The sequence below is a fragment of the Curtobacterium sp. MCBA15_008 genome, assembly GCF_001865065.1.
Lineage (GTDB): Bacteria > Actinomycetota > Actinomycetes > Actinomycetales > Microbacteriaceae > Curtobacterium.
The window spans coordinates 56,399-137,142 of sequence record NZ_MJGN01000075.1 but is presented as its reverse complement, the minus strand read 5'-3'; the positions used below and the strand labels follow the sequence as shown (position 1 = coordinate 137,142).

The window sequence follows — 80,744 nt, the reverse complement described above, 5'->3', positions numbered from 1 at the left end:
CGTGACGACCGTGCGCCCCGTCGTGACAGCGACGACCGTGCCCCGCGTCGCTTCGACCGAGACGACCGTGCACCCCGTCGCTTCGACCGTGACGACCGTGCACCCCGTCGTGACGACGCCGAGCGCAAGCCGTTCGTCCCCGCCGACGACGTCAAGCTCGAGAAGCTCCAGGCCGAGGCCACGATCGCGGCCGACGTCGAGGGCGTGACCTTCGGCGACCTCGGCATCGGCGGCAACATCTCCCGTGCGCTCGGCGAGCTCGGAGCATCCAGCCCGTTCCCGATCCAGGCGGCGACGATCCCCGACGTGCTCGCCGGCAAGGACGTCCTCGGCCGCGGCCGTACGGGCTCCGGCAAGACCATCGCGTTCGGAGCCCCGCTCGTCGAGAAGCTCATGGAGAACGGCGGCGGCACGAAGCGCAAGATGGGCCGCGCCCCGCGTGCGCTCATCCTCGCCCCGACGCGCGAGCTCGCCCTGCAGATCGACCGCACGGTGCAGCCGATCGCCCGCTCGGTCGGCCTGTTCACGACGCAGATCTACGGCGGCGTCCCGTACGGCCGCCAGGTGGGCGCCCTCGAGCGCGGCGTCGACATCATCGTCGGCACGCCGGGTCGTGTGCAGGACCTCATGAACAAGGGCACGCTCGACCTCAGCGAGGTCGTCATCTCCGTGCTCGACGAGGCCGACCACATGTGCGACCTCGGGTTCCTGGAGCCGGTGCAGGAGATCCTCTCCGCCACCGCCGAGGTCACCCCGGAGGGCAACCGCGCCCAGAAGCTCCTGTTCAGCGCGACGCTCGACGCCCAGGTCGCGTCACTCGTCGAGCAGTTCCTGCACGAGCCGTCCGTCCACGAGGTCGCCGGTGAGGACCAGGCCTCGTCGACGATCGACCACCGCGTGCTCGTGGTGGAGCAGCGCCAGAAGGACCAGCTCCTCGAGGAGCTCGTGTCCGGCGACGGCAAGACCATCGTGTTCGCCCGCACCCGCGCCTACGCCGAGCGCCTCGCCGACCAGTTCGAGGACGCCGGCATCCGCGCGACGTCGCTCCACGGTGACCTCAACCAGTCGCGCCGCACGCGCAATCTGCAGCTGCTCACCAGCGGCCGGGTGAACGTGCTCGTCGCGACGGACGTCGCCGCCCGCGGCATCCACGTGGACGACGTGTCGCTCGTCGTGCAGGCCGACGCGCCGGACGACTACAAGGCGTACATGCACCGGTCCGGCCGGACCGGTCGTGCCGGCAAGGAGGGCACCGTCGTGACGATCGTCCCGCGCAGCCGTCGCCGCAAGATCGAGGGCATCCTCGAGCACGCGGAGATCGAGGCGGACCTCGTCGACGCCGCTCCCGGTGACGGGATCGTCGCGGAGCTCGCCGCGCGGTAGTCGCGACCAGCAGCACGACGGGAGGCCCGTGGCGGGATCGCCACGGGCCTCCCGTCTGTCTGTCCGGACCGCGTCAGCGGTTGAAGAAGAGCAGTCCGCGCACGTACCCGGCCTGGCCGGCGTGCTGCGTGCAGTCGTCGAGGATGCTGACGAGGCGGGCACCGGCGGTGACGGGCGGGTCCCAAGCATCGTCGACGACGGGGTCGAAGTCCTCCGTGGCGAGCGTGCCGACGTAGGCCACGGTGCGCTCGTGCACCGCCTGCAGGTAGCCGAGCAGCAGGTCGGCGGAGGCGCGGACGCGTCCGACGTCGTCGCGGGACATGCCGTACCCGAGCGCCTCGGCGGGGAACGGCAGGCCGAACCGCTCCACCCAGCCGTCCGCCGTCCACACCTGTTCGGTGCCGGCGAGGTCGGCGATCTGCGCGTCCTGCCCCCGGGCGATGTGCCACGCGAGCCAGGCGAGCGTGTTCGCTCCCGTCGCCGGGCGCGACGCCAGCTGGTCCTCGGACAGCCCCTCGACGGCACGTGCGACCGTCGACGGCACGCGGGAGAACGCTTCGATCAGGAGTTCAGAAGGGGTCATGCCGCCACGCTACGCGGCGGCTCCGACACGGTCCGTCACACGCGGTGGGGCCGGTCAGACGGCGAGGCCGGCCAACGTGGTCTCGTCGTGGACGGCGCGGGAGTGCCGGTCGAGGGCGGTGCCGAGCCGGTCGAAGGCGTCGGCGAGCGCGGCCCGGTCGTCCGGGGCGATGACCTCACGGAAGGCGGCGGTGTAGACGGCACCGATCCCGCGCGCGACCTCGGCGCCGGAGGGCGTGAGGTGGATGAGGATGCTGCGGCGGTCCTCGGGGTTCGGGCGACGCTCGATGTGGGCACGCTTCTCGAGCCGGTCGATCAGGGACGTCATCGCCCCGGTGGACAGCTCGAGGTACTCGCCGGCCTGCTTCGGGGTGACGCCCTCGCCGTCCGCCGCTGCGAGGAAGAACACGAACCGGGCGTCGGTCGCGTTCAGGCCACGGGTGGAGCTCTCATGGTGGAGCACCCGGGCGTGCTGCATCTGGAGCACGCGGAAGGCCGTCATCAGCTTCGCGACGTCGGTGTCCGGTGCGGTCTCCGGAACGCTGACGGTGGGGGAGACCGGCGCCGGGGGCAGCTCGTGGTCGTGCTGCCGGGGGAGCGCAGGGGCGGGGATCGCGGGGGCGGTGTCCGTCATCGGGCGGCTCTTCTCGGGTGGTGATCGCTCGCGCGATCGGCGGGGCGGCACGGGTATGCCGCCGTGCAGCTCATTGAACAAGTATCTCACCGATTGAACTACCCCCAGCAGTGGGGGCATTCCTCCACTTGTGAGCAGCACGGCTGCCAAGTAGCTTGATCGTCGTAGCAATCACCCACGGCGACGAAGCGCGGCCAACCACCGCGGACCCGGCGCCACCTCGGATCAGGAGCTCCGCCATGTCTCGTGTCACCCCTCGCGCCGCCCGTCTCGCCGCCTGGATCGCCATCCCCGCCGCTCTCGTGGCCTCGGGTGTCGTCGTGTCCACCGCGTCCTACTCGGCCTTCTCGGCCACCACGGTCAACCCGACCAGCAACTGGACCGCCGGCAGCGTCGCGCTCACCGACGACGACAACAACACCGCGCTGTTCAACGCGACCGGCCTCAAGCCGGGCTCGACGGGTGCGAACTGCATCACGGTCACCTCGACGGGCTCGCTGCCCTCGACCGTGAAGCTGTACGGCACCAACGCCTCGGCCACCAAGGCCCTCGACGCGAATATGACCCTCACGGTCGAGCAGGGCACCGGCGGCGGCTTCGGCTCCTGCACCGGCTTCACGCCCGCCACCACGAGCGGCACCCTCTACAGCGGCCTGCTCAGCAACTTCACCGCGGCGAACTTCGCCAGCGGCCTCGGCACGTGGGCCCCGACCGGCACCGCGTCGGAGTCGCGCGTCTACCGCTTCACCTACACGGTCTCGAGCACCGCCCCGAACTCCGTGCAGGGCGGCACCGCGGCCCTCGGCTTCACCTGGGAGGCCCAGAACAGCTGAGCGGGCCCGACGGGAGCGTGACCGAACGCTCCCGTCCTCTGCATCCGGCGACGACCGGGACCGCACCCGACGCGGACCCGTCCGTCATCCCTCCAGAACGCGCCCCCGGTCGAAGGCAGTCATGACGAGCATCACAGTGCACGGTGGTCCCACACCGCACGACGTGGTCCGTGACGCCGTCGACTGGGGGCGCGTCGTCGTCGCCACCCTCGCCCGCGGGGTCGTCGCCACGCTGCTCGGGCTCGCGTTGTGGGCCGCCGCGCCCGCGGTGATCGGCTGGCAGCCGACGACGGTGATGACCGGCTCGATGGAGCCGCGGCTCGCCCCCGGTGACGTCGTGGTCTCGCGTCCGGTGTCGGCCGGCGAGGTCCGGATGGGCAAGATCCTGCTCGCCGACGACCCGGACCAGCCCGGGCACCTCCGCATGCACCGCTACGTCGAGGACGGCCCCGGAGGCACCCTCGTCACGAAGGGCGACGCGAACCCGCAGCAGGACTCCACCCCGCTCGAGCGCTCCGCCGTGCACGGGGTCGCGTTCCTGCGGGTGCCGTTCGTCGGGACCCCGATCACGTGGATCCGCACCGGCCAGTGGGTGCCGGTCGGCATGCTCGCGCTCGCACTGGTCGCGGTCCTCGCGCTCTGCACGATCGACGGGTCGCTGCGGCGGTTCGCCGAGTCGGACCCGGCCGGTCCCGGCGGCTCGTCGGGTGCCGGTGACGGGGACGGTGCGGACGACGGCCTGGAGGCGCGGGACGGCGCCGCCACGCGCCTCCAGTCCGACACCGCGCCCGTCCAGAGCCGCCGGATCCTGCGTCGGCAGGCGCGTCGCGTGCGTCGGCTGCGCCGACTCGGTGGCGCCGCACTGGTCCTCGTCGTCGCCGGTGGCGCCGGCGTGCTGCTGCCGGCCCAGGCGGTCGCCGCGCCGTGGTCGAAGACCGCCACGACCGCCACCGCGTTCGGCGCGGGGACGGCGACGCCGGCCACCGCGCTGACCTGCACGGCGAACGGCGACGGCTCCGTGAACATCGGCTTCGCCTACGGCGGTCCGGCCGCCACCTCGTTCTCCGTCCTGAACACGAACGCCGGCACGATCGCGGCGACCGGCCCCACGGGCAGCACCGCACCGATCCGCGTCACGGGCCAGGGCATCCTGTCGCTCGGCGCCGTCGTGACCGTGAAGATCCGGACGAACTGGGCCGGGTCCTGGTACGTCGACAGCACCGCGACCGCCCGGATCCAGACGGCGCTCGTCGGCACGAACCTCAGCTGCGCGGCCTGACCCTGCCGGTTCTCCACAGGGTGCCGCGGGGCACCCCGGGATGTCCCCGGCCGGCGCTACCGTGACGGCATGCGCATCCTGCACACCGGCGACTGGCACCTCGGCCGCACACTGCTGGGTGCCGACCTGCTCGACCACCAGCAGGCGTTCCTCGACTGGCTCGTCGGCCAGGTGCACGAGCGTGCGATCGACCTCGTCGTCATCGCGGGCGACGTCTACGACCGCGCCATCCCGCCGGTCGACGCCGTCCGCATGCTGTCCCACGCGCTCGAACGACTGGCCCGGACCAGCACGGTCGTGCTCACCCCGGGCAACCACGACTCCGCCGCACGACTCGGCTTCGGCGCCGGGGTGATGGGCACCCGCGTCCGGATCCTGGCCGAACCCGCGGGCATCGGCACCCCGGTCGTCGTCTCCGACGCAGCCGGGCCGGTCGCGGTCTACGGCATCCCGTACCTGCACCCTGACCTCACCCGCTACGCGCTCGCCGCGGTGCCCGACGAGCCCCTCGCCCGGTCCCACCAGGCCGTCGTCGGTGCCGCGATGGACCGGGTCCGCGCCGACCTCGCCCAGCGATCGGGCACGCGCAGCGTCGTCGTGGCGCACGCCTTCGTCGGCGGGACCGAGCCGAGCGACAGCGAGCAGGACATCCGCGTCGGCGGGGTGGACCGGGTGTCCGAGAGCGTGTTCGACGGCGTCGACTACGTGGCACTCGGCCACCTCCACGGCCCGCAGCGGGTGGGCGGGACCGACCGCATCCGGTACGCCGGGTCACCGCTCGCGTTCTCGTTCGGCGAGCGGAACCAGCAGAAGTCGGTGACCGTGGTCGACCTCGACTCCGCCGGCGGGGTGACCGTCGAACTCGTCCCGGCACCCGTGCCCCGACGGCTGGTCGACGTCCGCGGCAGCATCGACGACATCGAGTCCGGTGCCTTCCGGTCCGCGGCGGATGCCTGGGTCCGGGTGGCCGTGACGGACACCGTGCACCCGGAACGCATGTACGCGCGGGTGAAGGACCACTTCCCGTACGCCCTCGCGATCACGCACGAGCCGGCCGACCGCGGCGAACGTGCCGCGGCGCGGGCCGTCACGGCGACGTCCGACCCGGTCGAGGTCGCAGCGGACTTCGTGTCGTTCGCCACGGGTGCCGCGCCGACCGACGACGACCGGGCGATCCTGACCGAGGCGTACGAGGCAGCAGCCCTGGCTCTGCAGCGCGAGGGGGATCGCTGATGTACCTGCACCGCCTCGACCTCCGCGCGATCGGTCCCTACCCGGACCTCGTGTCGATCGACTTCGCCGCGCTCGCCGCCTCGGGGGTGTTCCTGCTCGAGGGGCCGACCGGTTCCGGCAAGTCGACGATCATCGACGCCGTCGTGTTCGCGCTGTACGGCAAGCTCGCCGGAGCCGACGCCACCGATGACCGGCTGCACAGCCAGCACGCCGACCCCACGGTCGAGCCCTTCGTCGAGCTGGTCTTCGAGACCGGTGCGGGCGTCTACCGGGTCCGCCGCACGCCGCAGTACGACCGCCCGAAGCAGCGCGGCACCGGCACCGTGAAGCAGCAGGCGTCCGTGCAGCTCTTCCGTCTCGCCGGTCCGGCCGACGTCGCGGGCGAACCGGTGTCGTCCCGCATCCCCGAGGTCGCCGTCGAGATCACCCGCATCGTCGGGCTCGACCGGGCGCAGTTCCTGCAGACCGTCGTGCTGCCGCAGGGTGAGTTCGCGCGGTTCCTGCGCTCGCCGGGCGAAGAGCGACGAAAGCTCCTGCAGTCGTTGTTCGGCACGCAGGTCTACGACCGCACGGCGGACGAACTCGCCGCCCGTCGCCGCGCCGTGCAGGCCGAGGTCGACGGTGCAGACGCCCGCGTGCGCGACGCCCTCAGCCGGTTCGCCCAGGCGGCCGGCGCGGACGACCCCGACGAAGCCGCCGTCACCCCGACGGTGGTGGCCCTCCGCGCTGCGGCCGACGCGGCCGAGGCGGCACGAGCAGCCGCCGCAGGCACCGCCACGGCCGCCGCCGCGCACGAGCAGGCGATCATCGCACGTGCCGCCGCCCGCGAACGGCGCGCCGAACTCCTCCGCCGCCGGTCGCTCCTCGACGCCGGTGCACCCGACGTCGACGCGGCACGCACCCGGCTGGCCCTCGCAGACCGTGCCGCGCGCGTGGCGGCGATCGCCGACGGGCTCGACGCCGCTCGGGTCCGGTCTGCCGAGGCAGCGTCGGCGGCCGATGCCCTGCGCACCCGGCACGAGATCAGCGCGACGGGGGACGACCTCGTCCGGCGGCGTGCCACCGTCGCCGAGTGCATCGCCGCGGTGCGACACCTCGTCGCGGTGGAGACCGGGTTCGTCGCGCGCCGCCGCTCGATCACGGATGCCTCGAGCCGCGCCGAACAGCTCACACGACGGTTGGCCGACCTCGACACCGCGCTCGAGGCCCGACCGGCCGAACGGGCACGCATCGTCGAGGACGCCCGTGCCGCCGCCGAGACGGCCGCCGGGGCCGAGGCCGCTCGACACGAGGTCGAGCGGGTCGGGCGACTCCGCGCCGACCTCGACGCCCGAGCGGCCTCGGAACGGCGGGTCCGGGCTGCCGAGGCCGCCGTCGGGGCGGCTCGGACCACCGCGCACGACCTGGTGCGCGCCGAGCAGCAGCTCCGCGAACGGCGGATCGCGGGCCTCGCCGGGGAGCTCGGTGCGGCCCTGCAGCCGGGCGATCCCTGCCCGGTGTGCGGCGCCGTCGAGCACCCCGCCGTGGCGCTCCCGCAGGACGATCACCCCACGGCCGAAGCGATCGAGGCCGCCGGCCGGGCCGCACGCCGCGCCGAACAGGACCTCTCCGACAGCGCCGCTGCCCTCGCGGTCGACCGAGCGGAGCACGAGCGGCTCGTGCAGGCGCTCGGCGACACCGACGCGGTGACGGTGGACGCCCTCGCTGCCGCTGCCGGTGCCCTGGTCGAGGCAGCCCACACCGCTGCCGTCCGCGTCCGCACCCTCGAACAGCAGCGTGCCGCGCACGACGAGCAGACCCGCACCCTCGAACGGCAGCGCAACGAGGTCGCCACCGAGCGGGCGGTCCTGGTGGCCTCGGCCTCGGCGGACACCGAGCGGTTCGGTCAGGACACGGCGGCCGTCCAGCAGGCCGTCGACCGCGTCACCGGGCTGCTCGACGACGAACCGGACTCGCTGGGCGCGGGCGTCGCACGGCTCGACGCGCTGGTGGATCGGCTCGACGCCGTGTCCCGGGCGGACGGCCTCGCGGTCGCCGCCGCCGGCGCGGTCCGTGAGCGCCTGGCCGAGGTGGAGCGGGTGCTGGCGGAGCAGGAGTTCGACGACGTGGCCGCCGCACGGGCCGGGCTCCTCGACCGTGGGCGCTCCGAGGAGCTGCAGCGCGCCGTCGCCACCGCCGATCGCGAGCGCGCCGTGGTGGACGCCGGCCTGGCGGAGCCCGACGTGGTGGCGGCCGCCGGTACCGACGCCGATGCCCTCGACCTCGAGGGGGCGCGGGTCGACCGCGAGCAGTCCGCCCTCGCCGCCGAGCAGGCGACCCGGGCGGCGACCTCCGCCCAGGACCGCGCGACGGCATCCGAGCAGTGCGCCACCGAGGTCGCCGACGCCGTGCGCGCACGCGACGACACCTCGGCCCGGAGCCGCGCGGTGGTGCGCCTCGCCGACATCGCGGCCGGGCAACCGTCGGTCAACCCGAGCGGCATCACGCTCGGTACCTACGTGCTCATGCGTCGCTTCGAGGACGTCGTCGCGGCGGCGAACGACCGGTTGCGGGCGATGCTCGCCGGCCGGTTCACCCTCGAGACCTCGGACGAACGCGAGTCGGGTTCACGGGCGCGACGCACGGGGCTCGCCCTCGCCGTGCACGACCAGACGACCGACACCCGGCGCGCGCCCGGCAGCCTCTCCGGCGGCGAGACCTTCACGGTGTCGCTCTGCTTGGCGCTCGGGCTGGCCGACGTGGTGCAGGCCGAGGCCGGTGGCGTGTCACTCGGCACGCTGTTCGTCGACGAGGGGTTCGGCACGCTCGACCCGGAGACCCTCGACGACGTGATCGGGCAGCTCTCGCGTCTCACCGCGGGTGGCCGCCAGGTGGGGATCGTCAGTCACGTCGAGGAGCTCAAGCAGCGGATCCCGGAACGGATCGCGGTGCGGCGGACGCTCGAGGGCGGTTCGCGCGTCACGACCACCGTCTGACGACCACGACCACGACCACGACCACGACCGGGACCGAGGCCACGACTGCGGCCGCGACCACGGCCCCGACGCCAGCGGGCAGCGCGCAGCGGCGTCGGTCAGGGTGACGGCGAGACGTCCACGGTGCCGTCGGGCGGCGGCAGGATGTCGGCCGCGACCCACGGGAACACCCACGTGAACAGCACGTACACGATCGCGGCGAGGAGCACGAGCAGCTCGAGCACCTTGAGGGCGGTCGGACCGGGCAGGATCCGCCACACGAACGGGAAGATCACTTCGCGGTCTCCGAGAGTTCCTTCGGGGTGCCCTCGGACGCGGGCATCCAGTAGTCGAGCTTGGCGTGCGTGACGTACCGCTCCTTGGCGGACCACATGGGGTGGCACGCGGTGAGGGTCAACCAGCGGTCGTCGGCGGTGGGCTCCACACCAGGCTTGTTCGGCACCGGCGCGATCGTCTCGATGTGGTCCGGGGTGACGATCTGCGAGTCCGTGACCTTGTACACGTACCAGACGTCGAACTTCGTCTTCGCGTCGGTGACCCGCACGACGACCGAGTCACCCGTCTTCAGCTCGGCGATCTGGTTGAGCGGCTTGCCGTAGGTGACGCGGTGCCCGGCGACGGCGAAGTTGCCCTCGGCCCCGGGCATCGCCGTGTCCTGGTAGTGGCCGAGCCCGATGGTGTTGAGCACCTTCTCACGGTCGGTGCCCTCGCCGATGGGGCGTTTGTAGTCCGTGCCGAAGCGGGGGATCTGCATCGTCCCGAACACGTCGGTGACCGTCGGCGGTTCGGCGAGCACGGGCGCGGGGCCGCGGTGCTCGGTGCCGATGCCGGCGACGGCCTTTTGCTGCCCGAGTCCCTCGACGAGGTGCGTCTGCGCGTTCACGGCGACGACGTCCGTCCACCACGCGGTCCACACCACGTACAGGCCGGTGCCGGCGCCCGCGATGATGAGGAGCTCTGCGATGAGCGACACGATCGCGCCGCCCACCGTCTGCCGCCGACGGGGCGCCCGCCGCGCACGATCGGAGCCGTCACGTGTGGATCGACGTGACGGGAGTGTCTCGTGTGCGGTCACGGGGCTCCTGATCCGGAAGGGGTGGTCGGACAGGTCTATCAGACCACGACGACGGCACCGTGACGAGGTTGTCCACAGCACCGTTACCGTGAGGAGATGCAGCACGTCCTCCGCGCCTTCACCCCGGCCGACACCGATGCCGTCATCGCCCTGTGGGAGTCCTGCGGGCTCGTCCGTCCGTGGAACGACCCCCGACGCGACATCGCCCGGAAGCTGACCGTCCAGCCCGAGCTCTTCCTGGTCGCCGAGCCGATGGACCCCGAGCCGATGGACCCCGAGGCCGAGCGCACCGTCGTCGGCGCGGGCATGGCGGGGTTCGACGGGCACCGCGGATGGGTGAACTACCTCGCGGTGCGCCCGGACCTGCAGGGCTCCGGCCTCGGTCGGGCGTTCATGGCGGAGTTCGAGCGGCTCCTCATCGACCTCGGCTGCCCGAAGCTCAACCTGCAGGTGCGGGCCGGCAACGAGCAGGTGCTCGGCTTCTACGAGTCGCTCGGCTACGCCCCGGACCACACGGTGTCGCTCGGCAAGCGCCTGATCCCCGACGCCTGACGGCCCCGGCCGCCCGGCTGCCCCGCGCGCCCGGCCGCCTGGCCCGGTCCGTCGATCCCGTGCCGCCTCGCGAAAGCGACAGTTGCGCGCGAACCTTCCGCGGACATCTGTCGCTCTCGCGAACCAGACGCGGCGGCTTCCGCCCCATCTGTCGCTTTGGCAGCGGAGGCCGACAACCGCCACCCGCGAGCCGAGTTTCGGCGTGAGCGACACCTCACGCGCTCCGGAAGCCGAGAAGTGTCGCTCAGCGCGAAACTCGGCCGCGCCCGCGACGGGAGCGGCCAACACCGCCCTACGCCAACGCCAGCCCCACGGACGCCACGAACGCCAGCACGATGCCGGCCCACTGCACCGCGGTGAGCCGCTCCCGCAGCACCACCCCCGCGAGCACCACCGTGCCGATCGGGTACAGCGCGTTGAGCACACTGACGACGGGCAGCGTCACGGGGTCGTCGCTCGAGTGCAGCCCAGCCTGGATGAACACGTTCGCCAGCGCGTCCAGCACCCCGCAGGCCACCACCGTGAGCAGCAGACGGGCCGGCCACCGCACCGGACCCGCCGGACGCACCACCGGCCCTGGAGGCACGGCAGCCCCCGCAGCGTCGGCCGACGTGGCGGGGTCTCCCGCGCCTCCAGGGCGGCCGGCCAGCGCCGTGCCGACTGCCGCCGCACCGAGCAGCACCGCCTGCAGCACCCGCGCGACGACCAGCGGTGCGACGCCGGAGTCCGACGGCGTGAGGTCGTACGCCAGCACGATGCCACCGAATCCGCACCCAGCGACCGCCGCGGTGACCAGGCCGCGCGCCGTGACCCGCGCCCCGGAGGAGTCCCGGACCGCCGCGACGAGCACGACCGCGACCACGGCGACCACCAGCGCGGCGATCGCGAGTCCGGACAGCGCCGTCCCGCGGAGCACCGCGACCAGCACGGGCACGACCGCGGCGAACACGGCGGTGAGGGGTGAGAGCACGCTCATCGGGCCGATCGCCAGCGCACGGTAGAGCAGGAGCACCCCGACCCCACCGGACGCCCCGGCGACGGCGCCCCACAGTGTGCCGGTCCAGGTGAAGTCGCCACCGACCACCACGAGCCCGAGCAGCAGCGGCACGATCCCGACGGCGGCGGCGACGGCCGCGACGGTCACCGCGCGGAGACGCCTCGATGCCAGCCCGCCGAGGAAGTCGGCGAAGCCGTAGACGAGTGCGCCGGACAGGCCGAGGACGACGGTGAGCACGGCTCCCATCCTGCCCCGCCCGGTAGCCTGCGTGACGTGAGCGTTCCCTACCACCGCCTGCCCCGCGTCGACGCACGCTGGAGGTGGTGGCGCCCGTTCGTGGCGCTCGCCTTCCTGGCGGGCTGGTACCTCGCGTCGCAGGTCCTCATCGCGGTCGCCTACTTCGTGCCGATCGGCGCCACGCAGGGGCCGCAGGGGCTGATGGACCTGCAGAACGACCTGGCCAGCGGCGCGCTCGACCCGACCGACCCGATCGTGCTGTCGATGTCGCTCGTGTCGCTCGTGGTGCTGCTGCCCGGCATCCTGCTCGCGGTGAAGATCGCGCGGATCGGACCGGCCGGCATCCTGTCCTCGACGCGGTTCCGGGTGCGCTGGGCGTGGACGGCCTGGTGCCTCCTGCCGACCCTCGTCATCGCCGCGATCATGTTCCTCACGCAGACCTGGGGCATGTTCACGTTCGACGGCGGCTTCGGGTGGGACCACGCCGCCATCGGGCAGTCGACGGTCTCGGTCGGCACGCTGACCCTGACGATCGTGCTGGTCCTGCTGCTCGTGCCGTTCCAGGGCGCGGCCGAGGAGTACATCTTCCGCGGCTTCCTCATGCAGACGATCGGCTCGTGGATCCCGTGGCGCATCGTCGGCACGGTCGTCGCAGTCGCGGTGTCGACCGTGGTGTTCGCCCTGCTCCACATCCCGAACGGCTACAACGTCTGGGGCATCCTCGACGTCGGCTCGTTCGGCCTGATCGCGGCGATCATCGTCCTGCGCACCGGCGGCATGGAGGCCACCGTCCTGCAGCACGCCTTCAACAACATCATGATCTTCGTGCTGCAGGCGCCGGGGTGGTCCAAGATCGACCTCGACTCGTCGAACGGGACGGTCTGGGGCTGGCTGATCACCCTCGGCACCTCGCTCCTCTACTGGGGCATGGTGGAGCTCCTGGCACGGTGGCGGGGCCTCGACCGGCGGTTCGCTGGGCACGAGACACCCCGGTTCCGCGGTGTGGCCCCGGCCTGGGCGGGCGGGCGACAGTGGCTCCGGCCTGGAGGCACGGGCTGGGCCATCGCCCCCGCCCGCCCCGACGACGTGGCCGGCTCCGGCGACCGTGCGGACGCTGTGGACAACGCCGTGGGTGTCGCCGGTCGGCCGTAGGCTCGTGGCATGAGCACCACGCCCGCGCCCGTCGCCGTGCCCGATGCGGGCGCCTCCGCGCCCGCCGGTGTTGGGCCCGCCGGTGCCGGGCCCGTAGGTGCCGGGCCCGTAGGTGCTGCGTCCGTCGGTGCTGGGTCGCCGGCGCGTGCCGCTGCGCTCGAGGTGCTCCGGAGCGTCTGGGGCTACGACGACTTCCGTGGCGAGCAGGCCGCGATCATCGACCAGGTCGTGTCCGGCGGCGACGCCCTCGTCCTGATGCCCACCGGTGGCGGCAAGTCGCTGTGCTACCAGGTGCCGTCGCTCGTCCGCGACGGCGTCGGGGTCGTCGTGTCGCCGCTCATCGCCCTCATGCAGGACCAGGTCGACGCCCTCGCGGCGAACGGCGTGAAGGCCGCGTTCCTCAACTCGACGCAGGGCCCCGACGAACGTGCCCGCGTCGAGCGCGCGGTGGTCTCGGGCGAGGTCGACATGCTCTACCTCGCCCCCGAACGACTGCGGCTCGAGTCCACCCGCGCCCTGCTCGACCGCGCGCGGATCGCCCTGTTCGCCATCGACGAGGCCCACTGCGTCGCGCAGTGGGGTCACGACTTCCGCCCGGACTACCTCGAGCTGAGCGTCCTGCACGAGCGCTGGCCGACCGTGCCGCGCATCGCGCTGACCGCCACCGCGACGCCGCAGACCCACCGCGAGATCTCGGCACGGCTCGGCCTCGACGACGCCGCGCACTTCGTCGCCGACTTCGACCGGCCGAACATCCAGTACCGCATCGAGCCGAAGACCGGCGCGCTGCAGCAGCTCCTCACCTTCATCCGCACCGAACACAGCGGCGACGCGGGCATCGTCTACTGCCTGTCCCGCAACTCGGTCGAGCGCACCGCGACCGCCCTCGCCGAGCAGGGGATCGCCGCGCTGCCGTACCACGCCGGCCTCGACGCCAAGGTGCGGGAGCGCAACCAGTCGACCTTCCTGCGCGAGGACGGCGTCGTCATGGTCGCCACGATCGCCTTCGGCATGGGCATCGACAAGCCGGACGTCCGGTTCGTGGCGCACCTCGACCTGCCGAAGTCGGTCGAGGGCTACTACCAAGAGACCGGTCGTGCCGGGCGTGACGGGCTGCCCTCGACGGCGTGGCTCGCCTACGGCCTGAACGACGTCGTGCAGCAGCGCCGGATGATCGACCAGTCCGAGGGCGACGCAGCGCACCGCCGGCAGCTCAGCGCCCACCTCGACGCCATGCTCGCCCTGTGCGAGACGATCGAGTGCCGCCGCGTCCGACTGCTCGCCTACTTCGGGCAGGAGTCGACCGCGTGCGGCAACTGCGACACGTGCATCGCCCCGCCCGAGTCGTGGGACGGCACCGTGCCGGCGCAGAAGCTCCTCTCCACCGTCGTCCGGCTCGATCGTGAGCGCGGGCAGCGGTACGGCGTCTCGCACCTCGTCGACATCCTGGTCGGCAAGCCGTCGCCGCGCGTGCAGGAGCTCCGCCACGAGTCCCTCGCGACCTTCGGCATCGGGAACGACCTGGGCGAAGCCGAGTGGCGTGCGGTCGCACGGCAGCTGCTCGCGCAGGGGTACGCCGCGGTGTCCGGCGACGGATTCGGCACGATCGTCCTGAGCCCGACGAGCGCGGACGTCCTCGGCGGCAAGGTCACGGTGCGGATGCGCCGCGACCCGGTGAAGGCGCCCCGCGGCAGCCGCACGAGGCGAGCGGTCGTGACGGACATGCCACAAGAGGCCGTCGGGCTCTTCGAGGCACTCCGTGCGTGGCGGGCGGCCCAGGCCCGCGAGCAGGGCGTCCCCGCGTACGTGGTGTTCAACGACGCGACACTGCGGGGCATCGCGGCGGTGAAGCCGGCGGACGAGGACCAGCTCGGCGAGATCTCCGGCGTCGGTGGAGCGAAGCTCGAACGGTACGGCCGGGCCGTGCTCGACGTGGTCGCCGCAGCAGACTGAGCGACACATTCCCGAACGGGCATGCGGCCGTGGTGGCGCTCACTACACTCGGAGACTCCCGTCACGAGGAGGCCCGGTGTCCGGATCGACGAAGTTCACCACCACGCTCAGCCGCGCGGTGGTGACCCCGCTGGCGCGCATGCTGTGGCGTCCGCGGATCATCGGCCGGAAGAACGTCCCGAAGCGCGGCCCGGTGATCCTGGCGAGCAACCACCGCTCGTTCATCGACTCCCCGGCGATCACGCTGATGGCGCCCCGGAAGGTCTCGTTCCTGGCGAAGCAGGAGTACTTCACCGGCACGGGCCTCCGCGGTGCCGTGTCCCGCGCGTTCTTCGGCGGCATCGGTGCCATCGGCGTCGAACGCGGTGCGGGTTCGGCGGCGCAGCACGCGCTCGACCTCGGGCTCGAACGGCTCGAGGCAGGGGAGGCCTTCGCGATCTACCCCGAGGGCACCCGCTCGCTCGACGGCCGCATCTACAAGGGCCGCACGGGCGTGGCCTGGCTCGCCCTGACGAGTGGCGCTCCGGTGGTGCCGGTCGCACTGACCGGCACCGAGGACGTGCAGCCCGTGGGGTCACGCGTCCCGAAGCTCGCGAAGGTGACGATCGAGTTCGGGAAGCCGCTCGACCTGTCGTCCTTCGGCGAGGCGTCCTCCGGCCGTGCCCGACGCCACGCGACCGACGCGGTGATGGCCGCGATCCAGGAGCTCAGCGGGCAGGAACCCGCGAACGCGTACAACAACCCGCCGGCGACGATCGTGGAGCGCGTGCGGCAGGCGCTCCGGCGCGACGACCCGACCGAGGCCGTCCAACCCGACTGATCATCGAGTATCTCGACGGACGCTATTGCACATTTGAAATATCGGTGTTTGAATGAGGGCGTGCCCAGGGGCACACTCCACCGCGGTCCGGCCGAGAACGGATCGCCTCACACTGATCGGCAGGTCCGCAGCATGTCCTCCACCCCGCTCTTCGACTCCATCGCCCGCCGCACCACGGGGACGGCAGCCACACAGGCCGCCTCGGCCCCCGTCCTGACCGGCGTCGCATCCCTCCCGACCACGGCCCGCGCGAGCTTCACCCCCGCTCCCACCTCGCCGATCTCCGCCCCGGTCCCGTCGCGTGACTCGATGCTCGTCCCCGCGGCCCTCGTCGCCGCGATCGAGGAGATCCCGGTCCGGGTCGCCGCCGCTGCCGATGCGGGGCACGCCGTCCGCGCGGAGCAGCTCGTCCTCGTCGAGGCCGTCGCCGATGCGATCACCCGCGCCGTCGTCGACGCCGTCGTCACCGAGCTCGAGCAGATCACCCGCGACGGCGTCGTCCGCGCCTGACCCGCAGTCCGCGCTCCCGATGACCACGACCGACCTCCCGCCGATGCGTCCACGCGGAGCCGCCCGGCACGCGGCGAACCTCGAGGCGGCGGCCGCGGCCGAGGGTTTCCCGACACGTCGGGCCCGTCGGGCGGCCGAGGCCGAGGCCACCGCGTCGGGAACGCAACGCCGGCGGGCAGGGCGCCACGACGCGGTCGGTCACGACCGCGCGGTGCGCCCCCACGACGCCGAGCGTCACCACCAGACCACCGGGGCGGCGGCGACCACTCCCGCCGCCTCGGTCACCACCGCTCCCGGACCGACCACCGACCGGGCGCGAGTCGACCCACCCAGGGTGAGCCGCGCCTCCAGGCCCGCGGCCGACTCCCTGGCCCGCTCCGTGACCCAGGCGATCACCCTCCCGCTGCGGTCGATCGGGCACGCGGTCGCCTCGGCCAGGGCGGTCCCGGTCACGGCGACCGCGGTGGCCGCGTGCCTCTTCGTCACGGTCGCGACCCCGCAGTCGGCGCTGGCGGCGCCACCCCAGGCTGCCGTCCCCGCGCTCGACGCACAGCGCTACAGCGTCGCCGCGGGTGACACGATCCCCGTCCTCCGCGACGCGTTCGCGATCGGCGGGGTCCCGATCCGGATGCCCGGTGCACCACCGCCGTCGACCGGCGGGGCAGCGCCGTCCGTCCGTCCGGTCGCCGGAGCGATCCCGGCGGCGGGTGGGTTCGGCTCCCGGTGGGTCCGCGGCTGTGCGTCCTGCTCGACGAACCACCAGGGGCTCGACTTCGCCGCTCCCACCGGTACCGCCGTCGTCGCGGCGATGTCCGGCCGCGTGGTGTCCGCCGGCGTGTTCGGTGGCTACGGCAACCAGATCCTGCTGCAGCACGCCGACGGATCGCAGACGCGGTACGGTCACCTGTCGCAGATCGGCGTCGGCGTCGGGCAGTCGGTCGCGGCCGGCGAGCGGATCGGCGCCGTGGGCAACACCGGCGTCTCGACCGGCTCGCACCTGCACTTCGAGGTCATCGTCGGCGGGACCCCGGTCGACCCGGCGGTGTGGCTCCGGAACCGCGGCCTGCTCTGACATCGGGGCCTGCTCCGACACCGCAGCCTGCTCCGACGCCGAGCGCGTAGCGTCGCCAGGAGGGCGGCAGGGTGTCGCTCGAGGACGGAGACGCACGTGCGGGTGACGGTACTGGGGACGGGCACGATGGGCGCCGGAGTGGCGGGGTCGCTGCTCCGCGAGGGACACGAGGTGACGGTCTGGAACCGGACCGCCGACAAGGCCGCACCGCTCGCGGAGCGGGGCGCCACCGTCGCCACCGACCCGGCGGCAGCGGTCGCCGACGCCGAGGTCGTCCTGCTCACCCTGTTCGACACCGAGGCCGTGCTCGACGTGCTCGAAGCCGCCGCCGGTGACGCCCCGACGGATGCCGTGTGGGTGCAGGCCTCGACCATCGGGGTCGCCGGTACCGAGACGATCGTGCAGCTCGCCGGCAAGTACGGCGTCACGCTCGTGGAGGCGATGATGCTCGGCACGAAGGCCCCCGCCGAGCAGGGGAAGCTGACGATGCTCGCCGCCGGCCCCGCCGACGTGCTCGACCGCATCGACCCCGTCCTCGACGCCATCGGTGCGAAGACGGTGCGCGCGGGCGACGAGGTCGGTGCAGGGACCGCGCTCAAGCTCGCCGCGAACGCCTGGATCGCCTCGATCACGGCCGCCACCGGGCAGTCGCTCGCGGTCGCCCGGTCGCTCGGGCTCGACCCGGCGCTCTTCCTCGAGGCCATCGCGGGCGGTGCCAGCGACTCCGCCTACGCGCACACCAAGGGGAAGTCGATGATCGCGGGGGAGTTCCCGCCTCAGTTCGCGCTCGACGGTCTGCGGAAGGACATCGGCCTCATCACCGATGCCGCACGGACCTCCGGCGTCTCCACCGTGCTGCTCGACGCTCTCGGCCGGGTCTACGCCGACGCCAGCGCAGCGGGCCACGGCGGCGACGACATCGCCGCGGTCGGAACCGCCTTCGACCCGCGCTGACAGGCGCTCCTGCGCGACCTGCGCGCCCTACGCGACCTGCGCGCCCCGCGCTAGCCCCGGCGGAAGAACCGTCGGACGGCGTTCGTCAACCGTCCGACGGTCTCGTCGTTCATGGTGTTCGCGAGGTCGAACGCCTCACGCGCCGGGTCCGACCCGTTCCGGATGCGCCGGAGTGCCGCGTCGGCCCGAGCGCGGGCATCGAGCTCCGCGAGGGGCATGTCGTCCTCGGGGTCGTGCGGCGCGGGCGTCGGACCGTGCGCGCCCGTGTCTGCCATGGGAGCAGGTTACGCGGAGCGCCCGCGGACGGAGTCCACGTCGTCGACCACGCGGACCATCTGGTCGAGGAACGCGACGATGACCGCCATCTCGGCGTCCGACAGGTGCTCGGTGGCCTCGATCGCACGGGAGTCCAGCTGGTCGAGCACGCGCATCACGTCGCGCATCGACGCCCCCGTGGCGGTGAGGATCACGCCACGGCGGTCGGTCGGGTCAGCGTGCCGCACGACGTGGCCGCTGCGGACGAGCCGGTCGACGAGCGCCGAGGTCGACGCCGCGGTGATCTCGAGCTGCTCGGCGAGGTCCTTCGCGTTGACGGTGCGTCCGGCCTTCTCGGCGTCGAGGAGCACCCGGAGCGCCAGCAGGGCGTTCTCGCCGATGCCGAGCGCTTCACGGGCACGTCGCTGCGCGGAGCTCTCGGCGGTCCGGTACCTGCGGAGCGCGTTGAGCACGTCCACCGCGTCGACCCTGGATTCCTCGCCGTACCAGAATCCCGCGGCGCTGGTCGTCACCTCGGAAGTCATGACGACAATGCTAGACGCTCTAGTTAGTTTGTCTAGCGAGTGCGCCGATCGGCCGACTGCAACACCCGTGACGCGGGGACGAAACACCCCGGCAACGACCGGTCAGTAGGTTCACGACATGCAGGAGCCGACGTGCTGAGCCGACTCGCGGGGAGCGTCTTCCACGTCGGGAACGCCGTCGAACGCACCGACGTCGTCGCCAGGATGCTCGACGTCTACGTCGCACGGGGCGATCCGGCCGGGGTCGACCAGGACCGGGCGGTCGCCGCGGAGCTCCGGTCGGTCGTCGGTGCGGCCGGTCCGGCGAACGACCCGGACCGCCAGTCGACCGTCGACTCGCTCGCCCTCGACCGGCACGAACCCGCCTCGATCGCGTCGGCCGTGGCGGTGGCGCGGGACAACGCCCGCCGTGCCCGCGACGTCGTCTCCACAGAACTGTGGGACTGCCTCAACGTCACCCGGTCGCGCATGCCGCGGAAGGTCTCGACCGATCGGGCGCACGAGTTCCTCGGGTGGGTCCGCGAGCGCAGCGCCCTCGCCATCGGCGTCGTTGAGGCGGACGCCAGCCGTGACGAGGTCTGGGAGTTCTTCACCCTCGGCCGGTCCCTGCGACGGTGTGCGGCGACGGCGCGGCTGGTCGCCTCCGGGCTGCTCGACCCGGAGTCCGGATCGTCGTGGGCCACTGCGCTCCGTGCCTGCGGTGCCGGTGAGGCCTTCCACCGCGGTCGCGACCACCACACACTCGGTCCCGAGGACGCGGCCGCGTTCCTGCTCCTCGACGAGCACAGCCCGCGGTCGCTGCGGTTCCTGGCGCGGCGGACCGACGAGTGCCTCGCCGACGTCGCCCCGTCCTGCATCGAGGACGAGGTGCGTGCCTTCGCCGAGACCCGGCGGGACCTCGAGTCGGTGTCGGTGGACACCGCGCTGCTGGTCGCCCGGACGGCGGGGCAGCGCCTCGCGGTCGCTGCTGACCGGGTGGCGGCGGCGCTCGACGAACGCGTCTTCGCCGCCGCGGAGCCGGCCCGGTAGGTCGGGTCTCGCCGGGTGCCGGTCCGCGAGTGCGGCAGAGCGACAGTTCGCTGGACCGGTCGGCCGTCATGGTCGCGATCGCGACAGATGCTCGCGAACGTTCCGCGGCAATCTGTCGCTTTCGCGCTGGCGGGGCGACGGGGCGCGGGGCGACGGCGCGCGCCTGCGGGACTGGAGGCGCGGGGCGGGGCCGCCACGCGCCTCCAGTCCGTGGGTGGGTCGCGTCAGACGGCGCTGGACCGGTCGGCGACCGCCTCGTCGCGTTCCAGGTCGTGCCGTACCGCGGCGCGCGAGGAGCGCGTCCCGACCACGGGCACGGCGTGCGTGATCGCCAGGTGCAGGCGGGTGTCGGCGTCGTACCGGACCCGGAAGCGCTCCCACCGGATGAGCCAGACGAGCGCGATCGCGAGCGCCACGAACCCGGAGGCGGCACCGACCGCGATGGCCCAACGCGGACCCCAGGCGTCGGCGACCGCGCCGACGATCGGCGCGCCGATCGGGGTGCCGCCGGCGAAGATCGCCATGTAGAGCGCCATCACCCGGCCGCGCATCGCGGGCGCCGTCGTCGTCTGCACGAGGGCGTTCGCCGTCGTCATGAAGGTGAGCGAGGCGAGGCCGACGAACACCAGCACGAACGCGAAGGTCCAGTACGTCGGCGCCAGGGCTGCGGCGACGCAGGCGATGCCGAACCCGGCCGAGGCGATCACGAGGGTACGCATCCGCGGGCGGTCCCGCCGTGCCGACAGGAGCGCCCCGGCGACCGAGCCGATCGCCATCACGGAGTTGAGCAGGCCGAACTCCCCGGCGCCCTTGTGGAACTCCACCCGCGCCATCGTCGAGGTGAAGATCGGGAAGTTCACGCCGAACGTGCCGACGACGAAGATCATGCAGAGCACGACGATGATGTCCGGCCGGGTCCGCACGTACTGGAAGCCGGCGATGATCTGGCCCTCGCCGCGCTTCGCCCGGATGCGTTCGGCGAGCTGTGCGGGGTCCACGAACCGCAGTGCGATGAGGACGGCCAGGAACGAGCCGGCGTTGATGACGAACACCCACCCGGAGCCGATCGCGGCGATCAGCACGCCGGCGACCGCGGGGCCGATGAGCCGCGCGGCGTTGAACGACGCGGAGTTGAGCGCCACGGCGTTGGCGACGTGCTCGCCCTGCACGACGTCGGACACGAACGCCTGCCGGATCGGGGTGTCGAACGCGGCGACGATGCCGAGCGCCAGGGCGAACCCGTAGAGCGACCAGAGCGTCGCGGTGTCGGTGAGCACCATGACGCCGAGGCCCAGCCCGAGGGCACCCATGAGGCCCTGCGTCAGCATGAGCATCTTCCGCCGGTCGAAGCGGTCGGCGGCGAGGCCGGTCAGGGGGAGGAGGAGCAGCTGCGGTCCGAACTGCAGCGCCATCGTGATGCCGACCGCGATCGCGTCGTTGTCGGAGAGCTTGGTGAGGACGATCCAGTCCTGGGCGGTGCGCTGCATCCAGGTGCCGACGTTGGAGACGAGGGCTCCCGCGAACCAGATGCGGTAGTTGTGGGTGGACAGGGAGCGGAACATGGCGGTCACTGCTGGGCCAGCCTCCTCATGATCTCGGTGGCGTCGGCCAGGGTCTGGCGCTCGGCCTCGGTGAGGTCGGCGAGGCGCGGGGTGAGCCAGCCGTCACGGCGGCGGCGGGTCTCCTCGACGAAGGCGGCGCCGGCAGGGGTGGCGCAGAGCAGGACCTTGCGCCGGTCGTCGCCGTGGCCGTCCTTCGACACGAGCCCGCGCTCGACGAGCACCGCGATCGTCTTCGTCATCGACGGCGGCGTCACACCGTCCTGCCGGCTGAGGTCGGCGAGCGACATCGCGCCGTCGCGGTGCAGCCGGGCGAGGGCGGAGAACTGTGCGTCGGTGACCGTCGTGTCGGCCTTCTGCGCGCGGAGGGTCCGGGACAGCCGGTTCACGGCGATGCGGAGTTCGGTGGCGTCGGTCACGGGTCGTTAGCCTACCTCATTAGTTCAGTGAACGAACTGGTTTGCGGGTGTACGCTTCAGGTAGACAACAGGTGTTGCCAAGAGAGAAGGAGAACATGTCCGAGTTCGAGGGCAAGGTCGCGATCGTCACCGGCGGTGGCAGCGGCATCGGTGAGTCCATCGCGACGGAGCTCGCCGCGGCGGGTGCGAAGGTCGTCGCCACCGACATCAAGCTCGACGCCGCACAGCGCGTCGCGTCCGAGATCGAGGCCGCCGGCGGCACCGCCACCGCGTTCGAGGCCAACTCCGCCGTCGCGGGCGACAACGAGCGCATGGTGCAGTTCGCCGTCGACACGTACGGTGCGCTCCACCTCGCCGTGAACAACGCCGGCATCGGTGCTGCCCCGCAGCCGATCGGCGAGTACGACGTCGCCGCCTGGGACCGCGTGCGCGCGGTCGACCTCGACGGCGTCTTCTACGGCCTGCGCTACGAGATCCCGGCGATGCTGGCCTCCGGTGGTGGCGCGATCGTCAACATGTCGTCGGTGCTCGGCTCGGTCGGCATCGCCGAGAACGCGGCGTACGTCGCCTCGAAGCACGCACTCGTCGGGCTGACCAAGGTCGCGGCGCTCGAGTACACCGCCAAGGGCGTCCGCACGAACGCCGTCGGCCCGGGCTTCATCGACACCCCGCTCGTCCGGGCCTCGCTGTCACCCGAGGCCCTGTCGGCGCTCGAGGCCGAGCACGCCGCGAAGCGCCTCGGCACCGACGCCGAGGTCGCCGCGCTCGTGCTGTTCCTGCTGAGCGACAAGGCGTCCTTCATCAGCGGCAGCTACCACCTGGTCGACGGCGGCTACAGCGCGCACTGAGGCTGGTCGCAACGGGTCGTTCCGCGCGTGGGATGACGAATCGCGCATGGGAAGTCGGAAGTTCCGACTCCCCATGCGCGATTCCGCTTCCCACAGCAGGCGTGATGGGAAGGAACGCGCTAGTGGAACTGCGGGATCGTGAGCCAGATCCCGACGAGCACCGCGGCGACGCACACCGCGAAGCACACCACCGCGCCGGCGAGCGCGATCGGCGGGGTGTGCCCCGACCGAGCGGACTCCTGCGCGTACTGCGTGTGGTCACCGCCCGCGTCCGTCGGCTGTCCGGTGCCGAGCAGCCGCAGGCCGAGCGTGTAGACGAGCACCACGCCGACCGCGGCGACGAACCCGACGCCCGCCACGGTGGCGATGCTGGTGAAGTCGATGTCCATGCGGTCGCCCCTCAGGCCTGCGCCGGCGCGACGGCCGGGTCCTCGTCGTGGGAGTCGCGGGAACCGCCGGAGTCCCGGGAACCGTCCGCGTCGTCCTCGCGCACGTCGTCGGCGTTGATCGGCTTCCGCCGGGCGAGGACGAAGAACGCCAGGCCGGCCGCGAGCGCGAGCACGGCGACGATCACCAGGCCGAACGTGGACGTCGCGGCGAGGGCCGTGGCGAGTGCCCCGACCACCGCGGCCGCCGGCAGCGTGATCACCCACGCGACGACGATCCGGCCGACGACCGACCAGTACACGTCGGCGAGCTTCTTGCCCAGGCCGGAGCCGATCACGGAGCCGCTCGTGACGTGCGTCGTCGAGAGCGCGAACCCGAGGTGGGACGACACGAGGATCGTCGCGGCCGAGCTCGTCTCCGCCGCGAAGCCCTGCGGGGACTGCACGTCGGAGATCTTCTTGCCGACGGTCTGCATGATCCGCCAGCCGCCCGTGTAGGTGCCGAGGCCGATCGCCAGGCCGCAGGCCAGGATCACCCAGAGCGCCGGGCCGGTGCCCGCCGACTGGTAGTTCGCGGCGATCAGGGTCAGCGTGATCACGCCCATCGTCTTCTGCGCGTCGTTCGTGCCGTGCGCGAGCGACACCAGGGACGCGGAGATCGTCTGGCCGTGCCGGAAGCCCGTCGCCGCACCGTGCGTGGTCGCGTTCTTCGTGAGCGTGTACGCCAGGTAGGTCGCGACGAGGGCGATCACCCCGGCGATGACCGGGGAGAGCAGCGCCGGCAGCACGACCTTCGACACCACCGTGGTCCAGTCGACCGAGTGCAGCCCGGCGCCGATGATCGACGCCCCGATGAGGCCCCCGAACAGTGCGTGGGTCGACGACGACGGCAGGCCGAAGTACCACGTGGCGAGGTTCCAGAGCACGGCGCCGACGAGCCCCGCGAAGATCATCGTCGGGGAGATGTGGACGCCGTCCTGCCCCTCGCGGATGATCCCCTGGGACACGGTCTTGGCGACCTCGGTGGAGAGGAAGGCGCCGACCACGTTGAGGACGGCGGAGATGAGCACGGCGGTGCGGGGCTTGAGGGCACCCGTGGCGACCGAGGTGGCCATGGCGTTCGCGGTGTCGTGGAAGCCGTTCGTGAAGTCGAACACGAGGGCCACCACGATCACCAGCACGACGGTGACGAGGACGTCCATGCCGGGGACGGTAGGCCCGCCCCGCACCGGCTGCGTGAACGCCGGGTGAACAGGCTGGACCGGTCCCTGATCTGGGAGGATCAACAGGTGCCCACCTTCTCCGCAGCGCGAGGCGACGCCTCGTTCACCGACGCCCACGGTGTCGAGATCGTCTACTCCACCTGGCGGGCGGCGCGGCCGAAGGGCATCGTGCAGATCGCACACGGTGTGGGGGAGCACGGGCTCCGCTACGAACCGCTCGCGCAGGACCTCGTCCGCGCCGGGTACACCGTCCACGTCAACGACCACCGCGGGCACGGTCGGACCGGCCTCGGGCAGTGGGAAGGCGACCACACCAAGCTCGGTCGGCTCGGCCCCGGTGGTCTCCGCGCCGCGATCGCGGCCGTCGAGCAGATGACCGCGGTCGCGAAGGAGGACACCCCGGGTGTCCCCCTCGTGCTCCTCGGGCACTCGTGGGGCTCGCTCATGGCCCAGCGGATCGTGAACACCTCGTCCGGGTCGTACGACGGCGTGGTGCTCTCCGCCAGCGCGTACCGGCTGCCCGGGTGGATGAACAGCGGCGACCTGAACGCCCGGCACGCGGGGTCCGGGCCGACGAAGTTCGAGTGGCTTACCCGTGACCGGAAGGTCATCGACGCGATGTCGGTCGACCCGCTGGCGGTCGAGGCGGACGTCATCGGGCTGTTCGGCCTGGCGGACACGCTGCGACTGCTCGGGGTACCGCGACGGGGCATCCCGCACGACCTGCCGATGCTGCTGCAGGTCGGGTCCGACGACACACTCGGCGGCCCGCGCTCCGTGGAGCGGCTGGCGCAGGCGTACCGGCGGCGGGGTGGGCTCTCCGACGTGACGGTGCAGGTGTACGAGGGAGCGCGGCACGAGGTCTACAACGAGACCAACCGCGACGAGGTCGTCGCCGACCTCGTCGCGTGGCTCGACCGGGCGACAGCCCGCTGACACGGAAGCCGACGTGACCGGCGGCGGTCTGCAGGTGCGACCCACCGGTCCTGGAGGCGCGTGGCGGCGCCGCCACGCGCCTCCAGGCCAGCTGTGGACCGGCCCACCGCCGGACCGTCACCGGCCCGGAATAGGGTTGCGTCATGCACGGTGAGTACAAGGTCCCCGGGGGCAAGCTGGTCGTCGTCGACCTCGAGGTCGTCGACGGCGTCATCCACGAGTTCCGTCTGGCGGGGGACTTCTTCCTCGAGCCCGACGACGCGCTCCCGCTCATCGACCAGGCGGTCAACGGCCTGCCGGCGACGATCGACGCCGCCGGCATCGCCACGGCCGTCCGGGCGGCCCTGCCGGAGGACGCCGTGCTCCTCGGCTTCACCCCCGAGTCCGTCGGCGTCGCCGTCCGCCGAGCCCTGTCCCGCGCGAGCACGTGGCAGGAGTACGACTGGGAGATCGTCCACGAGGGGCCGATCAGCCCGAACGAGCACCTCGCCCTCGACCAGGTCCTCACCGAAGAGGTGGGGGCCGGCCGCCGCGGCCCGACCCTGCGCATCTGGGAGTGGGACCAGCCGGCCGTCGTCATCGGGTCGTTCCAGTCGCTCAAGAACGAAGTCGACCCCGAAGGGGCGGCGAAGTACGGCGTCGAGGTCGTCCGCCGGATCTCCGGCGGCGGCGCGATGTTCATGGACGCCGGCGCGATCATCTCGTACTCGCTCTACGTGCCGACCGACCTCGTGCAGGGCATGACCTTCGCCGACTCGTACGCGTACCTCGACGAGTGGGTGATCGAAGCGCTGAAGTCCCTCGGCATCGAGGCGTACTACCAGCCGCTCAACGACATCTCCTCGACGAAGGGGAAGATCGGCGGCGCCGCCCAGAAGCGTCTCGGCACCGGATCACTGCTCCACCACGCCACCATGAGCTACGACATGGACGGCGAGAAGATGGTGCAGGTGCTCCGGATCGGCCGCGAGAAGATGAGCGACAAGGGGACCACGAGCGCGGCGAAGCGCGTGGACCCGCTGCGGTCCCAGACCGGGCTGAGCCGCGCCGAGATCATCGAGCGGCTGAAGGGCACGTTCACGAAGCTCTACGGCGCGCACGAGGGGCACGTGACCCAGGCGGAGCGGGCTCGGGCGCAGGAGCTCGTGCGGACGAAGTTCGCGACGCAGGAGTGGCTCGAGCGCGTTCCCTGATCACGCGTCCCGGGGGCTGTCCTCGTCGTCGTCCTCCTCGGGCGACCGGAGGGTCAGGTCGACGCGGCTCTCCATCGGGCCCGGGCGGAACGTGGTGCGCGCGAGGGGCGCGACCGCCACGTAGGACCCCGAGTAGGTGACCTCGTCGTCGTCGGGGTCCTCGTCGTCCTCGGCGTCGTCCTCGCCGCCGGATCGGGTGCCGAGCAGCTTCCGCGTCAGCGCCGACCGCTCGGTGAGCAGCGAGTCGAGCGCCGCACGGAGATCGACGTCCGACGGCTCGGCGTCACGCAGGGCAGCGCCGAGGACGCTCCGTCGCATGAGCTCCTTCGCGAACGACCCGGTGGTGCCCTCCGCCCGCTCGGCCGCCTCGGACAGGGCCTCGTCGGAGAACGGCAGCGCCGCGGCGTACCGACGGAACAGCCGGACCCGCTCGGGCAGTTCGGGCAACGGGATCTCGACGGCCAGGTCCACCCGACCCGGACGGTCGGCGAGGGCGCGTTCGAGCACGGAGACCCGGTTCGTCGTCATCACGAACGCCACGTCGGCGTCGCCGTCGAGACCGTCGAGGGCGTCGAGCACCTCGAACAGGAGCGGCTGCGGGGAGCTGTGGCGCTCCATCGCGACGAGGTCGATGTCCTCGAGGACGACGATCGACGGCTGGAACGTCCGCGCGATCTCGGCCGCGGAGCCGATCGCCCGGATGCTCGACCCGGTGAGCAGGATGGCGGTCACACCGGGCGTCCGCGCCAGCAGGTGCCGGATGGTGAGCGTCTTCCCGGTGCCGGGCGGCCCGTAGAGCAGGACGCCGCGCTTGAGGTGCTGCCCGGCGGCGAGCAGTGCCTCGCGCTGTTCGCCGATCCCGACGACGTGGTCCACGACCTCGTCGAGCACGCCGTCGCCCAGCACGACGTCGTCGGCGGTGACCTCGGGGCGTCGGAGGAACGTCGCGCCGGCGTCGGACCCGTACTCGGACTGCACGAACGACAGCACCTGCCCCCGCAGGACGCTCCGCTCGATCATCAGCGCGCGGAGCCGCAGGAGGAAGGCGCTGCCGGCGTCCTGGTCGGCGGCGAGGATCTCGAGCGTCGCCTGTGCGCGCCCGTACTCGGGCTTCGCCGAGCGCTGCACGACGGCCACCGGGGTGCCGTCGAACGTCAGGAACCGGAGACCGAACGACACCACGCGGCGGGTGTCGTCGGCACTGGTCGCCCGCGGCGCGTAGCTCACCGGGCCCGTGGCCCAGCGCGTGTGCGGGTTGGCGACGAGCTCGCTCACCGAGCTGTGGAAGCGGCTGTCGTCGCCGGCGATGCCGACCAGTGCGTCCTCCGCGGTGCCGGCGAGCTCTTCGAGTGCGATGTCCGCGTCGACGAGCCGGTGGTCCGGGAACTCCTCGGTGACCACGGGGACGGACTGCGGGTCGACGCCGAGGTGCTCGCGGATGCGTTCACCGACGGGCGTGAGCACCGCCTGCTGCTCGGCGGCGGCGAGTTCGTTCGCCTTCTCGATGTAGCGGGCGAACGCCCGCATCAGGTCACGGTCTGCGTCGTCGAGCACGTGGTCATCCTGGCACGCGCACCCGGGCCGGACATCGTCCTGGAGGACGACGTGTGCGGATCACGAGAATCCCCCGCGCGGCTGATGTCGGCCCTCGGGACCCCACGTAGCCTCGTCAGCGTGAACTGGTTGATCCTGCTGGGGGCGGTGGCCGCCGCGGCCGTCGTGGTGTGGGTCGCTGATCGCGTGGGGTGGATCGACCTGTCGAACAAGGCCACACGCAGCGGCGGCTCCGGCGGTGTGATCTCGATGATGGACGAGGTCTTCGCGCCGACCCGTCACGAGACGCAGGCGGAGTACGAACGGCAGTCGCGCCTCCCGAGGGAAGCCCCGACGCCGGCGGACGACGACCACGACCTGCTCAGCGGCAGCGTGCTCATCAAGGTCCCCGCGGTGCGGAGCGCCGGCCGACACGAAGCCCGCGCGGGCACGCACGACCGCAGCTACTGAGCCGCGGCACGGCGCCACTCAGCGGGTCGTGAGCTCCTGGTAGTCCGGGTGCTTCTCGATCCAGGCCTTCACGTAGCTGCACTGCGGCACGACGCGCAATGAGCCGGACCGGACGTCGTCGAGCGCGTGCTCGACCAGGATCGACGCGTGACCGCCCCCACGGTGCGCGGGGTCGACCTCGGTGTGCACGAACCGGATCTCGTCGTCGTCGAGCTCGTACGCGGCGAAGCCGATGACCTCGCCGTCCTCGACCAGGGAGTACTGCTGCTTGTCCGTGTCGTTGCGGACCTCGGGTGATGCCATGACGGCGAAGATACCCGCGCTCGGACACGATCGGCTGATCGCCCGGGTACACCAGAATGAACGGGTGCAGAGCGGAGACGATCGCGGTCCGGACCGGGTGGTCCTCGGGGACAACCTCGACGTCCTGCCGACCCTGGCGGACGGTTCCTTCACGCTCGTCTACCTCGACCCGCCGTTCAACACGGGCCGCTACCAGCGCCGGCACGCGAGCGCAGCGGTCCGCGACACGACCGGCAGCGCCGACCGACGCCGCGAGACCGTGACCGGTTTCCGGGGGAGCAGCTACGAGCGCGTCCGCGGCGACCTGATGCGCTTCGACGACCGGTTCGACGACTACTGGTCGTTCCTCGAGCCCCGGCTGCTCGAGGCGTGGCGGCTCCTCGCCGACGACGGCACCCTCTACCTGCACCTGGACTACCGCGAGTCGCACTACGCCAAGGTCCTGCTCGACGCGCTCTTCGGCCGCGACGCGTTCCTCAACGAGATCGTCTGGGCGTACGACTTCGGCGCGAAGTCACGCTCCCGCTGGCCGACGAAGCACGACACGATCCTGGTCTACGTGAAGGACCCGTCGCAGTACTGGTTCGACTCGTCGGCGGTCGATCGCGAGCCGTACATGGCGCCAGGGCTCGTCACCGCCGAGAAGCGGGAGCGCGGCAAGCTCCCCACCGACGTCTGGTGGCACACGATCGTGTCGCCGACCGGCAAGGAGAAGACCGGCTACCCGACGCAGAAGCCCGAGGGGGTGCTGCGGCGGATCGTGCAGGCGTCGTCGCGCGAGGGGGACTGGGTCCTCGACTTCTTCGCGGGCAGCGGCACGACGGGCGCGGTCGCGCAGGCGCTCGGCCGACGCTTCGTGCTCGTGGACGACAACCCGGTGGCCGTCGACGTGATACGCCGTCGCCTGCCCGGTGCGTCGTTCGAGATCGCGGGACCGTCCGCCGCCTCCGCGAGCTGACGCGGGCGGGTCGACGCGCGCGGACGCGCGTGCGCAACGAGCGACGGCGTCGTCGTACGACATCGAGCATGGCGTTCCCCCGCGGCGGCAACGGTTGCAGGCGCGCAGCGACGACGAGGTCGCTGTCGGACGACAGCGACCTCGTCGTTCCGAGTCGGAAGGTCCCGACCGGCAGGTGGTCGGCTACTCGGCCGAGTGACGGCCGTGCGCGTGCTCGTCGGGCCTGGAGGCGCGACTCGGGTCCGCCGCGTCCGCTGCGGTCGGTTCCGGGGTCGCGTCGACGAGCGTCGGAGCGGCGTGGGCGGCCCGGGTCCGGATGGCACCGGTGGTGGCGGGCGGCTCGTCGACCGGGGCAGCGGCGGAGTGCGCGCCGTGCGTGGTCGCGTTCGGCAGGGGTGCGCGCGTGGCGTCGGTCGGTGCCGGCGTGGCGGAGGAGGTCGTGCCTCCAGGCAGTCCCGACCCGACCGCGGAACCGGCGGACCGGGGCTGTGACGGGACGTCCGGCGACGTCGGCACGATCGCCATCGACCCGGTGTCGGGCGAGACGAGGGACCCGGTGTCCGCTGCCGCGCGTTGGGCATCGACGGACAAGCGGTCGGCGTCGTCCTTCGCGGCGTTCGCCTGCTCCTGCAGGGCCGAGACCTTGCGGAGCGGCGGCACCCGGAAGAACCAGGTGAGGACGAACGCGAGCAGGATCACGGCGAGCCCGACCCAGTAGACGACGACCGCGGAGTCGCTGAACCCGACCAGGAACGGGCGGGTCAGACGCTTGTCCGCGCCGTTGAGGAACGAGGTGTCGCTCGTCGCGGCGCTGGACGACGAGTTCGCGCTCGAGTCACCGCTCTTGAGCTGCTTGACGAGGGCCGGCGCGACCTCGTCGACGACGTTCGACCGCTGGTCGGCGTTCGAGTAGTCGACCTGGAGCGTGCCGTCGACGACCTCGGCGTCCGCCTTCGTGGCGGCGGTCTCGAGTGCCTGCTGCTCGGCGGCGGGCTTCGCCGCGGCGACCTGCTGCGCGATGACCGCGTCGGCGGACGCAGCCGGCACCCGGCCCGCTGCGACCTGCTGCTGCACGCTCGCGGTGACCTGCTTCGTCACGGCGGCGTCGGCCGCCTCCTTGGCCTGCACGGCGCCCTTGTTGAGGCCGTCCTGCACGTTCTGCTTCACCGGGTCGACGATCTTGTTCCAGATCTGGTCCATCACGCCCTTGTTGTCGGCGGCGTTCGCGACCGAGGGGGTGAGGGCGGCGTTGAGGGCGGGCTTGAGGTCGCTCTCGTTCTGCATCGCCGCGGTGATGTTCGTCGGCATCAGGGTGAACAGCACCGAGAGCAGCACGGCGGTGCCCATGGTGCCGCCGATCTGGCGGAAGAAGGTCGCCGCACTGGTCGCGACGCCGATGTCCCGAGGGCTGACGGAGTTCTGCGCCGCCAGGGTCAGGGTCTGCATCAGCTGCCCGAGCCCGAGGCCGATGCCGAACATGCCGAGCATCAGGAACCAGAGGGGCCGGTCGGCGGTGAGGAACGTCAGGACCGTGAAGCCGATGGCCGTGAAGGCCGTGCCGGTGATCGGGAAGACCTGGTAGTTGCCGGTCCGCGAGATGATCTGGCCCGACGCGATCGAGGAGATCATCAGGCCGAGCACCATCGGCAGCATCGCGAAGCCGGACTCGGTCGGGGTGACGCCCTTCACGATCTGCAGGTAGAGCGGGATGGTCAGCATCGCGCCGAACATGCCGAAGCCGACCAGGACGGACAGCACCGCCGACATCGAGAAGACCCGCGACCCGAACAGCTTCAGCGGCAGGATCGCGTCGTCCTTCATGGCGCGCTCGACGAGGATGAACGCGACGAGGCCGGCCGCTCCGATGCCGTAGCAGGCGAAGGCCGCCGCGGAGTCCCAGCCCCACTCGCGACCCTGCTCGGCGATGAGGAGCAGCGGCACGAGCGTGACGATGACGAGGGTCGCACCCCACCAGTCGATGCGGGGCTTGCCGCGGTTCCCGAACTTCGGCAGGTGCAGGAACGTCAGCACCATGAACAGCGCGATGATGCCGATCGGCACGTTGATCAGGAAGACCCAGCGCCAGCCGGAGATGAAGAGCAGCTCGCCCGACCCGGCGAAGACCCCGCCGACCAGGGGGCCGATCACGCTGGAGATGCCGAACACGGCCAGGAAGTAGCCCTGGTACTTCGCCCGCTCACGGGGCGCGAGCATGTCGCCCATGATCGCCAGCGGCAGGGACATCAGGCCACCGGCGCCGAGGCCCTGCAGCGCGCGGAAGCCGGCGAGCATGAGCATCGACGTCGAGAACGACGCCGCGAACGACCCGAGGATGAAGATGCCGATCGCGGTGAGGAACAGCGGGCGCCGGCCGAAGATGTCGGAGAGCTTGCCGTAGATCGGCGTCGTGATCGTCGACGCGATCAGGTAGCCCGTCGTCACCCACGCCTGCTGGTCGAGCCCGTGCAGGTCGTCGCCGATGGTGCGGATCGCGGTGCCGACGATCGTCTGGTCGAGGGCGCCGAGGAACATGCCGGCCATCAGGCCGTAGATCACCAGCAGGATCTGCCGGTGGTTCATCACGGCGTTCGACGAGGTCGTCGGTGCCGCGGGTGCGGTCGCGGTCTGGGTCATGTGCAGGGTCTCCCGAAAACTTTGCGCTCGCTGCAAAGTTACATCTGCCGCAACGGGCGCGTTCGCCCGGAGCGGGTTCCTGAGTGGATCGGCAGCCGGGCGCAGCACCGGTGGGACGTCGGTCGGTTCCGCGACGAGGGGTCGACGCGGCCACGGTACGCCCGGTGTCACGGATGGGTCCACGGCCGCCGCGGCTGATTCCATTGCACCTGCTTGTGAACGTTGGTACAGTGTATTTCAGATTGCACATACCGCACTGCTGAAGGAGCACCATGCACATCACCACCCGTCAGAGCCGTCTCGCCGCGTGGATCGCGCTGCCCCTCGCCGTGGTGGCGAGCGGAGCCGTCATCGCCACCGCGTCCTACGCCGCGTTCTCGGCCTCCACGGACAACGCCGGCAACTCGTGGCGGACCGGCGCCGTCGCCCTGCAGGACGACGACCAGGGGCTGGCGTTGTTCGACGTCGCCGACCTGGTCCCCGGGGACACCGGCTCCAACTGCATCACCGTCACCGCGGACACCTCGAAGGCGTCCACGGTGAAGCTCTTCACCGCCGACAACCTCGACGAGGACGCCGTCGCCCAGCACCTCGGCATGACCGTCGAGCGCGGTGCGCTGGGGACGGCCGGGGACTGCTCGACCTTCACCGCGTCGTCGACCGTCCACGACGGCACCCTGGCGTCCCTCGCGACCGCCACCTCGTTCGCGACGGGTCTGGACTCCTGGACCCCGTCGACCGGGACCGATGCCGCGACCTACCGGTTCTCGTACGAGCTCGACCCGGGCACGCCGAACACCGCGCAGGGCGCCGCCGCCGGCACGACCTTCGTGTGGGAAGCCCAGTCCGACTGACCCGTCGCACTCCCGACCACCGCCAACCCACCGATCGAGCCCGAGGAGCCGCCATGCGACGGATGTCCGACCCGCGTCCCGCCCGCTGCACCGGTGACGCCCTGCCGGTGTCCACCGCGCTCGCGGCGCGCACCCTCCTCTGGACGCTGGTGCTCCTGGGGGTCTGGGCAGCGGTGCCCGCAGCACTGGGGTGGCACGTCACGACGGTCGTCTCCGGCTCCATGGCACCCGCCATCGCTGCAGGGGACGTCGTCGCAGCCGTGCCGGTCGACGACCGCGAGCACACGCCCGGCCGGGTGCTCCTCGTCGAGGACCCCGACCACGCCGATCGGCTCCGGCTGCACCGCCTGGAGCGGGTCGAGCGTGACGGTTCCCTGCGGCTCCGCGGCGACGCCAACCCGGCGGCCGACCGCACACCCGTCGCCCGGGACGCGGTCCTCGGCGTCGGCGTGGTCCGGGTCCCGCTGGTCGGGCTCCCCGGCACGTGGATCCGTTCCGGGGCCTGGCTGTCGCTCGCGGCCGGTGCGGCCGCCGTCGCCCTCCTCGTGATGCTGTCCCGCGTCGACCGACGCATCCTCGCCGGCGCCCCCTGCGTGCGGTGTGGTTCGCCGCGCGGAGGGATGGGGGAGACGGCGGGGGTCACCAGCGACCGCTCGGGATCGGCGGCGGGTGTCGCGACCGTGGCCGTGGCGTTGGCCCTCGTCGCCGCCACCGGCGCGAGCGCTGCCTTCTCCGGCTCCACTACCACCGCGGCGACCATGCGGTCGTCCGGGGCGTTCCCGTGCTTCTCGACGGTGCAGGGCGACCCGGTGTTCGCGTGGGACTTCTCCGAGAAGGGCGGCTCGACCGCCGTGGACTCGACCGGCTCGGGCGGGAGCGGCACCATGTCGGCCGGCGTCCAGCGCCGGAACGGGTCGTGCGCCGAGGCTCCGTCCGTGGAACTGACGGCCACCTCCGGCGCACTCGGGACCGTGGTCAGCACTCGTCGTACGACCGGGCCGGCGGTCTTCGCCGCCGAGGCGTGGTTCCGCACCGACCGTGCACAGGGTCGCGTCATCGGGTTCGGGAGCGGCGCATCGGGCACCTCCGGGTCCTACGACCGCGCGGTGTACGTCGGAGCGTCCGGCAAGCTCGTGTTCGGCGTCCACGACGACGCCTGGCCGCGGACCGTCACGTCGACGGCCCGCGTCGCGGACGGCGAGTGGCACCACGTCGTCGGCCAGTACACCGCCGGACGGCTCGAGCTCTGGCTGGACGGCACGCTCGTCGGGTCCAGGGCGGACGTGACCTCGTCGAAGCCCTACGCCGGCTACTGGCGTGTCGGGTACGACCGCATCTCGAACGACTGGTCCGACTACCCGCCGTCGAACTACTTCACCGGCTCCGTCGACGGCGTCCGGGTGTTCGACCGGCTCCTCAGCCCGTCCGAGGTCGCCGCGCACCAACAGGCCGGTCGCTGAGCCGGTTCCCCAGCGGACCGGCAGCCCCGCGGCAGCGACGGCAGCGACGGCAGCAGGTCAGTAGGGTCGCCGGCATGAGCACGCCCGACGACGTCACCGTCCACCCGGCCCTGCTGCCGGGTCCTCGGCCCGCGGTCATCGTCCTGCCCGGCGGCGGGTACGAGGAACACGGGCGTGCGAGCTCGGAACCGATGGCGGACTGGTTCGCCGGCGTCGGTGTGCACGCCTTCCTGTTCCGGTACCCACTCCGGACGCCCGACCTCGACGGTCCGCTGCACCCCGCACCGATCGACGCGACGCGGCGGGTGTTCGCGTGGCTCCGCGCCGGAGCGCCCGGGTCCGGCGTCGAGGTGGACACCGACCGCGTCGGCGTCGTCGGGTCGAGCGCCGGTGGACACCTGGCCGCCTCGCTCGCCAACGGCATCGACGACCCGGACCTCGACCGGCCGGCGTTCTGCGTCCTGGCCTACCCGGTCATCAGCATGGAGGCGCCGACCCGGCCGAGGCCCGTGGTCGGCCTGCTCGGTGACGCGCCGAGCTGGCGGGAGCGCCGTGCGCTCTCGATGGAGACCCGCGTGGACGCCCGGACGCCCCCGACGTTCGTGTGGACGACCGCCGACGACCGGATCGTCCGGGCGACCAACACGCTCGCCTACGCGGACGCCCTCGTCCGCAACGAGGTCGAGGTCGAGGTGCACGTCTTCCCGCACGGCAGGCACGGCCTCGGGACCGCCGTGCGCGAGCCGCACACGTCCCGGTGGACGCGGCTCTGCGAGGACTGGCTGCGGTACCAGCGGGTGCTGACGGACTGAGGTGGGTCGCGCCTCCAGGCCGGGTCCGGACCACCTGTCGGACTGGAGGCGCGGCGCGCGCCCGTCAGACCGCCGCGGCCTCGACCACCCGCGTCACACCGCGCTCGGCCAGCGCCGCCGGGTCTGCCGCGGTGCGGCTGGTCACCACGGTCACGGCCTCGCCGGCGGCCCGGAGGCGGTGCCAGCGCTCGAAGACGACACCGCCCGGGGCGAGGTCACCCCGTCGGAGCGGCAGGTCGTCGCCGTCCACCTCGACGACCACCGCCGCGGTGCGGACGGTCGGTGCCGGGGTCGACCGTCGGGCGTCGGCGACGACCTCGGCGTAGCGACGGCCCAGCGGTTTCACCCGGTTGTCGACGTCGATCAGGCCGAGTGAGTACTCGAGGTCCTTGAAGTCGCCGAGCTCCCGCGAGACGTCGTGCGAGCACCACCAGGTCACGGCGTGCAGCCGCTCGCTGGTGAGCGCCGCCGCGACCGTGCGTTCGAGGAACTCGGGCATGTCCGCTTCGGCGAGGTGCCGGTCCGGCGCGCCGACCTCCTGCAGCCAGACCGGACGCTCGAGGTCGGTGGCGAAGGCGCGGGCGAGCTCGATCATCCACTCGGCGTGCCGGACGGACTCGTCCGACAGGGGCCCGTACCGGTCTGCGACGCCGTTGAAGATCCACGAGTGCACCGTCGTGACGTCACCGAGTCGACTCGCGTGCGCGGGCACGAACGGGTGCCCGTCGCGGTACCAGAGGTGGTCGTTCTCGCTGTGCGTGACGACGTGGCGCGGGTCCTTGTCGCGTGGCGCCTCGAGCAGCGACCGGAGCCAGTGCGTCACCTGCGGGGTGTCGGCCGGCATCGCGGCGGGGTTCGGCGGCTGGAACTGGTTGACCTCGTTGCCGAGCGTCAGGCCGGTGAAGTTCGGGCGGTCGCGGACGGCGTCGTAGACCGCGGCGACGAGGGCCGCCTGCGCGTCGATCGCCGGCTGGTCGGTGAACATGTTGCCGTCGTGCCAGTTCACGAGCCACGCGGGCACGAAGTCGAACCCCGACATGTGCCCCTGGACCACGTCCACGCTGGCGTCGAGCCCGAACTCGGCGGCGACGTCCACCACGGCGGCGACGTCGTCGAGGGCACGGCGGCGGATCAGCGTCCGGTTCGGCTGCAGCGTCGGCCAGAGCGGGAACAGGCGGACGTGGTCGAGCCCGAGCCCGGCGACGGCCTCGAGGTCACGCCGGACGACGTCGACGTCGACGGACTGCCACTGGAACATCCAGTCCGTGGACGGCACGTAGTTCACGCCGAAGCGGGTGGCGGTGGTCATCGGTCTCCCTCGGTCGGGGTGGCCCGGGTGGCCTGGGTGGGCGTGGTGGTGGGTGCGACGGACGGAGCGGGACCGCTCGAGCCCCGCACGTGCAGCGCACGGCCGCTCACCTCGGCGTCGGTGACCTCGTCGCCGCGGACCAGCCGCTCGACCAGGGCCACGGCGGTGCGTGCGGACTCCTCGACGGGGGCGTCCAGCGCGGTGAGGGTGGGGCGGACGATCGACGACACCCACGAGTCCTCCCACGCGACGACGGAGAGGTCGTCGGGGATGCGGACCCCGAGTTCGGGCGCGTGGGCGATGACCTCGGCCGCGATCGCCTCGCCGTCGAGGACGATGGCGGTGGCCCCGTCGAGGCGGCCGAGGAGGTCGGCGACCGGGTCCTCGGCGTGGGCCCGCCAGTCGAGCACGAGGGCGTCGACGCCCCGACGGCCGGCCGCCGCCGTGAAGCGCGCGTCGCGGGAACCGGTGTGCGCGAGGGTCGGTCCGTCGCCGACGCGGGCGATCCGCCGGTGCCCGAGCGCCCCGAGGTGGTCGAGCAGCGCCTCGGTCGCATCGGCGTCGCCCACGGTGACGGCGGGGATCGTGCTGCCGGGGACGGGGGAGCCGAGCATGACGGCGGGCGCGGACAGGTGCTGCAGCAGCGAGGTGCGCGGGTCGTCGGTGCGGACGTCGACGAGCAGGAAGCCGTCGACGCGCTGCTCGGTCCACCACTGGCGGTAGACCTCGGCCTCGTCCTCGGCGCGCACCAGGGTCATCGACAGGGACCAGCCGATCGCGGCGAGCGGCTCGGTGAGCCCCGCGATGAGCCGCATCGTGAACGGGTCGCGCTGGAAGGTGTCGCGCGATCGGGCGAGCACGAGCCCGAGGCTCCGGCCGGCGCTGCCCGAGAGCTTCCGGCTCGCCAGGTTCGGCCGCCAGTTCAGGTCGTCGGCGGCCTTCCGGATCCGCGCGGCCGTGGCGGCGGAGACGTTCGGGCGCCCGTTGAACACGTGCGAGACGGCCGAGGTCGAGACGCCGGCCCGCTTGGCGACCTGCGCGATCGTCACGCGACGACGGTCGACGGCTCCGGCGGTGGTGTCGCTCATGCCGTCGAGACTAGAGGGTTGACCCATTCGTGTAAAGCGGTATACGTTGCTCGTCACCTGAAGTACACCGCTGTACCAAACGCATCGCGAACCGCTCCACCGACCACTGCCAGGGAGGCACCGTGACGGACGGCATCAGCAGGCGCACCCTCCTCGGAGCCGGCCTCGGCGCCGGGCTCCTCGCGCCGATCCTCGCCGGGTGCAGCGCGCTCACCCCGGCCTCGAGCGGGCCGGGGACCCTCAGCGTGCACACCCAGCTCAGCGGCGCGGTCGCCGGGGCGCAGACGTTCACGGACGTCGTCGCCGCCTACCGCCGCCGGACCGATCGCGACGTCGCACTGCTCTCGAACGGGTCGGACCTGCCGATCGTGTTCGAGACCAGCTCGCTCGCCGGCAAGGAAGCGGACGTCGCGATCGTCAACATGGTCGGTCGGACGCTCTCGTGGACCGGAGAGCACGCCACGCTCCCAGTGAACCGGTACCTCGACGAGTGGGGCCTGCGCGACCTGATCATCCCCGAGGCGATCGACGAGTGGACCGACTCCGAGGGGCGGGTCCGGGCGTTCCCCTTCACCCGGACGAACTGGCCGGTGTCGTACAACACCGCGCTGCTCGAGCAGGCCGGGGTGAGCGAGATCCCCACCACCTCCGACCAGCTCATCGCCGCGGCGGACCGGCTGCGTGCCGCCGGGATCGGGCCCGTGACGGTCGGCGGGTCGGACTGGAGCGGACAGAAGCTGCTGATGCAGGTCATCCAGGGGTTCGTCTCGCAGGACGAGGCCACGACGGTGTTCTCCACCGGCAAGATCTCCGAGAGCGCCGGGGCCGTCCGCGGGGTCGAGCACTTCGTCGAGCTCCGCGACGCCGGGGTCTTCGTCGACTCCGTCCAGGGCTTCACCTCGGACTCCGAGCTGACGCAGTTCAACACCCGCAAGGCCGCGATCGTCCCCGCGATGTCGTCGGCCCTCGCGCTCGTGTCGAAGGAGCGGGCGAAGGAGGTCACCGTCGGCGGCTGGCCGGTGCCGTCCCAGCATGCGGCGATCGCCCACCCGAGCGTCATCAAGAGCTACAACGGGCACGGCATCTGGATCAGCGAGAACGGCCGCGACAAGCTCGACCTCATCAAGCCGTTCGTGCAGTACCTCTACTCGGCCGCCGTGACGAGCGAGTTCATCCTCGACTCCGGTCGCGACATGAGCCGCGTCACGGACACCGTCAGCCGCGACTTCCCGCTGGTCGCCCAGGCGTCGAAGCTCACCGACGACCAGGTCACGCCGGTGATGCTCCCCGACCTGCTCGTGCCCGACTCGGCGTACGAACCGATGATCCGCGCGACCTCGCTCGCGTACGGCACCGGCACCTCGGCCGAACGGATCATCGACCTGTTCGAACGGGCCTACACGGCCGCCTGAGCCGCACCGGTCCCCAGCAGCCCCACCCGTCCCGCTAGGAGCTCCCCATGGCAGTGCTCGTCGAGGAACCACCCGTCCGGTCCGCCGGCGCACCACCCCGCCCACCCCGTCGGCGCACCGCGGTCGGCACCGCCCGGGGCAGCTTCCCGACCTTCGCGATCCCGGCGCTCGCCTGGTACGGCCTGTTCATGATCGGGCCCGTCGTGGCGATGATCGTGATCGCCTTCCTGAGCTGGCCGGGCATGCTCGTCAGCCCGACCTTCGCCGGCCTCGACAACTTCCGGGTGCTGTTCTCGGACGAGACGTTCTGGGCGGCCGTCCGGAACAGCTCCGTGCAGATCGTCGTCGGTCTGCCGATCATGATCGTGCTCGCGTTCCTGCTCGCCTTCCACGTGGTGCAGAAGCCCCGCGGACACCGTGTGCTCCGGTACCTGCTCTTCATCCCCGCGCTCATCTCGGCGCCGGCGACCGCGATGATGTTCTACGCGATGCTCAACCCGGACGGGCTCGTGAACGGGGTGCTCGAGACCGTCGGGATCGGTGGGAAGGCCTGGCTGGCCGACCCGTCCACCGCCCTCGGCGCGCTCATCGTCGTCGACCTGTGGGCGGGCATCGGCTACTCGGCCGTGCTCATCGCGTCGCGCCTCGACGGGGTCGACGGCGAGGTGGTGCAGGCGGCGCGGATGGACGGCGCCGGGTCGTGGCGGCTGGCGTGGGGCGTCTACTGGCCGATCGCCCGTGACTTCATCGGCGTCGTGGCGATGCTGCAGTTCCTCTCGATGCTCTTCAGCTCGGCGCAGAACGTCCTGCTGCTCACCCAGGGCGGCCCGGGCACGGCGACCACGACGCTGTCGTACCTCGTGTACCAAAAGGCCTTCGTGGACACCGACCTCGGCTACAGCCAGGCGGTCGGGGTCGTCCTCTTCGTGTTCGGCCTCGTGGGCATGTTCATCATCCGCCGCGTCCTGCGCAAGACGCACTGACCAGGGAGGCCACCATGGCGAAAGCGACCCCCGGCACCAAGCTCCGCGACCGGATCGGCTCCATCACGAGCGGCACCGTGGCGTGGATCTACGCGGCGCTGCTGATCCTGCCGTTCTACTACTTCGTCGTCTCGTCCTTCAAGGACAACGACGGCATCTTCGAGTCCCCGTTGGCGCTGCCGGCGTCGTGGGACCTCGGCAACTTCGCCGACGCGATCCGACAGGCGTCCCTCGGCACGGCGATCGCGAACTCGGCGATCACGACGGTGGCGGCGCTCGTCCTCACCCTCCTGCTGGCCCTGCCGGCGTCGTTCGCCCTCGCACGGGCCACCGGCCGCGCCGGGAAGGTGGTCGAGGGGCTGTTCTCCCTCGGGTTCCTCATCCCGTCGTTCGCCGCGCTCTTCCCGACGTTCCTGCTCGCCGCGGGGATGGGGCTGTTCCACACCCGGACGTTCCTCGTCCTGCTCCTGCCCGCGACGGCGATGCCCCTGGCGATCGTCATCCTCACCCAGTTCATGCGCACGATCCCGCGCGAACTCGAGGAAGCGGCGTCGATGGACGGCGCGTCCCCGTGGCAGGTGATGCGGCAGGTGTACCTGCCGATCTGCATCCCCGGCATCGCCACGGTGCTGCTGCTCAACTTCCTGTCGTTCTGGAACGAGTACCTGTACGCCCTGGTGCTGATCGGGCCGGACACCGCGCAGCGCACGATCCAGGTCGCGCTGCCGACGCTCAAGGTCGACGCGGGGACGAACTACGGCATGCTCATGGCCGGCACCCTGTTCACGCTGCTGCCGGTGTACCTCGTCTACACGATCCTGCAGCGGCAGATGCAACGCGCGCTCGTGTCCGGGGCGATCAAGGGATGACCCCGATCACCCCGATCACCCCGACCACCCCGACCATGCTCGACGTCCGAGCCCGGATCGGCCAGGTCAACCAGCGGCTGAAGGGGTGGGAGGCCGTCCGCTGGGTCGACGGCCGCCCGCGGATCACCGACGTGCTGCGGGCCGAGGTCGACCGGTGGGGCGGCATCGGGGCGGTGTACGGCGTCCTCCGCGCCGACCCGTGGTCGGGCGTGCACTGGGGCAACGGGATCCCGCCGGAACGCTCGGCCGAGGCCTACGCCGCGGTCCAGGACCACGTGGTCGCCCACAGCGACGGGGCCGTCCCGACCCTGTTCGTCGAGGAGGTCCCGCACGGCCTGCAGGCGCTCGGCGGCACCACCGTGCCGGTGAACCTCGCGCTCGGCGCCGCGATGGACGCCGAACTCGTCGAGGAACTCGCCGCCGCCGTCGCCGCCGAGGTGCGGGCCCGCGGCACCCACGTGGCGCTCGTGTCCGGGCTCGACGTGCTCCGCGACCCGCGGTGGGGCCGCGCCGAGGAATGCTGGTCGGAGGACGCCCGGCTCGCCGCGATCATGGTGCGCGCGACCGTCCGGGGCATGCAGGGCGGCGGTGCCGGACCGATCGACCAGCAGCACGTGGCCGTCGTCGCGAAGCACCTCGCCGGACAGGGCGCCGGCATCGGCGGCCGCAACGGGTCCGGTGCGCCGATCGGTCGTCGGGAACTCGCCGAGGTGCACCTGGCGCCGGCCCACGCCGCCGCCGCGGAGCACGTCGCCGGGTTCATGGCCGCCTACAACGACGTCGACGGCGTGCCCTGCTGCGGCAACCGCGAGCTCCTCACCGACACCGTCCGCGACGGGTGGGGCTGGGACGGCCTGGTGATGGCCGACGGCACCGCGATCGACCGCCTGCGCGACACCACCCCCGACCCCGCGACCGCCGCGGCCGTCGCGCTGCGGGCAGGGGTCGACCTGAGCCTGTGGGACGAGGCGTACACCCACCTCGACGAGGCCCTCGACCGTGGGCTCGTCGACCTTGCCGACCTCGACCGCGCGGTCGGCCGGGTGCTCGCCCTGAAGGAACGGGTCGGGCTGCTCGGCGGCCCGCCCGTCCCGCCCGTACACGACCCGGCGCGGGAGCGTGCCACCGCGGTGCTCGCCGACCGGGCCGCCCGACGCGCGGTGGTCGCGCTCGACACCCGTGCGCTGCCGCTGGCACCGGACTCGACCGTCGCCCTGCTCGGACCCAACGCCGACGACGTCGACGCCCTGCTCGGCGACTACTCGCCGCCGCGACCGGCGCCCGACCCGGGGACGTCCACCGTCCGCTCCGCCCTGGAGGCGCGGCTCGGCCCCGACCGGGTCCGCCACACCGCGGGCAGTCGCCTCCGACACCCCCTGCCGGACTCCGACGCCGCGGTCGCCTCGGCACTCACCGGGGCGGACGTCGCCGTCGTGGTGCTCGGCGGGTCGAGCCGCCGCGCCTACGACGACGGCTTCGAGGACAACGGGGCGGTGAGCGGCCCGGCGCCGGACACCACCAACGGTGAGGGCGTCGACCTGGCGTCCGTCGCGGTCCCGGAGGCGCAGCTCGCCGTGCTCCGGCGCGCGCACGCCTCTGGTCTGCCGGTCGTCGCGGTCGTGGTCGACGGCCGACCCCGGGTCCTCACCGAGGTCCGGGCGTTCGCCGACGCCGTCCTCGTCGTGCCGTTCCCCGGTCCCACGGGCGGCGCCGCGGTCGTCGACGTGCTCTTCGGGGCGCCCGCCGAGGGACGGCTGCCGGCGACCTGGCCCGGAGCCGACGGGGTCGTGCCCGTCGCGCACGACGAACGACTCGAGACCGCGCGCGGGTACGTCGACGTCACCGCCCCGAACACCGTGACCGGCCTGCCGGGGCCGGGGCGGGCAGTGGACGTGGCACTCGGGGAGGCGACCGACGCGATCACGGTGTCGCGCCTCCAGGCCGGTGGGACGGTCCGCGTGCCGGTCACCGTCACCAACGCGTCCCCCGTGCACCGACGGGTGTCGGTCCCGCTCTGGGGGCGGCGACGCGAACCGGGGGTGCGACCACGACGGCGGGTGCTCCTCGCCCTGCTGACCGTCGACGTGCCGCCGGCGGGGGCGGTCGCGTCCTCGTTCGTGCTCGACGCCGAGGCCCTCGGCACCTGGGGGAGCGACCTCCGCCCCCTGGCCACACCGCTCGAGCTGGACTGCTGGACCGCCGACCAGCTCGACCCGCCGGGCGACGCGCAGCGTGTGCGCGTCACCGACGCGGACGGAGCCGTACCGTGGATCCGGTGACGACGACGACACTCGACCACGAGATCACCCAGACCGTGCGGCGGGCCGCCGAGCGGGTCCGGACCGCACTCGGGCAGGACACCGGCGACCGCGTCGAGCGGGCCCTCGTCCGGACGCTGACCGACACGATCACGGTGGACGACGACGGGGCGTTCGTGATCACCGGGGACATCCCGGCGATGTGGCTCCGCGACTCCACCACGCAGATGACGCCGTACCTGCGGCTCGTCGACCGTTCGGCGGGCGGATCAGCGGCGCTCGCCGACCTGCTGTGGTCGGTCGTGGCACGCCAGTTCCGGCTCATCGAGCACGACCCCTACGCGAACTCGTTCAACCGCGAGCCGGACGGCGCGCACTACGACGACCACGACCTCAACGCCGATCCGCTCGTGTGGGAGCAGAAGTACGAGGTCGACAGCCTGGCCTACCCGGTGACCTTCGCGCACGCACTGTGGCGGGCGACCGGTTCGGAGGCGGTGCTCGACGAGCGGGCGCACCGGGTGTTCCGCACGATCGTCGAGCAGTGGGCGCTCGAACAGGACCACGACCGGTCGTCGTACCGGTTCGTCCGGCCGGGGGCGATCGCGACGGAGACGCTCGCGCGCGACGGTCGCGGTACCCCGGTGGCGGTGACGGGGATGACGTGGAGCGGCTTCCGGCCCTCCGACGACGCCTGCACGCTCGGCTACAACGTGCCGGCGAACCTGTTCGCCGCTCAGGCGCTGCTCGCCGTCGCCGAGATCGCACGCGCCGTCTGGCAGGACGACCGCCTGGCGGACGACGCCGACGTGCTCCGGTCCGCGATCCTGGACGGCGTCGCCCGGTACGGCGTCGTGCGGGGGCCGGCGGGGCAGCCCGTGTACGCCTACGAGGTCGACGGCCTCGGCGGCGCGCTGCTCATGGACGACGCGAACACCCCGTCGTTGCTGTCCCTGCCGCTCGACGCTCCGGACGTCCTCGACCCGGAGCTGTGGGCGGCGACCCGTTCGCTCGTCACGTCACCGGCGAACCCGTACTGGTTCTCCGGCACCGTCGCGTCCGGCATCGGCAGCCCGCACACCCTGCCGAACCGGATCTGGCCGATCGCGCTCGCCGTCGAGGGCCTCGTCTCGGCGTCGGGCGAGCGGCGCCGGGAGCTCCTACGGCTGCTGGCGGCGACGGACGCCGGCACGGGCGACATGCACGAGTCGTTCGACGTGGACGACCCGGCGCAGTACTCGCGTCCGTGGTTCTCGTGGGCGGACGCGATGTTCTGCGAGCTCGCCCTCGCGACGGCGGAGGACGGCGTCGACGGGGCTGCTCCCGACGCCTAGGCCGCTGCGGCCTCTTCCAGCGCCTGCTGGAACCGCTCGTCGACCTCGATGCGCATGGCGCCGGTCTCCTCGTCGAAGCCCGACACCGTGCTGACCCGGCCGTTCCGCGAGAAGAACAGCAGCGGGGACAGCGGGCCACCCGGCAACCCGCGCTCGGTGTTCGTGAGGACCTGCATGAGCATGCCGGCCAGGGTCTGCACCGCGGCGATGCCGTCGGCGCCCCGGAGCGGGGCCGCGAGCAGCAGGTGGCGGTGCGGGATCGCGAACACCGTGCCGTAGGGCGCCGAGCCGAACACGGCGGGCAGGTTGACGGCCTTCGACGCGACGAAGAGCGACTCGCCCTCGACGACGAAGACGCCGGGCGTGAGTTCGGTGTGCTCGTCGACCGGCTCGGAGTCGGTGTTGAGCTGGCCGATGGCGAACAGCTCGTCGACGCCGAGCGACAACCGCTCGAGCGACGGCGTCGAGATCGTCGTGACCATCGTCGGGTAGTCGACGCACAGCCCGAGCACGAGCCCGGGCGCGAACGGTCGCGCGTAGGACAGGTCGGTGGGGTCGGACGGCACGGCGGCGTCGTCGGCGAGCACCCGGAGCCGGATGCGCTCGCGGAGCTCGTCCGGGTCGAGGTCCTCGACCGGCGGCTCGCTGTACGCCTGGATCATCCGGTCGAAGTGCTCGGCGACGATGTCGGCCTGCACCGCCGGGGTCTCGCCGCGCACGAGCGACGCGAGGTTCTCGAGCAGGAACACCCGGCCGTCGGTGGCGATCAGGCGTGCCTCGCCGAGGTCACCGGCCGGGCCCTCGACCGTGGTCTCCATCCCGCGCTCGGCGAGGGCACGCTGGGCGAGCACGACGAGGCTCGGTGCCGCCTCGTCGGGCTTCCTCCGTCCGAACCACCCCATGCGCGCGGCGGCGTCAGGCGCCGAGGGCGGCGTCCACGATCTCCTTGGCTTCACGCTGCACCTGTTCGAGGTGCTCCTGCCCGACGAAGCTCTCGGCATAGATCTTGTAGACGTCCTCGGTGCCGGACGGACGGGCCGCGAACCACGCCTTGTCGGTGACGACCTTCACGCCGCCGACCGCTGCGTCGTTGCCCGGGGCCTTCGACAGCTTCGCCGTGATCGGGTCGCCCGCCAGGGTCTCCGCCGTGATCGCGTCGCCGTCGAGCTTGCCGAGGCGGGCCTTCTGGTCCTTGCTCGCGGCGGCGTCGACGCGCTGGTAGACCGGGTCACCGAAGCGCTCGGTGAGCTCGTCGTAGAGCTGCGACGGGGTCTTGCCCGTCACCGCGATGATCTCCGACGCCAGGAGCGCCAGGATGATGCCGTCCTTGTCGGTCGTCCAGGCGGTGCCGTCCTTCCGCAGGAACGACGCCCCCGCCGACTCTTCGCCACCGAACGCGACCGAGCCGTCGATGAGCCCCGGCACGAACCACTTGAAGCCGACCGGCACCTCCCACAGGCGACGGCCGAGCGACTCGGCGACCTTGTCGATGATGCTCGACGACACCAGGGTCTTGCCGATCGCGGCGTCGTCGCGCCAGGCCGGACGGTGCGCGTACAGGTACTCGATCGCGACGGCGAGGTAGTGGTTCGGGTTCATCAGTCCGCCGTCGGGCGTCACGATGCCGTGGCGGTCGGAGTCTGCGTCGTTGCCGGTCAGGACGTCGAACTCGTCCTTCCGGGCGACCACGGAGGCCATCGCGCTCGGGCTCGACGGGTCCATCCGGATCTTGCCGTCCCAGTCGAGCGTCATGAACGACCACGTCGGGTCGACGTCGGGGTTCACGACCGTCAGGTCGAGGCCGTAGTGGTCGCGGATGCGGTTCCAGTACGGCAGGGACGCACCGCCCAGCGGGTCGGCACCGATCTTCACGCCCGCACGCTTGATCGCGTCGATGTCGATGATGTTCTCGAGGTCGGCGACGTACGCGCCCAGGAAGTCGTACCGGTCCGGCGTCGCCTGCTCGGTGCGCAGCACCGCGGCGTTGCCGCCCTCGATGATGTCGTTCGCCCGGTTGGCGATCCACGACGTCGCGTCGCTGTCCGCGGGGCCGCCGTGCGGCGGGTTGTACTTGAAGCCGCCGTCACGCGGCGGGTTGTGGCTCGGCGTGATCACGATGCCGTCCGCGGTGTCGGCGTGGCCCGCGCGGTTGTAGGCGATGATCGCGTGGCTCAGTGCGGGCGTCGGCACGTAGCCGTTCTCGCTGTCGGCCAGGACGTGCACGCCGTTCGCGGCCAGGACCTCGAGCGCGGTGCGCTCGGCCGGCCCGGACAGCGCGTGCGTGTCGCGGCCGATGAACAGCGGGCCGTCGGTGCCCTGCGTCTGCCGGTACTCGACGATCGCCTGCGTGATGGCGGCGATGTGGGTGTCGTTGAACGCGGAGTCCAGTGACGAGCCGCGGTGGCCCGAGGTGCCGAACACGACCTTCTGCTCCGGCACGGACACGTCCGGGACGCGCTCGTGGTAGGCGGCGATGAGGGCGTCGAGGTCGACGAGGTCGTCTGCGGTCGCGGGGGTGCCGGCGCGGTCGTTCATGGGTCCATCCTGGCACCCCGGCCACTCGGGCGTTCTCTTCGTATCCGACATGTTGGCGAACAGCGGTAGGGTCGGGTGCATGGGGGAGACGATCCGCGCGGACGCAGCGCTGCTCGCCGCCGTGCATGCCGGCGACGCTGCGACGTTGCACACCGCGGCCGGTGCCGAGATCTCCTGGGCGGCGCTGCACCTGCTCGCCCAGCACGGATTCCGCTGGAAGCCCGAGTGCCCCGACGATGCCGCGCGCGGCCCGGTCGGGCACCGACTGCACGTCGACCTCACGATCGAGCACGCCGCGCGACCCGGGATCGCCCTCGGCGCGACCCCGGCGCGGTTCCTCGCACGGGCGCTCGACGTCGACGTCGCCTCCTCCCTCGCCGAGGGGCTGCCGCCGCTCGAGCCTGCGCTGATGACGGCCATGGCGGAGCGTCGGTCGCCGCGGGCGGCCACCTTCGTGGTCACGGGCACCCACGGAGCAGTGGTCGGCGGCGTGCTGACCGTGGAGCGCGGCCCGCGGACCGTCTTCGAGACGCTCCGCTGCACGGTCGCAGTACCGGACGCTCTCGACCGCACCGACGGGTTCCGTGGGGTGCGTGACGGACTGGAGGCGGGCCTCCAGGCCGTCATGCTCGGTCGCCATCCGCAGTCAGCCCTGTTCTCCACCAGCCGTGGCCGGGCCGACGGCGTCGTGGACACGGCGATCGCGGGGCCGCCAGCGCCGCTCGGGGTCTTCTCCGGTGCGCGCGTGGCGCGCGCCCGCGGCCTGCTCGAGCGCCGACGCGAGCTCGGCGGACACCTCGTCGGTCCGGCGCACGCACCCGGCCTCGTGATCTGGTTCCACGGCACCGAACGCGATCGGTGGGCCGCCGCTGCCGGACTTGGTCGGCGGCTCGGTGATCTCCGAGCAGATGCGATGCATCCCGAGGACTTGCTGCGGGACCGCGGGAACCGCGACGATGGCACGCGGACGGGGGGAGAACGATGAGTGCGCAAGGGTGGAAGATCGACCTGGCCGGGGTCCAGACCGTGCTGCACGACGTCAGTGGATCGGTGAACGGCACCGCCAGCGCGCTGCAGTCCGTGCAGGGCGGGGTCGCCGAGGTCGCCGGGGGTGCGGGTGACGTGGTGAACGAAGCGCTGGGCGCGTTCCTGACGAAGACGCAGGACAACGTGGACCAGGTGACCTACCGCCTCATCGGCGGGGTGCAGGGTGTCACGAACGCGGTCGACGCCTACAAGGCGGGCGACCTGGACATGGCCGCGAACGCCCAGCGTGCCGGCGTGACCGCGGCGGACACCCACGACGTCTCGTTCTTCGTCCAGGCAGCGGAGCGCCAGCGGTGAGCGGCGTCGCGTACGGCGACCACGGTCTCGTCAACCCGGCCGGGATCCCCGGGGCCGATCTCGACCTGGTCGCGGTCTCGACCGGCGCCGACAGCATCAAGACCGGCGGCACGTCGATGAAGACCGTCGCCGACGACCTGCCGGCGAAGTGGCAGAAACTGTCCGGAGTGTACGAAGCGCCGGAGTCCGACCAGGTGTTCGCACTGATGGACCCGGTGACCGAGGACGTCCACACGATCGGCGGGATCGCCCGCAAGGTGGCCGCGGCGCTGGAGACCTACGCGAGCACGGCGGCTGGCCCGAAGAAGCAGCTGGACGTCCTGCGGAAGGAGGCGAAGGCATTCGTCGCCGACGTCGAGGACGGCGTCACCCGGGCGAAGCAGGTCCCCATCCCGAAGTCCGCCGCCGAATGGGACGCCTACGACCCGGGGAAGTACGACGGCGAGACGGAGACCGTTCCGTGGTACGACGACCCCGGCGCGCTGTTGCAGAACAACGAGCTCGTCCGGCAGATCAACGAACAGGTGGCACTGCTGCAAGCCGCCCAAGCCGAGTGCGCGCTCGCGATCAAGCGTGCCGCGGGCGCCAGCGTGAAGAAGGCGTACAGAGCGCCCTCCGAGAGCGATCTCAACGAGCGGGGCATCGACCTCCCCTGGTCTCGCGTGGGAACGGCGAAGGGAAAGTCCTGGGCGGAACAGTTCGAGGACGGCTTCAAGGACGACATCCTGACGACGATCCTGGGTCTCACGCACCTCGGCGGCTGGGACAACAGCGGGGACTGGAGCTGGGGCAACCTCGGCTCGGCGTGGAAGGGTGCGGCACACGGAGCAGTGTCGTTCGAGATGCTCGTCAACCCGCTCGCCTGGGGATGGGGCTTGCTCGACCCGAACGGGTTCGCGGGACGGGCGCAGAGCGAGGCGCGCGACGCGGCCTCGAAATGGGCGTCTGGAGCGTGGGACAACCCCGGGTTGGCGCTCGGAGCGAGCGCGTCGGTGCTCGGGTCGGCCGCGATCGGCCCCGAGGCGTTCGGTGCTCGCGCGGCCCGCGCCGAGAAGTTGTTGGGCGACCTGGATCGAGCGGGTCAACATGCGCTGCGTTCGGATGTGGAGAAGTGGCTGAAGTCCGGTGCGTCCGCCACTGACGTCGACGCGCTGCACGACATGGTGACGCGTGCTTCCGCGAATCAGAGCTTGGACCCGAGCGGGAGTTCTTTCGAACGCCTCCTCAACGAAGAGTTGGCTCGTTTCGCCCGAGAACACTCCGGGAAGCAGCTCGTCTCGCAACGCTTCGACCCAAGCGCCTTCCTTCGCGAGGGCGGCGTTACAGGCGCTGACGCGCGCGGTGCCCACGTCGTTTCACGCCACGTTGTGAACCCGGTGACCGGCACACACTTCACCTGGCAGGACCTGCGCGATTCCCCGAAACCGCGAGCGACGGCGTTTTCTGGTGCGACGAGTGATGTCGATGAACTCCTGGCAGGCTTCCTCGAACACAAACGTGAGGACATTCAGCGGTGGCTGGATGGTGATGATGATGCATTTATTGAATCGATTAAGTTCAAAGAGTCGATCGGTTTCGGAAAGGTTGATGGACAGATGCAGTCCGATATTCGTGCTATGACCGTTGTCTTGGTGAAGGATGCCAGAAGTACACTCGGGTACCGGATGATCAGCGCTTATCCTGACGGGACGATCAAATGACGGAATACTCGGAGATCAGGCGGAGAACGCCCAAGCTAACTAATATGTTCAGTGCTTTGTTCTATCAACAATGGTACGAGGACCGGACCGCGAACGAGACTTTGATGCTGGCTTTCGGTCAGCGCGACCAAGAGTACCGTGGTCGTGTAGCAAAAGAAATCGAGCTCTTGCTCAATCAGCTTCATTCCGAGCAAGAAGCCGAGGAGTACCTGATCTCATTCGACGTCGATGTTGACTTCAATCGGGACTTCCCGGAAGGGGTACGTAGTTGGCTCCGGGCGGCACCGGCTGTCCTCGCCGACTTGTGAGTCGGTGTGCAACGCGCTTGTGTGCTTGAGGCTGGCCAAGCGAGCAGAGGTAGGAAATGGACTACCGAGCCGAATTGTCGAAGCATCCGCTCGTCCGGAACCTGCTCAGCGCGGTCTTCAACCAAGACTGGCGAGAGGACTACGACGCTGTTGAAGAAGTCTACGAAGACTTGCTCGACGACGAGCCGAGTCACATACGCTTGGATCGTGCGGAACAGATCGAGGCGTTTGTCGCTGCGCGCTCGGAGGATGGGATCGACGAGGTGATCCGTGCAAGACAGGCGGGCATCAGTCAGCGCGTCGACCCAGGAATGAGCGGCCGAGAGCGGTTGCTGGCTGTCTCGCACCGGTTGCGTCGATAGACCGTGGAGAACAATGAATTCTTCAGGGAGGTTGCGGCTCGTGCGCCTGAATTCAAATCACTTCTCGCTGCGGAGTTCAACTACGACTGGGAGCTGGATTGGCCGGATGTCGAGTCTGTCCTGGTTCATGACCTCGACGGTGCGTCGTACTCTGAGAACGAGCAGTACCGAGACGAACTGGACTACTTGTTGGATGCTCTGCCGACCGAAGGTGTCGCGGACGAATTCTTCAAATTCGTCGGCTCTGGGCTTTCGCCGAAGGCGGACCTCGGCAAGTCTGCGCGCACGTGGATGGTTGAGCTGCGGGATCGCGTTGAGAAGAACTGCGCGATCAAAGAAGGAGATGCGGGATGACACGGTCCATCAGCTGGGCGCTATGCCGAAAGAGTCCTACTTCACGAGTGTTGAACGTGCGAGCGAAGTTCGGCAAACGTACTCGACTTCACTCCGTAGCGCATGCGTCGGTGGGTTGCGGCAAGGGCGGTTCGCCCACCCGTGCCACAACACGGTTTTTTCCAGCCGGTTTCGTTGAAGGTGGACATGGACTTCGAAGCGCTGAAGGCTCGAACCCCTGCAATCTCCTCGATCTTGAGTGGTGCCTTTCACCAAGACTGGCAAGACGACTGGGACTCTGCGGAGGACGTTTGGCGAGCCGCAATCGATGACGCACCCTCCCCGCAGATATCACAGCTCGACGCTGACTCAGCGCTGCTGATCGAACACTTGCACACCGATGCGGACGTGTTGAGATTCATCTCAGTGAATGCGTCCGGGTTCTCCCCGCAGCTCGATGCCATGCGGGAGCCGAGACAGTGGCTCCGTACGCTTCACGCGCGAGTGCAGACGCGAACGGACCGCGAGGGTGCTCTGTGAGTGACGAGGCCTTCTACCGAGATGTGGTCCGTCACGCACCGAGGATGACGTCGCTGCTCGGGGCGGAGTTCAACTTCGATTGGCGACTCGACTGGCCCGATGTGGAGTCAGTACTCGTACAAGACGTCGACGATGCTGACCTGGCAGGCAACCAAGAGCTGCAAACGGAACTCGACTATCTCTTGAGTGCACTCGAAACCGAAGCCCTGGCAGACGCGTTCCTCGTGCATGTAGATTCGGGCCTCGATCCCCTCGCTGATACTGGTGAATCGACCCGTTCATGGCTGATCAAGGTCCGGGAACGTGTCAGGAGGAACACCGCGTCACTGGGAGACCTTGATCAGCGTGATCAGTTGGGCGGGGCGGTGTGATGTGCCAGCGGGCCCGAGCGCGGAAGTCCGCTCGACAGCGCAGGGATCACATGGGAGGGCAATGATCGTCAGGAGGAGCCCTCAGGGGACCGGGCAACGGTTCGACTCATTGATCTCGGAGAAGACGTCGCGTATCGATTCCTCATGTGGGAGTTCCCCTACAACGATCGGCCGCGAGGATGGCTGGGCGACCAGGCACCGGACACACAGGATCGGTTTCTCCGTGCGCTCGAGTGGGCACGACTGCATCCCGCCGAGTGGTCGCCGCAACTCATTCAGCAACCGATGGCGGAGTCGGGGCCGTGGGTCGACGAATGTACTGGTGAGCGAGGAGTGCGACTCCGGGCGAGTGCCGGCGTGAGTCGACACGAGGGCTGACCGGCACCCGCACCGAACCAAGCGAGCGGCCGTCCAGCCCGGAGTGAAAGGGGGAGACCCCGGGAGGACGACCGCTCGCGGTCTGGGGAGGCAGTGCCTCAGGCGGTGCGGAACGATCCGGTCGCGGTGCGGAGCGAACCGGTCGCGGTGCGCGTCGAGGACGTCGCGGTGCCGGGGCGCCGGAACTGCGTGTCGACGAACCGGCCGAGTGCACGGCCGATGCCGGTCCCGGTGTAGGTACCGATCGGGCGCCAGGCTGCGGTGACGGCGTAGCCGCCGAGCTCGTCGCGGGCTTCGAGGCCGGTCACGTAGGCGCCGCCCAGGGGGTTCTGACGGTTCTGCATGGGTGCTCCTCGTCGTCGTGCCGAGGGTCGTCGGTCACCAGGCCGGCGACCGCGACGCCGTCGGCTTGATGACACCCAGCCTACCTTCTACTTTTGCATCACGCAAAAGAAGGAAGGCTCAGGCGAGCAGCTCGCAGAACGTCCGGCCGCTGGCCGTCCAGCTCTGACGCGCGGTCAGCCCGGCGCGCTCGGCGTGCTCGAGCAGCGCGTCGACCCCGACCTCGGCCCAGGGGAACCCGGCGCTCTGGTGGCCGTCGGCGTCCACGACGCGGGCGGTGAAGGTGCGGTCGGCCTCGTGGTCGACGTGCGTCTCGACGATGACTCGGCCGCCCTCGCGCACGATCTCCCGGCACCGGGCGAGCAGGGCTGCAGGGTCGCCGCCGATGCCGATGTTCCCGTCGATGACGAGTGCGGTGTCCCAATGTCCCTCGTCGGGGACCGGCTCGAACACCGAGCCCTGCAGTGCGGTGCCGCCGGAGCGCCGGGCGATCGCCACTGCCTCGGCGGAGACGTCGACGCCGAGCGCCGGGATGCCCAGCGCCTGCGCGGCGACGAGCATCCGCCCGGGCCCGCAGCCGATGTCGATCACGGGGCCGTCGGCGCCGTCGAGGAGCGAACGGTCGACGCGGTCGGCAGCGGCGCTCCAGCGGCCAACGTCAAGCGTGACCTCGGCGTCCGGGCGCTCGGGGTCGGTCAGGCGGATCCGGCCATCGGTGCGGAGCGCGCGGGCGTAGGGCTCGCCGCCGCCGGCGCCGAACGAGACTGGTGCGTGCATGGTCATCGGGGGCTCCCCACGGTTTCGGCGCGCAGGGCCCCGGCGAACCGGGAGTCCGGCACGAGTGCTGCGACGCGCTCGGCATCGGGCACGGTGTCGACGTCGAGCAGGACCCCGAGGACGCCCACGTCGAGGCCGGCATCGGTCAGACGTGCGAGCTGCACGGCTCCGGTGTCGTCCTGCGACATCGGGACGCCCCGGAGGTGCGCGCCGTTCGGCTCACGCAGGTACAGCGACCAGAAGCCGCCGTCTTCAGCGGGACCGAACCAGGCGTCGCGCGACGGGTCCTCGAACACCGGGGCGACGTCGGCGGCGCTGCACTGCGGCGTGTCCATGCCGACCAGCAGCGTCGGGCCGTCGACGGCGTCGAACAGCGCGCCGAGGCGTTCGTCGAGCCCGCCGGTGGTCTGGTGGATGACATCGAAGCCGTCTGCCCCCTCGGGCAGGACGGTGCCGTCGAAGAACAGGACGCGGCGTGCGGCGGGCAGGGCTCGGACGGTCGCGAGGGTGTCCGCGAGGCTCGCCGCGGCGACACGGGCGGCTCCCTCGGGGGTCAGCGCCGGCGTCAGCCGGGTCTTCACCTTGCCGGGCAGGCACTCCTTCGCGACCACCGCGACGGTGATGTCGGCGGTCACGAGCGCGCACCGTCCGTCGTCGAGGCGGCCATCTCCGGGGTGGACCCGGCCGACTGCCCGACGGGTGCCGGTGCGACGATGCGGCCCCGTGCCTCCCTGCTGGCGGTCTGCGCCGCTCGGCGGTACGTGCGGAGCAGGCGGGACATGTCCTTGACGGCGTTGATCGTGCCGCGGAGCGTGCCGGTGACCTTGCTGTCACCGATGCGCTGCGCGTACCCGATGTCGGACTCGTCGACGCGCCAGCCCGCCGCGTGGGCGGCGAGGACCATCTCGAGCGGGTAGCCGCTGCGGCGGTCGCGGAGGTCGAGGGCGACCAGGTCCTCGCGGCGCATCACGCGCATCGGGCCGAGGTCGCGCAGCTTGTAGCCGGTGGCGCGGTGCATGAGGACGGCGAGCACGCGGTTCGCGAAGCGGGCGTGCGGCGCCCATGCTCCGGGCGTGGTGGGGACGCGACGACCGAGTGCGAGGTCGGTGTGGCCGGTCGCGACACGTGCGACCAGCGGGACGAGTTCGGCGGGGTCCATCGAGGCGTCGGCGTCGCAGAAGGCGACGTACTCGGCTGTCGCGGCGGCGACACCGGCGGCGCAGGCCGAGCCGAACCCCTTGACGGGTTCGGTGACGACGAGTGCGCCGTGTGCGCGGGCGACGTCGGCGGAGCCGTCGGTCGAGCCGTTGTCGACGACGATCGCCCGGTAGCCGGTGGGCAGGCGGCCGAGGACCTCGGGGAGGGCATCGGCCTCGTCGAGACAGGGGAGGATGACGTCGACGTTCATGACTGCCATTCGGTGCCCTCGTGCGGACCGACTGGTGTCGGGCCGTTCCGCGCGCGTCGCGGCGGGCGATCGGTCGGTCTCGTCGGCGGCCGGCTGTCGTTCCATGCCTTCGAGCCAACACGTCGCGGCGCCGCGGGGTACAGGAACGACGTCCCCCGCTGGACGTTCTGCGCACTCGGTACGCGTGGTTCCCCCTGATCGGGGGACAGGGCGTCCACTGCTGTGGGGACGCGGCGGGCAGCGGGTCGGCCTGGTCGGGCCGGCTGGCGGTCCGGCCGTGGTCCGGCCGGCGGTGGTTCGGCGGTCGTTCGGCGGTCGTTCGGCGAGATCGCACTCCGGCGGCGTCCTGGGCGTGGGTGCGCCGCGGAAGTGCGATCTCGCGGTCCCGACGCGGTCCCGACGAGGACGCGGGGGAGCGGTGGACGCAGCGGGTGGCGGACGGGAGGCGCGGGTCGACTCGCCACGCGCCTCCCGTCCGACGGGTGGTCCGGTCCGGTGCCGCGCTGCTACTGCACCGCCGCGCGCAGCGGGGCCGTCGCGAACTCCCGCATGCCGCGCTCGAAGTCCACCTCGGCGCGCCAGCCCAGCTCCGCCGCGATCCGGTCCGACGACGCCGTGACGTGCCGGACGTCGCCGAGCCGGTACTCGCCGGTGACGACCGGCTGGGGGCCGTCGGGGCCGGCGATCGCCGCGGCCATCTCGCCGATCGTGTGCACGACACCGGAGCCGACGTTGTAGGCGCGGAAGGACTCGGACGGCAGATCGGCGGTGGCGGCGATCGACGCGGCGTTCGCCCCGGCGACGTCGTCCACGTGGACGAAGTCACGACGCTGGCGGCCGTCCTCGAAGACCCGGGGGGCCTCGCCGCGGGCCAGAGCCGAGCGGAACAGTGAGGCGACACCGGCGTAGGGGGTGTTCGCGGGCATTCCCGGACCGTAGACGTTGTGGTACCGGAGCGCGACGGCGCGACCACCCGTGGCGCGCGCCCAGCTCGACGCGAGGTGCTCCTGCGCGACCTTGGTCTGCGCGTAGACGTTGCGCGGGTCGAGCGACGCGGACTCGTCGATCAGCCCGGGCACGAGCGGCTGCCCGTCCGCGCCGATCGGGTCGAAGCGCCCCTGGTCGAGGTCCTCGCGACGGCGGGCCGGCGGCCGGACGGGCTCCCCGGCAGAGGTCGTGTACGCGCCCTCGCCGTAGACGACCATCGAGCTCGCGACCACCAGCCGTCCGATGCCGAGCCGGTCCATCCCGGCGAGCACGTGCGCCGTGCCGGCGTCGTTCGACGAGACGTAGTCGGGGGCGTCCTGGAAGTCGACCCCGAGGCCGACCTTGGCGGCCTGGTGGCACACGACGTCGACGCCGTCGAGGGCCGCGTCGAGGGCGATCCGGTCACGGACGTCGCCGTGCACGAACTCGATGCCCTGCTGCTGGTGGGCGAGGACGATCTCGGACGGGTCGCCGTGCACGTCGTCGCGGAGCGAGTCGAGCACGCGGACCTCGTGGCCTTCGGCGCGGGCGCGGCGGACGATCGCGGAGCCGATGAACCCGGCGCCGCCGGTGACGAGCAGGCGGGTCACGCGGTGGCTCCGGTGGTGGTGGCGTGTCCGCCGGCCACGCTGGCGCTCGCTGCGGCGGGCACGAGCTCACGCGGCGTGTAGTCGTCGGGGATCGCGGCGACGATCGAGCCGATGGCGCGGACGATGACCTCGTTCGCACGGGCCAGGCGTTCCATCACCATCCCGTGGGTCACGGGGGCCTCGCCGGCGTCGGCCGCTTCCTGCTCGGTGGGGGCCAGCCCGGCGTCGGCATCGGTCACGAACGACAGGTTCACCGTGCCGATGCCGAGTTCAGCCGCGAGCGGCACCTCGGGCGTCATCGTCATGTTGATGGTGTGGCCGCCGGCCTGGCGCATCCACAGGGACTCGGCGCGGGTCGAGAAGCGCGGGCCCTGGATCACCACGCAGGTGCCCGTCGGCCGGAACGGCACGTCGAGCTGCTCGATCGCAGCGACGGCCACCCGTCGCAGGACCGGGTCGAACGGGTCGGCGAAGGACAGGTGCTGGACGGCGTCCTCGAAGAAGGTGTCCGCGCGACCCCACGTCCGGTCGACGAGCTGATCGGTGACGACGAACGTCCCCGGCGCGTAGTCCGGGTGCAGCCCGCCCACGGCGCTCGACGAGACGACGGCGCGCACCCCGAGCGACCGCAGTGCCCACAGGTTCGCGCGGTGGTTGATGCGGTGCGGGGCGACGGAGTGCTCACGGCCGTGCCGGGTGAGGAACGCGACACGCTTGCCGGCCATCGTGCCGATGCTGATCGGGCTCGACGTGGGGCCGAACGGGGTGTCGACGTCGACCTCGTCCGCGGTGCCCGGTTCGAACAGTTCGTAGAGGCCGGAACCGCCGATCACCCCGATGCCCACGGTCTCGTCCACAGCTCCGGTCGTGGTCACGTCGTTCTCCACAGGTCCTCCGAATGGTCGTCGGCGCGTTCTGCGCGCTGGTTACGCTACTGAGACCGCCCCGGTACGAACCGGGAGCGGCACACTTCCCACCTGTTCGGAGGCCCGCGTGCGAACGATCGGTCAACACCGCGACGTGATCGCCGCGCTCGTCGCGCCGGTCCTGTCCGGCAGACACGGGTCCGACCTGGAGGCACGGGGCATCGATGACCTCGCGACCGATGCCGGGGCCGGACGGGGTCACCGGGTGCTCGGACGGGCCGTCGTCGCACCGGTTCCCCTGCCGCCGTTCGACAACAGCCAGATGGACGGCTTCGCCGTCCGCGCCGCCGACGCGGGGCGCGTCGTGCGGGTGGTCGCGCCGATCCCCGCCGGGCTGGTCCCGCCGCCGCTCGACATCGACACGGCAGCGCCGATCATGACCGGCGCACGGATCCCGGTCGGGGCCGACGCGGTGTTCCCGGTGGAGCGAACCGTGCCGGGCTCCTTCCCCGCGGCGCTGGAGCTCACCGACGTGCCCGTTCCGGACGACCTCGTGGCGGGCACCTTCGTCCGTGGCACCGGGACCGATCTGCCGCAGGGCGCCGAGCTCGCGGCAGCGGGGTCCCCGGTGACGCCGGCGCTCCTCGGCGCGCTCGCATCGGCGGGGGTCGCCGCCGTCGAGGTCGTCCGACGCCTGCGGGTCCTGGTGGTGTCGACCGGGTCGGAGCTGCGGGCAGACGGTGCAGGTGCGGGCCCCGACGGCGCTTCCGCGATGATCGGCGACGCGAACGGCATCGCACTGCGGGCGGCGCTCGCCGAGGTCGGCGTCGAAGCCCGGGCCGTCCGGGTGCCCGACGACGAATGTGCGTTCCTCGAAGCCCTCGACGACGCGGTCGGGGACTGGGCCGACCTCGTGCTCACCACGGGCGGCATCAGCGCCGGGGCGTACGAGGTCGTCCGCCAGGCCCTCGAGCCCCGTGGGCTCGCCGTGACCCCGGTCGCGATGCAGCCCGGCGGGCCGCAGGCGTTCGGCACCGTGACGGTCGCCGGACGCCCCGTGCCCGTGGTCTCGTTCCCCGGCAACCCGGTCTCCGCCCTCGTCTCGTTCGAGGTGTTCCTCCGTCCGGTCCTCGCGGCCGACGCCGGGGTCACGGACGACCGCACCGTCCAGGTGCTGCCATCCGCCGACGCCGCGACCTCGCCCGCCGGCAAGCACCAGGTCCGTCGCGGCCGGGTGCAGGACGGCCGCGTGCACTTCGTCGGCGGTCCGAGCTCCCACCTCCTCGCCCACTACGCCGCCGCCACGCACCTCGTGCACGTGCCGGTCGGCACCGTCACCGTCGAACCCGGAGACCCGTTGACCGTCTGGATCATCCGATGACCGAACCGCAGCTCTCCCACGTCCGGGCCGACGGCAGCGCCCACATGGTGGACGTCTCCGAGAAGGACGTCACCGCCCGCTCGGCCACCGCCACGGCGACCCTCGTCACCCGGCCGGACGTCGTCGCGCGCATCCTCGACGGCTCGCTGCCCAAGGGCGAGGTGATCGGTACCGCCCGCATCGCCGCGATCATGGCCGTCAAGAAGACCTCCGACCTCATCCCGCTCTGCCACCCGCTGCCGATCGCCGGCGTCGAGGTCGACATCACGGGCGCGGGCGACCGGGTCGTCGTCGAGGTGTCCGTGCGCACGACCTCGCGGACCGGCGTCGAGATGGAAGCGCTCACCGGCGCGAGCGTCGCCGCACTGACCGTCTACGACATGGTGAAGGCCGTCGACCGCACGGCATCGATCACGGACGTCCGGGTGCTCGAGAAGCACGGCGGACGCTCCGGGGACTGGAGCAACCGATGACCTCGCAACCGACCAGGGGCCGAGCGGGGGTCGTCGTGGTGTCCACCCAGGCGTCCACCGATCCCGCCCTCGACCGCACCGGACCCGTCATCGCCGCCTGGCTGCGCGACCGTGGTTTCACCGTGGGCGACCCGGTCGTCGTGCCCGACGGCGGACCCATCGCCGAGACGGTCTCGGCCGAACTCCTCGGCGACGCACGTGTCGTCATCACCACCGGCGGCACCGGGGTCACCCCCACCGATCGCACTCCCGAGGCCGTGGCGCCGCTCATCGACCTCGACCTGCCCGGCATCACCGAGGAGATCCGCCGTCGCGGGCTCGCGGGGGCCGGACCGACGGCGCTCCTGAGCCGGGGCGTCGCGGGGATCACGGGTGGCGGGGCGCTGCTCGTCACCCTGCCGGGGTCGCGCGGCGGCGTCGCCGACGGGCTGGACGTGCTCGACGGCCTGCTCGACCACGTGCTCGCCCAGGTGCACGGCGAGGGCCACGCGCCCCGGAGCGCGTCGTGACCGGGGCGGCCCCCGCCAGCGACCGTGTCGTGCTCGCCGACGTCGTCGACCGCTCGATCACCGTCGACGAGGTCTCGGCCGTCGTCGCCACCGACCAGGACGGCGCCGTGGTGACCTTCGCCGGTGTCGTCCGCGACCACGACGGCGGCAAGGGCGTGAACGCGCTCGACTACGAGCGGCACCCGAGCGCCGGTGAGGTCATCGCCGCGGTCGCCCGTGACATCGCGGAGGCGCACCCCGAGGTCCGCATCGCCGTGCTGCACCGGGTCGGGGCGCTCGGCATCGGGGACGTCGCGCTCGCCGCAGCCGTGTCGTCGCCGCACCGGGCCGAGGCCTTCGCGGCGTGCGGTGCCCTGGTCGACCTGGTGAAGGAGCGCGTGCCGATCTGGAAGCACCAGCGCTTCGCCGACGGCACCGACGAGTGGGTCGCGGCCCTCTGACGGATCCTCACTCGACGTGGTTGAGTCGGACCCGATGACCGACACCGCACCGCAGGCCGAGTGGCGATGGACGCTCGCTGAGCACCAGGCACGCCTGGTGCTCAGGCACCCTGCTCCGCGTCGCCCCTCGCTCCCGGTGGTCGCCGTCGTGCTGGCGGTCGCCGTGGTCGCACTCGTGGGGACGGCGCTCGCCTCCGCACCCGACTCCACCGGCCGTTGGGTGTCCGCGATCGTCGGCACGAGCGTCGGGGTCGTGCTCGTGTTCGTGGACGTCGTCCGCACCGTTCGTGCACGGTCGCGGCACCCGGAGCTGACCCCGGTGACGAAGCACCTGACACCGCGAGAACGGTCCGCGGTCCAACGGGTGATCCGCGGGCGCGTCCAGGCCCCGGCGGACCGCGTCGACGTCGTCCGCGCGTCCGCGATGCAGACGGCCGGCGGCCTGACGATCCCGGCCGCGGCAGGGCAGCTGCTGGTCTTCACCGGGATCGCCGTGTCCGGCGTGACCTTCTGGCCCCTCTACGCGGTCGTCGCGACGCTCTGGGCCGTGCCGGTGGTCGTCGCGCTCCGCGACGTCGCGCTCGCCCGGCGGTACCTCGATCGAGCACCTGTGTGACCCCGCAGGAGACCGTTGCCGGATCGCAACCGCGGCACGCGTTCGGGGCGTAGCGGCGGCTCGGAGCCGATCCATAGACTCGCTGCTCATGAGCGTGCTGCTGTACGGGGCCTCGATCGTCCTGTTGGTCTTCGCCCTGATCGACATCCTCACCAAGGGCGCCGACCAAGTGCGCGGCCTCCCGAAGGTCGCGTGGGTGTTCCTGGTGATCCTGGTGCCCGTCGTCGGCAGCATCGTGTGGTTCGCCGTCGGGCACGACTGGGCCCCCGGTGACCGGAACCACGGCCGCTACCTCGAGCCGCGGCGCCACGAGGACCAGTACGCGAGCCTCGGGCACGCCCGTGCCGCCCACGGTGACAACCGCGTCACCGTGACCGAGCAGGAGCTCGCCGAGCTCGAGCGCGAGATCGAGTACTGGGAGGCCCAGGCGCGACTGCGCCGTGCCAAGGAGGCCGCCGGCGAGGGCGAGCCGACCCCGGGGAGCTGAGCCGCGCCTCCAGGCCGCCTGCCCGGCACCCTGTCCGCGTGACGAACCACGCGTCTGACGTCGCGCCACCCGCCAGCGTCGGTTCGATGTCGGAAACGTGGCTCGAAGCCCACCAGAGCGCCACCGCACCCACCCGCCCGCCCAGCCGCCTACCCTTGACGGGTGGCACATCTCCTCGGCGCCGAGAACCTGCATCTCGAGTTCCCCACCAAGGTCGTCTTCGACAGCGTCACCCTCGGCATCGACGAGGGTGACCGCATCGGTGTCGTCGGTCGGAACGGCGACGGCAAGTCGACGCTCCTCGCCCTGCTGTCCCAGCGACTCGAGCCGGACGGCGGGCGGGTCACGCACCGCCGCGGTCTGACGGTCGGGTACCTCGACCAGCGCGACATCCTGCCCGCGGGCGAGCTCGTCGGCAGTGTCGTCGTCGGCGACCGCGAGGAGCACGAGTGGGCGGGTGACCCGAAGATCCGCGACATCATCGGCGGACTCGTGTCGGACATCCCGTGGGACGTCAGCGTGGACGAGCTGTCCGGCGGGCAGCGTCGCCGCGTCGCGCTGGCGCGGCTGCTGGTCGGCGACTGGGACGTCCTGTTCCTCGACGAGCCCACGAACCATCTCGACGTCGAGGGCATCCAGTGGCTCGCGGAGCACATCAACCGCCGCTGGTCGTCGAACCAGGGCGGCATGGTGGTCGTGACGCACGACCGATGGTTCCTCGACGCGGTGTCGACCGACACGTGGGAGGTCCACGACGGCATCGTCGACCCGTTCGAGGGCGGGTACGCCGCCTACATCCTGCAGCGCGTCGAGCGCGACCGGCAGGCCGCGGCGAGCGAGCAGCGCCGGCAGAACCTGGCCCGCAAGGAGCTCGCGTGGCTCCGCCGCGGCGCCCCGGCCCGCACGAGCAAGCCGAAGTTCCGCATCGACGCGGCCAACGCGCTCATCGACGACGTGCCGCCGATCCGCGACACGGTCGCGCTCGCGAAGACGGCGACGGCGCGCCTCGGCAAGGACGTCGTCGACCTGCTCGACGTCAGCGTCTCCTTCGACGACACCGAGATCCTCGACCGCATCGAGTGGCGGATCGCACCGGGGGAGCGGACCGGCATCCTCGGCCCGAACGGCGCGGGCAAGTCGACGCTCCTCAACCTGGTGTCGGGTCGGCTGCAGCCGACGAGCGGCCGGGTGAAGACCGGCAAGACCGTGCAGGTCGCGGTGCTCGACCAGCAGCTCGCCGACCTGGCGCAGTTCGCGGACGACCGCGTCCGCGAGGTCGTCGCGCGCAAGAAGACCAGCTACGTGGCGGACGGCAAGGAGATGACGCCGTCGCAGCTGCTCGAGCGGCTCGGCTTCACGTCGGAGCAGCTCTCGACGCCCGTTCGCGATCTCAGCGGTGGGCAGAAGCGCCGGCTCCAGCTCATGCTCATCCTGCTCGACGAGCCGAACGTGCTCATCCTCGACGAGCCCACCAACGACCTCGACACCGACATGCTCGCCGCGATGGAGGACCTCCTCGACACCTGGCCCGGCACCCTGCTCGTCGTCTCCCACGACCGGTACCTGCTCGAGCGCGTGACCGACCAGCAGTACGCGGTGCTCGGCGGGCACCTCCGGCACCTGCCGGGCGGCGTCGACGAGTACATGCGGCTCCGGGCGGCCGGCACCGGTGGCGGGACCGCGTCAGCGGCTGCCGCCGCGTCTGCCGGGAGGCCCGACACGGCAGGCGGGACCGGTTCGGCCGGTGCCACGGCCGGTTCCAGTGCGTCGGCTGGTTCCGGCGCATCGGCCGCGGCGGCCTCCGGCTTGTCGGGTGCCGAGCGCCGGACGGCCGAGAAGGAGATGTCGGCGCTCGACCGGAAGATCGCGAAGGTCGGTGCCGACCGGAAGAAGCTGCTCGACGCCTTCGCCACGCACGACCAGTCGGACTACGCCGGGCTCGGGGCGTTGCAGGCGGAGCTCGCGGCGCACGAGGCCGAGATCGAGCAGCTCGAGGAGCGCTGGCTCGAGGTCGCGGAGTTGCTCGGGGTGTAGCGGGACCTGCCGGCTCAGGCGCCGGTGCAGCCGATGTCGGACTCGTCGTGGCCCTCGCCGATACCGACGCCGAAGGACTCCGGGTCGGTCACGGTCCGGATCGTCCCGAGCGGTCCGACCGTGGTCGCGACCAAGCCGTGGACACGCCCCGCGTCAGCGCCGTCACGCAGGACGATGCGGCCGACGACGTCGAGTTCCCCGTGGGCCGGCACGACGAATCCCGAGTCGACCGGAACCGTGGGGCCGTACTGGCGTGGCAGATCTGGCTTGGTGGTGACGATGAGTCCAGGGCTGTCGGCACGCGGACTCGTGGCGATGGCGAGGTGGGAGAGCGTGACGCGATGCACGTCCACGGCTCGGACGTCGCGCACCCGCACGCCCCGTCCGGTGTCGTTGCGGAACGACGTGAGGAACCACGCCGAAGCGGCGGTCGCGTCGTCCGGGTACGTCCCGCAGACGCCACCACCGAGGGCCTCCGTCGACAGCGCGCCGCCCGGTGTGATCGCCACCCCGAGACCGACCGCCAGCACGACCGCCCCGACCGTGCTCGCTCCGAGGATTGCCCGCCCGTGGTCCACGTCGCCACCATAGGGCACGGTCAACGCAGCTGAGCATCCCCCGTTCGTGCCGTCGGTGCTACTCGACGGACTCGGGGTCGACGTCGTCCTGCGTGCCGCTGTCCGACGGAGCCGCGTCCGCGGGGTCGCCGCCGCCGGGGTTCGCGACGACCTCCCACAGGTGGCCGTCCGGGTCTTGGAAGAAGCCGGAGTACATGCCCCACGGTCGCGTGTACGGCGCCGCGAGCATCGTCGCACCCGCTGCTCGTGCCCGGTCGAGGAACGCGTCTGCAGCCTCGCGGGAGTCCACGAAGTGCCCGATCGTGCTGCTCGGCTCGTTCGCCAGGCGGACGCCGCCGTCCTTGGCCATGTCGTCCCGGCCGTAGACGCTCACGATCAAGCCGTCGTCGAGGGTGAACATCGCGGTGGTGCCGCCGGCCTCGGTCTCGGTGGCGGGGTACTCGGTGCCGATCACCCCGCTGCCGTCGATGCCGAGCAGGGCACGGTAGAAGTCTGCCGATCGTGCGACGTCGGCGACGGCCAGGGTGATCGCGTGCATGCGCCGGAGCGTACCGCCGTCGCGGGCTCCCCGCACCGTGCCGGTCAGCCCGCGTTGCCGCCGCAGCGCCACAGGGCGGCCGCGAGGGTGTCGATGTCCTTCCGAGCTGTCGGGTCGGCGGTGCCCTCGGCGAAGACGGTGAACGCGATCCGGTCGCCGCCGACCTCGTCCGTGACGCCGGTCAAGCCGAACATGTCGTCGAGCGTCCCGGTCTTCCCACGGACGTGACCGCGGGCGTCCGCGGCCGCACCGGTGAAGCGCCCGTGCTCGGCGAGGGTGCCGGTCTTCCCGGCCACGGCCAGCCCCGCGTCGACCGGAGCGAGTCCGTGGCGGTGCTCGGCGACCGTCCGCATCAGCTTCGTCAGGGCCGACGCCGACACGCGGTTGTCCGGGCTGAGCCCGGACCCGTCGACCAGCCGGAGGCCGGTGGTGGGCACGTCGACGTGTCGGAGGGCCTTCGTCGTGCCGGCTTGGATCGCGTCGAACGACCGGCCGGTGCCCTCCGCGACGGCGACGTGCCGGGCGAGCACCTCGGCGAGGGTGTCGTCCGAGTGCGTGAGCAGCGTCCCGACCAGGTCCGCCACCGTCGCCGAGCGGACGGAGCCGAGCGCGGTCGCACCCGACGGCACCCCGACCGAGGTCGTGTCGACCCGCACGTCCGGACCGAGCAGGGCGGCGAACGCCGACGCCGCCCGAGCGACCGCGGCCGTGCCTCGGAGCGAGTACGCGTCAGTGGGGTCGTCCCGATCGCCGTCCACCATCAGGGCGGTGATGTTCGAGACGCTCCCGCTCGTCCGCGCGCTCTGCGTCCAGGTCGGGTGCCACGCCGGACCGTCGAACAACCCGGTGTCCACCTGCACGACGTCGATCGGACCGGGGTGCGCCGCGCGGACCTGGCGTGCGAGGTCGTCCAGGTGGGGAGCACCCGGGTAGACGCCGTCCTGCCCGCTCGGCAGCCGGCTCAGCGTGGGGTCGCCACCGCCGACGAGCACGACGCTCCCCGGGGTCGAGCCAGCCACCACCCGGGTCGTGAAGCGGCGGTCCGGGCCGAGCGCGCTCAACGCCGCGGAAGCCGTGAGGAGCTTCATCGTGCTGCCGGTCTGCGTGGGCTCGTCCCCGCGCACGGTCAGGACGGACTTGCCGGTGCGCACCGAACGGGCGTCGAGGAACAGCTGGCCGGTGTCCCATCGTCCGGCGAGCGACTCCGCCGTGCAGCGCGCGTCCGCGGCGGTCGCCCGGTCGTGCGAGCTCCCGATCGCCGCGGTGGCCACCGCGATGCCGCCGACGACCAGTGCGAGCACCGTCGCGAGCGCGATGGTGTGCGGGTAGCGGCGGAGGATGGCGCGGGCTCTGTTCACCCGTTCATCGTCGCGGCGGACACCGCTCGTCGGCATCGGCCGCTGGACCGAAGGGAGGGTGCCCCGTTCGTCCTGCCGGGTGAAGGCGGGCGGTCAGTCGCGTCGGGAGCCGAACGCGGTGCGGTCAGTCGCCCAGGCCGAGGATGAGTCGGCGCAGGAGGCCGGACAGCTGGTCCTGCTCGGTGTCCGAGACGCCGGCGAGGATGTCCCGCTCCGCGGCGAGTAGGTCCGCGATCGCGGCATCGACCGCCCTGCGCCCCTCGCTCGTGAGCGAGACGAGGATGCCCCGGCCGTCCTTCGGGTCGGTGCGACGGGCCACCAGGCCCCGGGCCGTCAGGCGGTCCACCCGGTTCGTCATCGTGCCGCTCGACACCAGGGTCTGCTGCAGGAGGGTCTTCGGACTGAGCTCGTACGGGTCGCCCGCCCGCCGGAGCGCCGACAGGACGTCGAACTCCCACGGCTCGACGTCGCTCTCGTCGAACGCGGCGCGACGCGCGCGGTCCAGGTGTCGGGCGAGCCGGTCGACCCGGGACAGCACCTCGAGCGGCCCGAAGTCGAGGTCGGCACGCTCACGTCCCCACGCAGCGACGATGCGATCGACCTCGTCCTCCTGCGGCATCCCACCATCTTGGCCGAAGCGAGGGCTGCACGGCCAACCTCGTCGGCATGGGAGGATGGTCGGGCACTCCGCGGGGTGTGTTCCGCCTTGGTGTAATGGCAGCACGACGGCCTTTGGTGCCGTTAGGTCCGGGTTCGAATCCTGGAGGCGGAGCTCGGGGCCGATCGGTCTTGCAGGATTCCTGGACGGTGTTTTGCCTGCGTTGACCTCTGGGGCTGCCAGTCGACGTCTCCGCACCGCTTTGAACGGCTTTCTCGCTCGTTCGTGAGCTCGAGTTCACAGAGCGCAAGCGAGTCTGTGAACGACGAGCGCCCCTGGCCTGTTTCTCGGGCAGGGGCATCGGCTCGGTTATCGAGCGAAGCCAGTGAATGCTCAGTTCGGGTGGGCGGTGGCGCCCAGCCGTGGACCTCGTCGATTGGGACTACTGGCAGGACGCTGGAGCGGCTGCCTTGACTGTCGCGGAGCTGTGTGCCAGCTCGACGGAGTTACCGGCGCGTGATCAAACGTGCGGGCAACCGCCGTTCTTTTCTGCTCCACAACTGGGGTGTCTAGCGCCATTGCTCCAACCACTACGTTGAGGAAAACCACAGTTTCGACGGACGCTCAAGAAAGAACCACACCCCACCATGATCTCGAAGCAGACGCTCGCGTCGGCCGCACTCGGAGGTGTAGCTCTCCTCCTCCTCGCTGGCTGCAGCACGTCCTCCACCTCCAATGTTGCAGCAGGAACCGTTGGCGGGTCCTCGACCGCCTCACCAACTCCCACGTCGGCGACGGTCGCTGCCCTCCCCTTCAACGCCGGTGGATACCTCGCTGGGAACGCAACGCCGAAGGTAGCCGGCGGCGACGCAGGGAAGGTCTCTGTCGTGACCACTGCGCCGCTGAAGCCAGACGGCATCGGCGGCGGCACCTTGGCGTTCGCCTTCCGCAACAACACCACGGCGTCGATCTCCCACGTGGACTTCACCGGGACAGCGTCGGCCAGCGGCAAGGTCGTCGCCAGTGGCTCGAGCCAGGACACTGTCCCAGCGCAGGTGAAGCCGGGAGAAGCCGGCTTCGGCTACATCTACTTCGAAGACGTGTCGTCCGTGCCGGACTCCGGCGTGCAGTACGACTTCAAGGCATCGACGTCGCCAGCGGACACCTCCTCGTACAACTCGGCACCGCTCACCGTCACGCAGGCCGACAACAACGGAAAGTCGATCATCGGTACCGCGGTGAACAAGACCGGTAAGCCCCTCACCGGGCCGTACTCGGTCGGGATTTACTGCTTCAGCGGCGACACGCTGACCACATCGACCCTCGACTACGCCACTGAGACCGGAGACATCGAGGCGGACGCGACCGTCTCGTTCAGTCACGACCTGTTCGAGACACCGTGCGACACCTTCACTGTAGGCGTCTCGGGGTGGTTCCAGTGAAGCGGCTGATCGCTCCGATTGCCCTTGCCGCCACCTTGGCTCTCACAGGGTGCAGCGCGACAAACCCGGCTGACGCACCTGCACGGGACGCCGCCACTCCGTCCAAGACCACTACATCGACCCCGACGCCCAAAGCGGTCGTGATTCCCGACCTGGCCGGCGACTGGAAGCAGAACAACTCGGCGAGCGATGACGGTTGGATGACCGCCGCCATCTCTGGCAATACCATCACGGCCAACTTTGTCACCGACAACGGCGACACCACGTCACTTTTCTGGGTTGGCACCTTCACGCCTCCGACTGACGACACCACGCGGTATACCTGGACGTCAACGCGAGACACCGCAGCGACCGACACGGCGCTGCTGGCATCGACGGATGCGACGAAGGACTTCACCTACGAGAACGATGAGATCAGTTTCCCTGTGAGCATCGCAGGTAGCACCGCCACCGTTCGGCTGTCCAAGCAGTAGAACGCGAGTGGCGGTCCTCCGTTGCGACGCGGGCCTCTGGTTGCGCGGGCATTTGGTCGGACACCTTGCCGATCGGTGATCACCGACTTGAAGCGCCGTTGACTTTCGGGTGGACGGCGCTTCTTGTCGGGCCTCCGCTTGTCGGATCTATCACACCTCGTCCTGCGGCCCATAGGTCGGTTGTACCGAGCTCTGACGAGAAGTTCCGGCAGTCAGCGTGCGAGCTGGACGCTTGAAGACGGGATGAGCGGTCGGCACGGCCCGACCCGCTCTCGCCGAAGCGGTCCGCGAGCGTCGCGCTGTGCATGGCAAGAGCTAGGAGCGCGGGGTGCTCGTCCACCTGCTTGAACAGCCCGCCGACGACCAATCTCTGTATCGGTCCACCACCAGCGTCGGGGTCATCACCGACATGGCCGACCGCGACGACGTTCGGCTCGTCATGCTCGGGGGCGAGTACCGGGCACTGAGCAACGGGTTCGTCGGTCCGCTGACGGAGGCCGCGCTCGAGTACCTGACGTTCGATGCCGCGTACCTCGGTGCGGACGCGGTGTCGCCGGAGCGCGGGCTCTGCGAAGCGGACCTCGGGCAGATCCGTCTGAAGGAGCTCATCGCTCGCCGTGCGGAAGCGGTCTACGTCCTCGCTGACTCATCGAAGCTCGCGCAGTCCGAGTTCCACGCGTGGACCCGGCTCGGTGGCGGTTGGACGCTGATCACCGACGACGGCATCACGTCGGACCTGATCGACCGCTTCCGTGCAGCGGGCGTCACCGTGATCACCGCCTGATCGCCGAAGCCGTCCGGTCAGGACCGCCCTGCGCGGTTATCCTGATGGCGAGGCAGCGGTCCTTCCGGACGCACGAACCCCACCCGCGGGCTGTCCGACGAGGATTGGGATGCCGACCTGAACTGGATCTTCGCGAACTTCGGGCTCATCTGGAGCCTCACCGTCACCCACACGGCGCTCGCCGCGGTGCCCGTCGTCCTCGGGTTCGTCATCGCGGTCCCGTTGGGCTGGGTGGCGAACCGCTGGCAGGCGGTCCGTTCGGTCATCGTCGGCGGCGGCAGTCTGCTGTACACGATCCCGTCGTTGCCGCTCTTCGTGATCCTGCCGTACCTGCTCGGCACCCGGATCACGGATCCCGTGAACATCGTCGTCGGGCTCTCCGTGTACGCGGTCGCGATCATGGTGCGGCTGGCGACGGATGCGTTCGCCGCCGTCCCGGTGGACGTCGTCGACTCGGCCACCTCGGTGGGCTTCTCCGCGTGGACGCGGTTCTGGTCGGTCGAGTTCCCGCTGGCCGGCCCCGTCCTGCTCGCAGGCATGCGGGTCGTCTCGGCGAGCACCGTCGCCCTGGTCTCGGTGGGGGCCCTGGTCGGCTCCGCGAACATCGGGTTCCTGTTCACGGACGGCCGACAGCGGCAGTTCCTCGAGGAGATCCTCGTCGGAGTGGTGGCGAGCCTCGTCATCGCACTGGTCTTCGACACCGTGCTGGTGGCCATCGGACGCCTGCTGATGCCGTGGTCGCGTCGGACCTCGCGGCGGGTGCGCCGGTCGCGGCGACGAGCGGCGTTGACGACGATCGAGCGGGGGGCCTGACCGTGCAGTACTTCCTCAGCGCCGTCGCGTGGCTCTTCGACCCGGCGAACTACCGCCCCGGACTCCAGACGCCGCTCCCGATCCAGGACCGGATCGGCGAGCACCTGCTCTACACGTTCATCTCGGTCGCCCTGGCCGCCCTCATCGCGCTCCCACTGGGCCTGTACATCGGTCACACCGGACGCGGGCGGAGTTTCGTCATCGCCTTCACCGGCTCGATGCGCGCGCTGCCGACCCTGGGCCTGCTCGGCACCCTCTTCGTCATCATCGGGATGACCGTGCCGTTCACGCAGACCGCCTTCATCGCGTCCATCATCGCGTTCGTCGTCCTGGCGATCCCCTCGATCCTCGCCGGGGCGTACGCGGGGGTGGAGTCCGTGGACCCGCAAACGGTGGACGCCGCTCGCTCGGTCGGGATGACGGAGCTGCAGATCCTCTTCAGGGTCGAGGTCCCGCTCTCGCTGCCGCTCATCATCGGTGGGATCCGAGCGTCCGTCCTGCAGGTCATCGCGACGGTCGTGATCGCGTCGTACATCTCGCTCGGCGGACTCGGCGCGATCATCTCGACCGGCATCAGCCTGAACGACAACGACCTCATCCTCGGCGGGGCGCTGCTCGTGACGGTGCTCGCCCTGGTGATCGACGGGCTCTTCGCCCTCGCACAGCGACTCACCCGACGCGGCGGAGCCCGACCGGCCCGCCGCTCACGCACAAACGTCCGCGCGCTGCCACTCCGGCGCCGTGCGGTGACGGTCATGCCCGTCGACGAAAGGGACCACTGATGTTCACAGCAGGCACCACAACCCGCATCCTCGCGGGCGCGATGGCGATCGGGGCGATCGTGGCACTCTCCGGGTGTTCCACCTCTGACCCCACCGGAGCGACCTCGGACAAGGGCGACGGATCGGGCAGCACGCCGATCGTCGTCGGTTCGTTCAACTTCCCGGAGAGCGAGATCCTCGGCAACATGTACGCGCTGGCGCTCAAGGACGCCGGGTTCGAGGTGACGACCAAGTTCAACCTCGGCCCCCGACAGACCACGATCCCCGCGCTCAAGGACGGCTCGATCAACCTCATGCCGGAGTACAACGGCAACCTGCTGTTCTTCTACGACACCAAGGCCAGCGCGAAGACGACCGAGGACGTCGACGCCGCGTTGAAGACCGAGATCCCGAAGGACTTCCAGGTGCTCGAGCCGTCGCCGGCCGAGGACAAGGACGCCTACGTGGTCACCCAGGCGGAGGCGAAGAAGAACGGCCTCGAGTCGATCTCCGACCTGTCGAAGATCGAGCCGTTCACGCTCGGCGCCAACCCGCAGTTCGGCACCCTTCCCTACGGCATCCCCGGTCTCAAGTCGACCTACGGCGTCGACAAGGTCACGTTCAAGTCGATCGAGGACTACGGCGGACCGGACACGGTCAAGGCGCTCGTCGACGACACGGTGCAGGTGGCCGACATCTACACGACGTCGCCCGACCTCGTGACGAAGAAGCTGCAGGTGCTGAAGGACCCGAAGAACCTGATCGCGGCGCAGAACATCCTGCCGTTCCTGAACAAGGACATCTACAGCGCCAAGCTCGCCTCGGTGTTGAACAAGATCTCCGCGAAGCTGACGACCGACGACCTCATCGCGCTGCGCAACCGGGTCGAGGGCAGCGAGAAGGCCCAGGCCACGACGGCTGCGAAGGACTGGCTGACCAAGGAGGGGCTGCTGAAGTAGCCCCCGAGCGCGTCACTCCTCGGGACGGGTGCGGAGGCGGACTGGAGGCGCGTGGCGGCCCCGCACCGCGCCTCCGGTCCGCCCCGGACCAAGATCGCAGTGTGGTTCGTCCTGTTCACAGCTCCGGTCCACGGACCGGACCGGTCTGACGGCCCAGAGGAGCGCGAACGGGCTGGTCGCGGTCGCCGAACAGGCCATGGCCGTGCTCGGTCAGCACGTCGTACGCGTCCCCGAACGTCTTCGGGACGGGCGCCCCCGGGTCGTACTTCGCCAGGAGCAGCCCGAGCAGGCCCATCCCCGGTGCCGTGAGCGGGCGGTCGCGGTCCCGGTCGCTCGGCGGCTTCCGGCTCGACTCCGGGTTGGTCGGCACGTACGGCCGCGCCACGTCGGGCCAGAGCTGCGGCTGCCGCGGCGACGTCCGGTTGAGGACGTTGTGGATCCCGCGGGCGCCGGCGTCGCGGTGGGTCAGCGGCTCGAGCCCGTGCTGCTCGGTGACCGTGTGGACGATCGCGGCGTGGTGCATCGGGTCGTTGATGATCGTGCCGGGTTCCGTGTAGGCGGAGACGACGAAGGTCGGGACCCGACCACCGAGACGGTCGAAGGTGAACCCCATCTCGCCGGGTTCCGGGGACCCCGACGGCGGGACGGCGCCGGGCGGTGGCACGTGGTCGTAGATCCCGCCGTGCTCGTCGAAGGTGACCACGAGCGCGGTGTTGATCGCGTTCGAGCCGCTCTCGCTGCGGCCGCCGCGGACGGCGCCGTAGACCTCGGCGAGCAGGACCTCGGCCGCCCGCACGTCGGACATCGCGGAGTCGACCTCGGCGCGCTCGGACCCGGTGCTCTCGGCCGGACGACTGACCGGCGGGTGCATGTCGTTGTGGTCGAACATCATCCGCGGTTCGACGAAGGCGTAGTCCGGCAGGGTCCCGTTCGCGGCGTCCTCGTGGAACTGCTCCATGCTCCGGAAATTCGACTTCCAGTACTTCTCGATGGACGGGGCGTGGAGGAAGCCGGTCAACGACACGACCTGTCGCGCGTCGAAGTACACCCGCCAGCTCTTGCCGGCGTCCTCGAGCCGGTTGAAGAGCGTCGGGACGGCCTCGGCGCCCAGCCACTTCTGCGGCCCGCCGTCGAGGCCGTTCGTGACGTAGCCGTGCGACGTGCTCGCGTGGAAGAACGACCGGTTGCAGAACGTCTGCGAGGGGACGGCGCAGTGCCAGTGGTCGTACACCGCGAAGGCCTTCGCGAGGGTCGAGAACACCGGGAGCATCGCGGGGGAGAACCCGCCCATCACGCGCGAGTACTCCTCGACGGTGGGCTCGCGACCCCGCTCGATGCGGAAGTTCACCACGTAGTCGTGGACGAACCCGGACATCGTCGGCGCGCTGGTGTCCCTCGGGGCGTTGAACGGCGCCGCGTACCCGTTCCGCACCGGGTCGGCATTGCTGGCCGGGTCCACGGTGCCGAACCACTGCGTGTTGACGTGCGGGTAGAACTCGCCCGGATCGGGATCCGGCTGGCTCATCACGACGTCGGTCGGCCCCGCGTACACGTGCGCGGGGACGACGGTCCCGTCCGGAGCGCGGTTCTCGTGCGTGCCGTGCTGGAGCCCCTCGAACGACTGCCCGGACCGCAGCTCGTCGTCGGCGTAGAGGCGGCCGAGGACGTGGTCGAAGCTCCGGTTCTCGAACATCAGGACGACGACGTGGTCGAAGCCGGGCTCCGGACGCTCGGGCAGCGGGTGGAAGCCGTACCGGGCGTCGTGCACCGAGGCGTCGTACGCGGCGCCGGCGGCGACGGCCCCGGCACCGAGTGCGGCTCCGGCGGCGCCGATGCCGGCTCGACGGAGGAACGTCCGGCGCGAGGAGGAGCCGCCACCCTGGGCGTCGGGTCGGTCAGCCATGCGCTCGTCCCACTGCGGCTCCTCGCTCGTCGGTACCGTTCGATCCTGCGCTCCCGTCATCGAGGCGCTCCAGCAGCCCCGCGCGCCACTCGCTCGCGTACCCGGTCTCGTTCTCGGCGTCGAGCAGCTGCAGCGACCGGGTGAAGTCCTCGTGGGCGGCGGCCCGACGACCGAGCGCGGCGAGCGTGTCGCCGCGCTCGCGCAACGCGAGGAGGTGGTCGACGTTCATCTCGACGGCGGATGCCACTCCGATCGCCTCGTCTGCCGCTCGCAGCGATCCTTCGAGATCTCCGGTACTCCGGCGCAGTCGAGTGGCGATCAGCAGCGCCGTCACGAGCGTGACCGACGTGATCGTGCTCGGGTCCTCCAGGTGCGCCGCGCGTGCACGGTCGAGGACACCACGCAGGGACACGAGCGCCGTCGCGTCGTCACCGATCCGCTCGAGGACGAGGGTCACGAGGTTGTCCGCCTGTGCGCGCCCCAGCTCGTCCCCGCTCTCCGCGAACGCGGCGATCGCGTCGTGTGCGAGCGGGAGCGCATCGGGTGCTCTGCCCGCCACCCGCGTCGTGGCCCAGGCTTCGTAGACGAGCGCCCATCCCTCCTGTGTCCGGTCAGCGGCTGCGACCGCTGCGGATCGGGCCTCCCTGGCGGCGCCGACGGCCGCCTGCGGGTCGGCGCGTTCGCGGAGCTCGGCCCACGCGACGTACCCCAGGTGCATGGCCTCGAGTCGATGGTCGCCCACGCGTCGAGCCGCCGCCACGGCGCGCGCGAACAGGTCGCGCCAGTTACCCCACTGCGACCAGAGGTCGGAGTACCAGTGCAGTGCGTCCGCGACGTCGAGCACGACCGTGTCCTCGCCCGCCGCAGCGGCCTGGCGGAACGCTGCCCACCACAGCGGCCACTCGCGCTCGATCCAGGCCCGCGCGACGTCGGTGTCCGGGAAGCCCGCTGCGTCCGCGCCCTGCCGGAGTGGGTCGCGGTCCGGCTCGAACCAGGCGCCGGCACGCTCGAGGAGGGTGAGCAGCCGACGGCGGAGCCGGAGGCGGTGCTCTGCCTCGGAATCCGGTCCGTCGGCGCGGAGGTGCTGCAGGGCGTAGAGGGTGATCAGGTCGTGGAGGCGGTACCGGTCCCCGCGGAGGGGTTCGAGCAGCCCGAGGTCTGCCAGCGTGTCGAGGCCGTCCTGTGCAGTGTCGACGTCGACGTCCGCCGCCACGGCCGCCACCCCGGAGTCGAAGTCGTGCCCGTCGGTGACCGCCACGGCGTGGAACAGCGCAGCGGTCGCGGTGTCGAGGCCGCGGTGGGACAGTTCGAACGCCGCCTCGACCGCGAGGTCGCCATCGACGAGGTCGCGGAGCCGACGTTCCTCGGACCGCAGTCCGGAGCTGACGTCCTGCACCGTGCGGTCAGCATCGGCAGCGACCCGGTTCGCGGCGATGCGGAGGGCGAGCGGGACGTGGTCGCAGAGTCGGGCGAGCTCGGCGAGGTCGGCTCCGTCGCGCTGCGCGGCCGGGATGATGCTCGTGAGCAGCTGCACGCTCTCGTCGACACCGAGGTGCCCGACGGACAGGTGCTGCGCGCCGCTGAGTCCGCTGAGCACCCGGCGCGAGGTCACGACGACGTGGCCGCGGACTCCGGGCGTGACCACGGGGCGGACCTGCGCCTCGGACCCGGCGTTGTCGAGGACCACGAGCGGCTGCCGTTCGGCCGCGACCTCCCGCCAGAGCGCGGCCAGGGCGTCGGCGGATTCCGGTACCGTCCCGTCGACCGTCGCGATCTGGCGGAGCAGGGACTGCAGGACCTCGACGGACGTCAGGGGATCCGTGCCGAGTCCGTCGAGGTCGACGAAGACGATGGTCCGTTCGGTCCGTCGCGCGGCTTCGAGGGCGATCGACGTCTTGCCGATCCCCGGGGGACCGGACACGAGGATCGTCTGCGGGTCCTGGCCGGTGTCGAGGAGCGCCGCGAGGCGCGTGAGTTCGACGTCGCGCCCGGTGAAGTCGGAGACCGGCAGGGGCGTGACCGTCGCGTGTCGCCCGACCGCGGTCTGCTTGCGGGCACTGCCGCGGACGGCAGCGAGCAACTGGTCGCGCCCGGCAGCGTCGAGGCCGAGCGCGGCCGCCAGGGCGAGGACCGTGTGCCGTCGGGGCACGGTGCTGATCCCGCGTTCGATGTCACTGATCGCGCGCGGGCTCACGGTCGACCGATCCGCGAGCGACTGGATCGTCAGTCCCGCGTCGAGTCGCGTCCGCCGGAGCAGATCGGGCAGGGGAGTCGTGCCGGGTGTCGGGTGCACGGTCGAAGCCTCGCAGGTGCTCGGCGCAGCCGCCAGCCCTCTGCGACCAGGTGCTCGTCGTGCGGTCGCCCGACGAGCCGTCCGGTCGATTCCGCATGTCCTCCGCATGGCGACACGCCGGGGCGACGCGGTGCAATCGACGGACCCGGGCCGGACCCGGCGAGGAGGGAGGGTGCGATGCGGAGCGGAGCGGCGTTCGGCGAGTACCTCTGGGCTCGTCGCGCACTCGTCCAGCCCGAGCAGGTCGGCCTCGACCGCGACCCGACGCGCAAGGTCGCCGGACTCCGGCGCGCCGAGGTCGCGGCGCTCGCCGGCATCAGCGCCGAGTACTACCTCCGGCTGGAGCAGGGGCGCGGTCACGTCCCTTCGGATGCGGTGCTCCGTGCGCTCGCGCGCGCACTCGTCCTCGACGGCGCATCGACGGCGTTCATGACCGACCTGGCCCACGGCGGGGTCCGACGGAAGGACGCCGGTGTCGTGGACGGGTCCGTCCGGGCGCTGCTGGCCGAGTGGCGCCACCTCCCCGTGCTGGTGCGCGATCGGAACCACGACGTGCTCGAGCTGAACCAGCTCGCGGCGGCGCTCGGCGGGATGCCGAGCGCCGAACGGGGCAACCTGGTCGTCGACGTCTTCACCGACCGTGCCCGGGAGGCCGCGCGGGGCGACTGGGCGACGACCGCCGAGCGCAGCGTCGCGGCCCTCCGGCTCTCCAGCGACCCGGACGATCCGCGCCTGCGGGAGATCGTCGGAGCCCTGTCGACCCGCGACGACGACTTCCGGCGCCTCTGGGCGCGGTACGACACCCTGCCGTGGCCGAACGGGCGTTCCCGCCACGCCGTCGAGCCGATCGGTGCCGTCGAACTCGCGTGGCAGGAGTTCGACGTCCCCGGGTCCGGCGTCACCCTGCGCGTCTTCTGGGCCGACCCGGGCTCGTCGGACTCGGCGGCACTCGCCTACCTGGCCAGCGTCGTCGGTGGACACGCGGACCTCCGCCGGATCGGTGGCGTCAGGTCGGCCTGACCGTGGGCGACGGGTGCGGCCGGCGGAACCGCTCGATCCGAGCCCGGGAGTCGTCTTGCCGGGTCTCGGCCCACGTGCCACCCTCGGGTCATGGCCCCCAGCCCGGAACGGACGTCGGTCGGCGACCTCGTGCGGCGGGCCCGCCTGGCCGCAGGGCTCACGCTCGAGGACCTCGCCGTGCGGGCCGACATCAGCGCCCGTGCCCTCAGCGACATCGAACGAGGGGTGAGTACGAACCCCCGGCGAAGCACGATCGAAGCGGTCGTCCAGGCGCTCGCGCTCCCCGGGGAAGCCCGCGACGAGGTGCTGGTAGCGGCACGTCCCGTCGAGGACACCGTCGTGCCCGACACCCGTTTCCTGACGACGCCGCCGCCGGCCGTGGTCGACTTCACGGGGCGCCGCGACGAGCTCCGGATCATCCAGGAACACCTCACGACCGCCGGTCCCGGCAGTTCCGTACTCGTGCACGGCGCACCCGGCATCGGGAAGACGTCCACCGCGCTCGAGGTCGTCCGTCGCGCGGACCGGCGGGCCGTCTTCGTGGACCTCGACGGTCTCGCTGCTCGACCGCTCACCCCGCTGCGGGTCCTGCAGGCGCTGGTCGCGCAGGTCGGCGGTACCGCGGCCCCGCGGACGTTCGCCGCCGCTGCGGCCGCGTGGCAGCGTCTCGCGACGGAACACCGGCCGGTGGTGCTCCTCGACGGTGCGGCGTCCGACGACCAGGTGTCCGCCGTGCTCGTCCCCGAGGGTGCAACCGTGCTGGTGACCTCGCGACGTGCGCTCCCGCTCCACCCCGGGATGCGCAGGGTGACCCTCGAGCCGCTCACCGGGCAGGACGGCGTCCGGCTGCTCGAACGCATCGTCCCCGTGGGACAGCGTTCGCGTGGTGACCTCGACGAGCTCGCGCAGCTCTGTGCGCTGAACCCGCTGGCGCTGCGTGTCGCTGGGAACCGGCTCCTCGCCCGGCCGGCCTGGGACGTCGAGGACGTGGTCGCCCGGCTCCGAGACGAGGACCGTCGGCTCCGCGGACTGGTGGCCGGGGACCTGGCGGTCGCTGCGGCGTTCGCGCTCTCGTACGACGGATTCGACGAAGTGACCGCACGGGTCTTCCGCGCGGTCTCGGTGATCACGAGTGACGACTTCGATGCCCGTGCGGCAGCTGCCGCTGCGGACGTCCCGGTGCTCGACGCGCAGGACGCACTGGACGAACTGGTGGACCTCGGTCTCGTCGAGCGCCGTCGCGACGACCGTCACCGGCTGCACGACCTCGTCCGGCTCTTCGCCCTGGATCGCCTGCGACAGGGAACGGGGGACGCCGAGGCGCTGGCGACGGACCGGCTCCGGTCGTGGTTGCTCGTGAAGCTCGAGCGTGCCGGGGCGTGGTTCGAGCCCGACCGAGACGGCGCCGCGGCCGGGAACGACGGTGTCGGGCTGCCGGACGCTGAGACCGCGCGGTCGTGGATCGAACGTGAGTGGCGACACTGGTGGTGGGCCTTCCAGGCGACCGCCGCGGCCGGACACCACACCACCGTGGTCGACGTCGCCGACTCCTTGCACTGGTTCTCGGACCGTTGGTCGGACTGGGGGCGTTGGCGCGACCTGTTCGCACTGTCGGTCACCGCCGCACAGGCGCTCGGGGACGCGCGTCTCGAGGGTGTGCACCTCGGGTACGTCGCGTGGGCCGAGATGATCGAACGGGCAGACCACGCGTCGGCCGTCCGTGCAGCACGAGCGTCGGGGAGCGCGGCACGTGCAGCCGGTGACCGATCCGTCGAGGGGTGGGCGAGCTTCTACGAGTCGTGGGCGCTCTCCACCGGTGGCGACCACGAAGCCGCCCTGGTCGCAGCCGCCCGGGCGGTGTCCGTCTTCGCCGAGATCGACGACGTCGACGGGCGGCGGCAGGCGTCTGTGCGGCTCGCGAACGTCCTCGGTCGGCTCGGTGACGGCGCTGCCGCCGGGGCAGCGTTCGACGAGCTCGAGCGCGATGCGTCCGAGCGCTTGGCCGCCGACCCCGATGACCAGGTCGCCCGCTTCGACGCCGTCTCCGCGATGAGCTTCCGCACCGAGTTCCTGCTCTCGCAGCGGCAGTGGGCAGCCGCAGTGGCCGCGGCCGACCGGGCGCGCAGGGAAGCGGCCCGGCTCGACTGGCGACTCGGGGAGGTCCTTGCGCTCCGTGACCGTGGGGACGCCCTGGCCGCGATCGGTGACGCTCATGGGGCAACGGCTGCTTTCCAGGCTGCGATGGACTCGCTCCGGTCGAGTCCCGGCGCAGCTCGACCGGACGTCCGCGAGAGCCTTTCCGAGCGCCTCGCCGCAGGTCGCGGTTCCCCCGCCGTCACCTGACCCGGTCTCGTCCGAGCCAGTCCAGCACCCGTGCAACGGCACCGACCACGAGGGCGCCCAGGGTGGGCGCGACGAGTGACAACCACACCTGTGCAGCGGCGGTCGGGCCGCCGTACACCGCCGTCCCGATCGACCTGGCCGGGTTGAACGACCCGTTCGACACCGGGATCGCGATCAACGCGACCGCGGTCAGGGTCAGACCGATCACCAGCGGTGTCACGGCGGTCGCACGTCGGGTGACGATCAGCACGACCGCGACGAACACCCCGGTCGTGATCGCCTCGACGGAGAAGGCCGACCAGAACCCGAAGCCGCCCGGCGACAGCGGACCCCACCCCGTCGACGCGAAACCGGATGCCGACAGTGCAGCGAAGCGCCCGCTCGCGGCCGCGACGAGGGCGATCGCGCCCCCGCCGACGACGGCACCGACGACCTGCGCGGCGACGTACGGCGGGACGTCCCGCCAGCGGAACCGGCCGGCCGTCGCGAGCCCCACGGTCACCGCCGGATTGCAGTGTCCGCCTGACACGGGCCCGAATGCGCTCGCGCCGACGAACACGCTGATGCCGAGTGCCAGGGCGACCCCGACGAACCCTGATCCCAGGTGGACGTCACGGAACCCGGTGTCGAACAGCGCGGTGCCGGCGACCGCCAGCACGAGGAACGCGGTCCCCGCGGCCTCGGCGAGCAGCCGGTGTGCCACGGGCGGCCGCCCGTGCTCGTCGACGTCCCTGGTGCTCGTCCGCTCCGGCATCGTGTCCGCTCCTCCGTCCGGGGGCCGGAAGGCCCGCTGGTCCGAGCGTCGCGGGGTCGCGCTCCTGCTGCTTGCGTCGATTGACCCGACCGGGGTTCGACGGCCCCGGATCGAGTCGCATGACGCTCTCCTCGCGCCGGTCGCTCTGCTGCGATGAGGGCCAGGAGCGGCAGGGCGCCAGGGGTCCCGGCAGCACCGACCCTCGACACGAAACCACCGACGAGAGGCAACGGCACCATGACCGACCAGGCAACCACCACAGCGGCGACGCAAGACGCGCAGCACCACATCGACCCACACCGGAGCGCCGACCAGGTCATCGACGCGCTGACCGAAGCCGGGGTGCAGTACGTCTTCGGGATCCCCGGCGCGAAGGTCGACGCCGTCTTCGACGCGTTCAACGACGGCGGGCCGGAGCTCGTCGTCTGCCGACA

Annotated in this window: 81 protein-coding genes and 1 tRNA gene (1 of these 82 cut by a window edge); 51 read left to right on the top strand and 31 right to left on the bottom strand. The window is 71.6% G+C overall.

Translation table 11 applies throughout. The features are described 5' to 3' along the window. The coding region (locus BIU96_RS18880; RefSeq protein WP_254786253.1) for a DEAD/DEAH box helicase at window positions 1–1,383 on the top strand (1,383 nt) is incomplete at its 5' end. Window positions 1,384–1,456: 73 nt separating this feature from the next. On the opposite strand, the gene BIU96_RS18875 is transcribed toward BIU96_RS18880, so the two are convergent. Next, window positions 1,457–1,966 carry a DUF664 domain-containing protein gene (locus BIU96_RS18875; protein WP_071294139.1) on the bottom strand — a complete coding sequence of 170 codons (510 nt, stop codon included), beginning with the start codon at window positions 1,964–1,966 and terminating at the stop codon, window positions 1,457–1,459. A gap of 54 nt (window positions 1,967–2,020) precedes the next feature. Then, window positions 2,021–2,599, bottom strand: a complete 579-nt coding sequence (locus BIU96_RS18870) for a MarR family winged helix-turn-helix transcriptional regulator (RefSeq protein ID WP_071294138.1) — start codon at window positions 2,597–2,599, stop codon at window positions 2,021–2,023. A 239-nt stretch (window positions 2,600–2,838) separates the two neighbouring features. Here BIU96_RS18870 and BIU96_RS18865 point away from each other — a divergent pair, with 239 nt between their 5' ends. From BIU96_RS18865 to BIU96_RS18850, 4 genes are all read left to right on the top strand, one after another. After that, window positions 2,839–3,432 carry a hypothetical protein gene (locus BIU96_RS18865; protein WP_071294137.1) on the top strand — a complete coding sequence of 198 codons (594 nt, stop codon included), beginning with the start codon at window positions 2,839–2,841 and terminating at the stop codon, window positions 3,430–3,432. Between the two features lie 121 nt (window positions 3,433–3,553). Then, window positions 3,554–4,711 (top strand): S24/S26 family peptidase, encoded by a 1,158-nt coding sequence (locus tag BIU96_RS18860; RefSeq protein ID WP_071294136.1) that lies wholly within the window; start codon window positions 3,554–3,556, stop codon window positions 4,709–4,711. A gap of 69 nt (window positions 4,712–4,780) precedes the next feature. Further along, window positions 4,781–5,944 (top strand): exonuclease SbcCD subunit D, encoded by a 1,164-nt coding sequence (locus BIU96_RS18855; protein WP_071294135.1) that lies wholly within the window; start codon window positions 4,781–4,783, stop codon window positions 5,942–5,944. Next, on the top strand, window positions 5,944–8,919 hold the full coding sequence (locus BIU96_RS18850) for an AAA family ATPase (RefSeq protein WP_071294134.1): 2,976 nt from the start codon (window positions 5,944–5,946) through the stop codon (window positions 8,917–8,919). The genes BIU96_RS18855 and BIU96_RS18850 overlap by 1 nt, the downstream gene beginning before the upstream one ends. Before the next feature lie 98 nt (window positions 8,920–9,017). On the opposite strand, the gene BIU96_RS20030 is transcribed toward BIU96_RS18850, so the two are convergent. Both BIU96_RS20030 and BIU96_RS18845 read right to left on the bottom strand, forming a co-directional pair. Next, window positions 9,018–9,194, bottom strand: a complete 177-nt coding sequence (locus tag BIU96_RS20030; protein ID WP_175477615.1) for a hypothetical protein — start codon at window positions 9,192–9,194, stop codon at window positions 9,018–9,020. After that, window positions 9,191–9,892 carry a class E sortase gene (locus tag BIU96_RS18845; RefSeq protein WP_254786251.1) on the bottom strand — a complete coding sequence of 234 codons (702 nt, stop codon included), beginning with the start codon at window positions 9,890–9,892 and terminating at the stop codon, window positions 9,191–9,193. Before BIU96_RS18845 ends, BIU96_RS20030 begins: the two co-directional genes overlap by 4 nt. A 198-nt stretch (window positions 9,893–10,090) precedes the next feature. Here BIU96_RS18845 and BIU96_RS18840 point away from each other — a divergent pair, with 198 nt between their 5' ends. Next, a complete protein-coding gene (locus tag BIU96_RS18840; protein ID WP_071294132.1) occupies window positions 10,091–10,546 on the top strand; it encodes a GNAT family acetyltransferase in 456 nt (151 codons plus the stop codon). Between the two features lie 292 nt (window positions 10,547–10,838). Here the strand turns inward: BIU96_RS18840 and BIU96_RS18835 are convergent, their stop codons facing one another. After that, on the bottom strand, window positions 10,839–11,780 hold the full coding sequence (locus BIU96_RS18835; RefSeq protein ID WP_083403088.1) for an EamA family transporter: 942 nt from the start codon (window positions 11,778–11,780) through the stop codon (window positions 10,839–10,841). 36 nt (window positions 11,781–11,816) lie between these two features. On the opposite strand from BIU96_RS18835, the gene BIU96_RS18830 reads away from it, so the two are divergent. From BIU96_RS18830 to BIU96_RS18805, 6 genes are all read left to right on the top strand, one after another. Next, window positions 11,817–12,932, top strand: coding sequence for a CPBP family intramembrane glutamic endopeptidase (locus BIU96_RS18830; protein ID WP_139200154.1), 1,116 nt, complete (start codon window positions 11,817–11,819; stop codon window positions 12,930–12,932). 9 nt (window positions 12,933–12,941) lie between these two features. Continuing rightward, window positions 12,942–14,885, top strand: coding sequence for a DNA helicase RecQ (gene recQ, locus BIU96_RS18825; RefSeq protein WP_071294129.1), 1,944 nt, complete (start codon window positions 12,942–12,944; stop codon window positions 14,883–14,885). Between the two features lie 76 nt (window positions 14,886–14,961). After that, entirely contained in the window at window positions 14,962–15,705 is a 744-nt protein-coding gene (locus BIU96_RS18820) for a 1-acyl-sn-glycerol-3-phosphate acyltransferase (RefSeq protein WP_071294128.1), read from the top strand. A gap of 132 nt (window positions 15,706–15,837) precedes the next feature. Beyond that, window positions 15,838–16,215: a hypothetical protein gene (locus BIU96_RS18815; RefSeq protein ID WP_071294127.1), complete on the top strand. Its 378-nt coding sequence runs from the start codon at window positions 15,838–15,840 to the stop codon at window positions 16,213–16,215. 19 nt (window positions 16,216–16,234) lie between these two features. Next, on the top strand, window positions 16,235–17,287 hold the full coding sequence (locus BIU96_RS20155; RefSeq protein WP_071294126.1) for a M23 family metallopeptidase: 1,053 nt from the start codon (window positions 16,235–16,237) through the stop codon (window positions 17,285–17,287). A 102-nt stretch (window positions 17,288–17,389) separates the two neighbouring features. Continuing rightward, window positions 17,390–18,241, top strand: coding sequence for an NAD(P)-dependent oxidoreductase (locus BIU96_RS18805; RefSeq protein WP_083403091.1), 852 nt, complete (start codon window positions 17,390–17,392; stop codon window positions 18,239–18,241). Between the two features lie 50 nt (window positions 18,242–18,291). Here BIU96_RS18805 and BIU96_RS18800 read toward each other — a convergent pair whose 3' ends face one another. Beyond that, window positions 18,292–18,516 (bottom strand): hypothetical protein, encoded by a 225-nt coding sequence (locus BIU96_RS18800; protein ID WP_071294124.1) that lies wholly within the window; start codon window positions 18,514–18,516, stop codon window positions 18,292–18,294. Between the two features lie 9 nt (window positions 18,517–18,525). Continuing rightward, window positions 18,526–19,041 (bottom strand): MarR family winged helix-turn-helix transcriptional regulator, encoded by a 516-nt coding sequence (locus BIU96_RS18795; RefSeq protein WP_071294123.1) that lies wholly within the window; start codon window positions 19,039–19,041, stop codon window positions 18,526–18,528. Window positions 19,042–19,173: 132 nt separating this feature from the next. On the opposite strand from BIU96_RS18795, the gene BIU96_RS18790 reads away from it, so the two are divergent. Continuing rightward, window positions 19,174–20,070 carry an alpha-E domain-containing protein gene (locus BIU96_RS18790; RefSeq protein WP_071294122.1) on the top strand — a complete coding sequence of 299 codons (897 nt, stop codon included), beginning with the start codon at window positions 19,174–19,176 and terminating at the stop codon, window positions 20,068–20,070. 224 nt (window positions 20,071–20,294) lie between these two features. Here BIU96_RS18790 and BIU96_RS18785 read toward each other — a convergent pair whose 3' ends face one another. Both BIU96_RS18785 and BIU96_RS18780 read right to left on the bottom strand, forming a co-directional pair. Next, a complete protein-coding gene (locus BIU96_RS18785; RefSeq protein WP_083403086.1) occupies window positions 20,295–21,641 on the bottom strand; it encodes an MFS transporter in 1,347 nt (448 codons plus the stop codon). Then, window positions 21,638–22,048, bottom strand: a complete 411-nt coding sequence (locus BIU96_RS18780) for a MarR family winged helix-turn-helix transcriptional regulator (RefSeq protein ID WP_071294121.1) — start codon at window positions 22,046–22,048, stop codon at window positions 21,638–21,640. The genes BIU96_RS18785 and BIU96_RS18780 overlap by 4 nt, the downstream gene beginning before the upstream one ends. Before the next feature lie 95 nt (window positions 22,049–22,143). Between BIU96_RS18780 and BIU96_RS18775 the strand changes: the two genes are divergently transcribed. Beyond that, entirely contained in the window at window positions 22,144–22,896 is a 753-nt protein-coding gene (locus BIU96_RS18775) for an SDR family NAD(P)-dependent oxidoreductase (protein ID WP_071294120.1), read from the top strand. Window positions 22,897–23,015: 119 nt separating this feature from the next. Here BIU96_RS18775 and BIU96_RS18770 read toward each other — a convergent pair whose 3' ends face one another. Then, a complete protein-coding gene (locus BIU96_RS18770; protein WP_071294119.1) occupies window positions 23,016–23,285 on the bottom strand; it encodes a hypothetical protein in 270 nt (89 codons plus the stop codon). Between the two features lie 11 nt (window positions 23,286–23,296). Beyond that, window positions 23,297–24,484, bottom strand: a complete 1,188-nt coding sequence (locus tag BIU96_RS18765) for an inorganic phosphate transporter (RefSeq protein ID WP_254786250.1) — start codon at window positions 24,482–24,484, stop codon at window positions 23,297–23,299. 87 nt (window positions 24,485–24,571) lie between these two features. Here BIU96_RS18765 and BIU96_RS18760 point away from each other — a divergent pair, with 87 nt between their 5' ends. Further along, window positions 24,572–25,441, top strand: coding sequence for an alpha/beta hydrolase (locus tag BIU96_RS18760; RefSeq protein ID WP_071294118.1), 870 nt, complete (start codon window positions 24,572–24,574; stop codon window positions 25,439–25,441). 143 nt (window positions 25,442–25,584) lie between these two features. Further along, window positions 25,585–26,634, top strand: coding sequence for a biotin/lipoate A/B protein ligase family protein (locus BIU96_RS18755; protein WP_071294117.1), 1,050 nt, complete (start codon window positions 25,585–25,587; stop codon window positions 26,632–26,634). Here the strand turns inward: BIU96_RS18755 and BIU96_RS18750 are convergent, their stop codons facing one another. Continuing rightward, complete coding sequence (locus BIU96_RS18750) at window positions 26,635–28,188, bottom strand: ATP-binding protein (RefSeq protein ID WP_071294116.1); 1,554 nt, start codon at window positions 28,186–28,188, stop codon at window positions 26,635–26,637. A gap of 120 nt (window positions 28,189–28,308) precedes the next feature. Between BIU96_RS18750 and BIU96_RS18745 the strand changes: the two genes are divergently transcribed. Continuing rightward, window positions 28,309–28,638: a hypothetical protein gene (locus BIU96_RS18745; RefSeq protein WP_139200153.1), complete on the top strand. Its 330-nt coding sequence runs from the start codon at window positions 28,309–28,311 to the stop codon at window positions 28,636–28,638. Between the two features lie 18 nt (window positions 28,639–28,656). Here BIU96_RS18745 and BIU96_RS18740 read toward each other — a convergent pair whose 3' ends face one another. Continuing rightward, window positions 28,657–28,941, bottom strand: a complete 285-nt coding sequence (locus BIU96_RS18740; RefSeq protein ID WP_071294114.1) for a GNAT family N-acetyltransferase — start codon at window positions 28,939–28,941, stop codon at window positions 28,657–28,659. 64 nt (window positions 28,942–29,005) lie between these two features. Here BIU96_RS18740 and BIU96_RS18735 point away from each other — a divergent pair, with 64 nt between their 5' ends. Next, window positions 29,006–29,899: a site-specific DNA-methyltransferase gene (locus tag BIU96_RS18735; protein ID WP_071294113.1), complete on the top strand. Its 894-nt coding sequence runs from the start codon at window positions 29,006–29,008 to the stop codon at window positions 29,897–29,899. Between the two features lie 183 nt (window positions 29,900–30,082). Here BIU96_RS18735 and BIU96_RS18730 read toward each other — a convergent pair whose 3' ends face one another. Beyond that, the gene (locus BIU96_RS18730; RefSeq protein WP_071294112.1) at window positions 30,083–32,533 is read right to left on the bottom strand and encodes an MDR family MFS transporter; all 2,451 of its coding nucleotides are present in this window, start codon (window positions 32,531–32,533) and stop codon (window positions 30,083–30,085) included. 272 nt (window positions 32,534–32,805) lie between these two features. Between BIU96_RS18730 and BIU96_RS18725 the strand changes: the two genes are divergently transcribed. From BIU96_RS18725 to BIU96_RS18715, 3 genes are all read left to right on the top strand, one after another. Beyond that, a complete protein-coding gene (locus BIU96_RS18725) occupies window positions 32,806–33,387 on the top strand; it encodes a hypothetical protein (RefSeq protein ID WP_071294111.1) in 582 nt (193 codons plus the stop codon). Window positions 33,388–33,440: 53 nt separating this feature from the next. Beyond that, window positions 33,441–34,847 (top strand): LamG-like jellyroll fold domain-containing protein, encoded by a 1,407-nt coding sequence (locus tag BIU96_RS18720; protein WP_139200152.1) that lies wholly within the window; start codon window positions 33,441–33,443, stop codon window positions 34,845–34,847. Between the two features lie 74 nt (window positions 34,848–34,921). Then, the gene (locus tag BIU96_RS18715; RefSeq protein WP_071294109.1) at window positions 34,922–35,659 is read left to right on the top strand and encodes an alpha/beta hydrolase; all 738 of its coding nucleotides are present in this window, start codon (window positions 34,922–34,924) and stop codon (window positions 35,657–35,659) included. 64 nt (window positions 35,660–35,723) lie between these two features. Here BIU96_RS18715 and BIU96_RS18710 read toward each other — a convergent pair whose 3' ends face one another. Then, entirely contained in the window at window positions 35,724–36,968 is a 1,245-nt protein-coding gene (locus BIU96_RS18710; RefSeq protein ID WP_071294108.1) for a cellulase family glycosylhydrolase, read from the bottom strand. After that, window positions 36,965–38,056: a LacI family DNA-binding transcriptional regulator gene (locus tag BIU96_RS18705; RefSeq protein ID WP_071294107.1), complete on the bottom strand. Its 1,092-nt coding sequence runs from the start codon at window positions 38,054–38,056 to the stop codon at window positions 36,965–36,967. The genes BIU96_RS18710 and BIU96_RS18705 overlap by 4 nt, the downstream gene beginning before the upstream one ends. 122 nt (window positions 38,057–38,178) lie before the next feature. Here BIU96_RS18705 and BIU96_RS18700 point away from each other — a divergent pair, with 122 nt between their 5' ends. The 5 genes from BIU96_RS18700 to BIU96_RS18680 are packed head-to-tail and all read left to right on the top strand — an operon-like array spanning window position 38,179 to window position 44,912. Next, window positions 38,179–39,468: an ABC transporter substrate-binding protein gene (locus tag BIU96_RS18700; RefSeq protein WP_071294106.1), complete on the top strand. Its 1,290-nt coding sequence runs from the start codon at window positions 38,179–38,181 to the stop codon at window positions 39,466–39,468. A 47-nt stretch (window positions 39,469–39,515) separates the two neighbouring features. Beyond that, window positions 39,516–40,451: a carbohydrate ABC transporter permease gene (locus tag BIU96_RS18695; protein ID WP_083403084.1), complete on the top strand. Its 936-nt coding sequence runs from the start codon at window positions 39,516–39,518 to the stop codon at window positions 40,449–40,451. A gap of 14 nt (window positions 40,452–40,465) precedes the next feature. Further along, entirely contained in the window at window positions 40,466–41,320 is an 855-nt protein-coding gene (locus BIU96_RS18690) for a carbohydrate ABC transporter permease (protein ID WP_071294105.1), read from the top strand. Continuing rightward, the gene (locus tag BIU96_RS18685) at window positions 41,317–43,599 is read left to right on the top strand and encodes a glycoside hydrolase family 3 N-terminal domain-containing protein (protein ID WP_071294104.1); all 2,283 of its coding nucleotides are present in this window, start codon (window positions 41,317–41,319) and stop codon (window positions 43,597–43,599) included. The genes BIU96_RS18690 and BIU96_RS18685 overlap by 4 nt, the downstream gene beginning before the upstream one ends. Continuing rightward, window positions 43,596–44,912 carry a glycoside hydrolase family 125 protein gene (locus tag BIU96_RS18680; protein ID WP_071294156.1) on the top strand — a complete coding sequence of 439 codons (1,317 nt, stop codon included), beginning with the start codon at window positions 43,596–43,598 and terminating at the stop codon, window positions 44,910–44,912. Before BIU96_RS18685 ends, BIU96_RS18680 begins: the two co-directional genes overlap by 4 nt. Here BIU96_RS18680 and BIU96_RS18675 read toward each other — a convergent pair. Further along, window positions 44,909–45,814, bottom strand: coding sequence for a hypothetical protein (locus BIU96_RS18675; RefSeq protein WP_071294103.1), 906 nt, complete (start codon window positions 45,812–45,814; stop codon window positions 44,909–44,911). The genes BIU96_RS18680 and BIU96_RS18675 overlap by 4 nt on opposite strands. A gap of 13 nt (window positions 45,815–45,827) precedes the next feature. Next, window positions 45,828–47,447, bottom strand: a complete 1,620-nt coding sequence (gene pgm, locus BIU96_RS18670) for a phosphoglucomutase (alpha-D-glucose-1,6-bisphosphate-dependent) (RefSeq protein ID WP_071294102.1) — start codon at window positions 47,445–47,447, stop codon at window positions 45,828–45,830. A gap of 79 nt (window positions 47,448–47,526) precedes the next feature. Between pgm and BIU96_RS18665 the strand changes: the two genes are divergently transcribed. From BIU96_RS18665 to BIU96_RS19620, 8 genes are all read left to right on the top strand, one after another. Further along, window positions 47,527–48,432, top strand: coding sequence for a DUF6177 family protein (locus BIU96_RS18665; protein WP_071294101.1), 906 nt, complete (start codon window positions 47,527–47,529; stop codon window positions 48,430–48,432). Further along, a complete protein-coding gene (locus BIU96_RS18660) occupies window positions 48,429–48,791 on the top strand; it encodes a DUF6507 family protein (protein ID WP_071294100.1) in 363 nt (120 codons plus the stop codon). The genes BIU96_RS18665 and BIU96_RS18660 overlap by 4 nt, the downstream gene beginning before the upstream one ends. Further along, on the top strand, window positions 48,788–50,491 hold the full coding sequence (locus BIU96_RS18655; RefSeq protein ID WP_071294099.1) for a hypothetical protein: 1,704 nt from the start codon (window positions 48,788–48,790) through the stop codon (window positions 50,489–50,491). Before BIU96_RS18660 ends, BIU96_RS18655 begins: the two co-directional genes overlap by 4 nt. Further along, window positions 50,488–50,799: a hypothetical protein gene (locus tag BIU96_RS18650; protein ID WP_071294098.1), complete on the top strand. Its 312-nt coding sequence runs from the start codon at window positions 50,488–50,490 to the stop codon at window positions 50,797–50,799. Before BIU96_RS18655 ends, BIU96_RS18650 begins: the two co-directional genes overlap by 4 nt. A gap of 56 nt (window positions 50,800–50,855) precedes the next feature. Continuing rightward, a complete protein-coding gene (locus BIU96_RS18645; RefSeq protein ID WP_071294097.1) occupies window positions 50,856–51,161 on the top strand; it encodes a contact-dependent growth inhibition system immunity protein in 306 nt (101 codons plus the stop codon). A 3-nt stretch (window positions 51,162–51,164) separates the two neighbouring features. Further along, window positions 51,165–51,515, top strand: a complete 351-nt coding sequence (locus tag BIU96_RS18640; RefSeq protein WP_071294096.1) for a contact-dependent growth inhibition system immunity protein — start codon at window positions 51,165–51,167, stop codon at window positions 51,513–51,515. A 102-nt stretch (window positions 51,516–51,617) separates the two neighbouring features. After that, window positions 51,618–52,034 (top strand): contact-dependent growth inhibition system immunity protein, encoded by a 417-nt coding sequence (locus tag BIU96_RS20525; protein WP_368072984.1) that lies wholly within the window; start codon window positions 51,618–51,620, stop codon window positions 52,032–52,034. Beyond that, entirely contained in the window at window positions 52,031–52,405 is a 375-nt protein-coding gene (locus BIU96_RS19620) for a contact-dependent growth inhibition system immunity protein (RefSeq protein WP_139200151.1), read from the top strand. Before BIU96_RS20525 ends, BIU96_RS19620 begins: the two co-directional genes overlap by 4 nt. 476 nt (window positions 52,406–52,881) lie before the next feature. On the opposite strand, the gene BIU96_RS18630 is transcribed toward BIU96_RS19620, so the two are convergent. From BIU96_RS18630 to BIU96_RS18605, 6 genes are all read right to left on the bottom strand, one after another. Continuing rightward, a complete protein-coding gene (locus tag BIU96_RS18630; RefSeq protein WP_071294094.1) occupies window positions 52,882–53,127 on the bottom strand; it encodes a hypothetical protein in 246 nt (81 codons plus the stop codon). A gap of 118 nt (window positions 53,128–53,245) precedes the next feature. Beyond that, window positions 53,246–53,908 (bottom strand): bifunctional 2-polyprenyl-6-hydroxyphenol methylase/3-demethylubiquinol 3-O-methyltransferase UbiG, encoded by a 663-nt coding sequence (locus BIU96_RS18625; protein WP_071294093.1) that lies wholly within the window; start codon window positions 53,906–53,908, stop codon window positions 53,246–53,248. Then, the gene (locus BIU96_RS18620; protein ID WP_071294092.1) at window positions 53,905–54,537 is read right to left on the bottom strand and encodes a DUF2064 domain-containing protein; all 633 of its coding nucleotides are present in this window, start codon (window positions 54,535–54,537) and stop codon (window positions 53,905–53,907) included. The genes BIU96_RS18625 and BIU96_RS18620 overlap by 4 nt, the downstream gene beginning before the upstream one ends. Beyond that, on the bottom strand, window positions 54,534–55,319 hold the full coding sequence (locus BIU96_RS18615) for a glycosyltransferase family 2 protein (RefSeq protein ID WP_071294155.1): 786 nt from the start codon (window positions 55,317–55,319) through the stop codon (window positions 54,534–54,536). The genes BIU96_RS18620 and BIU96_RS18615 overlap by 4 nt, the downstream gene beginning before the upstream one ends. 497 nt (window positions 55,320–55,816) lie before the next feature. Then, window positions 55,817–56,887, bottom strand: a complete 1,071-nt coding sequence (locus BIU96_RS18610) for an NAD(P)-dependent oxidoreductase (protein ID WP_071294091.1) — start codon at window positions 56,885–56,887, stop codon at window positions 55,817–55,819. Beyond that, a complete protein-coding gene (locus tag BIU96_RS18605; protein ID WP_254786248.1) occupies window positions 56,884–57,762 on the bottom strand; it encodes an MTAP family purine nucleoside phosphorylase in 879 nt (292 codons plus the stop codon). Before BIU96_RS18605 ends, BIU96_RS18610 begins: the two co-directional genes overlap by 4 nt. A gap of 118 nt (window positions 57,763–57,880) precedes the next feature. On the opposite strand from BIU96_RS18605, the gene BIU96_RS18600 reads away from it, so the two are divergent. The 7 genes from BIU96_RS18600 (at window position 57,881) to BIU96_RS18570 (ending at window position 63,693) form a co-directional block, all read left to right on the top strand. Next, complete coding sequence (locus BIU96_RS18600) at window positions 57,881–59,134, top strand: molybdopterin molybdotransferase MoeA (RefSeq protein ID WP_071294090.1); 1,254 nt, start codon at window positions 57,881–57,883, stop codon at window positions 59,132–59,134. Then, a complete protein-coding gene (moaC, locus tag BIU96_RS18595; RefSeq protein WP_071294089.1) occupies window positions 59,131–59,607 on the top strand; it encodes a cyclic pyranopterin monophosphate synthase MoaC in 477 nt (158 codons plus the stop codon). Before BIU96_RS18600 ends, moaC begins: the two co-directional genes overlap by 4 nt. Continuing rightward, on the top strand, window positions 59,604–60,116 hold the full coding sequence (locus BIU96_RS18590) for a molybdenum cofactor biosynthesis protein B (RefSeq protein WP_071294088.1): 513 nt from the start codon (window positions 59,604–59,606) through the stop codon (window positions 60,114–60,116). The genes moaC and BIU96_RS18590 overlap by 4 nt, the downstream gene beginning before the upstream one ends. Further along, complete coding sequence (locus BIU96_RS18585; RefSeq protein ID WP_071294087.1) at window positions 60,113–60,556, top strand: molybdenum cofactor biosynthesis protein MoaE; 444 nt, start codon at window positions 60,113–60,115, stop codon at window positions 60,554–60,556. The genes BIU96_RS18590 and BIU96_RS18585 overlap by 4 nt, the downstream gene beginning before the upstream one ends. A gap of 34 nt (window positions 60,557–60,590) precedes the next feature. After that, a complete protein-coding gene (locus BIU96_RS18580) occupies window positions 60,591–61,172 on the top strand; it encodes a hypothetical protein (RefSeq protein ID WP_071294086.1) in 582 nt (193 codons plus the stop codon). An 88-nt stretch (window positions 61,173–61,260) separates the two neighbouring features. Further along, window positions 61,261–61,659 carry a PLD nuclease N-terminal domain-containing protein gene (locus BIU96_RS18575; RefSeq protein ID WP_083403081.1) on the top strand — a complete coding sequence of 133 codons (399 nt, stop codon included), beginning with the start codon at window positions 61,261–61,263 and terminating at the stop codon, window positions 61,657–61,659. 162 nt (window positions 61,660–61,821) lie between these two features. Beyond that, complete coding sequence (locus BIU96_RS18570) at window positions 61,822–63,693, top strand: ABC-F family ATP-binding cassette domain-containing protein (RefSeq protein ID WP_071294084.1); 1,872 nt, start codon at window positions 61,822–61,824, stop codon at window positions 63,691–63,693. A gap of 14 nt (window positions 63,694–63,707) precedes the next feature. On the opposite strand, the gene BIU96_RS18565 is transcribed toward BIU96_RS18570, so the two are convergent. The 4 genes from BIU96_RS18565 to BIU96_RS18550 form a co-directional block, all read right to left on the bottom strand. Continuing rightward, on the bottom strand, window positions 63,708–64,271 hold the full coding sequence (locus tag BIU96_RS18565; protein ID WP_071294083.1) for a hypothetical protein: 564 nt from the start codon (window positions 64,269–64,271) through the stop codon (window positions 63,708–63,710). A 58-nt stretch (window positions 64,272–64,329) separates the two neighbouring features. Beyond that, window positions 64,330–64,809, bottom strand: a complete 480-nt coding sequence (locus BIU96_RS18560; RefSeq protein ID WP_139200150.1) for a VOC family protein — start codon at window positions 64,807–64,809, stop codon at window positions 64,330–64,332. A 44-nt stretch (window positions 64,810–64,853) separates the two neighbouring features. Beyond that, window positions 64,854–66,167: a D-alanyl-D-alanine carboxypeptidase/D-alanyl-D-alanine-endopeptidase gene (locus tag BIU96_RS18555; protein WP_254786246.1), complete on the bottom strand. Its 1,314-nt coding sequence runs from the start codon at window positions 66,165–66,167 to the stop codon at window positions 64,854–64,856. A gap of 124 nt (window positions 66,168–66,291) precedes the next feature. Continuing rightward, window positions 66,292–66,786 (bottom strand): MarR family winged helix-turn-helix transcriptional regulator, encoded by a 495-nt coding sequence (locus BIU96_RS18550; protein ID WP_071294081.1) that lies wholly within the window; start codon window positions 66,784–66,786, stop codon window positions 66,292–66,294. Window positions 66,787–66,867: 81 nt separating this feature from the next. Here BIU96_RS18550 and BIU96_RS18545 point away from each other — a divergent pair. From BIU96_RS18545 to BIU96_RS18515, 7 genes are all read left to right on the top strand, one after another. After that, window positions 66,868–66,939: transfer RNA gene (locus BIU96_RS18545), tRNA-Gln, on the top strand. Between the two features lie 473 nt (window positions 66,940–67,412). Then, on the top strand, window positions 67,413–68,207 hold the full coding sequence (locus tag BIU96_RS18540; RefSeq protein ID WP_139200149.1) for a hypothetical protein: 795 nt from the start codon (window positions 67,413–67,415) through the stop codon (window positions 68,205–68,207). Further along, window positions 68,204–68,680, top strand: a complete 477-nt coding sequence (locus tag BIU96_RS18535; protein ID WP_071294079.1) for a hypothetical protein — start codon at window positions 68,204–68,206, stop codon at window positions 68,678–68,680. The genes BIU96_RS18540 and BIU96_RS18535 overlap by 4 nt, the downstream gene beginning before the upstream one ends. A 328-nt stretch (window positions 68,681–69,008) precedes the next feature. Next, complete coding sequence (locus BIU96_RS18530; RefSeq protein ID WP_083403078.1) at window positions 69,009–69,464, top strand: DeoR/GlpR transcriptional regulator; 456 nt, start codon at window positions 69,009–69,011, stop codon at window positions 69,462–69,464. 186 nt (window positions 69,465–69,650) lie between these two features. Then, the gene (locus BIU96_RS18525; protein WP_368072983.1) at window positions 69,651–70,277 is read left to right on the top strand and encodes an ABC transporter permease; all 627 of its coding nucleotides are present in this window, start codon (window positions 69,651–69,653) and stop codon (window positions 70,275–70,277) included. Between the two features lie 2 nt (window positions 70,278–70,279). Then, complete coding sequence (locus BIU96_RS18520; RefSeq protein ID WP_071294152.1) at window positions 70,280–71,059, top strand: ABC transporter permease; 780 nt, start codon at window positions 70,280–70,282, stop codon at window positions 71,057–71,059. Further along, window positions 71,059–71,997: an ABC transporter substrate-binding protein gene (locus BIU96_RS18515; RefSeq protein ID WP_071294076.1), complete on the top strand. Its 939-nt coding sequence runs from the start codon at window positions 71,059–71,061 to the stop codon at window positions 71,995–71,997. Before BIU96_RS18520 ends, BIU96_RS18515 begins: the two co-directional genes overlap by 1 nt. Before the next feature lie 115 nt (window positions 71,998–72,112). Here the strand turns inward: BIU96_RS18515 and BIU96_RS18510 are convergent, their stop codons facing one another. Together BIU96_RS18510 and BIU96_RS18505 are read right to left on the bottom strand one after the other, a co-directional pair. Further along, on the bottom strand, window positions 72,113–73,900 hold the full coding sequence (locus BIU96_RS18510; protein ID WP_083403077.1) for an alkaline phosphatase family protein: 1,788 nt from the start codon (window positions 73,898–73,900) through the stop codon (window positions 72,113–72,115). Then, on the bottom strand, window positions 73,893–76,193 hold the full coding sequence (locus BIU96_RS18505; RefSeq protein ID WP_071294074.1) for a helix-turn-helix domain-containing protein: 2,301 nt from the start codon (window positions 76,191–76,193) through the stop codon (window positions 73,893–73,895). Before BIU96_RS18505 ends, BIU96_RS18510 begins: the two co-directional genes overlap by 8 nt. Before the next feature lie 177 nt (window positions 76,194–76,370). Between BIU96_RS18505 and BIU96_RS18500 the strand changes: the two genes are divergently transcribed. Next, a complete protein-coding gene (locus BIU96_RS18500) occupies window positions 76,371–77,213 on the top strand; it encodes a helix-turn-helix domain-containing protein (protein WP_071294073.1) in 843 nt (280 codons plus the stop codon). Window positions 77,214–77,303: 90 nt separating this feature from the next. Continuing rightward, the gene (locus BIU96_RS18495) at window positions 77,304–79,556 is read left to right on the top strand and encodes a helix-turn-helix domain-containing protein (protein WP_071294072.1); all 2,253 of its coding nucleotides are present in this window, start codon (window positions 77,304–77,306) and stop codon (window positions 79,554–79,556) included. On the opposite strand, the gene BIU96_RS18490 is transcribed toward BIU96_RS18495, so the two are convergent. Continuing rightward, window positions 79,549–80,310 (bottom strand): aquaporin, encoded by a 762-nt coding sequence (locus BIU96_RS18490; RefSeq protein ID WP_083403075.1) that lies wholly within the window; start codon window positions 80,308–80,310, stop codon window positions 79,549–79,551. The two genes, BIU96_RS18495 and BIU96_RS18490, sit on opposite strands and share 8 nt — an antisense overlap. A 237-nt stretch (window positions 80,311–80,547) precedes the next feature. On the opposite strand from BIU96_RS18490, the gene alsS reads away from it, so the two are divergent. Beyond that, window positions 80,548–80,744 carry the 5' end (the start) of an acetolactate synthase AlsS gene (gene alsS / locus BIU96_RS18485; protein WP_083403074.1) on the top strand. 1,525 nt of this gene lie beyond the right edge of the window, so only the first 197 of its 1,722 coding nucleotides appear in the window; it begins with the start codon at window positions 80,548–80,550; the stop codon falls past the right edge of the window.

Bases quoted from the DNA above. Each gene is read 5' to 3' on its own strand.
- BIU96_RS18875 (WP_071294139.1), bottom strand. From the start codon at position 1,966: ATGACCCCTTCTGAACTCCTGATCGAAGCGTTCTCCCGCGTGCCGTCG.
- BIU96_RS18870 (WP_071294138.1), bottom strand. From the start codon at position 2,599: ATGACGGACACCGCCCCCGCGATCCCCGCCCCTGCGCTCCCCCGGCAG.
- BIU96_RS18865 (WP_071294137.1), top strand. From the start codon at position 2,839: ATGTCTCGTGTCACCCCTCGCGCCGCCCGTCTCGCCGCCTGGATCGCC.
- BIU96_RS18860 (WP_071294136.1), top strand. From the start codon at position 3,554: ATGACGAGCATCACAGTGCACGGTGGTCCCACACCGCACGACGTGGTC.
- BIU96_RS18855 (WP_071294135.1), top strand. From the start codon at position 4,781: ATGCGCATCCTGCACACCGGCGACTGGCACCTCGGCCGCACACTGCTG.
- BIU96_RS18850 (WP_071294134.1), top strand. From the start codon at position 5,944: ATGTACCTGCACCGCCTCGACCTCCGCGCGATCGGTCCCTACCCGGAC.
- BIU96_RS18840 (WP_071294132.1), top strand. From the start codon at position 10,091: ATGCAGCACGTCCTCCGCGCCTTCACCCCGGCCGACACCGATGCCGTC.
- recQ (WP_071294129.1), top strand. From the start codon at position 12,942: ATGAGCACCACGCCCGCGCCCGTCGCCGTGCCCGATGCGGGCGCCTCC.
- BIU96_RS18815 (WP_071294127.1), top strand. From the start codon at position 15,838: ATGTCCTCCACCCCGCTCTTCGACTCCATCGCCCGCCGCACCACGGGG.
- BIU96_RS20155 (WP_071294126.1), top strand. From the start codon at position 16,235: ATGACCACGACCGACCTCCCGCCGATGCGTCCACGCGGAGCCGCCCGG.
- BIU96_RS18800 (WP_071294124.1), bottom strand. From the start codon at position 18,516: ATGGCAGACACGGGCGCGCACGGTCCGACGCCCGCGCCGCACGACCCC.
- BIU96_RS18795 (WP_071294123.1), bottom strand. From the start codon at position 19,041: ATGACTTCCGAGGTGACGACCAGCGCCGCGGGATTCTGGTACGGCGAG.
- BIU96_RS18775 (WP_071294120.1), top strand. From the start codon at position 22,144: ATGTCCGAGTTCGAGGGCAAGGTCGCGATCGTCACCGGCGGTGGCAGC.
- BIU96_RS18770 (WP_071294119.1), bottom strand. From the start codon at position 23,285: ATGGACATCGACTTCACCAGCATCGCCACCGTGGCGGGCGTCGGGTTC.
- BIU96_RS18765 (WP_254786250.1), bottom strand. From the start codon at position 24,484: ATGGACGTCCTCGTCACCGTCGTGCTGGTGATCGTGGTGGCCCTCGTG.
- BIU96_RS18755 (WP_071294117.1), top strand. From the start codon at position 25,585: ATGCACGGTGAGTACAAGGTCCCCGGGGGCAAGCTGGTCGTCGTCGAC.
- BIU96_RS18740 (WP_071294114.1), bottom strand. From the start codon at position 28,941: ATGGCATCACCCGAGGTCCGCAACGACACGGACAAGCAGCAGTACTCC.
- BIU96_RS18730 (WP_071294112.1), bottom strand. From the start codon at position 32,533: ATGACCCAGACCGCGACCGCACCCGCGGCACCGACGACCTCGTCGAAC.
- BIU96_RS18725 (WP_071294111.1), top strand. From the start codon at position 32,806: ATGCACATCACCACCCGTCAGAGCCGTCTCGCCGCGTGGATCGCGCTG.
- BIU96_RS18720 (WP_139200152.1), top strand. From the start codon at position 33,441: ATGCGACGGATGTCCGACCCGCGTCCCGCCCGCTGCACCGGTGACGCC.
- BIU96_RS18715 (WP_071294109.1), top strand. From the start codon at position 34,922: ATGAGCACGCCCGACGACGTCACCGTCCACCCGGCCCTGCTGCCGGGT.
- BIU96_RS18710 (WP_071294108.1), bottom strand. From the start codon at position 36,968: ATGACCACCGCCACCCGCTTCGGCGTGAACTACGTGCCGTCCACGGAC.
- BIU96_RS18705 (WP_071294107.1), bottom strand. From the start codon at position 38,056: ATGAGCGACACCACCGCCGGAGCCGTCGACCGTCGTCGCGTGACGATC.
- BIU96_RS18695 (WP_083403084.1), top strand. From the start codon at position 39,516: ATGGCAGTGCTCGTCGAGGAACCACCCGTCCGGTCCGCCGGCGCACCA.
- BIU96_RS18690 (WP_071294105.1), top strand. From the start codon at position 40,466: ATGGCGAAAGCGACCCCCGGCACCAAGCTCCGCGACCGGATCGGCTCC.
- BIU96_RS18685 (WP_071294104.1), top strand. From the start codon at position 41,317: ATGACCCCGATCACCCCGATCACCCCGACCACCCCGACCATGCTCGAC.
- BIU96_RS18675 (WP_071294103.1), bottom strand. From the start codon at position 45,814: ATGGGGTGGTTCGGACGGAGGAAGCCCGACGAGGCGGCACCGAGCCTC.
- pgm (WP_071294102.1), bottom strand. From the start codon at position 47,447: ATGAACGACCGCGCCGGCACCCCCGCGACCGCAGACGACCTCGTCGAC.
- BIU96_RS18665 (WP_071294101.1), top strand. From the start codon at position 47,527: ATGGGGGAGACGATCCGCGCGGACGCAGCGCTGCTCGCCGCCGTGCAT.
- BIU96_RS18660 (WP_071294100.1), top strand. From the start codon at position 48,429: ATGAGTGCGCAAGGGTGGAAGATCGACCTGGCCGGGGTCCAGACCGTG.
- BIU96_RS18650 (WP_071294098.1), top strand. From the start codon at position 50,488: ATGACGGAATACTCGGAGATCAGGCGGAGAACGCCCAAGCTAACTAAT.
- BIU96_RS18645 (WP_071294097.1), top strand. From the start codon at position 50,856: ATGGACTACCGAGCCGAATTGTCGAAGCATCCGCTCGTCCGGAACCTG.
- BIU96_RS20525 (WP_368072984.1), top strand. From the start codon at position 51,618: ATGCGTCGGTGGGTTGCGGCAAGGGCGGTTCGCCCACCCGTGCCACAA.
- BIU96_RS18630 (WP_071294094.1), bottom strand. From the start codon at position 53,127: ATGCAGAACCGTCAGAACCCCCTGGGCGGCGCCTACGTGACCGGCCTC.
- BIU96_RS18625 (WP_071294093.1), bottom strand. From the start codon at position 53,908: ATGACCATGCACGCACCAGTCTCGTTCGGCGCCGGCGGCGGCGAGCCC.
- BIU96_RS18615 (WP_071294155.1), bottom strand. From the start codon at position 55,319: ATGGCAGTCATGAACGTCGACGTCATCCTCCCCTGTCTCGACGAGGCC.
- moaC (WP_071294089.1), top strand. From the start codon at position 59,131: ATGACCGAACCGCAGCTCTCCCACGTCCGGGCCGACGGCAGCGCCCAC.
- BIU96_RS18590 (WP_071294088.1), top strand. From the start codon at position 59,604: ATGACCTCGCAACCGACCAGGGGCCGAGCGGGGGTCGTCGTGGTGTCC.
- BIU96_RS18580 (WP_071294086.1), top strand. From the start codon at position 60,591: ATGACCGACACCGCACCGCAGGCCGAGTGGCGATGGACGCTCGCTGAG.
- BIU96_RS18575 (WP_083403081.1), top strand. From the start codon at position 61,261: ATGAGCGTGCTGCTGTACGGGGCCTCGATCGTCCTGTTGGTCTTCGCC.
- BIU96_RS18560 (WP_139200150.1), bottom strand. From the start codon at position 64,809: ATGCACGCGATCACCCTGGCCGTCGCCGACGTCGCACGATCGGCAGAC.
- BIU96_RS18550 (WP_071294081.1), bottom strand. From the start codon at position 66,786: ATGCCGCAGGAGGACGAGGTCGATCGCATCGTCGCTGCGTGGGGACGT.
- BIU96_RS18540 (WP_139200149.1), top strand. From the start codon at position 67,413: ATGATCTCGAAGCAGACGCTCGCGTCGGCCGCACTCGGAGGTGTAGCT.
- BIU96_RS18515 (WP_071294076.1), top strand. From the start codon at position 71,059: ATGTTCACAGCAGGCACCACAACCCGCATCCTCGCGGGCGCGATGGCG.
- BIU96_RS18510 (WP_083403077.1), bottom strand. From the start codon at position 73,900: ATGGCTGACCGACCCGACGCCCAGGGTGGCGGCTCCTCCTCGCGCCGG.
- BIU96_RS18500 (WP_071294073.1), top strand. From the start codon at position 76,371: ATGCGGAGCGGAGCGGCGTTCGGCGAGTACCTCTGGGCTCGTCGCGCA.
- BIU96_RS18495 (WP_071294072.1), top strand. From the start codon at position 77,304: ATGGCCCCCAGCCCGGAACGGACGTCGGTCGGCGACCTCGTGCGGCGG.
- BIU96_RS18490 (WP_083403075.1), bottom strand. From the start codon at position 80,310: ATGCCGGAGCGGACGAGCACCAGGGACGTCGACGAGCACGGGCGGCCG.